Origin of the sequence: Streptomyces sp. L-9-10, assembly GCF_004151105.1 — a bacterium.
Taxonomy (GTDB): Bacteria; Actinomycetota; Actinomycetes; order Streptomycetales; family Streptomycetaceae; genus Streptomyces.
The window spans coordinates 173,014-288,356 of record NZ_PHRF01000026.1; the positions used below are offsets into that span (position 1 = coordinate 173,014).

Sequence of the window (115,343 nt, forward strand, 5' to 3'; positions counted from 1 at the left end):
CGACGCCTCGACTCCGTACGCGCCGCCAGTACTGCCCGTGCCTCCTGCGCCTCCCGCGCTCCCCGTGCCCGCCGCACCCGCCGTGCCCGCCGCGATCTCGATCCGTCCCCCGAACTCCGTGAACCTCCCGCGCACGCTGGAGATCCCCAGATGCTGGGCCACCGCGCTCACCGCCGAATGCGCCGGATCCAGGCTCCAGGCGCCCGGCGGCGGCAGCTCGACCCCGCCCTGCCTGGCCAGTACCACCGTGCCGACCTCGGCACGCCCGCTCGCCGTGACCAGCGCCGTGGAGGCGACGGGCGCGTAGCCGACGGCCGTCACGACGACGGTGTACGGGCCCGGTGCCAGCGCCGCGTCGGTCCGTACCGAGCCGTTCTCGTCGGCTTCCCGCCGCAGCACCTGCGTACCGCTCATGTCGGTCATGGTCACGACCGCGTGCTGCACGGCCCAGCCGTCCCGCGTCCGTACCTGTCCGCGAAGTCCCGTCCCGCCCATTCCGGCTGCCCCGCCCATCCCGAGTGCCCCGCCCATTCCGCCCGTCCCGCCCATCCCGTTTCTCTCTCCCTCGTCCCTCGGCCAGTCCCGTAAAGAGCCGGGCTCCGGCCGGGGTGCGACGACAGGCCGTCCCCTGCCCGCCGCCGTCCCCGCCACCGGAGCCCGTTTCCGCACCCGGCCGACGCGCCGCCCGCTACAAGCGCCACGCGGTCCGGGGGGTTTCGACTACTCGCCGGGGTGGGCGAGTTCGATGTCGTGGTCGTCGACTCCGCGGCCGGTGACCGTCAGCGAGCCCGCCACCGGCGGGTAGCCGGTCGCGATGACCGTGTACTCGCCGGAGTCCAGGTCGGCGAAGGCATACGCCCCGTCCTCGCCGGTCGTCGCCGTCGCGACCACGTTTCCGGCCGCGTCGACCAGCGTCACCCGGGCGTCGTGCGCCGGGCGGCGGGCCGCGCCCGCCCTGACCGTGCCCTGCACCAGGGCGCCGGAGAGGAGGACCGCCTCGACACGGGTGACGCCCTGGCCGCCTATCTCCACCGGCAGGGCCAGCGGGCGGTAGCCGGTGGCGTTCACCGCGACGGTCACATAACCGGGGACCAGCTCACCGAAGCCGAACTCGCCCTGCTCGGACGACTTCCCGGTGGCCAGCACATCGCCGCGCACATCGGTCACGATCACCATCGCGCCCTCGATCGGGTACCCGCCGTCCGCGGCGCGCACCACCCCGGTGAGGCCGCTCGTACCGGAGAGCAGGATGTCGTACGAGAGCGGTCCGTCCCCGACGACCACCGTGGACGCCTGCGGCTGGAAGCCGTCGGCGGAGGCGATCAGTACGTACGAGCCGGCGCCCGGCGCGTCCAGGACATAGCCGCCGTCGGACTGGGCGACCGAGCGGGCCAGCTGCCGACCGGCCAGGGATATCAGGGTGACGGCGGCGCGGGGCACCGGCGTGCCCTCGGAACCGAGCACCACACCCTGTACGGCGGTCCCCGGCGCGGGTGCCGCGAACGACGTGCCGGCCGATTCGGCCGATCCAGCTGTCATGGTCCCTCCAGAAGCCGCTGCCATTCCGGACCCCGCCATTCCGGATCCCCTCGCCACGGGTACCGCGGCCACCTCGGATATCGCGGATATCGCGGGTATCTCGGCGGTCGTCGCGGTCGTCGCGGTCGTCGCGGTCGTCGCGGCGGGAGCCGTGACCTCCGCCGTCTCACCGCCGGCCCGCGTCTTCAGCGCGACCTCCTTGATGAACAGCGTCAGCAGCAGCGCGATCAGCGCGGCCGGTGCCGAATAGAGGAAGACATCGCCGACGCCGTGGCCGTACGCCACCTCCATGACCTGCCGCATCGGGGCGGGCAGCGTGTCCAGGTTCGGGATGCCGCCGCCACCGGTACCGCCGTGGCCCAGGGCCGCGCCCTGCGGGCCGAGGTCGGCCAGCCCCTCCTTGACGTAGTGCGTGACCCGGTTGCCCAGCACCGCGCCCAGCGCCGAGACACCGACCGCACCGCCCAGCGAGCGGAAGAAGGTGACGGTGGAGCTGGCGGCGCCGAGGTCCTCGGGAGAGACCTGGTTCTGTGTGCACAGGACCAGGTTCTGCATCATCATGCCGACGCCGAGCCCCATCAGCGCCATGTAGATCGCCATGTGCCAGTACGGGGTGTCGTACCGCAGAGTGCCCAGCAGCCCGAGCCCGGCCGTCACCAGCACACCACCGCTGACCAGCCAGATCTTCCAGCGGCCCGTCTTGGTGATGATCATGCCGGAGACGGTGGAGGAGACGAACAGACCACCGATCATCGGGATGGTCATGACACCGGACATCGTCGGCGACTTGTCGCGGGCCAGCTGGAAGTACTGGCTGAAGAAGACCGTGCCGGCGAACATCGCGATACCGACGAAGAGCGAGGCCAGCGAGGCCAGCGTGATCGTGCGGTTACGGAAGAGCCGCAGCGGGATGATCGGCTCGCGCGCCTTCGACTCGACAAGGATGAATATGGCGCCGAGCAGAACCGATCCGCCGACCATCGCGTACGTCTGCCACGAGATCCAGTCGTACTTGTTGCCCGCGAAGGTGACCCAGACCAGCAGCAGCGAGACGGCCGCGCTGATGAAGAAGGCGCCGAACCAGTCGACCTTGACCCCTTCGCGCTTGACGACCGGGAGCTTCAGGGTCTTCTGGAGGACGATCAGTGCGATGACGGCGAACGGGACGCCGACGTAGAAGCACCAGCGCCAGCCCAGCCACGAGGTGTCGGTGATGACGCCGCCGAGCAGTGGGCCGCCGACGGTGGCGACGGCGAAGGTCGCGCCGAGGTAGCCGCTGTACCGGCCACGCTCGCGCGGGGCGATCATCGCGGCCATGACGATCTGGGCGAGGGCGGAGAGACCGCCGACGCCGATGCCCTGGAACACCCGGCAGGCGATCAGCATCGCGGCGTTCTGCGAGAGGCCGGCCACGATCGAGCCCGAGACATAGATGACCAGGGCTATCTGAACCAGGAGCTTCTTGCTGAAGAGGTCGGAGAGCTTGCCCCACAGCGGGGTGGTCGCCGTCATCGCCAGCAGCGATGAGGTCACCACCCAGGTGTAGGCGCTCTGTCCGCCGCCCAGGTCGGAGATGATCTCCGGCAGGGCGTTGGAGACGATCGTCGACGACAGGATCGCGACGAACATGCCCAGAAGCAGCCCGGAGAGCGCCTCCATGATCTGACGGTGTGTCATCGGCGCGCCGCTCGCGGGGGCGGGGGCGCCGCCTCCGTGCTTGGCGTGGCCGCCCCGCACACCCGCTGGTGTGGTCGTAGCCATTGAATTCCTTGTCTTACGTCTCGTGCCGCATGGGTGTACGGGTGTACGAATCTTGGTAACGCCAGTCCCGGCAGTCGCCGAAGCTGCTGCGCAGCCGCTCCAGCATCGTGACCAGCTGCCCGACCTCGTCGTCGGTCCAGTCGTCGAGCGTCCGCGCGAACATCTCTGTCGTCCGCCGGGCCAGCTCGTCGATCAGCTCCTGGCCCGCCGGGGTGAGCCGCAGGATGCGGGAGCGCTTGTCCGCGGGGTCGGGGGACCGCTCGATCCAGCCGCGCTCGGCGGCGTGGGCGACATGTCTGCTGGTCACCGACATGTCGACGGCGAGCAACTCGGCGAGGCGGCTCATCCGCATCTCGCCGTGCCGGTCGAGCAGGGTCAGTACGGCGGCGGTGCCGCCCGGGCACTCGGCGGGCAGGATGCGCGCCAGCCCCCGTTTGACGGCGCCGATGGCACTGATCTGTCGGGCCAGTTCCGCGTACTGACTCTGTGCTGCGGCCATGGGCCCTCCCGGCATCTTGTTGCTTGGGGCAACCATAGAACCATAGAAGCTGTTGGTTGCTACAGGCAAACGAAATCGGGCCGAGTGGAGTAAAGGAACCCAAAAGGCTTCGCATGGCTGAGGTCAATGACCGGCGCGGGGGCTGTCAGGCCTGGCAGGAGAGCGCTCGGCGGTCGGGCAAGCGGACGCTCGGTTGCCGACGAGGGGATGGTGGTCGGCCGGACGGGGGGTGGTCGGCCGGGCGAGGAGAGCGGGCCGGTCCGGCGAAAGCGGGCAAGGGGAGCGTATCGGTCGCCGAGCAGTGGAGGGGGCGACGGGCGAACAGTGGACGGGCGGCGCCATATCAGTCAGCGGCGGGCCCGGCGTTGGACGGGATCCGCGCGTTCGCTAGGGTCCTGGCGTATGGCACACAACCCCCATGCCCCGCAGGGCCCCGAGGGCAATCCCGACCCCGCGGGCAGCACCCAGATGTTCCGTGCGTTCGTCGACGACGGCGAGCCGCAGCGCCGGCAGGCGCCTCCCCAGCAGAGCGGGCCGAAGGTCGGAGTGATCGTCGGCGTTGTCGCGGCCGTCGTGGTCCTGGCCGTGGTGGCCTGGCTGGCCTTCGCCTGACGCTTCCTCGCCTCCGAGTCCCGGATCGTCTCCGAGTCCCGGATCGTCACCGAATTCTGGGTCGTCACCGATCCTGGGTCGTCTCCGAACCCCGCCCGCGACATCGCCCGAGAGCGGGCGAGGGGCGGGGTCCGCGGGCCTCAGTCCGAGATCAGCCCTTCCCGCAGCTGCGCGAGCGTACGGGTCAGCAGTCGCGAGACATGCATCTGGGAGATGCCCACCTCTTCGCCGATCTGCGACTGGGTCATGTTCGCGAAGAACCGGAGCATGATGATCTGCCGCTCGCGAGGCGGCAGTTTCGCGAGGAGCGGCTTGAGCGACTCGCGGTACTCGACGCCCTCGAGCGCCATGTCCTCGTAGCCGAGCCGGTCCGCGAGCGAGCCCTCCCCGCCGTCGTCCTCCGGAGAGGGCGAGTCCAGCGAGGAAGCGGTGTACGCGTTGCCGACCGCGAGGCCATCGACCACGTCCTCCTCCGACACGCCCAGTACGGCGGCGAGTTCGGGGACGGTAGGCGAACGGTCGAGCTTCTGCGCCAGCTCGTCGCTGGCCTTCGTCAGCGCGAGCCGCAGCTCCTGGAGCCGGCGCGGCACCCGTACCGACCACGAGGTGTCCCGGAAGAACCGTTTGATCTCGCCGACGACGGTCGGCATCGCGAACGTCGGGAACTCCACACCGCGTTCGCAGTCGAACCGGTCGATCGCCTTGATCAGGCCGATCGTGCCGACCTGGACGATGTCCTCCATCGGCTCGTTACGGCTGCGGAACCGGGCCGCCGCGTAGCGCACCAGCGGCAGATTCAGCTCGATGAGGGTGTCACGTACGTAGGTGCGCTCCGGGCTGTCCTGATCGAGCACGGCGAGCCGCAGGAACAGGGAGCGGGACAGAGTGCGGGTGTCGATGGCTTCCGGCTGGGACACACGCGGCTGGACCACGTGGTCGAGAGCATCGGGCGCGGGAGCGCTCTTTGTGAGCGTGAGCACCTTCGAGCTGCCCTGTTCTACGGACATGCCACCCCCTTGAGGTCGCGGACGGTCGCGTCGGCCGCTCCCGTCGGTGGAACGCAGCCTCCACCTGAATACCGGAGCCGGGACTGCGGCAAACGCGGTTCCAGCAGAATGTCACATGTCGGCAACACGCTGTAGTGACATGTCGACAAGTAAGCGCTGAATCCGCCCTGGAAAGAGGGGGTGTGGGGCTTTTCGGACCGTGAAGGGGAGTCGAAGTGGGTCTACCCCTGAGAGTTACGCCTCGATCCGATTTGCGGATCGCAGTCGGGCAAAGCTTCGGGCCAGAAGTCTTGACACGTGCATCTGGGAAACCCCCAATTCCTGACTGATCTGCGACTGCGTCAGGTTGTTGTAATAGCGCAGCATCAGGATCCGCTGTTCCCTCTCGGGCAGCTGTACGAGCAGATGCCGCACCAGATCGCGGTGCTCGACCCCGGCCAGTGCCGGGTCCTCGTAGCCGAGCCTGTCCAGCAGGCCCGGCAGTCCGTCGCCCTCCTGGGCGGCCTCCAGCGAGGTCGCGTGGTACGAACGCCCGGCCTCGATGCAGGCCAGTACCTCGTCCTCGGAGATCTTCAGCCGCTCGGCGATCTCGGCGGTGGTGGGTGAGCGTCCGTGGGCCGTCGTCAGGTCCTCGGTCGCGCCGGTGACCTGTACCCACAGCTCGTGCAGCCGACGTGGGACATGGACCGTCCGTACATTGTCTCGAAAGTAACGTTTGATCTCGCCGACGACGGTTGGCATCGCGAACGTGGGGAACTGCACCCCGCGGTCCGGGTCGAACCGGTCGATGGCGTTGATCAGGCCGATCGTGCCGACCTGGACGACATCCTCCATGGGCTCGTTACGGCTGCGGAACCGGGCCGCCGCATAGCGCACCAGCGGCAGATTCGCCTCGATGAGCGCTCCACGCACCCGGGTGTGTTCCTCGCTGCCGGGTTCCAGCCCCTTCAGCTCGGCGAAGAGGACCTGGGTCAGCGCCCTGGTGTCCGCGCCGCGGCTCTGTGCCGTGGGGCGGGGCTCGGTCTCGATCTGGGGCAGCAGTTGAGGCGTAGTACTGGCCGGCACGGTGACGCCACCCCTTTGCGGTCGACTACGTCAACTCATCCGTCAAAAGCGGTCATAGCATCACAAGACATGTCCACTGTGTGCAAGCACCTGAAAAAACCGTGTTGACGGCAAGATGGAGCAATAAACCCAAAAGCCCCACACCGAATGGGTGTGGGGCGAGGAGGCGGACGGCTCAGAACTCGTAGTCGGCGATCACCCAGGTGGCGAATTCACGCCACTGTGCGACGCCCGCCTGGTGCGCCGGGTGGTCCAGATAGCGCTGGAGCGCGGCGTGGTCGGCGACCGCCGCGTTGATGGCGAAGTCATAGGCGATCGGGCGGTCGCTGATGTTCCAGGCGCACTCCCAGACCTCCAGCTCGGGTACCTGCCCGTCGAGCTCCTTGAAGGCCTTCACCCCCGCGACGACGCGCGGCTCGTCGCGCGAGACACCCTCATTGAGCTTGAAGAGGACCAGGTGGCGGATCACGGGCACTCCTTGAAGGACGCGGGGAAGAGGCGGTGGGGGTGCGTGCGGGCCCGTGACCGGGTGACGGTCAGTTGATGAGCTCGGACATGAACTCGCCGACCCCCTGGGCGGCGCTCGAAATGCCCTCGAACCCTACCTGGACAAGATCGGCGGCCCTGGCAGGCGACGTGATGATCGTGTACAGCACGAAGACGGCGACCGCGTACAGCACGATCTTTCTCGCTTGCCCCATCCGCCACTTCCTCCCCTGTCTTCCCAGTGCGGTCGCGCGTGAGTCTAACCGTACGAACGCCTGTGCCCGGAGGCCGTTCTCACTCACCACACCTGGTCCCGGGTAATGCGCCCGCCTCTGCGGTCGCAAGCATCGCGTGCGTGGCACAAATCGATCAGGAGTTCTGCTTGGCGAGCGTAACGGGCCCGGCGGGACCGTTGGAAGATCGGTGTGAATGTGCGGTGGCGACGTTCGGACGGGCGGCTGAACCGGGGTGGCGACCGGTCACCGCCCCGGACCGTACGCATGGCTCAGCCGACCTGCTTCACCTCGATGACCTTGTACTCCTTGCCACCGATGATTTTCGTCTTCTCGCCCGTCTTCACGAACTTGCCGCCGCGCGGGATGAGGACCTCCGACTCTTTGCCCTGGTAGCGGGAGAGGGGGTCGATGTTGCGGCCGTTGTCCGTGGTGACCTCGAGCACGACCTTCTCGCCCTTCCGGCCGTTGCTCTTCGAGTTCTCGGCGGCGCGGTCGGCCTTTGCCGGGTCGCTGGACGTGCTGAGGTACTCGGGCATCTCGACCTCTTCACCGTTGGCGAACTTCTCCAGCAACTCGTCCGGCATGAACGTGCCCCGGTAGAACGTCCCGTCGACCGGCGGCAGATGGTCCAGAGCCCGGTCCATGCGCTCGATGAACTTCGGGACCGAATTCGAACGGCTGCCGGGGATCGGCTGACCGCGCAGGTACTTGTTCGCGTCCTCGGCCCAGGAGCCGGTGTAGTCGGCGACGATGAGCGCGTCCTCGGCGGTGAAGTCCTTGGTCAGCGGGTTCTGGCGAGCGATCTCCTCGACCTTCCGCGCCCAGTCCTTCCTGTCGGTGGAGCCGTACTTCGGGACGTCGTCCAGCGCGGTCATCGGGTCCGGGCGCTCGGAGCAACGTCCCCCATCCGAACCCGGCTCGGGGTCCGGCTCCGGCTCGGGCTCGGGTTCCTGCTCGGGCTCCGGCCTCGGCTCGTCAGTGAGTCCGAGGGCGTTGACGACCCTGTCCTCCGCGTCCTGGAACGTATCGACACCAGCGAGAGAGGATCCGGATAGCGACTGCACCATGTCCATCGCCGAAGCGCTTCCGGGATCGGCTGCGAGCGCGACGCCGCTGACGACAACACCCCCGGAGCCCACACGTGTACGAACCGCGGCCGAGGCAAGCGTGTAGCGCCCATCGCCGGCTGCGCCGGTGCTCACCGGGCCGGAGAAGGCGACCTTGGAACCGTTCAGGCAGTCGTTCTTCTTGTCCTCGTTGTCCTTGCCGTCGTCCTGGTCGTCGTCTTTGTTGTCGTCATCCTTGTTGTCGTCGTTCCGGCCGCCGCTGCTTCCGCCCGAGCCGCCACTGGCACTTCCGCCGCCGTCTGAGCCGCCGGTGTCCGAGTCCGTGCAGTTCTGCATGATGCCCCAGGGGGCCATGACGGGGTTGCAGTTGGTACCGCCACTGGACCCACCACTGTCGGAACCCCCATCGGATCCACCCCCATCGGATCCACCCCCATCGGATCCACCGCCGTCGGATCCACCGCCGTCGGAGCCGCCCCCATCGGATCCACCGCTGTCGGACCCGCCGCCGTCGGAGCCGCCTCCATCGGATCCACCGCTGTCGGACCCGCCGCCGTCCGAACCTCCGCTATCGGAGCCGCCGCTATCCGAACCTCCGCCATCGGACCCGCCGCCGTCCGAACCTCCGCCGTTGGAGCCGCCACTGGCACTTCCGCCGCCGTCTGAGCCGCCGTTGTCCGAGTCCGTGCAGTTCTGCATGATGCCCCAGGGGGCCATGACCGGGTTGCAGTTGGTGCCGCCACTGGACCCACCACTGTCCGAACCCCCATCGGAGCCGCCGCCGTCGGATCCACCGTCGGAACCGCCGCCGTCCGAACCGCCGCTGTCGGAGCCGCCGCTGTCGGAGCCGCCGCCGTTGGAGCCTCCGCCGTCGGACCCACCCCCGTTGGAGCCGCCGCTGTCGGAGCCGCCGCCGTTGGAGCCTCCGCCGTCCGAACCGCCGTCGGACCCACCGTCCGAACCACCGCCATCTGAACCGCCTCCGTCGGACCCTCCGCCGTCCGAACCTCCGCCGTCGGAACCCCCGTCCGAACCGCCCCCGTCGGAGCCGCCGCCGTCCGAACCGCCGTCGGACCCACCGCCGTCGGAACCCCCGTCTGAACCGCCGCCGTCTGAACCGCCCCCGTCTGAGCCGCCGCTGTCGGACCCACCGCCGTCCGAGTCGCCTCCGTTGGAGCCGCCGCCGTCGGAGCCGCCTCCGTCCGAACCGCCGTCCGAACCTCCGCCGCCCGAGTCATCACCGGAGTCACCACCGCCGTTGTTCCCGCCGTCGGAGTCGCCGCCCCCGTCGCCGCCACCGCCTGACTCACCACCGCCTGACTCACCACCGCCCGACTCACCACCGCCCCCGGCGACCGTGTCGCTTTCGCAGGAGCTGCCGAGGATGGTGCAGACCGCTGTCTGGAGACCGTTCGCGATCTGGGTGCCCACGCCGCCGAGGACAAGCGCACCGATGATCAGGGCGACCAGACCGACCATGCCCGCGTACTCGACCGTCGACTGTCCGCGGTTCCTGCGCCATCCGATCACGTGCGGAATCGACGGGATCCCCTCCCGACGCAACCGCTCAAGCGTCCACCGCGGCCTCACAGCCCGCTGCTCCGCGGGCAGTTCGAACCAGGCCCGGCTGGCACCCGCGCTGACCAGCGCCAGCAGAGCACCCGGCAGCAGAAGCTGGCTGAGCCCGCGCTCCGAACCCCCGTACAGATTGACGATGCTGCCCACCAGCAGCCATGCCTGGAGAGCGATCAACGCGAGCCAGACGACTTTCCCGCCGGTCCACAGACGCCGCGCCAGGATCACGGCGGCGATCCCCGGCACCACCGCGTACAGCGCCAGCAGAGTGAGCATCGGCGTGATGTGGCTGCCCAGTTCCAGCAGCGAGTTCACCACGCCGAAGCCGCCCAGCAGCGTGAGAGCGAACATCAGATGGAGCAGCACCCGGGTCACGGCGAGTGATCTCGGCAATTCCCAACGGTGCGTGGGTATGCCGGTCCGGAACGCCAAGCCCTGTGAGTCCGACACGGGGGAACCCTTCCAGCGAACTGCTCACGATGTCCGGCTCAGGCATCCAGCCGCGCCGCATGGCGGCACAGTACGTACGCGTAAGACCCATTCCCAGGGCCCACGGACCCACCCACGGACCCACCCGCGGGCCCGCGTTCGCCCCCGCGCCGCGCGTCAGTGGCTGTCTTCTCCCCCCTTCGAGGACTGACCGGGTTGCCCACCTGCCCCACCGGTCACTCGACGGGCGTGCCGGGGCCGGCCTGCCGCAGGCAGCGTTCCAGGCGCCGCAGAAACCTGTTGAAGGACTCGTCCGCGGGCCAGGTCTCGTAGGCGGTGATCGTGGCGGATACCGCGAGGTTCAGCTGGAGGATGGGGGTCAATTCGTCGGCGCCGGTGATGCGGGACTCCACCCAGCGCCTCAGATCTTTGAAGAACTGCTCGCCGAAGCGCTGAGCCGACTGCGCGAAGGCGGGTGATTGCGCCTTGAGACGGCGTTGCAGCGGCATGCGGTCGCGCAGACTCTCGCAGAACCCCGTCAGGATCGCGGTGAGCGAGTCCCAGAGCGGTTCGTCCGCGGGACGCTCCGCCATCAGGGCCTGCCAGTTGAGCCGCTCCTCAGGATCCTGGTCCAGGACCGCGGCGTCCTTGCCGGCGAAGTAGTTGAAGAAGGTGGCGCGCGAGACGTTCGCCGCCTCCGCGATCTGCTCGACCGTCGTGGCCTCGTAGCCCTGCTCGTCGAAGAGCCGCAGCGCGGCGGTCTGGATGGCACGCCAGGTCGCCAGTTTTTTGCGCTCGCGCAGGTTCATGTGGTTCCTCCCATGCGTCCATACTACGTGCGATTTCTGGACGGATACATTTCTGGACGGATGCATTTCTGGATCAAGACATCTTTGGACGGGTCTAACTTTGTCGTCTACAGTGAAGCCGTCGCCGGGCACAGCCCCGGGAGGCCATCCCTCAAGGAGAAGCAATGAGCAAGGTCTGGTTCATCACCGGTACATCCCGCGGCATCGGCCGCGCCTTCGCCGAGTCCGCGCTGGAGCGCGGGGACAAGGTCGTCGCGACCGCGAGGAACGCGGCGACGCTCGCGGATCTGGTCACCAAGTACGGCGACGACGCGGTCCTGCCACTGGCACTCGACGTCACCGACAGGGCGGCCGTCGCCGCCACGGTGGCCGCGGCGCACGAGAGGTTCGGCCGCCTCGATGTCGTGGTCAACAACGCCGGTTACGGACTGTTCGGCATGGTCGAAGAGGTCACCGAGCAGCAGGTGCGCGACCAACTGGAGACGAACTTCTTCGGCGCGTTCTGGGTGACCCAGGCCGTGCTGCCGATCCTGCGCGCACAGGGCAGCGGCCACATCGTGCAGATCTCGTCCGTCGGAGGCGTCGCCGCCTTCCCGTCGCTGGGCGCGTACCAGGCATCCAAGTGGGCGCTGGAGGGCTTCAGCGACTCCCTCTCCCAGGAGGTCGCCGGCGCGGGGATCAAGGTCACCATCGTCGAGCCGGGCGGCTTCAGCACCGACTGGGCCGGTTCCTCGGCCGCGCAGGCCGAGCTGAACCCCGCCTACGACGCGGTCCGCGAGGCCATGGCGGCCCGCATGGGCGAGGCCCGCTACAGCGAACCGGCCAACGCCGGCGCCGCCCTGCTGCGGATCGTCGACGCGGAGAACCCGCCCCTGCGTGTGCTGTTCGGGACCGAGCCCATCGAGATCATCGAGCCGCTCTACGCCGAGCGACTCAAGACGTGGGCCGACTGGCAGCACGTCTCCCGGATCGCGCAGGGCTGACCAACCCGTCACAGCCCGACGACGCGGGAACCGCTCCCAGCCCCATCCCGGGTCCGGCGGTTCCACCTCTGGGCCCGGCTGCCCACCCTCACCGAGCGTCGAACTCGTCCGACAGTGCCCCCACATGACGTGGCCCTCGGCACCTCACACATCAGGAGATACCGCTCATGTCCGCACCTCGGATTCCCCACTCGTTCAGCGCGACCACAACTGCCGCCGAAGTAGTCGACGGCGTCGACCTGCACGGCCGCCGCGCCGTGGTCACCGGAGCCAGTTCCGGGATCGGAGTGGAGACCGTCCGCGCACTCGCCGCCGCGGGCGCCGACGTCACCCTGGCCGTCCGGAACACCGACGCGGGCGCGCAGGTGGCGGCCCGCCTGGAGGCGGAACTTCCGGCCGGCTCGGGGAAGTTGTCGGTCGGCCGGCTCGATCTGTCCGACCGGTCGACGGTGGTCGCGTTCGTGGCGGCCTGGGACGGTCCTCTGGACATCCTCGTCAACAACGCCGGAGTGATGTCGCCACCCCGGATCGCCCGCACAACTGACGGCCGGGAATGGCAGTTCGGTGTCAACCACCTGGGCCACTTCGCCCTCACCACCGGCCTCCACCCGGCGCTCGCGGCGGCGGACAGCGCCCGGGTCGTCGCGGTCAGCTCCATCGGGCACCTCTTCTCCCCGGTCGTCTTCGACGACCTCGACTTCCGCTATCGCCCCTACGACCCGTGGACCTCCTATGGGCAGTCCAAGACGGCTGTCGTCCACTTCGCCGTAGCCGCCGCCGAACGCTGGGCCGACGACGGGATCTCCGTCAACGCCGTGATGCCGGGCAACGTCGGCGACACCGGTCTGTCCCGCAACACCGACATGGAGGCGGTGGCCGGAATGATGGCCGCCGGCGAACTCGCTCTGCCGCCGGGCAAGACCGTCCAGCAGGGGGCCGCGACCTCCGTCCTGATGGCCGCTTCCCCGGCCGTGGCCGGCGTCACGGGCCGCTACTACGAGGACTGCGCCGAGGCCAAACCCGTCACCGAGCGCGCCGGAGCCATCACCGGTGTCGCCCCCTACGCCCTCGACCGCGACAACGCCGCGCGTCTCTGGGCCACGTCCGCGTCCTTGATCTAGTGCGATTCCCGGGACGAGCGCTCCCGGGACGAGTACTCCCCGCACGAGTGACGACACGTCCGAACCGAGCTGAAACGAGTGAGAAATGACCGATCTGACCGGCAAGACAGCCCTGATCACCGGCTCCGCGCGAGGTCTCGGCAAAGCGATCGCGCTGCGTTACGCGAGCCGCGGTGCCAACATCGTCGTCAACTACGCCGCCAACCGGGAGGCGGCGGACGCCACGGTCGCCGAAATCGAGCAGCTGGGCGTCAAGGCGCTCTCCCTTCAGGCCGACATGTCCAAGGTGTCCGACATCGAGCGGCTCTTCACCCTGGCCCTTGAGCAATTCGGGCAGATCGACATCGCCGTCGCGAACGCGGGCATCGAACTGATCAGCGTTCCCTTCGTCGAGATCACCGAGGATCAGTTCGACCGGCAGTTCGCCATCAACACCAAGGGCACGTTCTTCACCCTTCAGGCAGCGGCCCGTCACGTCGTCGACAACGGCAGGATCATCTACATCAGTTCGAGCACGGCGGCCCTTCCGTTCGCCGGTGAGGCGCTGTATGGCTCGAGCAAGGTGGCGCCGCACTACGTCGTGGGGGTGCTGGCGCAGGAGCTCGCGGACCGGGGCGTCACCGTCAACACCATCATGCCGACGGCGATCGAGGGCGCGGGCGTCTTCACCGCGGCCGACCCGAATCACCCGATCCGGCAGTTCGTCACCAGCCGGCCCGGACGTATCGGCCGACGGATGGGGACCGTGGACGACGTCGCCGACGCGGCCGAGTACCTGGCCTCCGACCTGGCCGGCTGGGTCAGTGGGCAGGGTCTGGTGGTGGCCGGTGGCGCACTGCAGTGACCGCGTCGCGCCGGGACCGCGGGTGGCGGATCCCCCGGTAGTTCCATCCTCAACGGCCGTAGCGGCAGGCCAGTTGTGACGCAGTGGGGCCGCGTGCCGACGAGTGTCCACATGGCTGTGTCGGCATGCCCCACGCAAAACACCCTCCTGACCGCGTTTCCGCAGGTCAGGAGGGTGTAAGAGCGGTAGCGGAGGGATTTGAACCCTCGGTGAGTTTCCCCACACTCGCTTTCGAGGCGAGCTCCTTCGGCCGCTCGGACACGCTACCGAGAGAGAGCTTAGCCCAAGGTGGGCCGTGCTCCGAAATCGGTATCCCCAGGGCTGCCCGACGGCCGCCGGACAGCCGGTCGGCGGCTGCCCGACGGCCGTTCAGCGATCCCGGAAGAACGACGTCAGCAGCTCGGAGCAGTCCTCCGCGAGGACGCCGTGGATCACCTCGGGCCGGTGGTTGAGCCGCCGGTCCCGTACGACATCCCAGAGCGAGCCGGCCGCCCCCGCCTTCTCGTCGAGCGCGCCGAACACCACGCGGTCCAGCCGGGACTGGACGATCGCGCCCGCGCACATCGTGCACGGTTCCAGGGTCACGACCAGCGTGCATTCCGTGAGCCGCCAGGCTCCGAGCTTCCCGGCGGCTCTGCGGATCGCCAGGATCTCCGCATGCGCCGTCGGGTCGCCCGTGGCCTCGCGTTCGTTGTGGCCCGCGGCGAGCACCGTGCCGTCCGGGGACAGCACGACGGCGCCGACCGGCACATCACCGGACAGGGCGGCCCGTGCCGCCTCGTCCAGGGCGAGGCGCATGGCCGCCCGCCACGGTGCGCGCACCGGGTCGGGCACGGGGTCGTGCCGGATCACGTGGGCCTGCCTCAGCGGACGGTCTCCAGCACCTCGGCGGCGCCCAGAGCCTCAGCGATCTCGGCCATCGCGTCGGAATCCAGCGCCAGCAGATCGGCCTCGGACAGGCCCAGGTCGGTGAGAATCTCGCGGTCGCCGACGGCTCCCGCGGGCACGGTCTCCCCGTTCTTCACGGGGATGTCCACTTCCTCCTCGTCGTTCTCGTCCGGTTCGCCGTCCTCCGTACCGTCGAGGTCCAGCGTGTCCAAGTCGTCGGCCGGGTCGTCGTCGTCCCTGCCGAGCAGTTCATCAATGAGGATCTCCCCGTAAGAGGAGCGTGCGGCCGCGGCCGCGTCGGAGACGTAGATGCGAGGATCTTCCTCGCCCTCCACGCGGAGGATGCCGAACCAGGCATCCTCCTGCTCGATAAACACGAGCACCGTGTCCTCGTCCACCGAGGCTTCGCGGGCCAAGTCGGTCAGGTCCGACAAGGTCTCCACATCGTCGAGCTCTGTGTCGCTCGCTTCCCACCCGTCTTCGGTGCGCGCGAGCAGTGCGGCGAAGTACACCGTGACTCTCCCACTGGTCAGAGGTGTGACGATCCGGCGGTGCGCTGATCTGCCCCGCCCACTCGGAATCGTGGCAGAAACGAACGCTTCGCGAGAGGTCTTCCACCGTTGCGTCGTCGGGCCATTTTATTAGGCCCCTGTTCGGCCCCGGGCGCCGGATGCCTTCCATGAGCATGCGGGACGAAGGCGGGGTACGTCGCGCGCCGGGCGCGGCTACCGGCCGGTCACCACCGGAACGTACGCATCCGCATCTGCTGGCGCATCCGCGCGGCGCGGGCCTGCCGGGGTTTCACGCGCTCGCGCAGGGCCTTGGCCTCGTTCAGCTCCCGCAGGAACTGCGCGCGCCGCCGACGGCGCTCCGCCTCGCTCTCCTGAGCGTCTGCCGGGAGCTCCGACCGGGTCTCCTCCCGGCTCTCCGCCTGAGCCGCTTCCCGGGTCTCCGCCTGAGCCGCTTCCCGGGTCTCCGCCCGAGCCGCTTCCCGGGTCTCCGCCTCCGCGGGCGCGACGGCCTCGCTCCGGGCGGCGGCGCGCTGGTCCCGGCCTTCCCGATCCTCGTCCGGCATGGATTGCGTCACCACCTCAGGCTGCGTACTCGGCTCCGCGGTCGTACCGGCGCCTTCTGACACCTTCCCTCGCTGACCGGGGTTGATGCCAGCTGAGCGGTGGCAGCGCGTACAGCCTTGGCCCCCGGTTACTGTGGTCGCCATGCGGATTCATGTCGTCGACCACCCGCTGGTGGCGCACAAACTCACCACGCTGCGCGATCGGCGCACCGACTCCCCGACTTTCCGGCGCCTCGCCGACGAGCTGGTCACCCTGCTCGCGTACGAGGCCACCCGGGACGTACGGACAGAACAGGTCGACATCCAGACACCGGTGACGGGCACGACGGGCGTGAAGCTCTCGTATCCGCGCCCGCTGGTGGTCCCGATCCTCCGGGCCGGCCTCGGCATGCTGGACGGCATGGTGCGGCTGCTGCCGACGGCGGAGGTGGGCTTCCTCGGGATGATCCGCGACGAGGAGACCCTTCAGGCGTCCACGTACGCGAACCGTATGCCCGAGGACCTCTCGGGACGTCAGGTGTATGTGCTCGACCCCATGCTGGCGACCGGCGGGACGCTGGTCGCGGCGATCCGTGAGCTGATCAAGCGCGGCGCGGACGATGTGACCGCGGTCGTGCTGCTCGCGGCGCCCGAGGGTGTCGAGGTGATGGAGCGCGAGCTCGCGGGCACGCCGGTGACGGTCGTGACGGCGGCGGTCGATGAGCGCCTCAACGAGAACGGCTACATCGTCCCGGGCCTCGGCGACGCGGGCGACCGTATGTACGGGACGGCCGAGTAGGCGTCCGCCGAGCAGGACATGGCTGGGGCCCCGGTTCGCGCGACAGGCGAACAGGGGCCCCGTCGGAAGGCGCGGTCAGTGCTTCGGAGCCGCCCCCAGATCCCCGCAGGCGGGATCCGGCGCGGTGCTCGACACGGTGGCCAGGGCCTGGTCGGCCTCTTCCTGTACGTTCAGCTCCTTGAAGGCCGTGCCGAGGATCAGATCGACATCCGGTGTCTTCCGGTTGTCGGTCTTCGACGTGGCCCCCTTCAGCTGGGCGCCGAGGACCGTGAAGAAACCGTCCTCGGGCCTTGAGGCGCCGACCAGTATCCCGGTGCCCGGGACCTTCTTGTCGTACGCGGCGGGGGCGTTGCCGACCTTGCCGATGACGAAGCCGCGTTTCTTCAGCTCGTCGGCGGTGGTCATGGCGAGTCCGCCTCGCGGGGTCGCGTTGTAGACGTTGACCGTGATCTGGCCGGGCTTGGGGAGCGCCTTGACGGGCTCGGACGAGTGCTTGCAGCCGGACTTCCGGGCGGCGGCGGCGCTCTTCGTGCCGCCTCCCGTGAAGACATCGATGAGCTGCAGCGTTCCCCAGCCGGCCAGGCCGAGGGCAGCGACGGAGGCGACGGCCGCGAGCACGATCCTGCGACGATGACGGGGGCGGCGCATGCGCGGGTACTTCGTGCCCGTAATGCGATACTTTCCGCCCATGCCGGGGGGAGTCAGCATGCTCATGGCCGCAGCGTAGTGCGCGCTGGTGGTGTTTCCTACTAAATGATCAATGGGTTGCTCGATCCGGGTGACGAATGACCCCGAAGGGCTCAGTGCGCGAAGGGCCTGGCCTCCGAAGGGCTGTCCCCGCCGCGGATTCCGCCGCGGACTCCGCGGCGGATCCTGCCTCTGAACCGGAGCGCACGTCCGACGTACGGGGTGGATCTGCCGTACGGGCCGGATCAGCCCAGATCGAGCTCCAGCACGCGCGCATGCAGCACCTGGCGCTGCTGGAGCGCGGCGCGGACGGCGCGGTGCAGTCCGTCCTCCAGATAGAGGTCGCCCTTCCACTTCACGACGTGGGCGAAAAGGTCCCCATAGAAGGTCGAGTCCTCGGCGAGCAGCGTCTCCAGGTCCAGTTGACCCTTCGTGGTCACGAGCTGATCGAGGCGGACCGGGCGCGGCGCGACATCCGCCCACTGCCGGGTGCTTTCCCGGCCGTGGTCGGGATACGGCCGCCCGTTACCGATGCGCTTGAAGATCACACGGAAAGCCTACCGGGCGAGCGGCTCCGGGCGCAGCCATGGCGCCCGAGTGCAAAGGTCGCATTCGGTGGCAAAGGGGGAGTGAAGCGCGAGTGGAACCGATCCGTCCGGTGCTCGTACCCCCAGGAACGCCCCAGAGACGCCCCGGGAGCGCGCCAAGGATGCCGGGGAGATGCCCCAGGATGGGCCCAGGGGCGCGGCCGTCGGCCGCCGGACCGTGCCGCTGATTCGCTCGAAAGGGGTCCCGCGGGGTGCGCGACACCGGCTCAGCCCGGCCGAGCCCACCCCGGTCCGCCCGTCGGACCCGTCAGACGGGCGGGGTCCCCGGCGGGGACTGCGGGCGCGGGTTCGGCGGCGGATGCGGTCCGGGATCGGGGGGCAATTTGGGGCCGCCCGGTTTCGCGTGCTTTCCGTTGCTGATTCTGCTCTTCCGGTTCGAGAGCCCGAAGATCCCGAACGGCGGAAAGATATCCACGCGCCTCGGGAAATTAGCCTCGGCGCAGCTGAGACACAGCAAGTCCATACAGCCGTCCTGAGTGGTGCGTGCCGCCTCCACGCTGTTTATCCAGCAGGATTCGCAGTACCAGCAGTCCGTCTTTGAGAGCAGCACGGTGGTCAAGGTCGCCCTGGGCATCGGGTCACCTTTCCGTGGGCCGCGTTCTGGTGCCCTCCTGGGCGGATAGTCGTTCCGTCCCGCGCCGCCGGAGCATGGTCGTGCCGAGGACCATGGCCTCCAATTCAGGGGGACGGTGTGTCATTGAGTTCGATTCCTTGCGCATTGTCGTCCTCAGGGCGATGCAACTACGTTGCACAGGACAAGGGTTGCGTTGCGCGGGGCGGGTGCACAACGTCGCACGCGTTCCAGTCGAGATCTGTCACATGACATGAGGGGAGCGGCCATGGGCCGACGCAACGCAGGGGGCGGGGAGAAAGGCGCCAGCACGGCCGATGTGTTCGGCGAAGTTCTCAAGCACTGCCGTGAGTCCATAGGTGTTACGCAAATAGCACTGGCTGGCGAAGTCCCCTGCGATCGCTCCTACGTTGCCCGTGTGGAAGCCGGAACACGTGTTCCTGACGAGAAATTCGCTGAGACGTGCGACATCGTGCTGCGTACCGGCGGCATCCTGCAGAAGCTCTGGCACAAGATCGACTGGTATCCGGAAGTGGACCATCCGGACTGGTTCAAGCGCCGTGCCGCCATGGACGCCGAGGCGACGGCGCTCCGTGAGTACCAGACCCAGATGATGCCGGGCCTGCTCCAGACCGAGGACTACGCCCGCGCGTTGCTCTCGCGCCGGGCCAGTGGAGATGAGCTGGAGAGGCGTGTTCGCGCACGGCTCAGCAGACAACACAGATTCCTCTCCCCCGAGGGGCCACTTCTGCTCATGGTCCTGGACGAGAGCTGCATCCGGAACACCGTCGGAAGCGCGGCCGTCATGCGGGATCAGTGCGCACATCTGCTGCGCGTGGGAAAGCAGCCGAACATTCGTGTTCAAGTCGCCCCGGCGGGTGTCCCGGGTATTTGGCGTCCCAATACGTCCATGTCTCTGATCACCCTCTCGGATGGCCATGTCTGGGTGTACTCGGAATCGCTTGACCGCGGGCACTTCAGCGACGATCCGGCAGTTACCGGCCGTCATGCACAGACCTATGCTGTTCTGAGGGCGGATGCGCTGTCCGCCTCCGAGTCTGCCGCGTTGCTCACTGACGCGATGGAAGGGTACGGCCACCATGATGAATCGCGATTTCAGAGCGACAACGTGGGTAAAGAGCAGTTACAGCGGCGACAACAGCGGAAACTGCGTGGAAATAGGCACCGGTATCCCGGGCATTATCCCCGTACGTGACAGCAAGAATACCGAAGGCCCGGTCCTTGTGTTCAGCAGAGCTGTTTTCTCCACTTTCGTTTCCGGTGCCAGAACCGCCGCGCACCCCACCGCCTGAACGCGATGGGGTGCGCTGTGCCGTCCGGTCGTCCCGTTACGCGGTGGGCGTGTGGCCGCGTGAATGCGAAACGGTCTCCGTCCTGGCGCCCTTGAGCGGGATCCGCGCCGCTTCGGCCTTCGCGGCCGGCTTGGTCACCGAACTCAGATCGTGGGCGTAGGTGCCCACGGCGTCGGCGATCACACCGATGTTAATGCCGAACGCCTTCATGTTGACGTTCGAGAGGTCGTCGCAGGCCGAGTGATAGCACTTGTCGTACGCGATACCGGCCTCGCCGCCGTACTTCGCGGCCTGGTTCTCGGACTTGATGCCCTCGGCGCCGGTGAAGGTGCCGCCGGACGGGATGCCCGCGTCGATGAAGGGCCCGTAGTCGGAGCGGCCGTCGAAGTCCGTGCCCTCGTGCGGAACGTTCCTGCTGTCGAGGAAGTCGGTGATGCCCTTCTCCAACTGGGCGGAGCCCTCGGGGCCGGCGCCCGAGCCCTCGCCGTCCGAGTCGTCGCCGTCGTACACGAACTGGGCGAAGTTCGGCGAGGCGATCATGTCGAAGTTGAGGTAGAGGGCGATGTTCTCGCGCTGTGCGGCGGTGAGGCCGTTGACGTACGCCTCGGCGCCGAGCAGGCCCAGTTCCTCCGCCGACCACCAGGCGAAACGCACCTTGTTCGCCGGCTTGTCGTGCGTCTTGGCGAGCTTGAGGGCGACCTCCAACAGCCCGGCGGAACCGGAGCCGTTGTCGTTGATGCCGGGGCCCTCGGTGACGGAGTCCAGGTGGGCGCCGAGCATCACGGTCCTGTCCGCCCTGCCGCCCTTGGTCTCGGCGACCACATTGCGGGTGGTGCGCTCCTCCTGGAGCTGGCGGATGTCCAGGGAGACCTTCACCGCGCCCTTGGCGGCCTCGGCGGCGAGCGCCCGGCCCTCGGCCTGCGTGATGCCGCCCGTGGGGATCTTCCCGGCGTCCGGGCCGCCGAGCGTTCCGCTGAGCGCGCCCTCGGTGTTGTTGTAGACGATCGCGGCGACCGCGCCGGCCGCCGCCGCCTCCTTCTGCTTCGCCGCGAAGTCGCAGCCGCCGCGCTGGATCAGCGCGATCTTGCCGGTGAAGGCGCCGGCGGCGTAGTCGGCGGGCTCGCAGCCGGTGGTCGCGTCGACCGGGACGGGGGCGAGGTCGGCCGCGATGCCGCCCTCCTTGGTGGACGTCGTGTACGACATGGCCACGATCGCGACGTCGCGCGGCGTCGGCGCGGTGACCGTGAGCTTCTCGGCGAGCGTCTCGATATAGGTGATGTCGAACGTGTCGTACGAGACCTGGTAACCGGCCTTCTTCAGCTGGCTGTACACATACGCGGCGGAGGCGTCATGGCCGAGCGTGCCCGCCGCCCTGTTGCCGTTGGCGGAGTCCGCGATGGCCTGGAACTTCTCCAGATGCCGGTACGCGTCGCCGGCCGATGCCTCGCGCACCAGCTTCCGGGAGAGCTTCGCGGCTTCCTTGGCGGCGTCCTTGGCCGGGTCGTGGGAGCGCGCGGAGGCGGGCGAGACGGACAGCAGAAGAGGCGCGGAGAGCGCGGCGGTTGCCGCGACTGCCAGGAGCCTGCGGGAAGTTGCGTTCACAGGGGCTGGGATCCTTCCGGTGCGAACGAATGTGAGGGAAAGCTAGCCAGCGCCGCGCCGCCTGGGAACAGTTGTGCCGCAGCTCACGGTGCGTAGCGGGGGATCACTCGCGTATCGGGCCTGGATTCCGGTGCGCGGATCGGCCGCCGGTCAGTCGGTCCCGGGCGCTCGCGCCGGCTTCGCCGCCTTCGCCGCGCGCTTCGCCTCCTGCTTGAACGCCCGTACCTTGGCCAGCGATTCGGGTCCGGTGATGTCGGCCGCCGAACGGTACGACCCCACGTCCCCGTACGCGCCCGCGGCCTCGCGCCAGCCCTTGGGCCGCACCCCGTACTGCTTGCCCAGCAGCGCCAGGAAGATCTGGGACTTCTGTGTGCCGAAGCCGGGCAGCGCGTTGAGCCGGTCACGGACCTCCGCGCCGGTGGCGATGTCACGCCAGATCGCGGTGGGATCGCCGTCGTAGTGCTCGACGAGGTACTGGCAGAGCTGTTGGACGCGTCTGGCCATCGACCCCGGATAGCGGTGCACGGCGGGCTTGTCCGTGAGCAGTGCGACGAACGCCTCGGGGTCGTACGCGGCGATCTCGCGTGCGTCGAGGTCGTCGTGGCCCATGCGTACGGCGATGGTGTACGGGCCGGAGAACGCCCACTCCATCGGGACCTGTTGGTCAAGCAGCATGCCGACGAGCGCGGCCAGCGGGCTGCGGCCGAGCAACTCGTCGGCCTCGGGCTGTTGTGCGAGCCGGATTGTGGTGCTCATTCAGCGATGATCACCCGGGCCGCGGCGCCGTGCGCGTACGCCACGCGCTTGCTGTGTGTTCATATGACTAATTTGTGGTCCGGATGGGGGAGTGGGGCGAGGGGTAGATCACGACACGAGGGAAAACCACCGGAACTGTCGGGAAAGGCCGCTCGCTCGTGACACAGCCGTTTGAATTGCCGGATTTCTATATGGCTTATCCGGCCCGACTCAATCCGCACCTGGAGGAGGCCAGGGCACACTCCAAGCAATGGGCCAGGGACAGGGGAATGCTGGAGGGATCGGGTGTCTGGGAGGAACACGACCTCGATTCCCATGACTATGCCCTGCTCTGCTCGTATACGCATCCGGACTGCGACGGTCCGGCGTTGTCGCTGGTCACGGACTGGTATGTGTGGGTGTTCTTTTTCGACGACCACTTCCTGGAGGTCTACAAACGGCCCCAGGACCGGGAGGGCGGCAAGGCGTATCTCGAACGGCTGGCCGCCTTCATGCCGATGGATCTCGCCGCCGGATTCCCGGAGCCGACGAATCCGGTCGAGGCGGGGCTGGCGGACCTCTGGGCCCGTACGGTCCCGAGCATGTCCATGGACTGGCGGCGGCGGTTCGCGGAGTCCACGGAGAATCTCCTCAACGAGTCCGACTGGGAGCTCGCGAACATCAACGCGCACCGGGTCGCGAACCCGGTCGAGTACATCGAGATGCGCCGCAAGGTCGGCGGAGCGCCCTGGTCCGCGGGGCTCATCGAATACGCGGCGAGCGCCGAAGTGCCCGCGGCGATCGCCGACTCCCGTCCGCTGCGGGTGCTGAAGGACACGTTCTCGGACGGTGTCCACCTGCGCAACGACCTGTTCTCGTACCAGCGGGAGATCGAGGAGGAGGGCGAGCTGAGCAATGGCGTGCTCGTCCTGGAGACGTTCCTCGGCTGTACGACCCAGGAGGCGGCGGACGCCGTCAACGATCTGCTCACCTCGCGCATCCAGCAGTTCGAGAACACCGCGCTGACCGAACTGGGGCCGCTCTTCGCCGCGAAGGGCCTCGATCCGCAGTCGTGCGCCGAAACCCTCGCCTATGTGAAGGGGCTCCAGGACTGGCAGTCGGGCGGCCATGAGTGGCATATGCGCTCCAGCCGCTATATGAACGGCGCCGGTTCGGGGGCCGGTTCGGAGGCCGCTTCCGGCACGGGCGGTGGGGGCGTCGGCGGGCCGGGGGGTGCGCCGGGCGGGGCGGGCGCGTCGTTCTCGATGGTGCCGGTCGGTCTCGGTACGGCCGCGGCGGACATCGCGAAGACGATCGGCGCGGGCGCGCCGGCGCGGGCGCGCAGCCACAGCCATGTCCCGTTCCAGCGGGTCGGTCCCTCCGCGCTGCCGGAGTTCCGGATGCCGTTCGCGCTGTCCATGAGCCCGCATCTGGACCACTCGCGGGAGCACACCGTCGAGTGGGCCCACCGCATGGGGATCCTGGAGGCGCAGCCGGGGATCCCGGGTTCGGACGTCTGGGACGAGCAGCGGCTGCGCCGTATCGATCTGCCGCTCTGCGCGGCGGGCATCCATCCGGACGCCACGGCGGAGGGGCTCGATCTCACCTCGGACTGGCTGACGTGGGGGACGTACGGCGACGACTACTACCCGGTCGTCTACGGCAACGCGCGCGATGTGGCGGGCGCGAAGGCGTGCAATGACCGGCTCGCGCTGTTCATGCCGGTCGAGGGCTCCGAGACGCCGGTGCCCGCGACCGGGCTGGAACGGGGGCTGGCCGATCTGTGGGTCCGTACGGCGGGCCCGATGGACCTGGACGCGCGTCGCGTCTTCCGTAAGTCCGTCGTGGACATGACCGACAGCTGGCTGTGGGAGCTGGCCAATCAGACGCAGAACCGTATCCCCGACCCCGTCGACTACATCGAGATGCGCCGGCAGACCTTCGGCTCGGACATGACGATGAGTCTGTCCCGGCTGAGCCACGGGCGGGTGGTGCCGCCGGAGATCTACCGGTCCGGCCCGATGAGGTCCATGGAGAACGCGGCCCAGGACTACGCGACGCTGCTGAACGACGTCTTCTCGTACCAGAAGGAGATCGAGTTCGAGGGCGAGGTGCACAACGGTGTACTGGTCGTGCAGAACTTCTTCAACTGCGACTACCCGACCGGGCTCGCGATCATCGACGACCTGATGAACTCGCGGATGAGCCAGTTCCAGCATGTCGTCGCCAACGAACTGCCCACGCTGTACGACGACTTCGACCTGGACGCGGACGCCCGCCGGGTGCTCGACGGCTATGTGGAGGAGCTGGAGAACTGGCTGTCCGGGATTCTCAACTGGCACCACGGCTGTAAGCGGTACAAGGAGGCCGAACTGCTGGAAGACCGGGCCGATGTGCCCCGCTGGCTGCCACCCGTTCCGAGCGGACTCGGCACCTCCGCGGCACGGATTCACCTACCTGGGTGGGAACCGGAGCAATCTTTGCCCCAAATGGCGCAGTAACTCGCCTACGGGCGCGCCCGTTTGTCATCCGGTCGATGTGATCGTTTACCGGATGGGGGCCGTGGGTGGCGAGCGGAAACGCACTGTACGGGCGCACGGAGGCGCGAGGCCCACGCGCGAGGGGGCGTGAGAAGCCCCGGGAGGGGGTGGAGCCACGGGCGGCGGTACTGGAGGCCGTCGCCGGATGGGTCCCGGGGGAGCCGGTCCCGAATGGGGCGTTGCCCACGGAGTGGGAGGTGGACGACGCCTGGGTCCGTACGCGCACGGGCATCGCGGGCCGCCACCGGGCCGCTCCGGGCATGTCCACGGGGGACATCGCGTATGAGGCGGCGCGGCTGCTGGTCGCGGAAGCGCCCGGCCTCGCGGGAACGGGCGCGGGCGTCGGCGCGGGTGAGGGTGCGGGCTTCGGCGCGGCTTCAGCGGCTGCGGCTGCGGCTTCGGCGCGGACGGGCGGCGCCCGGGGGGTGGACGCCGTGGTGCTGGCCACGGCGACACCTGACCATCTCTGTCCCGGCACGGCGCCTGCGCTGGCGGCGCGGCTGGGGCTGGGCACGGTCCCCGCGTTCGATATCGGCGCGGTGTGCAGCGGCTTCGTCTACGGCCTCGCCGTCTGCCACGGCCTGGTCGTCTCGGGCCTCTATGACCGGGTGCTCCTGGTGGGCGCCGATGTGTACTCGACCTGGCTGGATCCCCGGGACCGCTCCTCGGGGGTGGTCTTCGGCGACGGCGCCGGAGCGGCGCTGATCGGCGCGGGCAGGGCCGGGGACCAGGGCGAGCTGCTCGCTTTCGACCTGGGCAGTGACGGCACGGGATACGACCTGATCACCGTGCCGGGCGGCGGAGCGCGGTCGCGGTCGGTGGCCGAACCGCCCGCCGAGGGCGACGAGTTCTTCCGGATGCGGGGACGGGCGGTCTATCAGCACGCGGTCGAGCGGATGACCGGTTCGTGCCGCTCCCTGCTGCGCGCGGTGGGCTGGGACGCCGCCGAGATCGACCATTTCGTACCGCACCAGGCCAACGCCCGGATCCTGCGGGCCGTCGCCGAACGGGTGGGGATCGGCGTCCAGCGCTGTGTCACCCATCTCGACCGGGTGGGCAATACGGGCGCGGCCTCCATCCCTCTCGCCCTGGCGGACGCGGACGCGCGGGGACGTTTCCGCGCGGGCGACCGCATGCTGCTGACCGCCTTCGGCGGCGGCCTCACCTGGGGAACGGTCGCGCTGCGCTGGCCGGTCACGACCACGCCCGCGCTGACTATGTCCCAGGCGACCACGCCCGCGGCGGCCGCGCCGACGACGAGCACGCCCGCGGCGAGCATGCCTGCGGCGGCCATGCCTGAGGCGACCACGCCCGCGACGACCACGTCCGAGGCCGCACGGCCCGAGCACTCACGGGCCACGGCCCTCGACGGAAGGAACGGATCATGACGCCGACGGCTGAGCGGGGACCTGAGCGGGGACCTGAGCGGGGACCTGAGCGGGGACCTGAGCGGGGACACGGGCAGGGGAACGTGCAGGGGAGCGGGACGGTCGCGGTGACCGGGCTCGGGGTGGTGACTCCCGCCGGCCACGACGAACAGTCCTTCTGGGAGGGGCTGTGCGCGGGGCGGTCGGTGGCCAGGCAGCTCCCGGAACTGGCCGGTATGCCGGTCGACTTCGCCTGTGCGGTCGAGGGCATCGACCTCGACGCCGTGATCGGCGGACGGTCGGTCTGGCGGATGGCGCGGTTCGTGAAGCTGGCGCTGATCGCGGCCAGGCAGGCCGTGGCGGACGCCGGACTCGACCCCGCGAGCTGGGACGGCGGCCGGGTGGGCGTGGTGCTCGGCGTGGGCGTCGGGGGTGTCTCCGTACTCGTCGACAACGCGCTGAAGCTCCAGGCGGACGGGCCGCAGGCGGTCTCCCCCGTACTGGTACCGATGATGATCCCCAACGCGGCGGCCGGAGAGGTCGCCATCGCGCTCAAGGCGCGCGGGCCGAGCCTCGCCCCGGCGACCGCCTGCGCCTCGGGGGCCACCGCGATCGCCGTGGGCCGCGATCTGCTGGCGAGCGGCCAGTGCGATGTGGTGGTGGCCGGGGGCTCCGAGGCCGTACTGACCCCGCTGGTGGTGACGGCGTTCGCGCGGATGGGCGCGCTGTCGACGCGAACCGGCGATCCGGGCGGGGCGTCACGGCCGTTCGCCTCGGACCGCGACGGGTTCGTGATCGGTGAGGGCGCCGCGATGGTCGTCCTGGAACGGGAGGCGGACGCGCGGGCGCGGGGCCGGGCGCCGCGCGCGCTGCTGGCCGGCGCGGGCGCGAGCACGGACGCGCACCACCCGACGGCGCCCGCGCCGGACGGCCGGTGGGCCCAGGTCGCGGTGGAGGCGGCGCTGCGGGACGCGGGCTGGAGCACGTACGACGTAGAGCATGTCAACGCGCACGGCACGTCGACGCCGCTCAACGACACGATGGAGGCGACACTGATCGACCGGGTCTACCCGCACCGGCCGTCGGTCACGGCGCCGAAGGGGGTGGTGGGGCACACGCTGGCGGCGGCGGGGGCGATCGAGGCGGTGGCGACGGTGCTGACCCTCGAACATGGCGTGATTCCGCCGATCGCCAACGTGGACGCGCCCGCAGTCGAGTTCGACCTCGACTGCGTGACGAAGGAACCCCGGCGGCAGTGGGTGGAGACGGCGGTCAGCCACTCATTCGGGTTCGGCGGGCACAACGTGGCGCTGGCGTTTCGGCGGGCCTGACGACAGGTCATATCAGGGAGCTGATCGTACGAATGTCCCATGGTTCTGCGGGTGGGAGAGTCGTTTCTTCGCCATTGATTGATCGTTATACCGGCGTGAGTATAAATATCAACACCGTTGCCATGAAGTCATTCGACCAGACAGGCTCATTGGACCCGGCGGACTCATTGGACCCGGCGGACTCACTGGACGCGGCGGACTCACTGGACGCGGCGGACTCACTGGACGCGGCGGGCTCATTGACCCCAACGCTGGATCCGCTGACGCGCGTGCTCTTCGGGGACGACTTCGACGGCGAGCACGCGCCGTGGCGCCGGCTCGCCGCCGCGGCCCCGTTCCGCCGCCGGCCCGGTGCGTCGTCCGGGGAACGGCTGGCGATGGCGTACGGGCGGCTCCGTACCGTCAACGACGCGCTCGACAGCCCGGCGGGGCTGGTGGCCGACCCGCGCGGGCTCGCCGCGCTGCATGAGTGGCTGGGCCCGGTCGATCCGGCCTTCACGACGGTCGCGGGCATTCACTACAACCTGTTCCTCGGCAGCCTCCTCGACCACGCGGAGAGCGAGGCGGAGAGCGAGGCGGAGAGCGAGAAGGACGGGGCGCGCGGCACGGCGCGGGATCTGGCGGGCTCGGCGGCATCAGCGGGCCCGGCTGCGTCACGCGGCTCGGCTGCCTCACTCGGCTCGGCGGGCCAGGCGGATCTGGCGGACTTCTTCGCGCTGCGCCGAGTGGGCACCTTCCTCTGTACGGAGGTCGCGCACGGAAACGACGCGGTGGCCGTGGAGACGACGGCGACCTACGACCGGGAGCGGGACGGCTTCGTCCTGCGCACGCCGCATGCCGGGGCGCAGAAGTTCATGCCCAACACCAGCCCGGCGGGCGGCCCCAAGTCCGGTGTGGTGGCGGCCCGGTTGCTCGTGGACGGTACCGATCACGGCGTCTTTCTGTTCCTGACGCCGCTGACCGACTCCGTCGGGGCGCTCCCCGGCGTCCGGGTGCGCAGGCTGCCCGCCCGGCTGGGCAGCCCGGTGGACCACTGTCTGACCGCGTTCGACCGGGTCTTCGTGGGGCGCGAGGCGCTCCTGGGGGGCGCGCAGGGGCGGATCGACGAGGACGGTGAGTTCCGGAGCGAGCAGAGCAACCGCCGACGGCGTTTCCTGACCTCGATCGGCCGGGTCACGGCGGGCAAGCTCTCGATGAGCGCGTGCGCGGTCGGCTCGGCGCGGGTCACGCTGGCGCTCGCCGTGCGGTACGGCGGGCACCGGCACATCTCCGGTTCCAGAGGGGGGGAGCCGGTACCGGTGTTCGCGCACCGCAGCCACCACGGCCCGCTGGTCGGAGCCCTGGCCACGGTCTTCGCGATGACCCTGCTGCACCGTACGGCGCTGGACGTCTGGGAGTCGCGTACGGAAGCGGACGCGGACGAGGCCGAGCGGCTGGTGGCCGTCGCCAAGGGCTGGATCAGCTGGCGGGCGCGCGAGGTCATCGTGGAGTCGCGGGAACGGTGCGGTGCGCAGGCGCTGTTGGAGAACAACGGCATGACCGAGCTGCTGGCGGGTATCGAGGGCGTCATCACGGCGGAGGGCGACAATGTCGCGATCTACGCGAAGGCGGCGGCCGAGATGTTGTTCTCGGCGGCTCCGGCTCCGGCTCCGGCTCCGGTTTCGTCTCCGTCTTCGTTTTCGTCTTCGGGGCAGGAGGACGGATCGTACGGTCCCGCCGGCCGCGAGCTGACCGATCCGCTGTTCCTGAACGAACTCCTCGTCGCTGTCGAGGCCGTATGGCTGGCACGGGCCCGCCGCCGGATGAGCCAGGTGCCGCACGGCGACTCGCTGGCGCGGTGGAACGCGGCGTCCGGTGCCGCGCTGCGCGCCGTGGAGGCGTACGCGTACCGGCGCGCGTCGGAGGCGTACGCGGTGGCGGTGGCGGGACTGAAGTCCGCCCCGGCGTCCTCGCCGTCGGCCCATGACCTGTTGCGTTCGCTGCACCGGCTCTTCGCGCTCCAGTGGATCGACCGGAACAGCGGCGATCTGCTGGCCGCGGGCCGGCTGGCCCCCCGTCATCTCGACGAACTGCCCGAGGCCGTCGAACAGCTCATCTCGCGGCTGGCCGGCCATGCCCCCGCCCTTGTCGAGTCCTTCGCGCTGCCGGAGGAGATGCTCGCCGACTGGCCTATTTCCGCGGCCGGTTACGTGGACGCCTACGACGACGCGGAGGGCGCGTGGCACGCCGCACCCGCCGTACCCGCCGTACCCGCCGCACCCGCGGTACCTCCCGTATCCGCCGTACCTCCCGTCCCCGCGGTCCCTCCCGTACCCGACGCACCTCCTGCACCCGGCGCGCTCTCCGTACCCGCCGCACCCGCTTGAAACCACCGACCCCTTCAACCGACCCACCCACTGGAAAGGACTTCCCATGAGCGAGATCCACCCGAAGATCACCGAGGTGCTGACGGAGACGTTCAAGGTGCCCGCCGCGGAGATCATCCCCGAGGCCACGATGGACAGCCTGGAGATGGACTCCCTCGCCGTCGCCGAGTTCGCCGTCATCATCAAGGAGACGCTGGGGATCGACGCCGACTCGGACTCGCTGCTCAAGGGCGCCACGCTGGCCGAGATCACCGCGTTCCTCAACGGGGCGCGTACGGCGTGCACGGTGCGGCCCGCGCACGCGGCGCACGCGCTTCGCGCGGTTCACGCGGTCGGCACGACGAGTGGCGTCAGCGAGGCGAACGAGGCCCCGGTGGGCGTCGGCCGATGACCGGACCCGCCATCGCCATCACCGGCCTGGGGATGATCACCCCGGCCGGGAACGACACCGACTCCACCTGGCACGGCGTGTGCGCGGGGGTCTCCCCGGCCCACCGGGTGCCCGAACTGAGCGGCTGCGCGGTCGACTTCGCCTGTACGGTCGAGGGCATCGATCTCGACGCCGCGATCGGCGGGCGTACGGCCTTCCGGATGGGCCGGTACGTGAAGTTCGCGCTCCTCGCCGCGCGCGAGGCGGTCGCCGACGCCGGACTCGACCCGACGAGCTGGGACGGCACCCGGGTCGCCGTCGTGGTCGGGACCAGCAGCGGAGGATCCGCCAGCCTGACGGAACAGTCCGTCGCGCTCGACAGACGCGGGCCCGAGGCGACCTCCCCGTCCGGCATCCTGCTCACCATCCCCAACATGCCGGCGGCCGAGATCGCCATCAAGATGCGGGCCACCGGGCCCAGCATGGCGCCGTGCACGGCGTGTTCCTCGGGGGTCACGGCGCTGTCGGTGGCGCGGGATCTGCTCTCCACCGGGCAGTGCGACATCGCCGTCGCGGGGGCGACGGAATCCATCGTCTTCCCGGTCGCCATAACCGGGTTCGTGCGCTCGGGCGCCGCCGCGCTGGCCGGTCCCGGCGACGATCCATCGGTGCTGTGCCGGCCCTTCGCCTCGGACCGCGCGGGGCTGGTCCTGGGGGAGGGCGCGGCGATCATGGTGCTGGAGCGCGAGCAGGACGCGCGGGCGCGCGGCGCGGAGCCACGCGCGCTGCTGGCGGGCGCCGGTGCCACGACCGACGCGCACCACCCGACGAGTCCGCACCCCTCGGGCGCCGTCGCCCAGCGCGCGGTGGAGGTGGCGCTGCGCGACGCGGGCTGGCGGTCCGGTGATGTCGAGCACGTCAACGCGCACGGCACCTCGACGCCGCTCAACGACGCGACCGAGGCGGCGCTGATCAGCAGGGTCTATCCGCACCGGCCGCCGGTCACGGCGCCCAAGGGGGTGCTGGGGCACTGCATGGGGGCGGCGGGGGCGATCGAGGCGGGCCTGACCGTGCTGACGCTCCAGCACGGCGTCGTACCACCGATCGCCAACCTGGACGCGCCGGCCGTCGAGTTCGACATCGACTGCGTGACCAAGCAGCCGCTGCGCCAGCGGATCGACCGGGCGGTCAGCCACTCGTTCGGCTTCGGCGGGCACAACGCGGTACTGGCGCTGCAACGCGCCTGACCCACGCCGCCGTACGCCACGCACGGCTCCGTGCGCCACGCACGGCGCGGTACGCACCGCGCGTACGCACCGCCTCGCCACCGCCGTACGCACCCGCCGTACGCACCCGCCATAGGCACCGCCGTACGTTCGCCGCCCCGGTCGCACGGACCGCGTCGGCTGTACGGATCGCGCCGGCGCACACAATGCGCCGACGTATGGAATGCCGTCCTCCAGCCACGCGCCGGGGGGCGGCCTCCCCTCACTTCACTCGCACTCCGGAGGCCCCACCATGAGCAGGCACCCGCCGCTCCGAGGACGTACCGCCGTCATCACCGGCGCCGCGCGCGGCGTCGGCGAGCAACTCGCCCGGTCCCTGTCCGAACGGGGCGCCCGGCTGGCGCTCGTCGGCCTGGAGAAGTCCGAACTCGCCCGCGTCGCCGAGTCGTTGACGGGCGAGGCGGACCACTGGCACGCGGATGTCACCGACGCGGCGGCCATGCTGCGCACGGCACGGCTCGTCGAGGAACGCTTCGGTACGGTCGATGTCGTCGTCGCCAACGCCGGGGTCGCGGTGGGCGGCCTCTTCCGTCACTCGGAGCCCGACGCGTGGCGCCGCGTCATCGAGGTCAACCTGATCGGCAGCGCGAACACCGCCCGCGCCTTCCTCCCCGCCCTGCTGGATTCCCGCGGCTACTACCTCCAGGTCGCCTCGCTCGCGGCCCTCGCCCCCGCGCCGATGATGACGGCCTACTGCGCGTCGAAGGCGGGGGTGGAGTCCTTCGCGCACACCCTCCGCACCGAGCTGGCGCACCACGGGGTGGGGGTCGGCGTCGGTTATCTCACCTGGACCGACACCGACATGGTCCGGGGCGCCGACCAGGACTCCACGCTCCGCGAGCTGCGCTCCCGTATGCGCTGGCCCGCCAACCGCACCTACCCGCTGGCCCCTGCCGTGGACCGCCTCGCCACCGGCATCGAACGCCGCGCCCGCCACATCTACGCCCAGCCCTGGCTCCGCGCGGCCCAGCTCGTCCGCGCGGCCCTCCCGTCCGCCGCGACGCACCGTGCCCGCCGCGCCCTGCCCGCCCTGGAGCCCGCCTCGGCGGCGATCCCCCCCACCCTCCTGGGCGCGGGCGGAACCGCCAACGACCCATGTTCGCGTCCGTCGGAACACCCCCGCTTGCGCGGGGAGCACTAGACGGTCGAGGTCCCGTAATCCTGGCCCATCGGAACACCCCCGCCTGCGCGGGGAGCACGACGGCGCCGCCTCATGCAGATCACGCTACGAAGGAACACCCCCGCCTGCGCGGGGAGCACTGCGCAGCGGCCTTCCGGATGTCGCCGATGTACGGAACACCCCCGCCTGCGCGGGGAGCACGCCCAGACGGAGACCGCGCCGCCGGCCCAGGGCGGAACACCCCCGCCTGCGCGGGGAGCACCCTTCTCGACCTGCGGCGTTAGGCGGGCTTTGTCGTTGCTTGACCATTGCTCGTCCTCACGCCTTCATGGTGTCAGAGGCATGTGGTCGGTGGGGCTGCCTTGTCGTCGTAGCTGGACCGAATGCCCATCGGGTCGCTCGACAAGCCGGCCTGCCAACCCGGCCCGCGCGGAGCCGAAGCCCCCGTCCTGGCGAGGGTCCCCCCGCGCCTCCGCCGCACGTTGTGTGTGTCATGCATGTATGTATGTCCGGGAATGTCCGGTTCATCCGGCGGAAGCCGCGTGTTCGAAATATGATGGAGGTGAGGCTTGAGCGAGAGCCCCTCTGTACTCCGTTGCGAGGAACAACTCACAGCGGTCCACCAACGGACGTACCTCGGAGCGGTGCATGACCCGGCGTCGTCCCGTCCGGTCGGCGAGCGCCGACGACCTGCTGACCACACTCGGCCGGCTCACCGCCCAGGCGCGGCGGCGGGTGGAGTTGCAGCATGCCCGGGTGGAGCTGGCGGAGGCCCTGCAACGTGCGATGCTGCCGCCTTTCCTGCCCGCCGTACCGGGGCTGCGGACCGCCGCCAGGTACGCGCCCGCGCGGGACGGTCTCGATATCGGCGGCGACTGGTACGACGGGTTCGTGCTGCCCGACGGCGCGCTCGCGTTCTGTGTCGGTGACGTCCAGGGGCACGATGTCGAGGCGGCCGTGATCATGGGGCAGGTGCGTATCGGTCTGCGGGCGGTCGCCGCGGCGGCCGGTGACCCCGGGCAGGTGCTGAGCCGGGCCAACGATCTGATGCTGTCGGTGGACTCCACCCTCTTCGCGACCTGCACGTTCCTCCGTTTCGACCCCGTCACCCGGGTGCTGGAGAGCGCCCGCGCCGGCCATGTGGCCTCGGTGTGGGCCGCGGCGGACGGCAGCTCGGGTGTCGACGAGGACCCGGGCGGTCTGCCGCTGGGCATCCTGCCGGGGGAGACGTATCCGGTGATCCGCCGCCGTCTGACGGACACCGGGGCGTTCGTGCTGGTCACGGACGGCGTGGTCGAGGGGCCGTCCTTTCCGGTCGAGAACGGTCTGGGGCGGGTGGCCCGGCTGACCGCCGAGGCGGTCCTGGCCGCCGAGGACGCCCGTACCGGGGTGGACCCCGGCGAGCTGGCCGCCGAGGTGCTGAAGGTGGCCGAGCTGACAGGTCACTCGGACGACGCCGCCGTGCTCGTCCTCTGCCATGACTCCGTACCGGACGGCCCCGTCGGCGCCTACCCTTCGTGCCGCTGACCCGGAAGTCCGGCGTCCGCGCGTACGGCCCGGGGTGACGCGAGCCCTCCGGCAGTGCGTGTCACGGCGTACCCGGGCGGCGGGCGTTGTCTGATGGCTCATGTGGTGCGTACCGAGGAAGTCCAACGTCTGTCCCTGGCGGCTCTCCGGATTCTCGGCGTCGCCCTCGCCTACTACGGGGTCGCACAGCTCGGTCTGCTGAAGCAGCTGGTGATCGAGGGCGCGGTCGTGACGGCTCTCTGGCCGTCCACGGGCATCGCGCTGGCCGGGCTGCTCTTCCTCGGCCTCGGCGTCTGGCCGGGAATCACGCTCGGCGCCCTCTTCACCGTCGTGACGCTCGGTTCCGTCCACCTCTTCGACATCGGGATCATCGCGGCCAGCACCCTCGCCCCCGTCTGTGCCTGTCTGATGCTCCGGCGCGTGGGCTTCCGTATGGAGCTGGACCGGCTGCGGGACGGGGTCGCCCTGGTGTTCCTCGGGGCCCTGGCCGGGATGCTGATCAGCGCGACGCTGGGCGTGTGGATGCTGGTGCTCGGCGGCAAGCTGCGGCTGTCGGGATTCTGGCCGACCTGGTCGGCGTGGTGGGTGGGTGACGCCATGGGCGTGCTCGTGGTCACGCCGGTGCTGCTGATGCTCCGCAGGGCCCGGCGCCCGCGGGCCAGGGACTTCCGCCGCTGGCCCGAGGCGGTGGCCCTGCTGATCACCGCCCTAGTCGTGACGCCGCTGGCCACGATGAGCAGCCTCTCGCTGCTCTTCCTCGTCTTCCCGGTGCTGATCTGGGCCGCGCTGCGCTTCCAGCTTCCCGGGAGCGCGCCGTACGCGCTGTTCGTGACCGTACTGGCGATCTCGGAGGCGACCGACCTCGTCGGGGCCTTCGCCCACCACAACCTCATTCAGCGGATGGTCAGCCTCCAGGCCCTCAACGGGTCCGTCGCGCTGACCTCGCTGCTGCTGGCGGCGATCGTCACCGAGCAGCGGAACGTCCGGCTGAAGATCGAGGAGGCGTGTGTGGAGCTGGCCGATCTGGTGGCGCACCTCAGCCCGGCGGAGCCGCCGAAAAGGTGGGGGCCGGACCGTGGGACGAACGCCAGGGGCGGCTGACCCCGCCGGCTCCTGCCCCTGCCCCTGCCCCTGTCGCCCCCGCGACCGCACAGCGCGCGGCGCGCGACGCACGGGCCGACGATCCGGACGAAACCCGACGAGCGGGACGAAGCCCAGAGAAGGCCCAGAGAGGTGAGGTGGCGGCACCATGCCCCTGACAGGAGCGATGTTCCTCGGCGCCGAGCGGCGGACCGGCCGCGGCCCGGTCGTCGCCTCGGTCGATCCCCGTACGGACACCCCGCTGGAGCCCGGCTACGGCTCCGGCACCCCCGAGGACGTCGCCCGCGCCTGCGAACTGGCCGAGCAGGCGGCCCCCGGCTACCGCGCCACCTCTCCCGAGCGGCGGGCGACCTTCCTGGAGCGGATCGCGGACCGTATCGAGGCGCTCGGCGAGGAGCTGACCGTCCGGGCCGTCGCCGAGAGCGGCCTCCCCGCGGACCGGGTCACCGGTGAACGGGACCGTACGACGGGGCAGTTGCGGCTCCTCGCGGCCGAGGTGCGGTACGGCTCCTGGGCGGAGGTACGGATCGACCGGCCGCTGCCGGATCGCGTCCCCGAGCCGCGGCCCGATCTGCGGGAGCGTCATATCGGCATCGGGCCGGTGGCGGTGTTCGGCGCGAGCGACTTCCCGCTCGGGTTCTCGGTGGCGGGCGGCGACAGCACCGCCGCGCTCGCCGCGGGCTGCCCCGTGGTGCTCAAGGCGCACAGCGCCCACCTGGGCACCTCGGAACTGGTCGGCTCGGCCGTGGCCGCCGCCGTACGCGAGAGCGAGCTGCCGGAAGGCGTGTTCTCGCTGCTCTTCGGCTCCGGCGCGGAACTCGGCAGGGCCCTGGTCGCCGACCCCCGGATCCGGGCCGTCGGCTTCACCGGATCGCGGGCGGGCGGCGAGGCGCTGATGCGTACGGCCGCCGCCCGCCCGGAACCGGTCCCCGTGTACGCCGAGATGAGCAGCGTCAACCCGGTGTTCCTGCTGCCCGGCGCCCTCCGCGACCGGTCCGCCGCGCTGGTCGAGGGGTTCGTCGACGCGCTGACGGCGGGGGCCGGGCAGTTCCGCACCCGGCCGGGGCTGCTGGCCGGAGTCAACGGACCGGAGCTGGCGGAGTTCCTGGCGGCGGCCGGCCGGGAGGTGTCGGCGCGGACCGCGCAGACGGTCCAGACCCGCGCCCTCCACGACGCGTACGAGAGCGCGGCGGCGGCGCTGACGGCGGTCGAGGACGTACGGGAGATCGCCGCCGGACAGCCGGGCGAGGGCGCCAACACCTGTGCGCCCCGGCTGTTCACGGTCCCGGCCGAGACGTTCCTGAGCAGGCCGGAACTCCAGGATCAGGCGTTCGGCGCCGCCGCGACCGTCGTGACCTGCCGTGACACGGCCCAACTCACCGAGGTGGCCCGCGCCTTGCGGGGCCAGCTGACCGCCACGGTCCACCACGGCCCGGGGGACCAGGACACCGCCGCCGCCCTGCTGCCGCTGCTGGAGACCAGGGCGGGCCGCGTGCTCTATGCCGGCTGGCCCACGGCGGTCGAGGTCAGCCACGCCATGGTGCACGGCGGTCCGTACCCGGCCACCTCGGACGTCCGCACGACCTCGGTCGGTACCCTGTCCGTCCGCCGTTTCCTGCGCCCGGTCTGCTACCAGGACGTCCCGGCCGACTTCCTCCCCGCCGACGTGTCCGACGGCAACCCCCGCGATCTGCCCCGCCGGCTGGACGGCGCGAGGGAACAGCGCTGAGCGCTTCTGCCGCAACCGCCGCTTCTGCCGCAACCGCCGCTTCCGCCGCGACCGCCGCCGTCCGGGCCCCGACGCTCAGTGGTAGACGGGGAACGGCGTGGTCGCGGGGCTGATGAGGGCCGCGTACGGGTCCTCGTGACGGCGATGACGGCCGGACTGGCCGCTGTCGGAGGGCGGGGTACGGGGGGTGAGCAGCCCGTCGTTGGCCAGGGTCTGTACGCGGAGCAGCAGCGCCCGCAGATCCAGGCCCAGCTCGGCGGCGACCGTCTGGAGGTCGAGGCCGGACTTCCAGCTCCACAGCAGGACGGAGTCCATGCTGGCCGACCAGACCACGGACTCCTCCACGGCGGGGGTGTGGAAGACCGTGGGCGCGGCGGCGGCCGTCTGCGCGTCCTGGGGCATCGCGTCCGGCTGCGGGGGCATCTCGGCCCGGGGCTGCGGCAGCTGGACATCCGACACGGGGAAGGCGTCGGCGGAGGGATCGTGCATCGGCGGGTGTCCCTGTGCCTGCCCCTGCCCTTGCCCCTGCCCCTGTGCCTGTGGCGGGGGCGGCGGTGTCTGCGGTGGCTCCTGCGGGAACAGCGGTGTCAGCGGCGCGAGCGGTGGTGGCGGTGGCTGCGCTCCGCGGACGAGGAGTTCCTCGGCGACCGACCGGGCGTCCTCCCTGCCCACCGTGCGCCGCGCGACCCGCACTTCGCGTTCGTTCAGGCCCATCAGATCGGCCACCGCGCCGTCGTTTCCGACCGTCACGGAGAAGGCCGCGAGCGTCCTGCTCCGCTCGGCCTGCGCCTCGTCCAGCACTGACTGCGCCTGGCGCACACGCTCATCGCTGGCGCAGAACGCTTCGGCCAGGACAGTGTTCCGCTCCCAGAGTTCACGTGGATCCACGTGCGTAACAACGCCCGTGGCTCGTACAAGCATGGACTATGTGTTCAATTGCACCCAAAAGGCCTAAAGATAGAATAAGGGCCAGTTGGATCAGATCTTTCATGGAGATGTCATGGGATGACAATCTCCGGCGGCGACTACGTCGGCGATTCCGTCGGCGATTCCGTCGGCGATTCAGCGGCGGCTCCGGTCGACAGCCTGGCGGCGCGCGTCCGCAGATACCGCGCCTCGGGCACGCTGAGCGTACGCCCGGCGGCCAGCCGGTAGGCGGCACGCGCGCCGTCGATGTCCCCCGCCTTTTCCAGCAGATGCGCGCGTACGGCGTCGAGCCGGTGATGGCCCGCCAACCGGTCCTCCAGTACGGCGACCTCGGCCAGCCCCGCCCGGGGGCCGTGCACCATCGCGACGGCCACGGCCCTGCCGAGTTCGGCCATGGGCTCGGGCGTGCGGCGCACCAGAATGTCGTACAGGGCCAGGATCTGCGGCCAGTCGGTGTCCTCGGCGCGGGCCGCCTCGTCATGGAGCGCGGCGATCGCGGACTGCACCTGGTAGGGGCCGGCCGGGCCCTGGGACAGCGCCTCCGTCACCAGCGCGGTGCCTTCCGCGATCGCCTTCCCGTCCCAGAGGGAACGGTCCTGCTCGTCCAGCGGGATCAGTTCGCCCTCAGGACCCGTACGCGCCGCGCTCCGGGCGTCGGTGAGCAGCATCAGCGCGAGCAGCCCGGTCACCGCGCCCTCCCGGGGCAGCAGCCGGCGTACGGCCCGGGTCAGCCGGATCGCCTCACGGGCGAGATCGGCGCGGTGCAGATCGCTGCCGGAGGTCGCCGTATACCCCTCGTTGAAGATCAGATAGAGCACCTGGAGCACGGGCGCGAGCCGTTGGTCCCGGTCTTCGGGCCCCGGCTGCCGGAAAGGCACCCCCTTGATCCGCCGCTTGGCCCTGCTGATCCGCTGCGCCATCGTCGCCTCGGGCACCAGATGGGCGCGGGCGATCTCGGCCGTGGTCAGACCGCCGACGGCGCGCAGCGTGAGGGCGATCTGCGCGGCCGGGGCCAGTTCGGGGTGGCAGCAGAGGAAGAGCAGGGTGAGGGTGTCGTCCTGGGACGGCGCGCGGCTCTCACCGGGCGGCGGCGCCGTGAACGCGTCGCGCGGTGCGAGCGCCGCGGCCGTCTCCTCGCGCAGACGCCGTGCCTCGTCGGCGCGCAGCTGGTCCACGAGCCGCCGGGAGGCGACCTTGATCAGCCAGCCGCGCGGGTTGGCGGGCACCTCTGTCTCCGGCCACTGCCGCGCCGCCGCGAGCAGCGCCTCCTGTACGGAGTCCTCGGCCGCGCCGAAGTGTCCGTACCGGCGTACCAGCGCGCCGAGGACCTGCGGCGCGTGCAGCCGCAGCAGGTCCTCGATCTCCGTTCCGGGCCTCATGCCGTACGTCTCACACGTCGCCCCCGCCCATGTCCGGGATGGGCCGGATGATCACGGGGTAGACCGGGGAGCCCTCGGGCGCCGGGCACCGCAGGAAGCGCTCGGCGATCTCCGTCACGCGCTCCAGGCTCTCGCAGTCCAGTACCCAGTAGCCGGCGAGCAGTTCCTTGGTCTCGCCGTACGGGCCGTCCGTGATCACGGACCGGCCGTCGTCGCCGACTCCGACGACGCGCGTGGCGGCGGGCTCGGCCAGACCGTTCCCGTCCACCATCTCGCCGCTCTCGGCGAGGTCGTTGTTGAGCTCTTCCATGTAGGAGAACATCGCCCGCAGATCGTCCTCGTTCCAGGCCGGGCTGTGGGCGGACGCCTTGCCGGCCATCGCGTCGTAGTCGGCCTGCGCGCCCTGCACCATCACCAGGTACTTCATGATGTCGTCTCCTCTGTTCCTCGGTAGGCCGTCACCCCTTGTGGGCGACTCTCACAGGGGACGTCGGAGCGGGTCGCGCGTTCTCGACAGCTCACGGGACGGACTGGCGAAGATTTTTCCGGAATCCCTCTCACAGCGGAAGTGTTCCGGGGGCGGAGCCGCTCCGGGAGCGGAACCGCCTTGGCGGGGAACCGCTCCCGGCGGGGAAGCACCGGTACCCGGCGGTCAGCGGGCCGTCTCCCGCGCGGGAACGGCGCGGGACGTCTGCGCGGGGGTCCGGTCGGACGGGTCGGGCGCCGTTTCCAGCGGCCGGCGGCCCCAGCGGCCCGCGAGGACCGCGCACACCATCAGCTGCACCTGGTGGAAGAGCATGAGGGGAAGGATCACCGGGCCCGCCGAGGCCCCGAACAGCACCGCCGCCATGGGCAGTCCCGTCGCCAGGCTCTTGTTGGAGCCGCAGAAGACGATGGTGATCCGGTCCTCCTTGCTGAACCCCAGCCGTCGCGCGGCGAACGAGGTCACCGTGAGAGCCACCGTCAGCAGAAGCACGGCCAGCGTCACCAGACCGGCCAGCCGCGCCGGGGTGATCTGCCGCCAGATGCCTTCCGCCATGCCCTGGCTGAAGGCCGTATAGACGACGAGGAGGATGGAGAACCGGTCCAGCAGGCCGATCTGCTTCTTGTGCCGTCCGATGAACCCGCCGATCCAGCGGCGCAGCAACTGCCCGGCGACGAAGGGAAGCAGGAGCTGGGTGGTGATGGCCACCGCCCCGTGGGCCGAGAAGCTGACGGTGGAGCCGATCAGCCACGCCGCGAGCAGCGGGGTGGCGACCATGCCGAACAGGCTGGAGTACGTACCGGCGCAGATGGCGGCCGGGACATTGCCCCGGGCGGTGGAGGTCAGCGCGATCGACGACTGGACGGTCGAGGGAACGACGCAGAGGAAGAGGAGGCCGGTGTAGAGCTGGTCGGTGAGGAGGAACGGTACGAGCCCGCCCACGGCCAGCCCGAGCAGCGGGAAGAGCGCGAACGTACTGGCCCCCACCACGAGATGGAGTTTCCACTGCCGCAGACCGTCGACCGCCTCGCGGGTGGAGAGCCGGGCGCCGTAGAGGAAGAAGAGCAGCGCGATGGCGAGATCGGCGGCACCGCCGACGGCCACGGCCGCCCGGCCGGTCGCGGGCAGCAGCGCCGCGAACACGACCGTGCCGAGAAGGGCGACGACATAGAGGTCGACCGCCCTTCCCAGCCGGCCTGGCCAGGACATCAGCCAGGACGACGTCAGCCAGGACTTAGAGGTCACGTCATTCACCGTTCTCGCCTTGGTACGGCGGATGCCCGATCTGCCCGATCTGCTCGATCACACCACCCGAGCCGGAACCCGCGCCCGCGCCCGCGCCCGAGCCCGGACCCGAGCCGGAGCCGGGGGACTGGCCGGAGGACGGCGCGGGTGACGTGTCGGACCCGGAGGACGGGCGCGGACACGAGCAGGCCCCGGTCGGGTCGCCGCTTCCGGTCCCGTTGTTCCCGGTCTGGACGTCGATGGCGCCACCACCCCCGTCGTGGTCGCTGCCCGCCGTGCCCTTGCTCCTGAACAGCATGTTGAGCGTCCGGTCGACCTCCAGCCACGAGTCGGCATGGGAGTTGTCGACCACCAGCAGACCGACGTTGCGTCCGGCGACCGGCCCCGACTTCTCCGGCTCGTCGTCGTCGGCCTGTGCGGTGCCCGCACCGCACAGGACACTCGTCGTCGCCGCGACGAGGACACTCGTCGTGGAGACTCCCCTCAGAAGGGGTGATTTCTTCGGAAGACGGTGCCGGCCGGTGCCGGACCGAAGGAAATGAGATGACAAGAGGGAATTCCCGTGGTCACACCGACACCGAAACGCGACTGTCGTGGTGTCTGCTGATGTTCTTTTCCAGCAGTTCCGTCGATCCCTTGACCCCGATCGCCCCCGTCTCCCTGGTGTCCGGCAGCCGGCCGTCGGCCATTTTCAGATCGACCAGCGCGCCGTCGATCGCGCCGTGCGCGGCGAAAAGACACGGCGTGCTGTAGATGGCGAGATTCACGCCCAGGTCGGAGAGTTCGGAGAGGGAGAGCCTCGGCGACTTTCCGCCCGCGATCTGGTTGAACAGCAGCGGCTTGTCGCCGACGACCGAGCGGATCTTACGAATCCACTCCACGCTCCGCACACCGTCGACGAGGACGACATCCGCGTCCGTCTCCGCCAGCGCGGCGGCGCGCCGTACGATCTCCGACTCCTCCGTGGCGTCCGTACGCGCCACCACGAGCATCTCCTCCCTGCTGCGCAGCACCAGATCGAGCTTGGCCAGGTACTCCTCCAGCGGCAGGATGAGCTTCCCGTCCGCGTGCCCGCACCTGCGTGGCCGCTTCTGGTCCTCCAGAATCACCCCCGAGGCCCCGGCGCGCTCCAGCCGCTGGACGACATGGCACGCGACTTCCGGGTCCACGTACCCGTCGTCGATGTCGACAAGCATGTGATGGCGTGGGAACGCCAGACGGAGCCGTTCCGCGAAGGCCACCATGTCGGGCCAGGCGATGAAACCGATGTCCGGCAGCCCGTAATGGGAAGCGGCGAATCCGAAGCCGGACACAAAGAATCCGTTGTAGTGCTGGGCCGCGATCGAGGCCGAGTACATGTCGTAGATGCCGATGAGAGGTGTCGTACGAGGCGATTCGACCGCTTCTCGCAAGGCGTTGCCGTAGCGCATGGTTCTCCCTCATTCCAGAACCCGCCCGGTCACGAGTTCAGGCGACGTGCTGACGGGCACACATTTACAGAAGACCAAGACTTCGTAAAACGACACACCGCGTCGTCGCCCGATCTGGCAAAAAATTCGGAGTGATCGATATGTGTGACATCGCAACGAAGTGACGATTCCTCGCCTCTGCGCGAAAGCCGATGCCGCCCGGCGCGCGGGGCTCAGTGGGCGAGCCGGGTCTCCAGGCCGTCGAGTACGCAGGCCAGTCCGCCGTCGAAGCCGTCCTCGCGGGCACCGCCCATGTCCTGTCCGCGCTGGGCGGCGTACAGCCTGCGCAAGCGCGGGTACGGTGCCACGGCCCGCTCGGCGGCCGGCCACAGCCGCTCCGTCCACTCCTGCTCGCTCCGACCGCTGCGGGCGAGCATCGTCAGCCACGCGGCCTCGCTGGTGGACACCCCGATGACGAACGAGACCACGGTGTTCACGGCCTGGTCGGCCTCGGGCAGCGGGAAACCCGCCTCCTCGAAGACGGTGAGCAGGCTCTCGAACAGCCGCATCATGTTCGGACCCAGGTAGGCCATCCCCACCTCACCGAGCACGGAGACGATCCAGGGGTGCCGCAGGAACGCGGAACGCAGGCTGTGGGCGCAGCGGGTGACGGCCTCGCGCCACCGCTCCGGGTCTCCGGCGTCCGGCAGTTCGATCTCGCCGTAGACCTCGTCCACGACCAGCTCGATCAGCTCGTCCTTGTTGGCGACATGCGAGTACATCGAGGTGGCGCCCGCGTTCAGCCGGGTACCGAGCTTCCGCATGCTCAGGGCGTCGATGCCCTCGGTGTCCAGCAACTGGAGTGCCGTGGCGACGATCTGTTCCCGGCTCAGGGCCGGCTGCTCCCGCCGCTGCCTGCGCGGACGGGTCCACACGGACGGGAACGGCTGGTCGTCGGCCGGCATGCGCACTCCGCTCTCGGTGCCCCGCGCTCCTGCGGGTCTCCGGCGGCCCAGGGTAGCCCAGCGTGCGCACGGCGTACGGGTGTACGTACGGTGTGCGGACCGGTGGGCACCCGGAGGGCCCCCGGCTACGCGGCGGGTCCTCCGGGGGAGACCAGGCCCGTCTCGTAGGCCAGGACGACGGCCTGGGCACGGTCGCGCAGGGCGAGCTTGGCGAAGATACGGGCGACATGGGTCTTCACGGTGGCTTCGCTGAGGGTCAGCCGCTGGGCGAGTTCGGCGTTCGAGAGGCCGCCGCCCATGAGGGTCAGGACCTCCAGCTCGCGGGGCGTCAGGGCCGTGAGATCACGGTGGACGGCGGGGAGTCCGGGCGCGTGGCCGGGCCGGTCGCCGCCGGAGGCGAACCGTTCGACGAGGCGCCGGGTGATCGAGGGGGAGAGCAGCGCGTCACCGGTGTTGATGAGGCGCACGGCGGCGGCGAGGTGCTCCGGGGTGACGTCCTTCAGCAGGAAGCCGCTCGCGCCGAGGGCCAGGGCGGCGTAGACGTAACGGTCGAGGTCGAAGGTGGTCAGCATGAGCACCCGGCAGTCCGGGTTCTGCTCCAGTACGCGCCGGGCGGCCTCCAGACCGTCCATGTTCGGCATACGGATGTCCATGAGGACGACGTCCGGGCGCAGTCTGCGGGCCGCTTCGACCGCCTCGGCCCCGTCGGCGGCCTCGCCGGCCACGTCGATGCCGCGCATGGTGAGGATCAGCCGGAAGCCGGTACGGACCAGGGCCTGGTCGTCGGCGATCAGGACACGGGGGGCCGGCTCGCTCGCGGGCGCGGGCGCGGGCCGAGGCGTGGGTGCGGGCGCGGGCTCGGCTGTGGACGGGGGCCGGGGCGGGGTGCCGGGGGCGGTGCTCATGGCCGGTCCAACGGTACTGGCCGGTCCAACGGTATCCGCGCCCGAACGCGGTATCCGCCACCGAGGCGCCGCCTGGCGTCCAGCTCGCCCCCGTACACGGCGACCCGTTCCCGCAGCCCGAGCAGGCCGCGGCCCGCTCCGCCCCGCTCCTCCGGGGCCGGTTCCCTCGGCGCGGGCCGGTCTCCGGCGAGCACGCTCGGCCCGCTGTTCAGCACCTCCACCCGCAGACAGTGGTCCGCGTACCGCACTGTCACCTCGGCCTTCCCGCCGCCGGCGTGCTTGAGCGCGTTGGTCAGGGCCTCCTGGACGATCCGGTACGCGGTGAGATCGATCCCGGCGGGGAGCTTGCGCGGCTCTCCGGAGACGCGCACCTCGACGGGCAGCCCGGCGAAGGCGATCCGGTCGATCAGCGGGCTGAGCCGGCTCAGGCTCGGCTGCGGCGAGAGGGCGCCCGCGCTGTCGTCGTCCCCGTCCGCACCGTCCTGCGACGGTGCCAGCAGCCCCAGCAGATGGCGCAGTTCGGTCATCGCGTCACGGCCCGCGCCCTCGACGGCCAGCAGCGCCGCGGCGGCCTCGTCCGGCAGCGTGTCCAGCACCTCGCGGGCGGCTCCCGCCTGGACGACCATGACGCTCACGTTGTGGCTGACGATGTCGTGCAACTCCTGCGCGATCCTGGCCCGTTCGGTGTCCACGGCGGTACGGGCCGCGCTCTCCCGTTCGCGTTCGAGGAGCCAGCGCCGGTCCTCCAGCGCCTTGCGATGCAGCCTGCGCGCCCGTACGAGCGCCACGCCCAGCCAGCCGACGGCCGCACAGGCCGCCACGAGGGCGGCGATCAGCCCGCCCGTCCCGGATATCCCCACGGATGTCACCTTCGCAGACGGCCCCGTGGCACGCATCAATCCCCAGGTCCAGCACCGTACATCCGTGGGATGACGCGACCGGGAGGTTACCTCCGGGGAGGGACGTGCGGCCCGTACCGCTCCTCCAAGCTTCATGCCATGGCTACCGAAACCGAAGACGACAGAGGTCGGACCGCCGGGGCGGCGGCCGCCGTCCGGCTCACGGATGTGCGCAAGGAGTACGGCGACACCACGGCACTGGACGGCGTGTCGCTGGAGATCCGCGCGGGGGAGTCGGTCGCGGTGATGGGACCGTCGGGCTGTGGCAAGTCCACGCTGCTCAATATGGTCGCGGGGCTGGACCGTCCGACATCCGGGACCGTCATGGTGCACGGTGACGATCTGGGGCGGCTGAGCGAGAAGGGGCTCGCGCTGTTCCGGCGCCGTCGGATCGGCATGATCTTCCAGTTCTTCAACCTGCTCGACGATCTTCCGGCGCTGGACAATGTCGCGCTGGCCGCGCAGCTGACCGGCGTACCGGCCTCGCGGGCCCGCAAGCGCGCACTGGAACTCCTCGACGAACTCGGCATCGCCGACCGGCGCGACGCCTATCCGGCCGTGCTGAGCGGCGGTGAGCGCCAACGGGTCGCCGCCGCCCGCGCCCTGATGAACCGGCCGGCCCTGCTGCTCGCCGACGAGCCGACCGGCGCCCTGGACAGCCGCGCGGGGGAGCAGGTGATGGATCTGCTGCTCGACCTCAACCAGATAGGCCAGACGCTGCTGCTGGTGACGCACGACGAGCGGATGGCGACCCGGTGCGCGAGCCGGGTGATCCAGGTCGCGGACGGCCGGGTGGCGGGTGAACGCGGGTTGGAGCGTACGGAACACAAGGAACACACGATGCGCGCGGATCGTACGGAGCGTTCGGACCGTACGGAGTCTTCGGAGCGGACCGTATGAGCGCCGTATGGCACGCCGCGCGCGCGGCCGTCCGGCGCCGCAGGATCCAGACGGTCGTCATCGGTCTCGTCGTCTTCGCCTCCACGGTGGCGATCGTGGTGGCCCTCGGACTGCTCGAAGCTGCCTCGGCGCCCTTCGACCGCGCCTTCGCGCAGCAGCGCGGTGCCCATGTCGTCGCGTCGTTCGACCGGGCAGGGGTCTCGGACGCCCAACTGGCGGCGACGGCGCGGCGGCCGGGGGTGGAGGCGGCGGCGGGTCCGTTCGAGCAGGCCGTCATCACCCTCCCCGACGCCGGTGCCGCCGCTGACAAGGGACCTGCTGACAAGGGTTCCGACGACAAGGGATCCGCTGACAAGGGATCCGAGCCGCCGGCCGGTCCGCGCACGGTCACCGGCCCCCTCACGGTCGTCGGGCGCGCCGATCCGGGCGGTCCGGTGGACCGGGTGCGCCTCCTGGCCGGACGCTGGGCCACCCGCCCCGGGGAGATCGTCCTGCACGCACTGGGCGCCGAACGGGATGTCGGTACGGTGATCAGCGTCCCCGGCGGTCCTGAACTCACCGTCGTGGGCTGGGCCAGCAGTCTGAGCCGGTCCGCGCAGGGCTGGGTCTCCCCCGACCAGATCGCGGCCCTGCACCCGACCGCGACGCAGATGCTCTACCGGTTCACCGGCTCGTCCTCCACCACGGACGGCCGGATCGAGAAGGCGTTGGGCTCGGCCACGGCGGACCTGCCGGCGTCGCCGCTCGCCTCGCAGTCGTACCTCGGCATCAAGCGGGACGTCGGCCGCGCGGCCGCGGCCTATGTGCCCTTCCTGCTGGCCTTCGGGGTCCTCGGTCTGGTGGTGGCGGTCCTGATCGTCGCCAATGTGGTGAGCGGGGCGGTCATCGCGGGGCTCCGGCACATCGGGGTCCTCAAGACGCTCGGTTTCACACCGAACCAGGTCGTCTCCGTCTATCTCGTGATGGTGCTCGTGCCGGGGGCCGTCGGCTGTGTCACCGGCACGCTCCTCGGCGGCGTCGCGGCACAACCCCTGCTGAAGAGCGTCTTCATGGGGATCGGGACCCAGGACCTCGCGGTGGGCATCAGCCCGTGGGTGTACGGCGTGACGCTGCTCGGCATGCCCGTGCTGGTCGTCCTCGCCGCGCTCGTCCCCGCGCTGCGCGCGCACCGGTTGTCCGCCGCCAGGGCGATCAGCGCGGGCAGCGCGCCACGCGCCGGACGCGGGCGCCGGGTACAGCGCGCGCTCGCCGGCACCCGGCTGCCGCGCCCGGTCAGCCTGGGCCTCGGCCTGCCGTTCGCACGGCCGGGCCGTACCGCCCTGACCCTGGCGGCCGTCGTCCTCGGTGTGACCACGGTGACGCTGGCCACCGGACTGTCCAGCACGATGGCCGCGTACGGCGAGGCCGTGCAGCGGGTCGGATACGTACACACCGTGGTGTACGTGGGCAAGCCCCGGTTCGGCGAGCCCGCGCCGAAACAGGGCGACGTCGAGACGGAAGCCCTGCTGCGCTCGCTGCCGGGCACGGTCCATGTGACCGCCGACGCGTGGATCGACGTCAAACTCGCCGGGTACACCGAGAACGTCAGCTGCCAGTTCTTCCGTGGCGATTCGGACACCCTGGGCGACACGGTCGCCAAGGGCCGCTGGCTGGAAGGACCGGGCGAGGTGGTGGCTCCGCCGGCGTTCCTGAAGAAGCGCGGCCTGGACGTCGGTGACCGGGTCACGTTCATGCTGGGCGGCGAGAAGGCGTCGGCCACCATCGTCGGCGAGTCCATGGACGGCATGCCCGACCTGCTCCGGTCCAACTGGGAGACGCTGACCGCGTTCGCACCGGACCGCGAGGCCAATCAGTACGAGATCCGGCTCGCCCCGGGCACCGACGTCGCCGCCTACAACGCCTCGGTCAGGGCGGCGGACCCCGGGCTCAACCCCGTGGCCCTCCCGGAGACGAACCGCGACGCCGTCATCATCATCGGCTCCGCCTCGGCGCTGACGGTGCTCCTCGCGACGGTCGCGGCGCTGGGCGTCTTCAACACCGTCCTCCTCAACACCCGCGAGCGGAGGCGGGATCTGGGCACGCTCAAGTCCCTCGGGATGACACCGCGTCAGGTCAGCGTGATGGTGGTGACCTCGATGGCGGCGCTCGGCGCGGTCGGCGGCCTGCTCGGCATCCCGGCAGGCATCGGCGCGTACGGCCTGATCATGCCCGCCATGACCGACGCGGCGGGTGTCTCGCTCCCCGCCTTCATGACGGACGTCTGGCGCGCCCCCGTACTGGCCCTTCTCGCGCTGACGGGCATCGTGATCGCCGCCCTGGGCGCCCTGGTCCCGGCCCGCTCGGCGGCCCGTCTGACGATCGCGAAGGTGCTGCACAACGAGTGAGGACGGTGGGCACGGTCATCGGCCCGGAGCGGCGTGCCGGCTCTCGGCGGGCGGCTCGGGAAGCTCGCGTCGCGTACGGACCGGGGAGAGGAAGGTCGGCAGGAACGCCCCCGCCAGGACGGCGCCGCCTATCCAGAGCGTGCTCTGTACGGAGACCAGTTCGCCGAACAGGCCGGCCAGGGCGGAGCCGACGGCGAGCGCGCCGGTGAGGAGGAAGCGGAAGGTGGCGTTCATGCGGCCGAGCAGGGCGTCCGAGGTCATCCGCTGGCGCAGGCTCACGCCGAGCACGTTGTCCATGCCCGTCTTGACCATGGCCAGCAGATAGCCAGTACCCGCCACCCACAGACCGGCGCCGTCGTCGATGAGCGGTACGAGGAGTCCCGCGGGGGCCAGCCACAGCCCGGCGACGGCGAGCGCGCGGCCGTGGCCGAGCCGTGCGGCGAGGGGGCGGGCGCAGCGGGCGCCCAGGAGCAGACCGGCGCCGCCCACCGCCCAGAACAGGCCCAGCGCGCCGGCCGGAAGGCCGAGTTCGCGGATGAACAGCACCGGCAGCATGGTGTTGATGATCTGCGAGCCGAGGTTGGCGAGGGACGCCGTGAGGGCGAGGGCGCGCAGTTCCTTGTTGCCGAGGACATGGCGCAGACCTTCCGCTATCCGGGCGCTCAGCCGGGTGGGCTGCCCCGGGTGCGGGGGAGGCGCCGGTGCGCGGCGCAGGGCGGTGAGCCGGAGAGCCGAGGCCAGATGGGCGACGGCGGTGCATATGAGGGCCACGGGCGCCGTGAGCAACTGGACGAGCCCGCCGCCCGCGCCGCGTCCGCTCACATTGCCGACGGCGATGAGGGTCATCACGGCGGCGTTCGCCTGGACGAGCCCTTCGCGGTCGACCAGCCGCGGCAGCACGCTCTGCGAGCCGATGTCGAAGAAGACGGTGGCGCAGCCGGTCAGTACGACGACCACGTACAACTGCGTGAGCGTGAGGGCGTCGAGCCACCAGGCCACGGGAACGGAGGCGAGCAGTGCCGCCCGCGCCAGATCCGCGGCGATCAGCACGCTCCGCTGGCGCATCCTGTCCACCCAGGCCCCGGCGGGCAGTCCGATGAGGAGGAAGGCGACCGTGCTGAGGGTGGCGAGGGCTCCGACCTGGCCGGGGGACGCGTCGAGTGTGGTGACGGCGATGAGCGGGACGGCGACGTAGCCGGTGTTCGTACCGAGCTGGCTGAGGGCGGTCGCGGTGAAGAGCGTGCGGAAGTCGGCCATCCGCCAGGGGGAATGGGGCTGCATGATCCGTTCTTTCGGTGGTGGGTCGACGCGAGGCGGTGTGAACACCGGGCCGTACGCGGGTTGGGCCGTGTGAGCATCGGGCCGTGTGCGGCTCGGGCCGTACGCGGGTCAGGCCGTGCGCACGCGCTCCGCCGGGCCGCGTTCCCGGCCGCGCGTCATACCCACGCCCATCAGCACGATGAGCATGCCGGCGAGGACGCGGGCGCTCAGCTCTTCGCCCAGGAAGATCGCGCCGAGGGTCACCGAGACCACTGGCAGGAGATAGCCGACGGTGGCGGTCGTGGTGGGGCCCTCGGTCTCCAGGAGCCGGTAGTTGAGGTGGAACGTGACGCCCGTGCCCAGAACGCCCAGGACGACGACGGCGATCACCGCGGTGAGGGTGGGACCGCCGTAAGCCGCGGGTGCCGTGGGAAGCGCGAGGGTCGTCAGGCCCGTCGCGGCGAGGAGTTGGGCCCCGGAGAGCGCGAGCGGCGCGGTGTCCCGGCCCGTGAGATGGCGGGCCATGTAGGCGAAGGCCACCGCGTAGCTGGCGGCGGCGCCGAGCAGGACCAGGGCGCCCCAACTGGTCAGTCCGCTCCGCTGCCAGGGCGCGAAGATGAGCAGGGTGCCGGCGAAGCCGAGGAGCAGACCGGCCAGCCGGAGCGGCCGGAGCCCGCGTTCCGTGCCGAGCGCGAGGCCGATCAGCAGGGACCAGAGGGGTGTTGTGGCGTTGAGTACGCCCGCGACGCTGGAATCCACGGTCTGTTCGCCGATGCCGAAGAGGAAGAACGGCAGGGCGTTGCAGAAGAAGGCGGCCACGATGAGATGGCCCCACGTCCCGCGGTCGCGGGGCAGGCGCTGGCGGGCGGAGAACGCCAGGGCGAGCAGGACCGCGGTCCCGAGCGCACAGCGGATGACGGTGATGTGGAGGGGTGACAGACCCCCGGTCAGGGCGACCTTGATCCAGAGGAAGCCCGATCCCCACAGCAGGGCCAGAACGGCCATGCGGAGAAGGGTGGTGCGTGAGCCGCTGAGCATGGCGTGCCTCCTGCGGGACGGAGCGGGGGTGGGGTGGGGGTTTTACGGTGTCCCAGGAGGCTGTCGTAAGACAAGCGAAAAGAACTGCACTCACCGTTAAGCTCTTCTGCATGCTTGATATGCGGCGCATGCAATTGCTCCGGGCGGTGGTGACCAGTGGTTCGGTCACCGCGGCGGCCCGGAATCTCGGCTACACGCCCTCCGCCGTCAGCCAGCAGATGGCGACGCTGGAGAAGGAGGCGGGGATCACGCTGCTGGAACGGTCGGGCCGGGGGGTGCGGCCGACCGACGCCGGGCGGTTGCTCACCGAGTACGCGGCTCTCATCGGCAGACAGGTCGCGGAGGCGGAGACCGCGCTGGCGGATCTGCGGGCCGGGCGGACCGGGCGCGTGGTGGTCCGCTACTTCGCGACGGTGGGAGCCACTCTGCTGGCCCCCGCGCTGGCCGAGCTGCGCGTTGAACACCCGGGCTTACAGGTCGACTTGAGGCTCACCGGTTCCGACGATCCGCTGCCGGAGGTGAGGGAGGGCCGGGCCGATGTGGCGCTCGTGGTCCGGCCGAGGGAGCCCGGGGAGCCGCGGGAGCGGGGGGAGCGCGGGGAGCACGGGGAGCCGAAGAGGGCGAGGGGGCCGAGGGGCGGGGTGTTCGTCGACGGCGTACGGTTCGTGCACCTTCTCGACGACACATACCGTGCCGTACTCCCCAAGGGGCACCGGCTCGCCTCGAAGCGGGTGCTCGAACTGGCCGATCTCGCCGAGGAGCCATGGGTCGCCAGCGAGTGGCCGGGCCCGTGCCTCGACGCCATTCTCACGGCGTGCGGCGCGGCCGGCTTCAGCCCGGATTTCGTGGTGGAGAGCGAGGACTACGCCACGGCGCAGGGCTTCGTGGCCGCCGGGCTGGGCGTCAGTCTGGTGCCGGTCACGGGGCTGGCCGGCCACCATCCCGCCGTGGTCGTACGCAAGGTCAGGAACCCGGAACCGGTCAGGGCGATCTATGCGGCGGTACGGGGACCGGGCCCGGACCCGATCGCGCTGCGCGGGCTGCTCGACGCGCTGCGGAGGGCGGCGACGCCGTGACGCGCGGAGTACGGGGCCGTCCTCGCCGGATCCGTACCCCGTCCCCTCACCGCGTACGTCACCGCGTACGGCGGGTCAGACCGCCGGGTCTCCGACCAGGTGGTCACCCGGGATGCCCGCCTTGTCGGGGTGGTAGTAGTCCCTGATGCCCTCGGCCCAGGTCGCCCGCGCGATCCGGTCCGCGTCCGTGGGGCCGAACGCGTCGAAGAGGGCGTGGATGTTCGCGAGCCGGAAGCCGATGGCCGTCATGAGCGCGGCGAACGTGGGCCGGCGGATCAGTCCGTCGCCCTCCAGATCGCCCAGGGCGGCCAGTGATTCGGCGAATTCGTTGACCGCCTCGTCGAAGCGTTCCGGAGAAAGGACGCAGGCCGTGTACTCGTCGAAGCTGACCTTGCCGTCGCGGTCGGCGTCCAGTTCGGCGGCCAGGGTCGTCCAGTATGTCCGGAACGCGGCCACCATCGCGTTCTTCGCGGTGTCGTCGGCGCCGGGCACCGCCCGGACGACGTGCGTCGCCATGAGGTCGAAATCGTCGGCTTCGAGGTGTCCGTTGCCATTGACGTCGAAGAGGGTGAAGACGAGCTTGACCCGGTTGAGTGCTTCCGTACGCATGGTGTCGCGCCCTCCGTGAGGCTGTGACCGGCGTGCATGCGTTTTCACTATGCGAGGTGGAGGGCAGTACGTCCGTGAAAGTATCCGTATTCATCAGTATGGGTGAACGCGGATGATCAGAGGGCGAGTTGGGCGTCCCTCGCCACATCGAACGCCGCTCGCGCGAAGGCCTGGACGGCCCCGGTGTCGTCCCCGGCCCGCCACACCAGCCCGTACCCGATGGGGTCGGCGTCCGCGAACGGGAGGTAGGTGACACCGGGCCGCGCGTAGTACGTGGCCGAGTGCGCGGCTGCCAGCAGGGCCCCCTTGCCGCCGGCGACCAGCATGAGCGCCTCTTGCATCTGGGTGACGGCCGGGCCGCGACGGATCGGTCTGCCGCTGGGCGTGCACGCCGGCACGCGCTGCTCCAGCCGGTAGCCGGGGAGTTCACCGGCGATGGTCAGCAACGGCACGCCGGCCAGGTCTTCGAGCGACACCTTCCCGTCGGCGGACAGCGGATGCCCGGTGGGGACCGCCAGCACGCGCCCCTCCGTGAGCAGGGTGGGACCCCCGCCCAGATCGTCCTCGTGTACGGGGAACTCCGTGAGCTGGACATCGAACTCACCGCTGCGCAGCTGCCCGAACGGATCCGAGAGCGGTACCTCACAGATCTCCACGCCCAGCTCGGGATGGCGGGCGCGCAGCGCCTCGGCGGCCTTCATCACGATCTCCCCGGCCAGCGGGGCGGAGAACCCGACGTGCAGCACTCCTCTGATGCCGCGCGCGGTGGCGGCGGCCCGTGCGACGGCGGCCCCGACCGCGCGGTGGTGCGGTTCGAGGTCGTCACGGAGCTGCCGGCCGAGGGCGGTCAGGGCGACGCGGCGGCTCGTACGGACGAACAGCGGGGCGCCGACGCGGCGCTCCAGGCGCTGCACGAGCTGGCTCACCCGGGCGCGGGACAGCCGCAGCCGGTCCGCCGTGCGGCCGAAATGCAGCTCCTCGGCGAGGATGAGAAAGCACTCCAGTTCAACGCGCTCCATGGACGCCCCCGGATTGATGAGCCCGCGGGATCGGTGAGCCCGAGGGATCGGTGAGCCCGCCGGATCGGTAAGCCTGGCTTGACGAACGTTGCGATCTTCGCCGTTGTTCCCCCGTAGCCCCTGATCGATGGTGGCTGAGCCAAGAACTTCCCTACACCATCGAGGAATTCAGATGAGTGCGCGTGACTGGGGCGTGCTGTTCGTCCTGTGCGGTGCGATCTTCCTGGAAGGCATCGACGTGGCCATGCTCAATGTGGCCCTTCCCGCCATCCGCTCCGAACTCGGCCTGTCCACCGGCGAGTTGCAGTGGATCATGAGTGCGTACGTCCTCGGATACGGCGGCTTCATGCTGCTCGGGGGACGGGCCGCCGACCTCTTCGGCCGACGCAGGATGTTCGTCTTCTGGCTCACCGTCTTCCTGCTCTTCTCGGGCCTCGGCGGGTTCGCCACCGACGGCTGGACGCTGATCGTCGCGCGGTTCGTCACCGGCGTCGCCGCCGCCTTCATGACCCCGGCCGGACTGTCCCTCATCACCACGAGCTTCGAGGAGGGCCCGCGGCGCGACAAGGCCCTGCTCGTCTACTCCGGCACGGCGGCGGGCGGTTTCTCGGTCGGTCTGGTCGTGGGCGGGCTGCTCACCGCGGTCGACTGGCGGTGGGTGTTCTTCGCGCCGGTCGTCCTGTCCTTCCTCGTCCTGACGGCGGCGCTCGCGCTGCTGCCCGGGTCGCCGCGGCCGGACCGGACCGGAGAACGTGTCGACCTGGCCGGTTCGGTCAGCGTCACGGCGGCCATCGTGCTGCTCGTCCTCGGCGTCGAACGCGCCTCCCACACCGGGATCGGAGGGACACTCGGCACGCTCGCGGCGGGCCTCGTGCTCCTCGCCGTCTTCGTCGCCGTCGAGCGGCGCTCGGCCTCACCGCTCGTACGCCTGGGCATCTTCCGCAGCGGACCGCTGGTGCGCGCCAACCTGTCCGCGCTGCTGTTCGCGGCCGGCTTCTTCGGATTCCAGTTCCTGGTGGTGCTGTACCTCCAGGAGCTGCGCGGCTGGTCGACGCTCCAGACGAGTTTCGCGATGATCGTCATCGGCATCGACGCGATCCTCTCGCCCACTCTCACGCCCAAGCTGGTGGCCAGGTTCGGCAACGCCAGGGTGATCTTCGGCGGGCTGCTGCTGGCCGCGCTCGCCTACGCGTTGTTCCTGCCGGTCGGCGCCGACTGGACGTATCCGGCGATGTTCCCGAGCCTGATCATCCTCGGGCTGGCCTTCGCGCTCGCGTACGGCCCCCTGACCATCGCCGCCACGGACGGTATCGAGGAGCGCGAGCAGGGGCTGGCCGGCGGCCTGCTCTACACCTCGTTCCAGTTCGGCGCCGCGCTCGGCCTCTCGGCGGTCACGGCCGTGAACGTCGCCGCCACCGACGGGGACGCGCCGGCGGCCCTGCTGGACGGGTACCGGGCCGCGCTGGTCGTCCCGTTCGCGGCGGCTCTGATCGCGGCCCTCGTCAGCGCGTTCGGGCTGCGCTCGCCGAAGAGGGCGGCGGCGGTCGTCACACCAGGACCAGCACCCCGATGAGCACGGCGATCACGATCACGCCGATGCCGGTTCCCATCACACAGCCCGGGTTGGTCGCCAGTTCGGACAGGCGGGTCGTGAGGGTGGGGGGTGCCGGGTGGCCGGAGGAGAGCGGCTGGGGTGTGGTGGTCCCGGGGACCGTCTGCGGCATTCGCGGCAGCTGAGGAAGTTGAGGCGGCTGGGGTGGCTGGGGTGGCTGGGACGGCTGGTGGGTGACGGGCGGCGCCTGGGCTGTGGCGGGTGCGGACGCCGGGGCGGTGTTCTGGCTGATCACGTCGCGCAGGATCTGCTGCCACACGACGGGCGGCAGATCGGGGGCCAGGCCGTTTCCGGGCGTGATGACGCTCTGCCAGAGCCAGTTGCCCGCCGTGGGGTGGCGGTCGCGGACCATGCGGTGCAGCAGTTCCTGGAGATCGCGCAGATAGCGTTCGTCGCGGGCCAGGGGGGCGACGGCCCAGGTGAAGAGGTCGGCCGCCCGTTTGGCCATGGCTGTCCTCGAAAGAGGCTCCGCGTCCTGCCTGTTCGGCGTGTAGTACAGGCCGTTGCGGAGCACCTCCGCGCACAGCTCGTGCTGGACGCTCGTCCGGCGTACGCGGACGCGGTGGTCGCCTCCCAGCTCGTCCAGCAGCAGTTCCACGGAGTCCTGCGGCAGTTCGGCGGAGCGGAGCTCGTCCAGGAGCAGTTCGTCGGACAGCGTGCGCAACCGGTCGGCGAGCAGGCCGCGTTGCGTGATGTTCCCGCGCCGGTGGACGCGCAGCTCCGCGTGGAGCGAGCGTGCTTCGTGGGCGGTCAGCGGATAGCCGGTGGCGAGCGCGGGCTCCGACGTCGGCCTCGGTGTCGGTTCCGGTTCCCGCTCTCGCTCTCGTTCCGGTTCCCATTCCCGCTCCCGCTCCCGTGGTGATACGGGTGCGGGTACGGGCGCGGGTTCTGGCTCCGGTTCCGGCTCCGGTGCCGTGGGTGTGGATGTGGGCGCGGCGGTCGCGGACCGGGGCGGTTCACGGCGGTCGGCGTACAGGATCTCCTTCAGCAGGAGGCGCCGCCGCGCCCACTCCAGCCCCGCGCCGTCCCTGAGCCCGTCGATCAGCTGCGGTACTCCCGGACCGTCCGCCGGGTGTGCCAGGACATGGTCCACCAGCCGGGCCGCCGCCATGTGCTCGAACTGCGGGTTGGCCGGTGAGCGCCCCATGACGCGGGCCAGCGGACCCGACCCGCCCGCGTCCGGCTCCCAGCGCGGGACGGACGTCAGCCGCAGCTGATGCGTGTCGACCGTGTCGTACGTGGCGAACGTCCACTCGTGGCCCAGCCAGGAACCGAAGAGCATGAACAGCCCCAGATAGACCAGCGGCGCCGCGTCCTGGTCCGGCCAGCCCGGCTGCTTCGCCTCGTCCGTGAGCAGCGACACCCGCTGCGCCGGATCGCGCAGCCACTCCGCGGTGACCAGGATCAGCGCGTTCCGGACCGTCGGCAGCTGCTGCCGCATCCCGGGCAGCCGCTTGCGCGCCACCGCGTCCAGCTCCGCGGACTCCACCGCGCGCAGCCGTCCGGCGGCCTTCTCGGCGGACTCCCGGCTGCCCCAGCCGCCGTGTGCCAGCCCGAGACACTGACGGGTCTTGAGGGTCTTCGGGTCACCGATCAGGACATGGCTGACGGTGCTTGGCCGGCCGCCCCGGTCGGTGGTGGGCCAGCGCTGTACGAGCATGACGTCGCCGTCGCGGGACAGCACCCGTACGACGCTCTGCCGCGGGGCCGCCGTACCGGACACCCACAGCAACGGGCCCAGTTCCCGGCCCAGTTCCTCGGCGCGTCCGGCCGGGCAGGAGTGGGCGACGGCCGTCATTCCGGTGCCCTGGCGGCCCTGGTTGCCGTCCCACCGGAAGACCACCTGGTGCACCGAGCCCGAGCCCGAGCCCGAGCCCGAGCCCGTGGCACCGCTGCCGGCCGCCCCGCTCATGCTGCCCGCCGTCCGCCGGGACGGCCGCTGCTCCTCGAAGTCGTTCACTTCGCTCCCTCTCTCACAGAGCCCACAGAGCCCACAGAGCCCGCGGAGCCCACAGCGGTCTCCGGCGACGTCGGCGCCGCCTCCATCGCGGGCGCCGTCCCCACGGCGAACTCCTCCGCGCCGCCCGGCACGTCGATCAGCCCGTGCATCGCCAGCAGCGACAGCAGCGGTTCGAGCACCCGCCGGGGTCCCGCCCCCGCCGGATAGCGGCCGTGCTCCTCCTGGCCGCCGGTGGCCGACGCGACATGCAGGGTGCACCGGCGGATCGCGTCGAAGGGCCGCAGCCACGCCTGGCCCGCGTGCCGGCGCAGCAGCCCGTACACGTCCTGGCTCTCCTCGCGCATCAGCGCGGGGTCGAGCGAGGTGGCCGGCGCCTTGTCCAGCCACCGGTCCACGGGCGGCTGGAACCGCAGCAGATCGGCCTTGCCGAGCACCATCGCCGCCGCCACGTCCAGATACGGCCCGCTCTTCGGCAGCCGGTCCAGGACCGTGCCGAAGGCCAGATCGCCGTCCCGGTTCACCTCAAGTCCCCAGCGTTCCCTGGCGTGGTCCAGATGCGGCAGCGGGAGTGCCAGCGCCGGATCGACGACGAAGATCATGGCGTCGACCCCGAGCAGGAAGCGGAGCGCCGCGTCGGTCCGTACGAGATCCTCGCCGCCGAGATCGAAGAAGGCGACCGGCCGTACCTGCCCGTGGACGTCGGTGATCAGCAGGGACTCCACGAAGCGGGCGAAGCCGTCCAGGCCGAGGGCGCCGGTGTGGTCGAGGACCTTGCCGTTGCGCAGCGGCTGCACCCGTTCCCGTACGAACCGCGCGTGCTGCTCCGGGTTGACGGACTGCCACTTCAGACCGAACGGCTCCAGACCGCCGTCGGTGATCTCCGCGATCATCTGGGTCAGCAGATGGCTCTTGCCGGTGGAGGACTGGCCGACCATCGCGACCGTCAGCGGCCGGCCGTAGGTGAGGTAGGGCACCGGGATGAAGTGCTCGGGGAAGTCCGGGTCCGCCGTGCACTTCTGGACGGCGCCGCGCATGACGTCCTGGCGGCGCAGGGAGTTGCCGATGCTCTTGGGGTCGAGCGGCTGGTACTGCATCCTGCTGTCGGTGACGAACAGCGACGTGAGGTCGAGCTGGATGGTCTCCAGGCAGTACGGGCAGAGCACCTCGCCGTTGGCGCGCTCGGCCGCCGGGCCGGGGCCGTCGTGGGATTCGGTAGCGGGCGCCAGCCGCTTGAGGCGCAGCGCCTGCTCGAACGCCTCCTGGTGCGGGCGCGTCTCGTCGGCGGGCACGGTGAGCGCGATACGCCGGGCCGCGCCCGGCGCCAGCAGGTCGAGCAGCCGGTCGGGGGTCGGCCGGTCGGCCGCCAGCGGGGCGAAGGCGCCCCGCAGCGTCTCGGCGAGCACCCGGTGTTCGCCGAGATCGGCGGGCGCCCGGTCGGCGGGACCGGCCCGGCCGGTCGCCAGTTGGTAGAGCACCTGGGCCGCGCTCCACACCATGTCCCGGGAGTCGGCGAAGCCCTCGCCCCCGCGCTGTTCCGGAGAGCAGTAGGGCGCCCGGCCCCACCGGGTCCTCGGCCGTCCGGCGCGGGCCGCTCCCTCCAGGCCCCAGAGCTGGACCGACGTACCGTCCCAGAGCACATTGGCGGGCGAGATGCCGCGTAACACCAGGCCCTGGCCGTCCAGCAGACACAGCGCCAGCATCAGGTCACGGGCGAAGCGCGGCTGGTCGGTCGCGGACATCACGTGCGTGCGTACGGCGGGCTCGCCGCGCGGCGCGGCGTACAGCAGGAACGGCTCGGCGGTGTCCAGCTCGTAGCCGATGACCTTCGGGAAGAGCGCGGCGTACTCGGTGGTGTCGAGCACCCGGTGCAGATGCAGGGCGGTGCCCGCCTCCGCGTCCAGCAGCGCGCGCGCCGCCGGGTTCGCCGCGGCGGAGGCGGGCAGGCGCACCTGGAGGCACTGCTGTCCCTCGTCGTCGAGCAGGCCCTTGCGGATCCACTGGGGCAGCAGCGGATCGCGGCGGGATTCGCGGCCGAAGCGGACGGGGGCCGTGCGGCGGCGCCCCGAGGGGACGGTGAAGGAGAGGGTGGTGCTGGTCACCGGCGGTCGCCGTCCTTTCGTCGGTACGTGTGCGTCGAGCGGCTACGGTGCGGGGTTCTGGTCACTCTGGTCACCAGCGCTCGCCGTCCTCTCGTCCGTACGCGTCTCCTCGTTCGTACGCGTCCACCCGGTCGGACTCGTATGCGTCCACCCGGTCGGACCCGTACGCCTCCCCCCGGTCGGACCGGGGGCTCTGGCGCGAGCGGACCGTGTCCACCACCCCCATCCGCAGCGGGGTGAGCCGGATCAGACCGGCGTACCGCCCCGACGAGGTCCACAGCGCTTCCTCCGGCTGGCCGGAACCGCTGGTGTGCCAGGCGTTCTCGACCTCGCCGCGCACGGCCTCCGGGGCGAATCTGATCCAGACCGCCGCCGCCGGGTCGCGGCTGAGCAGTGCTCCCTGCTCGGGCGAGGAGAGTTGCACCACGATCCGCCGGTCGGCCTCCGCGCCGACCAGCTCCGCGACCCGGTGCGGGTCGGTGCCCAGCAGGTTCGCCGACGTCGTGCGGGTGCGGTGCGCGGCGGCGAACGGGGGCGGGGCCAGCACACCGTTGCGCTGGAGGTGATGGCGCGCGGTCGACAGCAGCTCGCGGACCCGTGCCTCGGTGCGCCCCACGGCGAGCGTGCCGGCCTGGCCGCGTTCGACGGCGCCCCAGTAGGGCGCCATCGCGACCAGCGCCGCGTCCGTCAGATCGCCGGCCAGGGTGGCGACCAGCTCGGGACCGCCCTCGCCGCTCTCGCGGTCGAGCCAGCGCGGAACCCCGGCGGTGCGGTCCCCCCACGGGGTGGCGGACCGGGCGGCGCTCTCCGTCTTCGCCGGTTCGTCCCAGGAGGAGCCGTCCTCCCAGGCGTACGCGCTCGCCCAGTCGGTGTCCTCGTCGTCGGCCGTGCCGAAGGCATCCGTCTCCAGGCCCGAGGCGCTGGTCAGCCAGTCGTCCTCGGCGGCCGGTTCGGCGCCGCCCGTGTCCGCGACCGCGGGCCTGTCCGGCTCGGGCACCGCCTCGGCGTCCGCCGCGGCGGCCGTCGCCCGCAGCATGCCGGCGACGGACCTGGCCGCGTCGGCGCAGTACAGGCGTTCCTCGGCGGCCCAGTGTTCACGGACCGCCTCGGCCAGCAGGCCGTCGAGCCCGTCCAGGGCCCGGCGCAGTACGGCGGTCCCGTGGCCGGCGGCCCAGAAGTCGGCCGCCTCGCCCCACAGCCGGCGCGTCGTCTCCACCGCGGCACCGAGGCCCACCAGCAGTCCCGCGGTGCTCAGCCAGAGCGGGGGTTCCGCGACGTACGCCACCACCACCCCGGCCACCGCGCCGACGACCGCCGCGGCCCGGGGGCCCACGGTCCAGTGGCCCGGCCGCCCCGCGCCCCGCAGCCGGGCCGCGCCGAGCACCGCCACGGCGATGAACACCAGCGGTACGACGACCGCCAGCGCCGCCAACGGTCCCTGCCACAGGGCCCCGAGCAGCCCCGCGGCGGCGGCCACCGGAACGACCACCGGGCCCGGTACCGCGACGCCGCCCGTCGGCATGCGCGGGGCCACCGCGTCCGCGGAGTGGCCGGCGAGCCTCGGCAGCAGCGCGGAACCGGGCACCGGCTCCACCCGCCCCGCCAGCCCGGTGAAGCGCTGGGCCACCGCGCGCAGCGCCAGCCCCTGCCCGAGCAGCTTCCCGGCGAACTCCCGCAGGCCCTCGCCGATCCGCTCGCCCACACCCTCGGCCGAGGGCACCCGGAGACCGAGGGCCGCGAGCCGGGCCGCCGCCTCGGCGGCGGACGACGTCGCTCCGGAGCCGCCACCGCGCAGGGCCGTGCCGACGAGATCCTGGTAACCGTCGAGCGCCCGGCGGGCCTGGTCGAGGTCCGCCTCGAACGCCTCCCTGCGGGCGCCGCTCAGCAGCCCGGGGAGTGAACGCAGCCCGGCCTGCGCGTCCTCGGCGTCGGCGAGGGCGTCCGCGCAGGCGCGGTACGCGTCGTCCGCGACCCCGCCCGCCACCCGGTGCCGCTGGTCGGGGCCGCCCCGGCCCGTCACCAGGCCCCGCAGCGGCTCCGGCAGATCGACGCCGGACCACGTGGTCACCGCGAGGTCCGGTACGCGTCCGCCGCCGCCCGTGAAGCTGTCGCCGCCCGTGAGGCCGTCCTGGCCCGCGAAGCCGTCACCGCCCGCGAAGCCGTCGCCGCCCGCGAGGCCGTCCTCGCCCGCGAAGCGGGTGAGCGCGTCGCGCCAGGCCCGGTCGCGCACCTCCGGTGGCAGATCCTGCTCCAGCAGCCGCACCCCGGGCGCGGCGACGGCGTCGGGCAGCGACCCGAGGTCGTCGAGCACCCGCAGGAAGACATCGGGTACCGACAGCAGATCCACCAGGACCGCCAGCGCGTCCGGGTCGTCGGGCGCCGGCTGTTCGAGCGCCGTACGGGCGGAGCGCAGATCGCCCGCCCACAGCAGGCCGATACCGGAGCCCCGCAGCAGCGCGGGGCGCAGCAGCCGCCGGTCCGGCTGGAACGCCTCGTTCTCACCGGCGTACGAACCGGGCGCGCTGCCCACCAGCAGGACGAGGATCCGGACCTCGCCCACGGCCCGGTAGGCGGTGATCAGTTCGTACTGCCGCTGATGGTCGGTCAGCCCGGCCGGGGTGTCGACCACCAGGAACAGCGGGTGGTCGGGCTCCGGCAGCCCGGCCAGGCCCAGCTGCCTGGCGACCTTGGCCCGCAGGACCGGGGGGCTGTCGAGTTCCGCCGCCCCGGCGCGCAGGTCGAGATGGACGACGGTGGCGATCTCCTCCTGCGTGATCATTCCGCGTCACCGTCCCAGGGGTTGCGGCGGGATCCGTCACGGTCGCGGTCGAGGCCGCCGTCGCGGTCTCTGTCGCGGGCATCGGGGTCCGCGCCGGAGTACGGGCGGCGGGGATCGACGGGATCGCCCGGGTCGCCGGGGTCGTCCCACGGCACGGAGGGCCGGTCCGCGCCGCCGGAACGGCCGTCGGCACCGTCCCCGGAGGCGCGCCGGGGACGATCGCGGTACGAGTCGCGACCTCCGTACGAGTCGCGATCGCCGTACCCGTCGCGGCCACCGCCCGGGTTGCCGCCGCCGCCCGGATCACGGCCGCCGCCCGGGTTGCGGTTGCCGTATCCGTCGCGGTCGCCACGCGGGTCGCGGTCGCGGTCGGGGTCGCCGTACGCCTCACGCTCGCCGTATCCGTCGCGGTCACCGTTCCGGTCGCGGTCGCGGTCGCCGTACGCCTCGCGCTCGCCGTGCCCGTCACCGCCGCCGTACCTGTCCCCGTCGCCGTATCCGTCGCGGTCGCCGTGTGTCTCACGGCCGCCGCCCGCCGGGTACGCGTCGGCCGAGGCGCGCGGCGCCGTGCCCCAGTCGTCGTCATCGGCCACCGCGCGCCGGGGTTCCGGAGGCTCCTTGCGGACGCGCGGCTTCGGCGTCCCGCCGCGTACGTGCTCCAGCAGCGTCCGCAGCGTCGGCTGGATGGCGCGCTGGTCCCCGAACTCCGTGTCCAGCGCGGCGGGCAGCGTCTCCGCCCAGAACTCCCACAGCGGCCGTACCCATCCCTCGACCCGCTCGCCGCCGCGCTCCCGGCGGTCCTCCAGCAGCTCCAGCTGGCGCGGGGCGATCTTCTCGACCAGTTCGACGAAGAGCGGATGCGGATCGGTGCCGCTCCTGGCGAGACCGACCGGCTGGGTCCCCATCAGTTCGCGGCAGTAGTCCTCGACGGTCCGCTCGTCGTCGAGCACGGTCCAGCGTTCGTACGAGCGCAGCAGCTCCGCCCAGCTCGACACACCGCCGGGGAAGTCGCCCAGCCGCAGCCGTACGCCGGGCACGTTCTCGCCCGTCTCGGGGAACAGCCGCAGCCGCACCCGGCCCGGCGAAGCGGAGTCGCCGTCGACCACGTCCACCTGGCCGTTCCACATGCAGCACAGCAGCCGGTGCAGGATGGTGCGGCGGTCGTCCTCGCTGCTCACCATCCAGCTGTCCCGGAAGCCGAGCCGCTGCCGCCACCGCAGCACGTCCTGGGCCTGCTCGGAATCCTTCGCCCTGGCCCACTGCCTGAGCACCTTGCGGGCCTCCGGCACCTGCGTGAGGCTCATCTCGCTGCGGAAGAGGACCACGGTGATCGAGTCGCTCTCCACGCCCCGGTACTCCACGGAGTTCTTGGCGTCGGAGGGCAGCCGCAGCGCCTTGCCGAGGTACTCCTGCACCTCCTCCACGGCCTGCACGCGCGGGTACGTGACGAGGGCCCGGAGCGGTCCTGTGCCCTCCGGGGTGAAGCCGACCGGCAGCAGCCCGGTCAGTTTGCGGCCGAACAGTTCCAGCGCCTCCTTGCTGACCTGGTCCGTGGCGTCCGTGTCGCCCGCGGCGGCGGCCAGCAGGGTGCTCATGGGCGGCAGCAGCGGGCGTTCCTCCAGCTGTTCGCCGCTCTCCGCGAACAGCCGGGTGATCCGGCCCTCCAGCTGCGCCTTGACGACCGCCACCGCGCTGTCCGGGCTGCGGCGGCTGAGCGAGTGGACCCGGCGCCAGGTGTCCCCGTCGATCATCTTCAGCAGGAGCGTGGCCTCGTCGTCGTTCTCGCGCAGCCCCTCCCTGCGGATCATCCGGGTGACCAGGTCCTCGTAGAAGTGGTTGAGGGTGCGCTGCGGCGGCAGCAGATACGAGATGCCGGTGCGGTCCTCGTACAGTTCGAGGCCCTTCTGCGCGGACACCTTGCGTTCCCGGTCGGAGTGTTTGCGGAAGGAATTCACCAGCCGCCCGAGGTCGGTGCCCGCCACCTCCGCCTGGGACTGCCAGCGCTGCTGCTGCTCCCGCCACGCCTCGTGCCACACGGTCCTGCTGCGCCACTGGTACCAGGTGTCCTGGTCCCGGAGGGCCGCCTGTACGTCGTCGTCGCCCCAGCGTGCCGGGGACATTCCGGCGAGACGGCCCTTGATCCGCGGGCTCTTGGGCGGCTGTTCCGTCACCCCCGGCGGGCGCTGGGGGGCGGTGGCGCGGCTGTTGAGCATGCCCAGGAAGCCGAGCCGGGCGATCGGTTCCTCGCTGTCCGGGACGCCCCTGACGACGCGTTCGGCCAGGAAGGGGTCCACGCTCTGGAGGAGCTTGTCGATGGCGGGGCGCGGGGCGAACCGGTCGGCCATCGTCGCGGCCTGGCGGTCGGCGATGGACTGGAGATCGGACAGCAGCCGCTGCATGTCCGCGATCCGCTCGCCCAGCGCCTGCTCGATGGCCCTGCTGCCGCGCGGCAGCGGATCGGGCTCCGGCACGGTCAACTGCTTGCGCTCCCACAGCTCTTCGAGGTACGCGTCGGTGAAGAGCTGACGGATCATCGGGACCGCCGTCTCGCGCAGCGCGGTGCGTGGCCGCTCCACGAGATCGGTGACCGCCTCCCGCAGCAGCCGGCCGGCCACCAGGTCGGCCAGCTGGTCCATGGGCGCGGTCATGGAGGCCACCAGACTGGTGGAGACGCCCTGTCTGCCGATGCCGGTGGGGGACAGGGCGCTGCGGTGCACGCCCCGGTTGATGAAGCTCGCGGCGAACGTCTGGAAGTCGTCGTCGGCGGCCGTCGACCGTCCCCGGGAGCGGCCGTCGCCCAGCTCGGTGCCGATCAGCGACATCACGAGCGAGACGATGGAGCGGCGCAGATCGTCCTGGCGGATGCCCGCGGTCGGGCTGAACAGGAAGGCCGTGGGCAGAATGCCGGTCCGCAGCCGGATCGGCTGCATGCCCGGGTAGTGGATGCCGAGCCCGGACTCATGGTCCAGGTCGCCGATCTCCGATCCCTCCGTCGGCGCGTTCTGTCCGTCCACCAGCCGGAACAGATCGACCAGGGCGCGGGCCGCGTTGAGTTCCGCTTCCCGGCCGCCGCCCGCGGACGAGGAGAACGAGGACGGCATCACGACCAGCGGGTAGATCTTGACCCCGTCGAAGCGGCGCAGCTGGAACGCGTAGTTGATCAGGTGCAGATAGTCCAGGAAGATCCCGGCGCCGGTGCCGCCGGCCACCGAGAAGGCGACGAACACATCGCAGCCGGTGACCTTTCCGCCGCCCAGCTCGCTCAGCTCGCCGGCCGACCTGGCGATCGCGTCGATGGCCTGGAGCAGGGGTTCGAGGACCGGGGTGAGGCTGTGCCTGAGCGTGGCGAACAGCGCCGCGCGCCCGACGGTGGGCAGCTGGCCCGCGCCGTTGTGCAGCGGGGTGACCTTCGGCTCGTCGATGCGCGGCGGCAGCCAGTCGGCGACCTCGTCGCGCAGGCTCGCCCGCAGCATCTTGGTCACCTCCGGTGAACTGTCGAAGTTCGGCAGCAGGTTGTGGGTGGCCCGGGAGGTACGGGCGTACGCGGCCCGCAGCGACGGGTCCACGTTGAACTGCGGCAGCCGCTGGAGGTCGGACTCGCTGTAGTCCGCGTACACGAACTGGAGGCAGTCGGGCAGCTGGTAGGGGGCGTGGCCGCTCAGATGGCTGAGCGCGACACCGTCGGGACCGCACAGTTCGGCGCGCAGCTTGCGTTCCAGCTCGGCGCCGACCAGGCCACCGGTGCCGCCCAGGCCGACGAAGAGCATCGGCTGGAAGATTTTCATGAGGTTTCCTCCCGCTCACGGCCGTACCTGCGGCCGGTTCGTCCTCGGTGCGTCTGTGGATTCATGCCTGTGGATTCACGCCTGTGGATTCGCGTGTGGGGACTTCCGGCGCGTCGCGGCGCTCCGGCCGCGACGCGCTGTCCGTGTCACAGGTACGAGTCGTAGGTGCTCGAACTCCCGCCCTCACCGGTCGCGGGGGTGGTGGTGGGCGTGGTGCCGGGCGTGGTGGTCCGCGACCGCGAGGGCCGTGTCCAACGGGTGGTGCGGGTACGGGTCGTGCGGGTACGGGTCTCCTCGCCGAGCGCGAGGCTCAGCGAGTCCGTCAGCGGGACCTGCCCGTTGGCGGGCAGCCGGGTCCGCCTGCCGCCGCGCTCGCGCAGCACCGCGCCGCCTTCCGGGCTGCGCTGGACGGCGTACGGGCCGTGGTTGCGCCGCTCGATGCGCGGGCTGCGGTGGGGTTCGACGACGGCGAACTCGTACCACTGCTTGTGCCCGTGCCCGGCCGGGTGCTCGCCGAGGATGTCGCCCGTCTCGGAGAGCAGGCGCAGCACCAGGCCGAACGGGTCCCTGCGGGTGCGGCGCTGGCGCAGCCAGGCGAGGACCGCGAGGACGGCCAGGACGATCACGACGGCGGCGGACAGGAACGCCCACCAGTACTTCTCCCAGATCCCGGGCTCCGGTGTCACCTGTACCGAGAGCGGGGAGCGCACCAGCGTCCGGTCGTCGTCGGTGGTGTCGACGACCGTGACGGTGCCGCCGAGCCGCAGTCCGCCGTCGCCGAGGCGGTCGCCGAAGACGTCTTCGGGGGCGACCTCGACCGTCACCTTCCGGGTCCCCGACTCGCCGGGCTTCACCTCGATCTCCGCCGGGGTGACCGAGAGCAGCCCGTCCTGGATGTCGGCGACGGACAGCCGCAGGGTGTGCGGGGTGTCGCTGGTGTTGTGGACGGCCAGGGTGCCGGTGACCGAGGAGCCGGGATGGGTGTCCGCGTCGGGCAGGGTGAGCGCGGTGGTGACGGGCAGCACGCCGGGCGCGACCTGGCCGGTCTCGCTGCGGGTGTCGGCGCTCAGTCCCGACGCCGTCAGGGTGCCGCTCACCTTCAGCGCGCCGTCGGCGCTCTTCGGGATCTTCACGGAACCGGTGAAGGAGCCGTCGCTGCCGTCCGGGTCGGTCCCCTTCCCGTCGTCGGTGAGGTCCAGCGCTACCGGGGCGAAGCCGTCGCCGGTCAGCTCACCGCTGACCCGCAGCCCCGCGTAGTCGTCCGGGTCCTTGATCTCGTACCCCTCGCGGGTCTGCAACCGCATGGTCACCGTGGTCTTCTCGCCCGCCCGCGGCGACGGCGGGTCCATGGTGATGGAGCCGCGCAGCTCGCCCTGCCACAGCACGCTGACGCCGACGGGCAGGGAGCGGTGCCCCTCGGGTGCCTCGGCCTTCACCTTCCAGATGCCGGGGACGGGGTCGACGATCTTCAGCGCCTCGACGGTGCCGCCCGCGCCCGCCAGTTCGAACCGCGACGCGCGGTACGACCCGGAGGTGGGCACCTCGTGGCCGCTCGGGTCGAGGTAGGTGACCGTCACCTCGGGGTCGCCCTTGTCGACCACGATGCTGCCCACCGTCGCCAGCGGCGAGATACCGATCTCCAGGGTGGCGGGCGGCCGGTTGCTGGGGCCCCGCTCGTAGCGCAGGCAGTGGGCGGCGGCGAAGATCTTCTCCAGCATCGGGCCGACGTCCTTCGCCCCGGACACCTTGCTCGCCTTCGGACGGGCGGAGGGCAGCTCGACGCAGCCCTTCTGGAAGCCGCCCGCGGCGATCCGGTCGAGCTGCTTCCTGTCCGGGGCGGGACCGAACCCGAGCGGCCAGATCTGGACCTGCTGCTCGGCCGCGTTCTTCAGCTCCAGCTCCAGCTGGCGTTCGCCCTCGGCCTCGCGGTGCGCGGGATCGCCGTACTTGGGGCTGCCACTGACGTCCATCTTCCCGTCGGTGAGCAGGAACAGCACGCGCGGCACCGACGGGTCGGTGCCGGTGCTGAGGTCGTGCACGCCCTGCCGTATCGCGCTCGGGAAGTCGGTGCCGGTGCCCTCGCTCTTCTTGCGGCTGCGCAGCTTGTCCACGCACGCGCCGACCGACTCGCGCCCCGGCTTGTCCAGCGTGGTGCGCGGGCAGACCGGGTCCACCGCGCGCTGGCCGTCGGACTCGGCGGCGGCGAAACCGAAGACCGTGACGTTCGAGGACGAGGAGACGTCACCCAGCGCGATCCGGGCGGCGGCGGCCTTCTCGGCCTTCATGTCCTCGGGCGCGAGACTGGCGGACTCGTCCACGGCGACCGCGTAGTTGACGGAGGTGAAGGCCGGTTCCGACGCCGCCGCCGGTACCGGCCGGGGACCGGCGGGCGCCAGCAGGGACACGAGCACCGCGGCGCCGCCCAGCGCGGAGACCGCGCCGCGGCGCGCCCAGCCCTTTCTTGTCCGCTCTCTTCCCCTGAGTGTTCCCACGGCCGTCCCCTTATTTCGTCTCTGCGTGGTCTGCGCGGTGCGCGTGGCGTGCGCGGTGGCGCGGTGGTGCGTCGTGTGCGCGGTGGCGCGGTGTGCCTGTGGTGGCCTGGCGCGCGGTGGCCCGCCGGCGCGGGTCAACGCGCGGTCAGGCTCCAGATCAGTGCGAGCGCCGCCGCGGGGGCCAGCGTGCTCACTCCCCAGCGGATGGCCCGGTACTTGGCGGACAGGATCGAGCTGACGTCCACGGCCTGTATGAGCAGCCATCCGGCGAGGTCCCGCCCGGCCTCGCCGACCTCGGCGGACAGCCGCGCGAAGTCGTGCGGGGCCAGCAGATCGCCGAAGTACGTCACCCCGTCCTGGCCGCGTATCGTGCCCGTACGCGGCATGAGCGCCCGGACCAGCGCGGTCACCGCGATCGCCCAGAGCACGCCCGCGACGACCAGCGTGGCGTCGGCCACCCCGTGCCAGTCGGGCGCGCCGTGCCTGCTGATCAGGAACGCGGGCAGCGCCAGCGCCCCGGACAGCAGGACACCGGCCTTCGAGTCGGCCCGGCCGAGGTCCTCCCTGACCGTGCTCAGCAGGCGTTCGGCGATACGTTCCCCCGCCCGGTCGTGCCCGTGCAGACCCCCGTCCGGCACGGGCCCGACCGGGTCGGGGGACGTACGCGCGCCGCCGTCGGCGGTCATCGCTCCTCCTCCGCCCAGGACCATCCGTCGTCCCGGCCGCGGCTCCGGCGGCGCGGCGGTACGGCGTCCCCGTCCTCCGGCGGGCCGGCCCGGTGCCCGGCCCGCGAGGGCGGTTCGTCCACCCAGTCCGGGGTGAACCGGTCGCCCGGCGGCGGATCGAGCCGCGGGGTGTCGCGGCGGGCCGGCAGGGAGCCGATGGGCCCCTGGACGCCCCGGCGGCCCCGGTTGAGCAGCTCCAGCGCCTGCGTCTCCACGTCGTTGGACTGGATCTGGCCGCTGGCGACCATGTCGAAGAGCCGGTCGACGCGGTCCTTCTCGTCCTGCCTGCCCTCCTGGCGGATCTTCTCCAGGAAGTCCTTGGCCGCCTGCGGGTCGGCCGCCAGCATGTAGCTGAGCTGGTCCAGCTCCCCGCCCTGCAACATGGCCCGGAACCTGGTCTGGTGCACCCGCGTCACCTCGGCCGAGGCATGCGCGTCCCGGATGTCGTCCATGTGGTCGATCGTCTTGTCGTCCACCCGCAGCCGTACGTACAGCCGTACCCGCAGGCCGAATTCGGCGCCCAGGTCGGCCCAGCGCCCGCCGGCGCAGTGCCGGGTGATGGCGCGGTCGGCCTGTTCCGCCTGGCTCACCGGGAACTCCGAGGAGACCTCGCGCAGCCGCTCCAGCGTCGGGGCGGTGAGCCGCTGCGCGACATCGGTCACCACCTGGGTGGCGACCAGATGGGGATCGGTCACCGTCCAGTGGATGTCCACCTCGGCCTTGAAGAAGGTGGTGCCGCCCGCGGCCGGCAGCTCCATCTGGAGCGTCGTCACGAACGTGCCGAGCGCGATCTCGCAGATGGTGTAGGGGCGGGCCAACGCCCGCTTGTCGTAGTGCTGGACGCCGGAGACGGTGGCCACGCTGTAGCCGCCGTTCCGGTAGAACAGCACCGAGGCGGTACGGGCGCTCGTCTGCCGGAACATTCCCGTCGGCGCGTAGTCCCGCAGGAACGGGCCCGCGGGGCCCGAGCCGTCGGGCCCGCTCCGGTCCACCGCCACGTCCTCGTCCTCAGCCATGCCTCTCCTCCTCGCCCGTCCGGTCCGGCGACGGGACGGCGAGCCACCAGAGGGAGCGCGCCTGCGCGTCGGGGAGCGGATTCTCCGGATCGTTCATCATGCGGCGCAGCAGCCAGTCCAGCCGCCGCCGGTCGTGCTCCTCGGCCGCCAGCGCGGGCAGCAGCGCCGCCAGCCCCGGCCGGGTCCACTCGGTGCCGTCCTTGCGCACGGCCGTACGCATCAGGGCCTCCAGCGCGTCCATCGCCACGTCCTTCGACCGCGGGGTGTTCAGCGCCGTCCACAGCAAGTCGGCCATCGGGAGGACGAGTTCGGGACGGGTGGCGGCGAGGGCGAGCGGGAGCGGCCAGTCGCCGCGGTCACCCAGCGGGGAGCCGGGCTCGGCGGCCGGTACCTCGTCCACCCCGGTCAACGCCATACGGACGGTGGTCACCAGACCGAGGTCCTGGTACGCCTCGCGCTGGTGGTGGGTCCAGTCCGCCATCCGCCGCAGCACCTTCGCGACGTCCGGGAGCGCCAGCAGCCGTACGACGTTGAACGAGGCCGCCGCCAGCTGGTCCCCGTCGTCACGGACCCCGATCCGGGCCAGCGCGTCCAGCGCGTCGTCGGTCGTGGCCGCGGCGTTCCCGTATCCGAGCGCCATCGCCGCCGTCCAGCGCAGCGACTTCGTCCCGAACCTGCTCCAGTCGCCGACCAGTTTGCGCACCGCTTCACGGTGCGAGGCATGGCCGGCCGCCTGGTCCATCGTGGTGGCCGCGAAGATCCTCCGGCGGGGCGTGGCCGCCTCGGCGAGCGGCCGGATCAGCTCCGCGTAACTGTGGTCGAAGTCCCGGACGGACAGCTCCCCGGCGGCCACCGCGGCGCGCATCCACACATGGGGGCGCGGGTCGTCCGACAGCAGCCGCAGCCAGCGCACGAGCGGCGCCCGTACGGGGAAGTGCCGGTCCCAGATCTCGGCGAGCACCGCGGCGGGCAGCGCCGAGCCCCGGTACCAGATCAGCCGCGCGTCCACCTCGGCACCGGCCACCTCGACCCGGCCGTCGAGCAGTTCGGCGCGCGAGAGCGCCAGATCGGATTCCGGGTCGTCGCAGAACAGCGGGCGGGCCGGGGTGGTGTCCGGATCGCTCTGTACGGACAGCTCCCAGGTGAGCAGATGGGCGGCTGCGGCAACGGTGCTGTGCGGGGTCCCGCCGAGTACGGCGAGCGCGATACGGAACGCCACCGGGTGGAACAGCGCCGCCGTACCCGACCGCCCCGCGCCCCCGTCCGCGGCGGCGGCCGGGAGCGCGGCCAGGGCCCGGTCCACCCCGGCGAACCACTCCTGGGCCTGGCCGGCGGCGAGACTCCGGCAGCCGGACAGCAACTCGTCGTAGGAGAGGTCCCCCAGCAGATGCCCGGCCAGCAGCGACGCCTGCAACCCGGCCTCGGCGGGGCGCAGATCCTTCAGCCCGACCGCGTCGCGGACCTCCGCGCGCTGTGCCAGCTCCTCGGCGGCGGCCAGCAGGTCGTCCATGTCCGGGCCGGCGGCGGGGGCGCCGTCGGGGGCGGCGGCGGTGTGGTCCGCCAGTCCTTCCCGGCGCTCGGCGAGTCCGTCCCGGCGTTCCGCCAGCTCCTCCCGGCGCTCCTCCAGCTTCTCCCGCAGCCGGGTGGTGAGGAGTTCCTGGGTGGGCGCGGGCGGGCAGATCATCCCGTACCGCCCGGTGAGCAGCGGGTTCGCCGCCGACCCGAGTGTCACGACGATCACCGCGAAGGCCCCGCACCCGTCCAGGGCCGCGGCCAGCCCGTCCAGGTCCATCGCGTCCGGTGGCAGCGAACCGGGCCTGGTGAGGGCCAGTTCCAGCAGATACCCGGTGCCGCGCCGGTCCTCCGCGCCGTCGCCGCTCAGCAGACCGGCCAGCCCCCGCACGCCACCGTCCGGATCGACCCGCGACACCCGGGGTCCCGCGCCGGGCTCCGCGCCCGCGCCGGATGTGACCTCGTCGAGGAGGGAGAGCGCGGTGCTCGTACGTCCGGTGCCGGGCGCGGCGCCGAGCACGAGTAATCGGCGGGCCACCAGCGCGCTGCGCAGCCGCACGTACCCCTGCGGTTCCACATGGACCCTGCGCAGCCCGCGCAGTTCGTCCTCGGGTACGGGTCCGCTGCGCATCCCCGCAGCGGACGGGCGGGAGTCCAGCCGCAGATGGATATCGCCGATATGGGCGCTCTGGATGAAGGAACGGTCGAAACTGTTCAGGTCCCGGCCGGTGTCGAACAGCATCCGGGTGGAGTGGCGGGCCCGCGAGGCGGCGGCCAGATCGGTGGGTCCGTCGTCGCCCTGCTCCTCGGCGAGCGGGTCGCGGGTGTGCTCCTTGAAGCGCCCGGTGACGCGTTCCCGTTCCCGTTCCCGTTCTTCCTTCTCCCGCTCCTCCTTTTCCCGTTCTTCCCTGTCCTGCTCGCTCTGCTCTTCCTTCTCCTTCTCCGCGGCGTCGCTGCCGCCGGAGTCGCGGTCGCTGTCGGCGCGGCCCTCTTCCGCGCGGGGCCTGTTGTCCCTGGCCCTGGCCCGCTCGTCCCCGGCCCTGTTGTCCTGTGCCCTGTCGTCCTTGGCCCGGTCCGCCCTGCCTCTGTCCGCCCTGGCCCTGTCCGGCTTGGCCCGGTCCGCCTTGGCCCTGGGCTGGTCGGCGGGCTGGGGGTTGCGTTCCGGGGATCCGGCCGCCTGCTGTTCGTCGGACATGTCGGGTCAGTCCTTCCGCGGCCGGGGCGAGTCGGTGATCCGCCCGATGTGCACGGGCTGCTGGTAGACGTTGTCGGAGTGCTGGGACATGTCGCCGTGGACGGTGTAGTGGGCACGGGGGGTACGGGGCCGGTCGTCGGCGTCGGCGTCGGCGTCGGCGTCGGTGGCGGTGGCGTCGTCGTCAACGCGCGTATCCGCGACGGGCGGTGCGTCCGCGACGGGCGGTGCGTCCGCGACGAGTGGTGCGTCCGCGGCGGGCGGTGGATCACCGGCCGGCATCACCGGAGCGGGCCGCCCGGGAAGGTGGAACCAGGCGTTGACATCGCCCTCCTTGATCTTCAGCCGGGCCAGGGCGTAGTGCGCGGGCTCGATGAACTTGCCGCCGCTGCTGACCACGTCCTCGTACAGCGCGTCCGAGACCACCAGCACGAGATCGGCCCGCTCGGCGTCCAGCAGCCGCCGGGCCACGGAGGAGTCGGCCAGCCGGCAGGCGAGATCGACCGCGCGCCCGCTGATGCCCCGGTCGTCGTGGCGTACCGGGCCGACATGCATGCCCACCCGCAGCCCCAGCGGTACGCGCAGGGCGCGGTTCTCGTCCCGCAGCTTCTCGTGCACCTCCACCAGCCACAGCCCGAGCAGCCGGGTCACCGCGATCCGGCCGGCCACCGACAGCAGCACCCCGTCGCCGCGGTCTTCCATATGAACGGCGTCCCGCCCCACCTTGGCGTGGGTGAAGGCCGTCTCCAGGACCCGGTAGATCCGTGCGCGCATCCGTGGCTTGTCCACGTCGTCGTACTCACCGGAGCGCCGCGCGTCGACGCTGATCACCAACTCGTAGCGCGCCTCGGCGACATCCATCGCGTCGTCGTCCACCCCGTGCCCCCTGTTCTGTCCGCCTGCCGTCCCCCATCAGCCTCGCGGCCGGGACGAAAGGCGTCTGTAGCCGTTTACACACGCCGGCCCGGTTCTCCGCTCCGTTTCCGTTATTCCTGATGGCCGTCCGCGAGGAGGGCGAGCAGAGCGGGGTCGAGGATCTCCACTCTTCGGTTGCCCGTGCGCACGATCTGCTGGCTGCGCAGCAGCCGCAGGGCCTTGGCGACGGCTTCCCGGGTGGCGCCGACGGTGGCGGCCAGTTCGTCCTGGGCCAGATGCACGACGGTGCCCGCGGGCGACATCCCCGTGGCGGGCGACGTCCCCGTGGCGGGGGGCGCTACGGGGACCGCTGCGTACGGGCCGGAAGGTTCGGCCCGCGACAGCTCGGTGAGCCGGCTGGCCAGACGCTGGAGGACCGTGAGGGACGCGAGCGCCGACCGCTCCTGGTCGGCGCTGCGGAGCCGGAACGTGAGCTGGCGTATCACCAGACCGCTGACCCGCGGATGCAGCGCGAGAAAGCGGCGGAACGCGTCCCCGGAGATGACCTGGGCCTCGACGGGCCCCAGCGCGCGCACGGTGGCGCTACGGGGATGGCTGTCCAGCGCGGCCATCTCGCCGAGCAGCTCACCGGGGCCGCGCAGCCCCAGGATCAGCCGGGTGGCTCCCCGGTCCGTGGCCACGGAAACGGTCACCCACCCCTGAAGTATGATCATGATGTGAGTGGAGCGGTCGCCCTCCGTCAGGAGATGGGCGTCGGCCGCGAAGCGCTTCCGGTTCCCGAGAGCCATCACGCTCTCGTTCTCCCGGTCGGTCAGCGCACGCGCGAACGCCAACTCATCGCCGAGCAGCCCCATTGCCACTCCCCCCACGGCAGTCAGGACGCTGATTTTCGTTGGCGTTGATGGTCGCAGAGTGACGTTCTGGTTGGAGCAGAACGCGCCACCTTGCCCATACTGGCCGGTAATTGCCGAACTGCCAGCTAGACCGCACGGGCGCCGCGCGCCCCGGTCATCCCGTCATCCCCGGAACCCCCGTGCGGCCCCTACCCCCTCCGCCCGCCCCGTCTCCCGGCCCCGCCGACGACTCGGAGGTCAGGTCCCTCCACACGGGCCAACCGGGCGCTTCGACGGGGCAAACGGGCAGGAAACCCGGACTTGGCGGAAACTCGGGTTTCCGGCGCCGACACGGCGATTCGGCGCCGGTGAAGGGGGGAGCCCCCCCCATGCCCCAGTCGGGCGGGGAGTTGAGCCTCGGACGCCTCGGACGCCTCGGACGCCTCAGACGACTCGGACGCCTCAGGCGGGCCGGGCCCACGGGGACGGCTGCCAGCCCAGAGCCGGGCCGAGCTTGGTGGCCATGTCGGTGAGGATCTGTACGTAGTCCTCGTGGTCGAAGGTGAACGGGAGCGCGAACGCGACCTCGTCGACCTCCTGGAACGCGGCGTGGGCATAGAGCTGTTCAGCCAGCTCGGCGGAGCTTCCGACGAGATCCGGCGCGAACATCAGCCGGGCCGGCCCCTGTGGCGTGGCGGTACGCGGCAGCCGCTGCCTGGCGTACTCCTCGTACTTCGCGCGCTGCTCCGGCGAGGCGCTGTCGGTGGGGATGACGACGAGCCCCTGGGACACGCGGGCGCGATCGCCGTCCGGGTGATGGGCGCGGAAGGCGCGGACGTGCGACAGCTGGGTCGCGGCGAAGTCCTCGGACTCCTCCGCCTTCACGACGCTGCTGGTCAGGAAGTTCATACCCTGCTCGCCCGCCCAGCGCGCGGATCGCAGACCGGCGCCGCCGTACCACATACGGCTCGCCAGGCCGGCGGCGTGCGGCTGGACGCGGTCGGAGAACGCCTCGATGCCCTCCGTACCCCTGAACTCGCTGGCCGGCTCCCCACGCACGAACGCCAGCAGCCGCCGCACGCGCTCGTAACCGAAGTCCTCGGCGTCGGCGGTGTCGGGATAGAGCGCTTGCTTCACCCGCTCGTACCGCATGGGCGGACCGACACTGACCCCCGGATTGAGGCGGCCTCCGGACAGGATGTCGACGGTCGCCAGATCCTCGGCAAGTCGCAGCGGATTCTCCCAGCCCAGCGGGATGACGGCGGTGCCCAGCTGGATACGGCTGGTGCGCTGGGAGGCCGCCGCCAGCACGGCGACGGGGGAGGAGATGCCGTACTGCAGATGCCGGTGCCGCAGCCACGCGCTGTCGAACCCCAGCCGCTCACCCAGCTCGATGACGGCGAGCGTCGACTCGTGGCCCCGCCCCGGATCGGCCTCGTCGAACAGCCCGATGGTCAGAAACCCCATACTCCGCAACGGCTCGGACGTCGTCGGCACGGAATCCCCCTCGTCCACGGCACGGCGCGCTCCGCCGTACACCAGCGTCCCTCCGATTGTCGCAGGCGCGCCCTGCCACGTCCGGGGCGTCCCGGTCACAGCGGGCAGCTCCAGGGTCGCGACGGCCGGAGCGGTCCCGCCGTGAGGCGGTCGCACAATCGGACGTGCGTACTGCGGGTGAATCTGCGGAGAGTGCGATACGGCCGTGCCGAGGTACCGGCACTCTGCTGAGGGTCCATTTCAGCGGCGCTCGCGGCGGGGAGTGAGTCTCGCGGCGAGGAGTGAGTGGTGACGGTTCGGGGGAGCACAGGTGACGGCTGAGGGAGACCGCGGCACTTCCGCCCCTTCGACGGCTCCTGCCCCTTCGACGGCTCCCGCGCCCGCGCGTCGCCCGGCCGGTGAGAGCCGTCAGCGGGGCGTGCCGCGCCATGTCGCCTGCGTGATGGACGGGAACGGCCGGTGGGCGGCACAGCGCGCCTTGCCGCGTACGTCGGGCCACCGCGCCGCGGAGACGGCGGTGATCGACGTCATCGAGGCGGCGCGCACAGCGGGGGTGGAGTGGCTGAGCCTGTACGCGTTCTCCACCGAGAACTGGCGGCGCCCGAGCGGCGAGATCGACTTCCTCATGCGACTGGTGCGTCGCGTGGTGCGCAAACACGCCGCGCTGCTCCACGCGCGCGGCATCCGCTGCCGGTTCCTCGGGGTGGCGGACCCGCGGATTCCCGCACCGCTGGCCCGGGACTTCGCCGACCTGATGACGCTGACCGGCGCCAACCGGGGCATGACGCTGACCGTCGCGTTCGACCACGGCGGACGCAGGGACATCGTCGAGGCGGCACGATCCCTCATCCGCAGCGGGGTGTCCGCCGATGCCGTCGACGAGCGGCACTTCGCGGCCCATCTGCCCTTCCCCGACACCCCCGATGTCGACCTCGTCATCCGGACCTCCGGTGAACAGCGCATCTCCAACTTCATGCTCTGGCAGGTGGCCTACGCCGAGTGGATCTTCCCGCCGGTGCTCTGGCCCGACTTCCACGCGCCGCACTTCCTGGAGTGCCTGCACACCTACCGGCAACGCGACCGCCGCTTCGGCGGCGTGATTCCGCGAGCGAACGGAGAACCCCACCCGTGACGGACACCGGCGGCAGCCGCCCCCAGCACCCCCGTTCCGAGGCCGCCGGTCACGACGGTGACCCCGCGCGGCCGGCCCAGGCCCCGGCTCCGGCTCCGGCTCCTGAGACACAGCCCGGAGCACAGCCCGGAGCGCTGTTCGGCCCCGACTCGCAGTTCCACCGGTTCTTCAACGATCCGCGCTGGGCACTGGCCGTACTCAGAGCCACGGTCCTGGAGGCCGCTCACCCGCAGATCGGCGCGGCCCTGATCGACAACTCGACGTTCGTGGCGCACCCGTGGCGACGGCTGCGCAACACCCTCGTGAGCCTGCATCGCATGTTCGGCGCCGATGACGAGACCCGGCACAGGGAGGCGGCGCGGCTCAACCGCCTGCACGCGCGGCTGAGCGGTACGGACGCACAGAACCGGCCGTACGACGCGATGGACCCCCAGGTCCGCGCGTGGGTGGTCGCGACGCTGTTCGAGAGCTCCGTCACCATGTGCCGACTGAGCGGGCAGCCGCTCGACCGGATCACCATGGAGCGGCTCTATGCCGAATTCCAGGCGTTCCTCGCGGTCCTGGGGGATCAGGCCGGCCATCTGCCGCCCACGTTGAAGGAGTTCTGGCCGTACTACGACCACATGGTCCAGGAGGAGCTGGAGGACACGGAGGCCCTGCGCATCATCCTCTACAAGCTCTTCGACCATCTCCCGGCGCCGCCTCTGCTGGACGGCCTGCCCACCGTATGGGCGGCGGGTCGCGCGCTCGCCGGACCGGTCCTCGGCACGATCACCGTGGCGTCCCTCCCCGAGCCCTTCCGCCGCCGGGCCGGTCTGCCCGAAACGCCCGGAGCCCAGGCACTGATGCAGAGCGTCTACACGGCCGCCGGCCTGGCACGCTTCCTGCCCGACAACTGGATTCAGGCCGAGAACGTCACCAGCCTGCTCTTCCTGTCCCCGGACAGCGACAACCCCCACGCCGCGGCGCTCACCGCACTGCGCGACCGGATGAAGAGGGCCGGTGCCCTGTTCCGGCTGGTCACGCCCTTTCCCGCGCAGCCGGGGCCGACCGAGGGCGCCGGACCACAGCGGGACGCGGAAGAGTTCTTCACGGCGGTACTGGACCAGACCGGGGACGGCTATCTGGACTGGCCCGATCTCGCCGCCATGGCACGGGAGTTGTCCTCCCGCCTCGACCTGGACGAACCGGCGGAGACCAGGCTCTACCACGCGTACGCCGAGTGGTGGAAGGAACTCCAGGCGGCTCTGGACGCGGACGGCGACGGCCGTATCAGCAAGGAGGAGTATGCCGCCGGTGTCCCCTCCCTGGCGGGGCCCGCGCTGATCAGGGTCGCCGAGGTGCTCTTCAGCGCCACCGACGCGGACGGCGACGGGTCCATCGACGCGGACGAGTACCGGTCCCTGTTCCGGACCGCGTTCCGGCGCACCGTGGCCGGCAGCGGCAGCGGCAGCGGCAGCGGCAGCGGCAGCGGCACTGGCGCGGGCGCCGAGGCTGAGGCCGGCACCGGTCAGGGTGCGCGGTACTCCCGCAGCGCGTTCGTGAAGGACTTCCTCTCCTTCATGTCGGGTCGTTCGCGCTCGACCGCTTTCGACCCGCTGCTGGCCGAAGCGTAGGCAGGGCGCCCCTCCCGGACTCGACAGGGAGCGCCCCGCCGCCTACGAGGCCGCGAGGCTACGCGGCGGATCCGGCCTGACGACGACGCACGACGAACACGGCCCCGGCCCCCATGGCCACCGCGGCTCCACCCCCGGCGGCGGGTTCGCTGCCGGGGGCGAGGATCCTGAAGTCGAACTGGCTGATGTCGTCGAAGCCACACTGTCCGTCTTCGCCGTACGAGTGGCCGGTGGTGAAGAAGTAGCCGGTTCCCGCCGTGGCCTGCCCGCTGACCTTGAGGCGCATCTCTGCATCGGCGTACTCGCCCGGTGCGAGGGTCCCGACGGTGGCGAACTCCTCGTTGTCCAGAACGTCGGAGCCCTCGCCCTCGATGGCCTTCCACTGTCCGGTGGCCGAGTCGAACCACTCGACCGTGACGCCGAGTTGGGCGACATCGTCGATCTCCGGGTCGCCGGTGCCGAGGTAGAGGGAGACGTCGGTCTCCATCACCTTGATCGTGGACACGTTGGTCACGCGGTAGGCGAATTCGTGCCAGCCGGACCCGGCGACGATCGTGCCCGGGAGTCCGCGCAGCGACGTCTTGCCGCGCTCCTCGTCCGGGATGCCGGAGCAGAACGTCGGGCGCGTATACGTCGGAGACGGCTCGGCGCTCGGCCTCGCCGACTCCGAGGTCGCGTACGCGGCCGGGGCCACGAACAGGGCTACGGGGCTGAGGACGGCCGTGACGGCCGCGGTTGCCAGAACACGGTGGAGCTTCATGAAACCCTCCCAGTGGAGCCCGATGGAGCCCGGCCGTACGGCAGCCGCCCGGCGGGACGAGGGCGAGCGTGACGCGGCCGTGCGTGCGTACACCGGTGTGATCGGCCGGGCCGTCAGAAGGTTGCGCGACAGCCGGGCGTCGCCCTTGTGATCCCCCTCACGACCCTCACGGCTCCCCGCCCCGGGACCCTTCTGTCAAGGAGGGCGCGATCAGCGGCGACGAGCATCGCACCTCTTCGACGAGGCGAACGGCGTCCCCTGGCTATGCGGCTGTTTCCGGCGTCGTTCCATGTTCGAGGTAGGCGGTCACGCCGTTGGCGCGGGCCTCGATGCCGGCGGTGATACGGCGTACGAGGCGGGGGATGGTGAGCTCCGGCAACTCTCCGATGTCGTGGAAGGCGTAGCCGCGGAGCTCGTCGGCCTGTAGCGCGATGCGCTGACACTCGTCCGCGGTGAGACGGCCCCCGTCGAAGAGATGGAGGACCTTGTCGCCCTCTCCCGGGTTCGGCGCCCAGTCCACGACAAGCAGGCGGCCGATGGCGGGCCTGATGCCCAGCTCCTCGTGGACCTCGCGCACGCAGGCATGCAAGGGCGACTCCCCCTGCTCGACGTATCCACCAGGGATGTCGCGGTAGTCCTTGTACGAGGGTTCGACGAGCAGAACTCGGTCGGCGTCATCGAAGAAGAGGGCGCCGGCGGCCATGCGCGGCCGGGCCGATGCCCGCGTACACCTGCACGCGCTCGCCCGGGGCCGCCCCGCACACCCGGCGCCGTACGCCCCGGAGACCGTCCCCGAGCCCGTACGCCGACTCGTGCTCAGCCGCACCGACACCCCCGCCTTCGTCCAGGGCCGCTACCACGACGTCCTTGTCGCCAATCCCCTGGCCACCGCGCTCTCGCCCAGCTACCGCACCGGCGTCAACCTGCTGCGCGCCACCTTCCTCAGCGACCGCGTCCGCCGGCTCTACGACGACTGGGACCGCGTCAGCGCCTCCGTCGTCGCTTCCCTGCGCGCCCAGGCGGGACCCGCGCCCACCGATCCGCGCTTCGCCGGGCTCATCGCCGAACTCCGCTCGGGCAGCGAGGAGTTCAGGCTGCTGTGGGACCGGCACGACGTGCGCCCGCGCACCGCGGGCGGCACCCGCCTGATCCACCCCACGCTCGGTGTTCTCGACCTCTCGTACGAGAAGCTGACCCTTCTGCCCGACAAGGGGCAGGTCCTCGTGGTCTACCACGCCGCGCCCGGCAGCCGGGAGGCCGCACTGCTCGCCTCGCTCGACGTCACCGCCCCACCCTCCGATGCCACCGCGCCACGCTCCGACGTCACCGCGCGACGCTCCGATGCCACCGGCCCTCCCTCCGAGGGGACCTCCCCACCCTCCGAGGGGACCTCCCCGCGCTCCGAGGAGACCTTCTCGTGACCGCCCCGTCGCCCTCGCTCGGCGCCTTCCTGCGCACCCGCCGCGACGCACTCGACCCCGATCGCGCCGGAGTACCGGCGGGCGCCGGCCGCCGCCGCGTGCCGGGCCTGCGCCGCGAGGAACTGGCCGGCCTCGCCGGGATCAGCGCCGACTACTACACCCGCCTCGAACAGGGCCGAGACCGCAATCCCTCACCCGAGATCCTCGACGCGCTCGCCCGTGCCCTGAGCCTCGACCCCGCTGCCACCCGCCACCTGCACCGCCTCGCCGGGCAGCTGCCCGCCGACGACCCGGCCGGCCCCGGCGACGCGGCCGGCCGGCTGCCCGCAGGGCTGCGACAACTGCTCACCGTGTGGCGCGACGTTCCGGTGGTCGTGCAGAACGCCTACCTCGACGTGCTCGCCGCCACCCCGCCGGCCACCGCTCTCGCCCCCTTCTACCGCCCCGGTGTCAACCTGCTGCGCGCCGCCTTCCACGGTGACAGCGTCCGCCGCCGCTACCGCAACGCCCCCGAACTCCTCGCCCGCGCCGTCGCCTCACTGCGCGCCTTCGCCGACGAGGCTCCGGACGATCCGCGCCTGCGGGCCCTGCGCGACGAACTCATTGCGGCCTCACCGCAGTTCCGCGCGCTCTGGAAGCGGTACGAGGTGAGCCCACCGCCCGGCGGCACCATGGAGATCGACCACCCGTCCGTCGGCTCCCTGATTCTGGAGTACCGGCGCTTCGCCGTTCCGGGCCTGCCCGGCACCCTGCTCGTCGTCCACACCGCGGACCCGGGCACCCCGTCCGCCGCCGCGCTGGACCGCCTGGTGCGAGAGGCGACGGCGAAGCCCTGAGGCCCGTCAGCTCCTGACGGGCGCCGCCTGGTCCCCGAGGCCGATGAAGCCGACGAGGCGGGCACGTCCCCGGCGCTCAGCGGGCGATCAGCTCCTCGGCCGTACGCCACAGCCGCGCCGCGTTCTCCGGGTCGAGGGCGTACGGGGCGACGCCGCCCGACCCGAGAGCCCTGCTGCTCTCGGCCACCGGCGACTGCGCGCAGTCCTCGAAGTACCGGCCGCCGACGCCCTCCAGCAGGGGCGACGCGGCGAGCAGGACGCTGGTCGCCGCGCCCTGGGGGACGGTCTTGCGCAGGTGCTCGGGGGTGCGCAGGCCACCGGTGTGCTGCTGGAGATTGGTGGCGATGGCGCCCGGGTTGAGGGCGTTGGCGCGGACGCCCTCACCGGACCAGCGCCGGTCCGCGCCGACGGCGAGCAGGATGTCGGCGGTCTTCGACTGCCCGTACGCCGACCAGGGCTCGTACGGCCGGAAGCGGAAGTCGACGTCGTCGAAGACCACCGGCGACATGAGGTGCGCGAGGGAGCTGACGGACACGATGCGCGCACCCCCGGCGGCGGCGAGCGCCGGGTACAGCCCCTGGGTGAGTGCGAAGTGACCTACGTAGTTCGTGCCGAACCGGAGCTCGCGGCCCTCGGGAGTGCGCCTCAGCTCGGGGAGCGCCATGATTCCCGCGTTGTTGACGAGGATGTGCAGCGGGCCCGTCCAGGCGTCGGTGAAGGCGCGGACGGAGCGCAGGTCGGCGAGATCCAGGGCACGGGCACTGACCTGCGGATTGCCCGTCGTACGCGTGATCTCGGCGGCTGCCTCGGAGGCGGCCGCGGGCCGGCGGGCCGCGAGGACGACCTCGGCGCCCGCGGCGGCGAGCGCGCGGGCGGTCTCGGTGCCGAGGCCGGAGGCGGCTCCCGTGACGACGGCCCGCCTGCCGGTCAGCGCGACGCCCTTGAGGACGTCCTCGGTGGTGGAGGAGAAGCCGAAGGGGGTCTGAAGGGGCTGGTTCATGGAAGTGCCGTTCATGGAAGTGCCGTTCGTGGGAGTGCCCCTTGTCTCGTCAGGGGTACGGAAGCGGGAACAAGGGCGGGCCTCAGGCGCCGACCGCCTTCGCCGACAGGTCCCACAGCCGCGCCGCGTTCTCCGGATCGAGGGCGTACGGCGCGACGCCGACCGGCTCCGCCACCTGCCCGACGAGCACGGGGTCGATGACGGGCGCCTCGTTGGAGTTCTGGAAATACCGGCCGCTGACGCCGTCGAGCAGCGGGGACGCGGCGACCAGGACCGCGGTGGCGGCGCCTTGGTCCGCACTGCGCCACGGGTAGTTGTCGTATACGGCGCGGGCCTCGTCCGACATGTCCTCGCCGAAGGCGTGCTTCTGGAGAGGGGACTTGATCCCGCCGGGCATGAGCGAGTTGGCGGTGATCCCGTCCGCCGCCCAGCGCGTGGCGACCTCGGCCGCGAAGAGGACGACGGCCGACTTCGACTGGCCGTAGCCGAGGAAGGGTTCGTACGGCCGCTCACGGAAGTTGATGTCGTCGAACTCGACAGGGGAGAAGAGATGACCGGTCGAACTGACGGCCGCGATCCGGCCGCCCTCGGCGGCAAGCGCGTCGTGCAGCCCGGTGGCGAGAGCGAAGTGGCCGAGGTGGTTGGTGGCGAACTGGCGCTCCCAGCCGTAGGAGGTGAGGTCCAGCTCGGGGAGCGCCATGATTCCCGCGTTGTTGACCAGCATGTGCAGCGGGCCCTCCCAGGCGCGGACGAGGCCGCGCACCGAAGCGGGATCACTGAGGTCGAGCGTGACCGCGCTCACGGCCTCGTTACCGGTGTCCGCCGTGATCTCGGCAGCCGCCTCACGTGCCCGGCCCAGGCTCCGGGCGGCGATCACGACCCGGGCCCCGGCCCGTGCGAGGGCCCGGACGGTCGCGGTCCCGACCCCGGAGGAACCGCCGGTCACCAGCGCGGTACGACCATGCAGATCAACTCCCGCGAGCACCTCGTCAGCAGTGGACTCACGGTCGAAGGGGGTGGTGAGAAGAGCCATGGAACATCCCTGAAGTCGTGGTCTGGAACGTGCTCTTCCACCCTCCGCCGGTCCCACGCCCGGGGCCAGTACTCCCCCGAGAGGGACAGCGCCGGGGCCACCCGGGAATAAAACACGTCCCGCGCCCAACGCCCTCGTCGCCCTGCGCCTGTTCTCGGATTCGTATTGCCTGGTGAGAGCAATGGCGGAGGATACGAGATTCGAACTAAAATGCAATTCCCCTTGAGCCATACGGCCACCGGCGCGAGGAATCGTCAAGGCTTTTGGATCGAGCCGGGTTGGTGTTGATCCTTATGTTGCAGCCGGCGGCTCGCTCATGGTGAGTGCAGCGGTGCGGCTTCCGGTGCCCTCGGTGACCTTGGTGCGGGGCCGGACTGTGGCAAAGGTCGGTTCGATCGGGTTTGCCGTGCTGATCAGCTCTCGCACACCCAGAGAGTCAGCAACGGTAGCCGTTCGGAACGTGTAGAAGGGCGACGAAGATCCAGACCATGACCGCGGCACCGACCGTGCCACCAAGGAGGGCAACCGCGAGGTTCCAACGTCCTACGCAGCCGATGAGCACACCCCACCACGCCGCCGAGATGATCGCGAGCAGAGTCCCGTAGAAGATCAGTGCGAGGCCGTTGGCCGCGCCGTTCACTCCGACGTCACATGCCCGCCAGGCGGCTGCGAGAAGCACAGCCCCGAGAACACCCGTGGCCAGGCCGCCCACGGGGGCCGCCACGCAGCCCCACTGCCCGCGCGTCACTTCTGAGTCCTGATCTGCGGGATGTCCTCGCCGTTGCGCTTCGCTTGCTCCATCTGGTCCATCGCGTCGTTGATTCCTTGCCGGAGCTGATCCTCGGTCAGGTCATCACCGTACTTTTCGTAGAGGTCGATCCCCACCCGCATCGTGATCTGATCGCCTTGGTCGTCGTCTCCCGTGAGCACAGTTTCTCCTAGGGAGGCGCCCTTGATCAGAGTGTCCGTGTCGAAGCCGGCGGCGCGGCCGACGTATCCGTAGTGAACGTTGGAGTAGATGTCGTAGAAGACTTCGCGGTTCTTTCCGGGCTGCTTGAAGTAGTAGTCGTCGAGGGCTTGGAGGTCGTAGCGTTGCTGGAGCTGGGGCTTGTGGTCCCAGTCCTGCCCCGGGGCCACCTTTGTGCCCCACATCACCAGAGCCGTGTTGATGTCGGATCCATAGTTCCGCCCGAACTCATACCATTTAGGCTCATCGAGCAGGGCCTTGATGTTGCCGACGGTGTCCGACTTCGCGTTTCGCTTCATCTCCTCGAAGATCCACTTTTCGGCGTCGGTGAACTTCTGCTCGCTACGCGCCTGTCCTGTCGGGGGGATGACCGGGGTGGCGGTGGCGTTGAAGCCTCCGATGGTGCCGTCGAGCAGATCGCCGTCCACGACCACGCTTTCGAGCGCCTCCTTGACGGCCTTGTCGAACTCGTCCACGGCGCGCACCGCGGCAGCGATGTGCGAACTCCAATACTCCTCCGCATCCTTCAGGCCCGGGTCGTGTCGCAGGACTCGTTCCTGAGCAGGATCCTGGAGCCGCGTGAAGTCGAAGGCTGCGCGCCCTGACGCCGAGACTGCCATGCCTGCCGTCACCGCATCGTCCCGGGCCGATTCGACCTTTTTCTTCAGGTCCGCGAAACCGGCGTGCGCCTCTATCAGAATCTTGGCAATCGACTTGGCCTCGGTTTGCGCGGACTTGTACTCGCGTCGGGTCGTCGCGAACTTCGTGCGCGCCGCTTCCACGCTGAGACCGAGCCAGTTCTGTCCCAGCGTGATTTTCTGGACCGTTTCCCCGTAACGTTTCTCGACCTTCGCGAGGTCGGCGGCCATGGTTTCCCATTTCTCGGCAGCCGTTGTCAGAACGCTGAGATCGGTCGTCATTATTTCCTGGTACGTCAGCACGGGCCGATCCCCCCTACAGCTCGTCAAGACCGGATCTGATACATCTGATTTCGTCGCCCCTGCTGACATCGTTCTGTAAGAAGATGCTGGAGGTGGCGCGTAGAGAAGTCTTTTCTTCGCTGAGTCGTCCCATCAAAACTTTCACCTGCTTGTCCCAGGTGCCCACCACTTTTTTCAGGCCGGCGGCAGTATCCCATCCGTCAAACATCCTGACCGCGGTGTTCGTGCTCTCCTTCGCCCCACCCGAGACCCTCTTGGTGTCCGGCTCCAACTCAGTCTCGATGGCGTTCGCCGCCGCATTTTTCTCCATCGGTGACGAGCCGAATACTCCCCCGCCATCCGGAGGAGTCAACAGGCTGGGCGGTGTACCGTCCACGCTGCTCTCATCCCACGACACGATCAGCCCCCTCCTTGAATCCAGCTCAGAGCATAGGCAGAACAACCGCTGCCGCGGCCTCCGTTGTTTATCAAGGCCGAAAACGCACTGCCCAGGCGTGAGTGGGGAGTCCAGTGGGCGGCAGTCCCCTTTACCTAGTTGACCTTGGCAAGGTGGAGCGGCTGGAGCCGGGACACCTGGAATATCTCTACGAGCGGATGCAGAAGAGCGGCAGCGCCGCAGGAACCGCTCACCACGCTCATAGAACCATCCGCGTCGCCCTGGGCGAAGCCGTCCGTCGCGGGCACGTCACCAAGAACGTCGCTGCGATCGCCAACGCCCCCAGCCCCGATGAGGAGGAGACCGAGCCGTACACCATCGAGGAGATTCAGAGCCTCTTGTTTGGAGGCGTCGAAGCTCCGCAACAGCACGCCCGCAGGGTCATCGCCCTGACACTCGGCCTGCGCCAGGGCGAGGCGCTCGGGCTGATGTGGGAAGACGTGTACCTGGACGCCGGGTACGTCCGCATCCGCAAGAACCGTCTGCGCGCGGTACGAGCATGGGTGCGGCGACAATTGCGGCCGGAGACCTGGCTACCGCCGGAGCGCAGGCAGATCCGCCGGGAGTTCAAGAAGACCGAGCCGTACGAGACGGACGTCTGCATGACGCGCGTCATGCAGACGGCACCGTGCTGCTCCTGCTCGGGGTCCCGGATGTTGGGATGGGAGCCGGGCGGCTCAGCACGGATGAGGGCCCGGTACACGCACGTCACCGGCCCCATGCTGAAGAACGTTGTGCACCAGGTCGGTGAAGCGCTCTGGGGCCCCGCGCCGGAGGCGGGCGAAGACAGCGGAGCCGGCTCGAACGAGGAGCCCTCGGACCTCAACTGAGACGGAAACTGAGACAGAAGATCACGTAGGGCCCACCGCGTCGCCGCGCGCGAGGCTCCGCGCCTGGTCTCGGATCCGCACGCGAAGAAGGCCCTGACCAGTCAAGACTGGTCAGGGCCTTCTTCGTATTGCCCGGTGAGAGCAATGGCGGAGGATACGAGATTCGAACTCGTGAGGGGTTGCCCCCAACACGCTTTCCAAATGTTCGTCTGGGGGTTCTGGGGCGTACGGCAATGTCCTGAACTGCGGTGCAGCTGGTCCGGGCGGGGGTTCTGAACGATGCTGTACGCAGGTGAATGCAACCAGAACTGCAACCACGGACGGAGGCCGGTAGTCAGGCGGGGGAGGAGTCGTCGGCTCGGAGCGCTTGTTCCGCAGTGGTAGCGATGTGCTGGACGCACTCCCGTAGTTGGTCGAGTTTCACGGCCCGCTGCTGGCTCTGCAGAGCCTGGGTGAGGGCGGCGATGACGGTCTCCTGATGGCTGGTGGTGCCGAGTGCTCGTGCCGCCCGGTCGAGCAAGGTGACATCCAGATCGATGGAGCATGTCGGCTCCGCGGTGGCTGGCATCGGAGATGGAGGGCGTAGGCGTGGTGTGCGGCGGCGTGATGCTGTCTCCATGAGCACCGGTGTGGAAGGGACAGCCGGCGGGGGTTCCGGGACAACAGTGTCCGGGGAGCCGAGAACGGTGACCACCGGCCTGCGGTAGGCGACAGGCGTACCGCTCGTAGCTGTGAGGGTGACGAGTTCCGTGGTGAAGTCGCAGACGGCGGGGCCTTCTACAGCGTCCAGTTCTTCGGCCAGTTGGGGAAGGCGCTTGGCTGCTTCCCACGAGCCGGTGTGGAACTGGAACTTGCCGAGGGAGGGGGCGGCCATGAGTCGGAAGGTCAGCTCGATGGTGGGTTGGGGCCCGCGTCCCTCCTTGGCGAGTGCTTTGCGGTCTTCCACCAATAGAGGACAGCCACAGGGCCGTCCCTTCACGTCGGCCGGCGACAGGAACACCACTCCGTCGCATTCGTGGATCTTCCCCTTGCTGCTCCAAAGAACCATACGAGCGGATACCGCATCGGGCCCATCCATAAGGATGCGTACGGATTCGCGGGCCGTCAGTATCTCGTAGGCACGTTTGCCGCTCCCACCATTGGGAGATAGCTGGCCGCCGTGGAGGTCGGCGATGCGGGCAGCCACCTGCGCGTCGTCGGTCGTTACCCGCCAAGTATCCAGAGCCTGAGGTCGGTTCCCTTCAGCAATGCGTCCTTGGTGGAAGCGTCCGGCGTAGACGGGTGTGCTGGGTGTCATGCAGATTCCTGTGACGGAGTGGTGGTGTTCCGGGCTTACGACAGTGTGGGTGGCGCTGGGCTTATCCCGTGGACAGGTCCGGTCGCCACTCCCGGATGTCGTCATCGAAATCGCCGTCGCGCATGTCGCTCAGAGCAGCCGAATAGCCGATTTGGATGGCCTCGTTGATCAGCTGGTGCAGCCCGGCTGGTGCGACAGAGAGCCCGGCGCCCGAGCAGAGGTTGGCGGCGGCATGGTCGGCGGCCCGAGCGTGCTCATCAGGGACTGTTGCCATGTGCAGGTCCGAAACGGCTCGAACCGCGCTCCCGATCTCTTCCTGTGAAGGCGAAGTCATGGCGGTCAGTATCCTCACGCCGCAGGCGGCACGGAATGGCGCCTCGGAGCACCAGCGCGTCGCCCCTGGCGAAGGACCATGGGCGAGGACATGAAGTGGACCGTATCGCGTGCGCTGGTGGGGGTGCTGCTCAGCCGAGCAGCACCCCCACCAGCGACGTGAAGAGATGCGGCTACAGCTTGAGGATCAGGGCTTCGACCTGGCTGAGGGCGGAGATGCTTCCTTCGGCGGCTCCGCGGGCCTTCGTCAGTTTCTCCATCCACTCGATCCGTTGATCGGCGGGGAGTGGATCTTCACCGAGGTCATCCCGCAGGCGCCGTGCCGTCTCGAAGTCGCTCAGCAGGGCATCGGCGGCCTGGACCGCACGTTCATAGCCGCCCTCGACGAGCTCGATCCGGGCCGGCAGTTCCTTCCGTAGGGCGCCCAACTGCGCACGAGGGTCTGCGGCGACGCCTCCAGCTGCACGCGAGGTGTCGTCGTTGGAGCGGTCTTCGGCGGCCTGATCTGCCGAGCCGGTTGTGCCTGTGGCTGCGTTGCGACCTTTTCCACTTTGGAAGGCGCTCCCCCAGATGGGCGGGAAGAGCTCGTCGAACCACGCCTTGTCGACCACCAGCGCCGTCGGCTGCCCATCTGTGTCCGGCGCGAGAACCATCCCAGGGACGATCGTGCTCCTGCTTTCCTCGGACCAGGTCTGCTCGCCGTAGCAGATCAACCTCGTACCGTCGGGCGCTTCCGGCACTTCGGTGGCATCCGGGTGCTCCAACACCACCTTGGCAAAGGCGAGAAGTAGTTCGCGGCTGACGTTCAGCGCTTCTTGCTTGTACGCCATCTTCAACGCCGCCACAGCGTTTGCCGGGCTCCGGCGCTCCCCCTTTCGTTGTCCGCCCGCCTCGCTTCCTTGGCCTGGCGTGATCAGGGGCTCGGGCGCGTGGATCAGGTTAGGCACCATGCGTTGGACCAGAGCTGCCCATGCGGTGGCGTCACCTGCCTGTGCACCGAGGAACAAGTCCCTTAGCGAACGGGGATCTTGCCGGGCTCCTTCCTTGGTGTCTGCGACGGCGAACAGGCCGTTGGCGGAGAGAATGTTGGCACGGTGCATGGAGAGCTGTGCCACGGCGGCGGACCACAACTTGGTCCGGGCCGCCGCTGTTTTGGCGCCAGTCTGGCTCCAGGCCGGCTCCTGCAGCGCACCACGCACGATCGGCCAGTAGCGACCTACGTCACGGACTTGGCGCTGCCCCGTCTGCGGTGGCGCCGCAGGTAGGTCGGGGAAGACGAGCGCCGTGATGGACCGGAGCGCGATGTCTCGAAGGGTGACGGGTGAGATCTCCTCGCCCGGCGGCAGCAGCGGAGAGAGCGGGGCGAGTGGCCCGTTCGCGGTCAGAGCCGACCGCACGCCGTCCACGTTGAGACGGTCTGCACCCCTTGCCTCAGGAAACGTGTCGGCGAGTGCCTGAACGAGTAGCCCCTCTGTGGCGTACGCGTCGACGAGAATCGCGAAGAGGGCAATGAGGCGGGCGTCCTCGTCGTACGGCTGGATCCCGCGGAGGTGATCGTCGACGTTCAGTGCTCGAAGCAGATGCTCCAGGGCGGCGGGGTTACTGCAGCCGACCACAACCTCCGTCGGGACGTCTGCGATCCGGCCGGCTCGATGGGCGGGGTGTTCCCGATCGGTTCCTTCTGCTGCGAGCGCCTCATTGAGGCTGTAAGAAATGCGATTCAGTACCTCGCGCTGGTTGTGCAGCAGCAGTTCGGAGTCGGTGTTCTCGCGCGGATAGGGGTACAGGGACTGGGGCATCCCTGTCACGAGGTGCTCGACTTGCAGGCCGAAGATGTCGAGGCGGGCAAGTGCTCGGTTGTTCGCGGTGACGGCGACCATTCGCCACGACGTGGATGTCTGGCCGGTCTGATCCTGCAACTGCCACTGCTGCAGGACGCACATGCCTCGTGACAGCTGGCCCGCAGCGACCAAGGACTCGACGAGGTCATATCCACGACCTCGGCCTGCACGCCGAAGGTTCTCAACCGCGTATCGCTGCAGGTGCACGGCGACCTCGCGGGGCTGGGGCGAGAGCACCAGCGCCGCCATGGCTCGTCCATCTTCTTCTGCAGACTTCACTACTGGGCGGGGCCGACGGTTACCAAGTGAGGACAGCAGAGCGTCTCGCTCGCGCTGAGCCTCGGTCACCCGCGATGTTGCCGCCCGGTACTTGTCCTCCGCAGCTGCAAGTTCTGCGGCTGCGTAGGTGTCATCGTCGACCGACCGGCGACGGGCTTCGCGTGCCTTCTCCGCTTGCTTCTCCGCCTTCCGTGCCTCCTCCAGCCTGAACTCGGCATCGACCAGTGCCTTGACCCGCTCCGTCGCCTCCGGACTGGGAGGTGTCCAGAAGCTGGCGGTGCGGTCGTTGAGATCCCAGGGAGCGACCCCGGCGCCGTGTACGTGGCAAGTGAGCAGGAGAACCTTGTCTTCGCCTGCCTTAACTACCCGGTACGCGGATGTGGCGAGCGCCTTCGTGGTGCGTGGCGAGACCACGAGCTTCTTGATCTCGGTGTCGCCGAGGGCGGTGCCAAGTCCTTCGACGATTGCGGCACGTGGGGGCGGGGTCACGCCCTCCTGCTTGCACGTGTTCTCAATCGCTTCCGCCAGCTTCTCCGACCACGTGTCGGTACTGACGTACGGGAAGATTCCTTCAGGCCGCTTCACAGCCATGGCAGTTACTGCCTTCTCCGGGCATGCCCGGGGACGCACGCTCCCGGCAATCGAGAGCGTGACACGCACCCGAGAACCGAAGCCTCGCGCCAACAGGATGCAGGTGGACGACCTAGAGCCTTCCGAACCTCTCCCGCTCCGTACGATCCAGCTGTCGGCGCCCGAAGAGGATCAGCTCCAACGGCACCCATGGCGGCACCTGAGCGTCTCGCACCTTGCTCCTGCTCCGCCGTCGGCGGCATGAGGCGGACGCCGGTGGAGGACCACCGACGTGCAAGATCGAAGATGCCAGGAGCGACCTGGGTGCAGACCCGAAAGCTGGGCTTCAATCACCCGATCGGTTAGTAAGCCCCCAAAACCCTGATGCTCGTAGCGTCCTTCCGGTAGAGGCTTCCGGTATGGATTCGTGGCAGCTCTACTGCTGCGGTTCTCGGGAACGCCTCCGTGCCCGAGGTATACCGTGTCGCCGCGCTTCCCGCACCGACACGGCGGTGTGCGGTGGCGCCGATTCCGCGCACTGGTGCTGCTGCGACGAGCTGACTCTGTCCTGACCTCGGTCGTTCTCGGCGGCCCGCAGCCTCCGTTCCTACGCCAAGGCTAGATATGAGTTATTTGTTGTCTTTCATAGCTATTCGTGCAACCTTGCAGGTCCATGCCGCCGCCGGCCCCGGAGGCGGGTGCTTGATGAGGTCGAACCGGTCCGGATGGCCGGCGAGGATGGCGTGCACCGACCACGAGGTATGCGAATCGCGTTTGTTCCGGGGCCAGGCAGCTGCAACTCTGCGATACCTCGCGAGAGCAGCCGGTGATATCCCGAGAGCCTCAGCGAATTTTTCCAGCGGCTGGAATACCTGGTCTTGCTTCTCGTGCGGTGGCACTGCCTCAAGGATGAGATCGCCCAACTTGAATTGGACCGCACTGGCACTTCGTACCATCTCCCTCCCGGTCCTTACGAGTTCGGGGGGATGCTCATCGGTCGTCTCTGCCCGTGCAGGCGGGTCTACTTGGGTTGCCCTGTGAGCGGTCCGAAGCGCGGCGACGCGTTCTCCTGGGGTGTGGTTGCAGTAGGGGCAGCCGCCGACCGATTCGAAGGTTTTCCGAGCCGCCAAGTGGCCGAAATGGCACTTCACGATTTCGGCCGTGCGTCCCTCCTGGCTCCAGAAGAGAGGGATGTTGTTTCCTGGCTCCGGCACGGCGCAACCGCCTCCTGTCCCTATTCGGCGGGGCCCTCGCCGCGGAGGGCGAGGTCCACCGAGAAGCCGGCGTCGCGCATCCGCTGCGTCGCCCGGACGATGCCGTTCACCGCCTGGCTGGCCACGATGATCTGAGGGCTCTGCTGGTCAGCCGGAGTGAGGGGCGCGATGGCGCTGCGGTGCAGTCGTACGGCTCGCCGGTGAAGTTGGGCGATTTCGCGGCTGATGGCGAGCAGGGCGAGTTGGGGGTCGCGGGTGCGCATGTAGAGGGTGAAGAGGTACAGCAGACACTCCTGCTCCACGATGCACTTATTGTCCTTGTCCCAGGCTTTGGCGATCTCGAACTGCCCCTCGGTCATCTTTTCCAGCGCGACCTCGCGCGGCATGCCGTCGCCACCGAAGTCACCGATGGCCTCCCACAGTTCCTCCCCGAGGTCATGCGGTGACCTGCGGCGCGTTGTCATCAGCCTTCCCCTCCCGCCTCATCGCGCAGCATCTCGGCCAGGGCGGCGTCCATGTCGGTCTTCCCGGTCGTCGCGACGTGGTCGCACCAGTCGCAGATCGCGCGGACCTTCCGCATGCTGTCGGTCACGGCTTCGATGGCGGTTTCGTCGCAGTTCTCGGTCTGCAGCAGGACTACGGCGTTCTGCATGGAGACGCAGAAGCTGGTGGCCAAGCCGAGGATCTTCAGCACAGCTGAGGGCGTATCCCGGTAGTCGACGGCAGGCGCCTGTCGGGCCAGGGGCCCTTCCTGCGACGTGGCCCGGGAGGGCGGTTCGGACAGTCCTGCCAGCGCGCGGGCCTCACCGGCGCGTTCCTCAAGCTTCTTGCCACGCTGGCGATTTGCCTCCCGTACGGCATTGCGGAAGCGAGGGTTTTCGACGACTGCTTCGATCACCTCGGTCCGCTCTGCCAGCTGGGCGATGGCCGCCGCAGCCTCGTCGGTGTCGCGCAGGATGTGCTTGGCCTTGTCGATCCGTTCGTCGGGAGTTTTGGGGTGGACAGGCATGAGCTGCCGGGCACGAAGAGCCTCGTCCTGGGTCCACGGCACGGTCTCGTCGGGGTCGGTGGGGTCCTGCGGTTCCTCGCGGATCATGTGAAACCGGTCGGGTTCCGCGGCCAGCCGCGCGTGCACAGACCAGGAAACGTCGGACCGTCGCATGCTTGGCGGCCATGCCCGGGAGACGTAACGGTAGTTCAGAAGCGTGCTCGGCCTTGCGCCGATCTGCTCGGCATAGACCTCGACGATCCTCTCGACATCGCCTTGGCGCTCCGAGGAGTCGAGCATCTCGACAAGCGTGTCGCCCAGCTCGAACTTCGCATCGCCGATCTGCTTCACGAGCCGGCGCCCCTTCTCTACGTACGCCTGCCACTCGCCTTCCATGAACCCGGGAGGAGGGAGGACATCAACCATGGCAGCCTCCAGCTGTCTTGTCCGGATCGGCCGGGAAGCGCAGGAGGGCCGCATGCCTCGCGGTCGCAGCACCGCCGGGGTGGTGTGTCCGGCCGCTGTTCCAAAAGCATCGTGACGTTTCACGAGCAGGCGGAGGGAGTGCGAACTAGAAGCGGATAGAGGCACTTACGTTCGCTCCCGGGCGACCGTCTGACCACGCAAGAGCTGGGGAGTGCCAGAGGGCGTGAGGGATGACCGTGCGCCTATGCGTGAGGCAGGTGAGACCCGGGAGTGGACGTGCTGCAGCCGGGCCGTGCTGTGTCAACTGCCGCTCTACCGGCGGTACAACAGGCAGTACGCGCGACGGTAGTACGGTCCGGGATAGACCTCACCCTGCTCGTGCTGCCACAGCGTCTGGAAGTTGGCGGCCGGCACCGTGAGCCCCGCGGCCCGGACCACCTCGCACAGCTGCTCGCCCGCGCCTTCGAGCGTCAGGCTGTGGGCTTCGCGCTGCTGTCGCAGTTTGTCCGGGCGCCGCCCCCGCCGGCTCTTCGCCACTTCGTTTACCGCCTACCCATCCCTGGCCGTGATCCGTAGGACAGATCTGCCTCGTCTTGCTCTCCGAGCAGTGCGTCGATGGCGGTCGCTGGGGTGGCGCAGCGGAACCCCGTGTCGTCGTCGAGCATCTCTGCGGATGCGTCGTTGAAAACGGCGGGGACGACGCGGGGGAAGGGGCTGGTCCAGGCGCCGGCCTTCAGTTCGTAGCGGCCGGGCTCGGAGCGGGTGGAACACCACTCCCAGGCGTTGCCGCACAAGTCGTAGACCCCGTATGGGGAGACGCCGCTGTGGTAGCGGCTCACGGGGGTGGTGGAGCCGATGCGACTTTCCCGCGAGTTGCACTTGGCCGGCGTGGGCTGGTTGCCCCAGGGATAGGTGTCGCCGTGGGCACCTCGGGCGGCCTTCTCCCACAGCTGCGCGGTCGGCAGCTCCTTGTCGGCCCACTCCGCGTAGGCCGTGGCGTCGTGCCAGGTGACGAAGACGACGGGGTGGTCGAGGACGGCCTCGGGGCATTTGCCGCGGTGCCAGTGTTGGGGCGGCTGGTGTCCGGTGGCGGCCATGAAGCGTGCGTAGTCGTTATTGGTGACCGGGAAGACGTCGATGTAGAAGGACGGGAGCCAGACCGGCTTGTTCTCCTTGCCGCACAGGAAGGTGCCGGCCTCGACGAGGCTCATCATCTTGCCGTCGCGGGGGTGGCGGACCTGGCGCTGCTGGAGTTGCGGCCCGGGAGGCGGCAGTTGCTGGGCGGGTAGAACGGTGCCCAGGGGGCGGGCGAGGCTGGCGAACCGTTCGTGGATGTCAGGGGCGGACTGGGAGAGGAGTGTGTCCAGGGCTGCCTGGTTCACCTGCCTGAGTCGGATCGTGTCCTTGCGCGCTTCCCATTTCGACACCATGCGGTCGCTGACACCGAGTCGCGCGGCGAACTCCTCAGTACTCATCCGCGATGCCTCGCGTAAGGCCCGGACTTCCAGTCCGGACCACCGCTCAACTGTGGCCACTCCAGGACTCCTTGTTGCAGGCTGGTCCTGGTCAGCCTAGTCAGTAGGAGTCCGGCTTCGGAGCGTTACAACAAGTCGCCTTCGATCTCCATGTACTCCTTCCGCAGCGCGTCGATGATTGCGTGGGATTGGGGCAGTTCGGTTCCGTCGATGGCGCGGATCGCGCGGACACCGATGGCCGCGTTGGTGGCGAAGGCGGCCCGCATGCCCGGCAGGTCGCTCAGCCGGATCGTCCGCGTGTCATGGGCGTGGGCACTCTTCAGAAGCTCCATGGTCACGCCGACGAGGCAGTCGGCGTCCGGCCAGATCACCTGGCTGCCGTCGAAGAACCCGATGTTCCAGGTGCCTCCCTCCGAGACGATCTGATCCTGGTCAGCGAAGAGCGCGTCGTCGAACCCGCTCAGCTGGGCCTGGCGGCGGTGATGGAGGCTGGCGAAGAGCCCGACGCTCTTCACGCTCGGTACGTCGCGTACATATGTCGTGGACCGCACCCTGAGCGGCGGAAGCGGGAGGGTACCCGCCGGCCGGGAAGTCACCAGCACGTGTGGGTCGTTGGCCGCGCTGGGGTGCCCGAGGTCGAGGCGCGGGTCGAAGACAGAGACGCGGACCGTGATGGACCCGGCGGCGGGAGCGGCACGGCGGGTCAGCTCGCGGACGCGCTGCGGGTCGAGGTCGGTGCCGAAGAGCGTTCGGCAGTCGCGCCGAAGCCGGTCCAGGTGCAGAGACAGGCCGCGTACGCGTCCGTCGTCGACCCGCATGGACGTGAAGTGGCCGTAGTTGGTCAGGGCCAGGTTCTGGAGCTGATCCGGCTCGACCGGTTCTCCGTTGAGTTCTGCCATGCGGCCAGCGTGCCACCCAGCTCGGGCCTCTCAGCCGTGAACCTCCTGGGAGGGCGCCTAAGTTCGGTGAAAGTTCGGTCCCGGGGCGGTGGGAGGACGTTCCGGCGGAACGGTGGTTGCCAGCACTCTGGTCGTGCAAGGGAGAACGGCGAGACCCCGGCGACAGGAGGTGACTTGTGCCCAGCGATGACGAGACGATGCGAGAGATCGAGTTCAAGCACGGCCCGTTCGGCCAGGCGATCACGAAGCCGTTCGCCAGTACGCGGCGGGCAGTCGACGAACGTTCCCTGCTCAAGGTCTACATGGGAATTGATCCCGAGGGCCGCCGTAAGCGGGAGGTGGAGACGGTGCAGCGCGCCGCTCACTGGGGTCTGTCGGTCCCCGAAGTCTTGGCCACGGGCACGGGAGAGGACGGATCCTGGACGGTGTTCCGCATGCTGCCCGGGGTGCCCTGCGGGGTGCGTACGGGCCGGGCAATCGACGCGTACGTCGGTCATGTTCTTGACCTGACCCGCCAGCTCCACCGGCCTTCAGCCGGTCTCACACCTGGCCTCGGCTGGGAGGCCGGCCACGGTCCCTCTGTGCCCCAACACCGCTTCCTGCTCGACCAGTTCTCTCCACGCTGCCGACTGCGACCGTGGTGGGAGGTGTTGACCGAAGCCCTGCAGCCGCTTGAATCGCATCCCGTCGTCCACCTGCATGGCGACCTCAAACCCGAGCACCTCTTGGTCGACGACGACCGATTGCATGTCGTGGACTGGGAGGCCAGCGCCCGAGGTCCCGCCGTCGTCGACTACGCCGACGTGGTGTTCCACCTTGTGCGTGACCTGCTGTATGAAGGCGTGCCGCCCGAACGCGTCCCGGTGAGCCTCGTGACCCGGCTGCCGTTCAGCGGTCCTGTGCTGGCCTGGCGCCTGCTTCTCTGGGTCGATCGTCGTCGCCCTGAGGACATCGACTTCGTGACGGCCCGCGACGTCGGCCGCCTTGTGGCCGAGGAACAGGCTTCAGCCGCCTGCGCGGCGTTGACTCAGGCCGTCTCGCTCCTGCGTGCCGCCGGCGTACCTCGCTGATTCCTTCGCGTATCGCTCGTCCAGGCGTGCTGACGCCTGCGTTCATTCACCTTCTGCCCACCCTGAACGGGAGTTCGTCATGCCTCGTACGAGCACGATCATCAACAACAGTCACCTCGTCATCGACACCGCCATGGCCGGGCCGGACACGACGACCATCATCGAGCGGAAGGGCCTCGGCCATCCGGACACCCTGGCCGACCACCTCGCCGAGCGGCTGTCCCGTGCCTATAGCCACTACACCGTCGCGCGCTTCGGCGCCGTGCTGCACCACAACTTCGACAAGCTCGCCCTCCTCGGCGGGGCCAGCGAGGTCCGATACGGCGCCGGCAAGATGACGGACCCGGTGCGTGTCCTGGTCAATGGGAGGGCAGCACCCATGTGCGGGGGCGAGGAGATCCCGGTCCAGGAGATCGTCGAGACTGAGGTCAGGGCGTTCTTCGCTGAGCGGCTCCCCGAGGTGTCGGACCACCTCGACATCGTCTTCAACATCACCAGTAACTCCAGTCCGGGCGCGGTCCTCACCGGCGACGGGGTCCCGGACCGTACACGCTGGTTCAATCCGCGCTCCGTCGATGATCTGCGGGAGCGGCGGCTGCGGCTGTCGAACGACACGTCCCTCGGCACAGGCTGGGCTCCGGAGAACGCCTTTGAGTCGTTCGTTCGCGAGCTGGTTGATCACTTTTCCGGCGCGAGCGAGTTCACCCGCGCCCACCCTTGGTGCGGGGCCGACGTCAAGCTCATGGGCTACTGGGACGGCGCCCAGGCCGACGTCGTGCTGTGCGTCCCGCAGAAGTCGCGCCACGTCGCCAGCCGCGCTGAGTACATCCGCAACGCGGAGACCGTCTTGGCTGAGTGCTACCGCCTGGCCGGTCTTCGGCTGTCTGGTGCACAGGCGCGCTTCCGGCTCAACGCCCGCGACGTCCCGGAGAAGGACGAGCTGTACCTGACCTACACCGGAAGCTCGATCGAGTCGGGGGACGAGGGCGTCGTCGGTCGCGGCAACCGGGTCAACGGCCTGATCACGCCGTTGCGGCCGATGAACCTGGAGGGAGCCAACGGCAAGAACCCCGTGTACCACGTGGGCAAGCTCTACAACATCGCTGCACAGCGTCTGGCCGAGCGCCTGCACGAGACCACGGACGGGCACGCGGAAGTGCACCTGGTCAGCACCACCGGCCAGCGTCTGGATCAGCCATGGCGAATACTGGTCCGCCTCTCGGCTCCGGACGCCGAGATTGACAAGGTGCAGGCCCTCGTCATGGAGACGCTGAGCGAGTTCCCGGCGCTGACCGACGAGCTGGTCTCCGACGGGATCGTGCTGAGCTGATGACGAAGCCGACGCTCGGAGAGATCCCTGCCGGGTGCCGACGGCGATTGCTTGCGCACTACGGACCTGCCGCCCAGCAGTGGCTCGATGCCGTCCCGGGGCGGCTGGCACACGCGGCGGAACGCTGGAAGCTGTCGCTCGCGGCCTATCACGACGCCGGACACGCCTCGGTGATTGCGACAGCGACCTGCCTTGACGGTCGTCCGCTGCTCCTCAAAGCGTGGTTCGATCCCTCCCGCTACCGCCGTGAGGTGGACGCGCTGCGACTCTGGGCCGGCGGACCGACAGCCGGCGTTGTGGAGGCCACGGACCACCTGGCTGTGGCCGTACTCGAACTCGTCGGAGGACAGCCCGGTGGTGCGGACCGGCCAAGGCGAGAGATTCAGATGGTGGCTGCGGCCATCCAAGGGCTGCACGCCTTTGGGCAGCACAGGCGCTGGCCAGATGGGCTTCCACGCCTTGCTGACCACCTCGCGCAGGAAATCCGGCCCCGGATCGAACGGCGGCTACAGAAGCTCGATCTCGGCGGCTGGCGCTCCCTGGCCGAAGCCGGCATCTCTGCTGCCATCGATCTGGAGGAAGTCCCCCGTCAGGCGACGGTGCTACACGCGGACCTGTATCGGGAGAACGTGCTGTTCGACTGTCAGGGGCACCCCCGGCTGATCGATCCGCTTCCCATGGTGGGAGACCCGGCGTTCGACTGGGCGTTCTGGATCGTCTACTACGACCTGGGGCGCGGTACTGACGCGAGGCTGGCCACCGCCTCACGCGTCTCCCGGATTCCTGTCCCGGTGCTCGCGCCCTGGTGCCGCCTGCTCGCCGTCGACGGCCTCCTTTTCTACGTGGAGTCCGGAGACCCGCGAGCGCATCTGATGGCGGAAGTGCTCACCCACCTTTTGGCGTCGACGACTCGGAGCGGATCGTGACGACGTACATCCTCCGCCACGGCCAGACGGACTACAGCAAGCGGTACCTCGTCAACGGCGACCCGTCCCAACCCATCCAACTGACCGCCGAGGGTCGGCAATCGCTGAGTCTGGGCCGGTCCACTCTCCCCCTCCACGCGGTGCGGACGTGGCTGGCCAGCGAATTCCCGCGTGCCCAGCAGACAGCTTCTCTGCTGATGGGTGTGCCGACTGCGGACCTGGTCATCGACCCTCGGCTGAACGAACTCGACTATGGGGAGTTCGAGGGCCGCCCGTTCCTGGAGTACGCGGTCTGGCTTGACAGCCAGGGTTCGGGCGGAAGGCCGACGGGTGGCACCGAGTCACAGCGCGACGGCATTCGGAGGATGCTCACGGGAGTACTGGCCGCTGTGGAGCGCCCAGGTCCCCGTGTTCTGGTAGGTCACGGGCTTTTGGCCTCCGTGCTCCTCTGGCATCAGAGCCGATCTCCGAGGGAGGCCATGCCGCTCTTCTTCCCGGAGGCGCCGTACGTCGAGCCCATTGCCATACCCGACGACGAACTGCCGGACTGGATCACGGCGCTGATGAGTCATCTCGACCAAGACGTTCCCGGAGGTCGCGCCGACCGCGGAGGCGCGGACATATTCCGGATCGGCGAGGGCTCGGCGGTTGCTACGGTCGATTCCGTATCCCACTCGCCGGATCAGAAGGATCTTCCTCATGCATGATGCCCGCGCCCTAATCGAAATGGGTGCCGAAGCGGTTCGTCGGCTCGCTCGTCGCGGCTACTCTCTGGACCTGTCCGAGCTGGAGTCCCTCCAGTCCCGGCGCAACCAGAACATCCGCTCGGCCGACGAGCTGCGGGCAGAGTCCAAGCGGACGGCGAGTGAGGTCCAGCAGACGGCCAAGCAGGGCGGCGACATCTCCAAGCTGAAGGAGCGCGCTCGCGAACTGAAGGACCAGATCCGGGACATCGAGGCCGGCCAGGTGCAGGTCGAGGAGCAGCTCCGCGACCTCCTCCTCAGCATTCCGAACCTGCCGGACGACGCGGCCCCGGACGGCGACTCCGAGGACTTCGCGGTCGAGGTCCGGCGGGTCGGCACTCCGCCGGCCTTCCCGTTCGAGCCGAAGGACCACGTCGACCTCGGTGAGGCCACCGGCATTCTCGACTTCGCTCGGGCGACGAAGTTGTCCGGCCCGCGCTTCGCGGTGTCGCGCGGCGCCGGAGCAGCTCTGGAGCGTGCCCTGGCCACACTCTTCCTCGACCTGCACACCCGTCGGCACGGATATGTCGAGCACGCCGTCCCGTTCCTGGTCACCCGCAAGACGATGACCGGCACGGGGCAGCTGCCGAAGTTCGAGGAGGACCTGTTCAAGACCGGCGTCGCCGACCGCGAGCTGTTCCTGATCCCGACGGCCGAGGTGCCGCTGACCAACCTCTACGCGGACGAGATCATCCCGCCGGCCGAGCTGCCGCTGGCGCTCACCGCGCACACGCCGTGCTTCCGGTCCGAAGCCGGCTCGTACGGTCGCGACACCCGGGGCCTGATCCGCCAGCACCAGTTCGCCAAGGTCGAGATCGTCCAGATGGTCGACCAGGCGGACGCGGACGCCACGCTGGAGACGATGGTCGGCCACGCCGAGGCATGCCTGAAGGAACTCGGCCTCGCCTACCGCGTCGTCAAGCTGGCAGCCGGTGACACGGGCTTCTCCGCCCAGCTCACCTACGACATCGAGGTCTGGATCCCGAGCCAGAACACGTACCGCGAGATCTCCTCGGTCTCCAACTTCGGCACCTTCCAGGCCCGCCGGGCCAACATCCGGACCCGCGGCGAGGACGGCAAGCCCAAGCTCGTCGCCACCCTCAACGGCTCGGGCCTGCCCGTCGGCCGCACCCTGGCCGCTCTCCTTGAGCAGGGCCAGCAGCAGGATGGATCCATCGTCCTGCCCGAATCTCTCGTCCCGTACCTCGGCTTCCGCCGTATCTCGGCGGACGGAACACCGGAGGCATAACGTGCTCGTCGGCGTCTGCGACTTCCCTGGTAGCTACGCCTTCCCACCCGTCGGCTACGGCGGGATCGAACGATGGCTGTGGGCGGTCGCCGTAGGCGCCCGAGCCGCAGGCGCCGACGTACACCTCCTCGGGCCGGGCTGGCTCACGGACCTGGAGAACGACTGGGTCCGCCGACCGGTCCGCCTGGAGGACATCACCGCCGGATCGCTCGCCGAGCGGGAGCTTCGCGATACGGGGTACGACCTCCTGGTCGTGGGGCACGAATACCCGTCTCTGCCAGCCTGGGCGCGCACGTGGAGCGAGCTGGACTGCGACGTCGCCACCTTCCAGCACTCGCCCGTCTTCCAGCATGCCGACGCGGCCTTTGACGGCAAGCGGTCACGGCTCTACTGCTATTCGCCCGAGATGACCGAGCGCTACGCCAGCCACCGGCCGATACCCGAACTCGCTGTTCACTTGGGCCTCCACGAGGAGGAACCTCCGGCCACCGCCGGTACCGACCTCGTCTGGCTCGGCCGGATCGACGACGACAAGGCCCCGCACATCGCGGCGCGGGCGGCACAGATTCTTGGCCGCCGGATCCGAATCGTCGGCCCGGTCTTCGACAAGGAATATGTGCGCCTCCACGAGGACCTCCTCGGCGCCGAACACGTGGAGTGGGTTGGGGAACTCGGTGGCACCGCCAAGACGGCCGCGATCGCCGAGGCGTCTGTCTTCGTCTATACGTATGCCCGTGCGTACGTGGAGGCCGGTGCCGCTGTCTTCGGTGAATCTCTTCGCGCCGGCACCCCCATGGCGGCTCTGACCTGGCGGGAAGGGACATGCGCCCAGGCGGCCCTGTGCAACGAGACCGGTGGGGTCGCCGTCGTCGACCCGCTGGAGGACGATGAGACGGCGGCGCAAAGGCTCGCCGACGCGATCCAGCAGGCGGAAGACCTCGACCACCGCCGGGTCCAGGCGATCGGGATGCAGCGCTTCGATCCGGTCCGCCACTTCCAGGCGATGGTGACACGATCGTGCTGACCCGCGCGAACCGCGTGCTCGGGGACGACCTGGCCCAGCAGATACCCGGCGTACTGCGTGCTGCGTTAGGCCCCCACTGGGAGTTCACGGTCGACGGCCGTCACATCCAGATCCTCCACCCGAACCGCGGTACCCCCTACCGGCCAGCGCGCAGACCACCCTCATGGAGGGAGCTACTCGATTCCCTGGAGACTGGCTTCGCGCAAGTTGGGGCCGCACGCGATGCCTGCCTTCCCCTCCGCTGGGGGCGGGAGACCGAACTGACCATCTCCGCGGTCCAGGCACTTGACCCACTCCTCAAAGATGGCCAACTCCGTACGCACCGAAGCGGGTTCCTTCCCCAGCCAGTCGTCCGCTTCACAGGCCAGCGCGACGCCACCGGCCACTTGAAGGACGGCTTCCTGACCTCCTTCGTCAACGTCTCCCGGGTCCAACCCATAGGCAGCCTGGACGAGTACGGTGCCATTCTCGATGGCTGGCTGACAGTCCTTTCCCAACTCGGCTTCCACGCACGGCACCTGAGCATCAACGGCGACCTGACCTCGTGGCGCCGGCGTCAGGTGGAGGGGATCACGCTGCGCTTCCGCCATCTGGACCGCACTTTCGGCGACATCGTCCTCCTGTGGAACACCGAACACCCAGGCCGGATAGCCGTAGACCTCGGCAGCGGACTGGAACGCCTGGCATGGGCTCGCACCCAGGAGCGCTGGCACCAACTGATCTACGGAAGCTTCGCCGGGACTGCGCCGCCGACCACGCTGGATGCCATCCGCACGGCCACGCTCCTCCTCGGACACGGGATCACCCCAACTGCCCGAGGTGCGGGAGGAATCACCCGGCGTGTCATCGGCGCCATCGACCGAGATGCCGCACGTCTTGGCGTCGGGGCTCTGGTCCGGGACATGTATCGCTACTGGTCGCTCGTTGGTGCGCTGCGCGCACCGTGGCCAGAGATCGCCCGAGCCATCGAGGAAGAGATGCGTTTGTAGGGTCGAATCCCAGTGCCTGTCAGCCTGATGATTGAGAAGTACGAAGGCGCGCATTCTCCGCCTCCAAGGCGGCCACACGACGTTCGAGCTCTGCTCGTGTTGGCTTTCGCGAAGGCGGGGGTGATGACGGTGGTGGTGGCGAGGATGGCTCGGCGACGAGGCCGATGGGCTCGAACGCGACAATGGCCGACGGGTCCTGCCCACACTCTGGGCACCGCATCTTGGAAGATCCATGGCGCGTGGGCTGGGCGTTCTCCGCGTGGCGTGTGGTTTCGGTGATGTGACCGCAGTAGAGGCGTACCCGCCAGCACATGATCAGGTGATCAGGTGTCCTGTGCGACATGATCTCCTGCAGGACTCGTGTCCGAGCCTCCTGATCGCGCGCTGCCATTTCCGGGTCTTCTCGCAGCTGGGCGAAGTGTTGTTCGACTTGCTGTCGTGCTGCCTGGCAGATTGCCTCCAAGTCCCTCTGCCAGCGGTGATCCCGCCGAGTGAGCTGGTAGTCCTCCAACGGAACACCGCGGCTCTCGTATTCGACCTCGCGCACCTGCCGCACAGTAGTCCCGATAATCCGGCACGCGGGCCGAAGACTGGTCTTGTTCGCAGGAGGAGCAGACACACCCCCGAGACACTCGTGGCTGACCGGGCTGCGTCGACATTTGTTCGCGCATGAGGCGGGCCATGGAGTTCCGCGACTTCGCGGAACAAGTCTGCGGCTTCCGCGTTTGGCTTCAAGCCGGTCTCTCTCAGAACGGCGACCAAGCCCGCCGTGAGCCACCTGACCGCAGCGTCTCCACACGCTTCTCGACTTCTTCGGCGGCACGTGGATTCGTGCCGGCGTTCTGCGCGAGCCAGGTGACCATCAGCAGTTCGCGGACGCTCCGGAGCACGGCGTACCCGGACCACTGCCGGACGTCGAAGCCGTAGCCCTCCGCGAAGTCGGCGTACTCGGCCTCCGTATGCCAGCCGAAGCTGTCGTAGTACATAGCCGTCTGCATGAGGTCCCACTCACGAGGGCCGGTCGCGAAGCCGTCTAGGTCGATGACCTTCGGGTGCCCTTCGGCGTCATGAAGGACATTGCCGACGTTGAAATCACCGTGCAGATGCCCCAGCGGAAGGGCGAACTCCAGCTGCTCGTACTCGGCTGCCAGCTTCTCGGCCAGATCGGCTAGATACGCACGGGTCTCGGCACGGATCACAGCACGCCGCAGTCGCTGCTCGACCTTGTCGAAGGGACGGAGGTCGGGCAGGGAGAAACGCGGCGGCTCCAGCCCGTGAAGCCGCTGCAGGAGTTCGCCCATCTCGCGTGTACTGGCGTACTTCTCGCCGTCGGCTAGCCCTTCCCAGAAGGTCAAGGGGTGCCCCTCGACGACGACGGGCTGTTCGGCTTCCGTGACGAGTCGCGCCGACGGGTAGCCCTCCGCCGCGAGCCATTGCGCAACAGCGACCTCTCGCCGCACCGATGGGAGACGATCTGCGTGGCGACCGACGCGAGAGACGACCCGCCCGCCGTCGATGCAGAACACCGCATGGTCACCGAACCGCAGCAACTCCACGCCGTCGGGGTCCAGCTCCGCGAGGACGCAAGCTCTACGCAGAATGCTCTCGGCCGCTGCGGAGTTGAACGCGGTCTGTTCGCTCGTCGTCATGCCGTCTGACCCTCCCGTGCACAGGCAGAGCGAAGGTGATCCACCCCCGCGTACGAGGGTAAATGTGTCCGGCTTCTTTCCAGTTCGCCAGCGGCAGACAGGAAAGCCCCGGAAGGACTGGTGCCCGGCCGCAAGCTATGTGAACGTACAACGCTCCGCCAGAACACCTACCCCGGAACCCACGGAGGCGCCCCTGTACCCGCATCACCCCAGTGACTCCTGCCCCGACTCGCAGGAGCCGTTGTACTGGGTCACCCCGCGCCATCTGGCCGGTGACGACAACGCTCTTGCCGAACAGATCGGGTACACTCTGACCGGCCTCGGCTGGCGCATGTGGCCCACTTCCCGTAACACCTTGTTGTACGTGAGTCCGGACGAGCTATGCGGTGCCGAGTGGATTCTCGCGGCTTACCCGTTCGAATTGGGTGGGCTGCCCGTGGCCTGGCAACTGAGCGCTCGCCCGCACGTCGACTCTGCGATGACGGAGTGGAACGCCTACTTCACCGCTGGCATCCCGTATGAGGCACTCGCCGACCTCCTTGTGGCCATTGACGCCCGCGAGGCACCCGACATCGGCTTCGAAGGGCCCGAGACGGTCCTCAACGCGCTCGGTGCCCAAGGTTGGGTCCGCGACGTGGACTGTCCCCACACCACCGCCATGGACCCCGGGTTCTCCGCCACCGTTTCCCTGGGGCTGCAGCCGTTGCTTGTCCAGGACACGGATCCGCGCCCGGGCTTGATGGGGTGGCAGGCGTGGGCGGAACCCGTTCTCGGGGCCCGTATCTGTGGTGCGCCAGTTTCAGTGCCAGCGTCCCCCATGATCTGGTCGCCGCCTTTGCCTCCTCTCTGGCCTCACCGACCCTGGTTTCCCGTCGGACCCTGCCCAAGGACGCCGAGGGACGGCTCATGGTCGTCCGCCGCAGCTGACGACCCGCGCCCTGGGAGTGGCTGTTGTGCTGCTCCTTGCCGAGCGCCGATTTCCCCTGAACGGATAGTTCCCCGAACTTGCCGAATGGCAGAGAAGGAGACCCGTATGTTCCGAATATTCCGGCGATGTGCCCGTGCCGACCGTGAGTTCTGTGACGTCCAGCGTGCGGGCCAGGCGCTGTTGCAGATGCACGCCGAAATGCCCTGGCCCGATGCGCCCGGCTCGGTCACCGCTACCGCCCAGGACGCCTCGGGGGCTGCGCTGGACTCCGACTTCCTTCCGCCGGAGTTCAGGGCGCCGTCCCGCCAGGACGTGGTCGGGTTCATGATGCCCTGGGACCAGCCGCTCGTCATCGACAGCGAGGTGCGTGAGTGTCCCGAGTGCGGCGCGTACCGGAACTGGGTTGTCCTCTGCATGCGCGACGACTCGGTGTGGCTGCGGTGCCGTGTCGGGCATACGACGAGGGAGTTGGGCTTGGACGCGGCCTGGTACAACCGCCACTCCGGTCCAGCCGACCACTGGCACCCCACCCTTGAGGACGGGCTGCGCCACCTCGGCCACTGACTCCCACGAAACCCCCTCTCCCCTTCCCCTCCGCATCGCCGGCCCCGGAGAGCCGGCTTGGTCAGACCTTCGCTCCTCACCAACAGGGGGTTCCACATGCGTTTTCCCATCACGACCGCGCTCTGCCTCGGTACTGCGACCGTCCTGGTCCTGACGGCCTGCTCCAACGGCAGCGCCCGCGCCACGGACCCGACGTCCTTCGGCTCTGCTTCCGGACGCCAGGAGGGCAGAAACGCCCCGGCTGCGGGGCCGTTGTCCTCGGCCGAGCTGACAAAGAGGCTTCTGGACGAGGGCGACCTGGGCGAGGGCTACGCCCGCAAGGCGGAGCAGCCCGGTCGGCACGATGACGTCACCGTGACCGGCTGTCCCGCGCTGGGTGAACTCGGTGGCGACGCTGCGGCTGGCGGCAGCCTCGACTTCCCGCGCCGGGCGAAGGTCTCCTTCACGTACGCAAGCGGCACCGGCTCGGAGGTCTCCGAGGAGTTGTACAGCGGCACCGCGGCCGAGCTTTCCAGAGGAGTGGGCCGGATCTTCGAGGCGATGACCTCCTGCTCCAGCTACCAGGTGCTCGTCGGCAGCACGGCCGTCACGGTCACCACTCAGAACGTGCCCGTGCCCCAGCTGGGGGACGAGCGCTGGAGCCAGATGCTCACCTTCACCACTGACGGGCGCAGCCACGTCGTCAAGCAGACGGCTGTTCGTGTGGGGATGGTGGTTGCGGTGGTCTCGGGTTCGGCCGCGCTGGTCGATGCCCTTGCGGCGAAGGCGGTGGCGAAAGCCCGTGTGGCCACGTGAGTTCGCGTGGATGCCGCAGGCCCGGCCGGTGTTGTGTCCGGTCGGGCCTGCGGCGTGTGCGGGGCCAGGGTGCGTGGTGCTGAGGGTGTCGGCCGGTGGGAGGAGTCCTGAATTGCCGCCCGTTGGTGTGTGGTCGATCAGTCTTCTTCGAGTTCGACGTGCTCTTCGAGTGCGTACAGGGCGTTTTGGAGGTCGGTCAGACGCTCGAACTCCGCGTAGTCCTCGTCGGTCATGAGGTCGTAGACGCTGTCCAGGGAGTCGTCGGGCAGCTGGTACGCGTACTTCATGTACAGGTTGACGAGGGCCCTTGCCACCAGGTCGCCTTCGCTCATCCAGTCGGCCTCATCAGGCAGCCCGTGCGCGACGGCCATGGTTATCTCGTCCGAGGTGCTGGTGGCGAACAGATCGTGCTCGGCGCCGGTGAGCGGGCGGCCGTCGCGGCGGTACAGGCGACCGGGTTCGTCGCGGCGGGAGGGGTCCACGTCGGTAAGGAGGATGACGACGCGGGGGCGGATTTCGGTCTGGGCCATGCAGGGGTTCCTTCCGGAGGTCGGGGTTCAGGCACAAATGCTCCGGACGATCCCCGGTTTCGGTAACCAGGGATCGTCGGCTGCAGTCCGCGCGCCTGTGGGTCAGCGCCGCCGTGTTGGAGGCCGTTGCTGGAGCGGAACGCTGGCTGTGGGGTGGGCTGTTGGGATACGGGGTCGTTGTGCGGTGCTGCGGGCCATGGCTGCCTGGGCGCGGGGGCTGGGGGCGTGGCGCTCGCCGAGGCGCCGTATGCGCCAGGTCAGGGCGCGGGCGGGGCTGTGGGCGTCGTCGAGCGTGCGTTGACCGAGGGCCTGGTCCAGGACGGTGGCCGCGTTGTGCCCGGCGGCCTCCGCCTCGGCGAGCACGGTGGCGAGCGCGTCCCAGGAGGCGTCGTTGAGGATGCGTTCGGCGTGCTCTGGCACCGCCTCCTGGAGGTGATGGGCGAAGCGGCGCTTGGTCTGGTCGCTGGGGGTGCGTTGTGCGAGGACCGCCAGGATCGGCTCGGCGACCTGTCCGTACGCGATCTGCAGGTGGACGAGTGCCTGTGCGGCGGCTGCTTCCTGCTGGGTGTGCTGGTGGGTGCGGTGCCAGTGCACGGCGAACGCCACGGCGGTGAGGGCGGCGTCGAGGAGCATCGCCAACCCTGTGCCGTCACGCTCCTGTGGGCGGTCGCGCCAGATCGCCTGGACGCTGCGGCGCAGGGTGCGGGTGCTGGCGAGGTCGGCGGTGATGCGGGAGCGGGTGGCTCGCTCGAAGGCGGCTGCGGCGCGTTCGAGTTCGGCCTTCATCGCGGCCGGAGCGGTGGCCGGCAGCAGGTCCAGCGTCGCACCGAGCGCGACGAGTTGGCCCTGGGCGGCGTGGGCGTCGTCGTGGGCGAGGTGGTGGGGGATGCGTTCGGCGGCGGCGGTGGCCTGGTGCCACGGGTTGCCCGGCCGGGCGGTGGCCGGTTCGGAGCTGGTGGTGGCGAGGCTGTTGCGGATCTTGGGCAGGGACAGGTCGGGGGAGAGGGTGGAGCCCGCGTAGAACACCGGCTCGCCCTTGTCGTTGGTGTCTGCGGGCAGGGCGAAGTTGCAGCCCAGCGCGTCGCCGGAGGGGCCGATCTTGAAGCGCACGATCACGTCCGTCGCCTCCAACAGGGCGAAGAACTCGGCTTCGTCGGCCGCGGCGGCGACCGCGCGGCGGACCCGCAGACGCAGCACGTCACGGGTGGCGGCGTCCTGACCCAGGCGCCTGGCCTTGAAGTGTTCCTTGCTGGTGGGGCGTTTGGCACCGGTGCCGTCCCCCTGCTTCAACCGCCTGAGCCCGTAGTCGATTTCGATCTTGCGGGCCTCGCGCTGGACGGCGCGCTGGTCGTAGCCGCGCTCGGGTCGGCGGCCGTCCTGGCGTACGAGGGTGGCGGCGATGTGGATGTGGTCGTCGGCGTGTCGGACGGCCACCCAGCGGCAGGCGTGCTTGTCCCCGTCGGGGGCGATGCCGGCGGCGGCCACGATGCGGCGGGCGATGTCGGCCCACTGGGCGTCGGTGAGGATCGGGTCCTCGGGGGCGGCGCGGACGGGGCAGTGCCACACGGTGTCCTTGGGTGCTTTGTCCCCCAGCATCTTCACGGGCTGGTCGAGTTGTGCGACGAGCTGGGCCATCGCGTCCTTCGGATCGCGGTGGGGGCTGCGGCCGGGGTCGGGGGCGAAGCCGTTCCAGGAGGCCACCAGGTGGGGGTCGATGTGTTCGTTGGCCCGGCCCTTGCCGAAGAGGTAGCCGATCGTGCGGCGCGTGGCGTACGGGCCGGCGCCGAGGATGATTTTGGGTATCACCCGCTCACCGCCCCTCGGTGACCTGGGCGATGGCGGTGTCCAGTTCGGCGATGGATGCCTCGACGCGCGCCAGGAGCCGTTGGACGACGTCGGGGTGGGGCCAGGCACCGTCCTTGTTGAGGTGCCATGTCAGCTGGTTGAGGTTATTGCCGATCATGCCGAGCTGCCCGTTGGTGGCCATCAGCGCCTTGACCATGGCGCGGTAGTCGGCGACCGCTGCGGTGGGGTCGTCGGTGCGGGCGGCGGCGAGCGAGCACTCGGCCACGTACCCGCCAAGGGCCATGCCGCTCAGGGCGGCGGCATTCACGATTAGGGCGAACTCGGCGTCGTTGTAGCGAGGGTGGATGCGGCGCTCACGCAGCTGCTTGTCACGCAGACGGCGACGCGGCGCAGACTGCTGCTGCGGCACGCTCGACGACGGCTCGGCTCCCCCTGTCCCGGTTGGCCCCCCTGGGCCGGCCGGCTCCGGTGCCCCCTCGGCGCCGGACGCCTCCGCCCCCCGTGGGGTGGAGGCCGGATAAGGACTCCTTATCCGACAACTTGCTGCGCTGTTCGGGCCGGTGACCATCTCCTGCTGGTGGCTGGTGAGTCCGTGGTGCGAGTCGTGCATGGATCGGGTCTCCGTGGGGTGCTGGTGCCGGGTGCTTCGCTGTGCGCGGCCCCTATGCCCCGCGCCTGTCTGCCCAGGCGCGGGGTGAGCCGGAAGGTCAGGACGACCGGTGCGTTTGCGGGAGTCAGGCGGTGCCGGCGGGGGTCATGTCGAGTTCTCTCTGCCGCTGGGAGGCGGCTTCGTCACGTTCACCGAGGGGTTCGGCCTCGAAGCCGTCGTACGCGACGGGCTCGGCCTGGTCGGTGCGCTCGGTCTGCAGCTGGTCGCGCAGGGCGCGGGCGCGTTTCTGGCCGATGCGTAGTTCGGTGCGCAGACGCTCGGCGGTCAGCCGGTCGTCGCTCCAGTCGGCGGTCAGGAGTCGGGCCTCGTCGAGGACTTCGGCGTCGGTGCGAGCGCGGTCGGCGGCCGACTTGGCGGTGATGGGGACCCGACCGGTTGCCCGACGCGGGGCAGCCTTGACTGACTCCATCACAGTGGCCGACCGGGGCGGTCGGGCAGCGGATGCCGACTCGTGGGCCTCGGCCGGCCTCGTCACGGGCACCCCTTCGACCTTCGCGGGTGCCGACTCGGCCTGGTCAGACCTCGACCGGGCGGCCTGCGCGTCAGCCTGCTGACCAACCGACTGGAGCGCGGCCAGTGCCGCGGCATCATCCGACTCGGGGTTGTGGTGCAGCACCTTCGCCACGAGGTCCGACCCGAAGTAGATCGACCCGACCGGGAGCGAGGTCGCCAGCAGTACGAGGGCCCAGTTCGCCGGGTCCCAGTCGGTCAGTCGACCCCATCGGGTCGGCATGGTGTGCAGGGCCGGAGTCAGGCCGTGCACGTAGTTCAGCAGGAGGCTGGCGATCGTGTAGGTCGCCAGGACCCGCAGGGCGAACTTCCGGTCGGCATCGGGCAGCACGAGTGTGGCGATCAGCGCGAGGGCCATCAGCCCGTCGACCACGATCGGGTAGAAGAACGCGGCGGTGGGGTCGGCGCCGATGGCGCGGGCCACGTCGGACAATGCGTTCCACGAGACCCGGAAGGCCATGAGGACGACGGCCACCAGACCGATGACGAGGACGCCGCGTCCCAGACGGTTCGCGCGACGACCCCCAGCGGGTGCGGGTGCTCGGCGACCCGGACGAGCGCGGAGCAGGGCGAGGCCAGCGCGGATGCGGCGGCTGCCGCGTATGGCTTCGGGGGCACTCGGGGCAGGGATCTGCAAGGGCGGACTCCAGGGTGATGCGGTGAGGCTTGTGGGGTGCGAGCGAGGGGCGTTCACGGTGGGGCGTACACGCGAGCCCCCTTCTAAAGGGGGGCCCGCGCGTGAACGCCGAGGTGCGTGTACGGCGTGCACGGTCGCGTGATCGCTTGACCTGTGTCTTCGCTGCGATCCGTGTCTGCTGTGAGCGGTATCCGGGGCTGTGTACGCGCAGGGGTGCGTGTAGGGCCGCGTGTACGCTCCAGCCCCGGATCGGGGTGTCAGGACACGGCGCCGATGTGGCGTGCGGAGGCGCGGTAGCGGGCCTGCTGGCCGCCACCGTTGCCGCCTGCGGCGCCTTCGGCCTTGGTGGCCAGTCCGGCCTTGACGAGCCGGTCCAGGTGGCGTCGCGCCTTCTCGATGTCGGCGCGCCCCGGCTCGGGTTCGCCGCAGAGCACCTCGGCCAGCTCCCGGACGGTCAACCCGTTGGTTGCCGCGCGTAGCAGTGTGACCGGGTCGAGCGTTGGGTCGACGGTGCTGGTGCCGTGCTCGTGGTCATGGATGACCTGGAGCGGGCCGATCTCGCCGGTCGCGAGCTTGAGGTGGTGGATGGTGACAGCCAGGTCACCGGGCTTGCCGTTGATGAACAGCACACTGCCGGCGCCGGAAGTCAGCCAGGTGGAGCCATACACCTGGTCCAGGGCCGGGCGTTGGACCTTGGGGGCCTCGGCACCGGACTTTCGCTGGTGGTGCAGCTCCAAGACCTCGACGCCGTTCTGGAGGGCTCGTCCGCGGGCGTTGTTGTACGCGACCGCGAGGGCGTCGTCGACCATGGTGCTGACGGCGTCCTTGAGACTGTCGATCACCAAGGTGTCGGCCTGGTGGGCGGCGGCCAGATCGGCCAGGAGGTCGGGCTCCTTGTCGAGGGCGGCGGGCAACGGGCCCTGCCAGACAGCGAGCCGTTCTCGCAGGGCGGCCTCGTGCTCGTCCCTGATCCCGCGAGCCAGGGTACGAGCGATCTGCGTCGGTCGGTCGATAGCCAGATACAGAACCCGCTTGCCGGGCACCACCGGCATACCGAGGACGGATTCCGCCAGACCGATGCGGGCGAGAACGACCTGGTGGGCGAGGGTTGTCTTACCGACGCCCGGCGGGCCCACGATCATCAAGCTCTCGCCGGATGCCCAGGCGGTCTGCGCTGGAGTGCCCCAGATCGGATGCGTCTCGGCTGCCTTGGTGACGAAGTCCCAGCCGTTGACGAGGTAGCGGGACAGCCGTCCGGTACCGGAGGCCAGGGCGCGTTCCCGCTCGGCGCGTACGTCGGCCTCGGCGGCACTTCGTATCTCGTCCGGATCGGCACCGGGCTCGACGGCGCGCTGGACCAGGCGGAAGCCGGACTCGCGCAGTCGGCGCAGATCCGCCTTCCGTCGAACGATGCTCGCGTAATAGGCGGCGCTGCCGATCGGGGCCGCGACACCGGCAAGCTGGTGCAGGTAGGAGGCTCCGCCGATCCGGCGGAGGTCCCCAGTACCGTCGAGGTGCTCGGTCAGAGCGATCGGGTCCGTGGGCGCGTCCGCCGAGCGCAGCGCCAGCAGTGCACGCCAGACCGTCTCGTGGGCGGGCCGGTAGAAGTCGGCGGCGTCCAGGATGCCGCGCACCTCGTCGACCTCGCTGGTCTTGAACATGCAGGCGCCCAGAACCGCACGCTCGGCCTCCACAGCGTGCGGAGGCTCCCCACCGATACCGAAGGGGCCGGCGGCCTCGTCGGTCTGGTGATCGGATGGATTCTCTTGTCGCGGGGCCCTACTCTGGGCCATAGAGCTCCTCACCCGGCAGGCCATACGGGGCGGCAACCCCGGCCAGGCCGGTTGGATCGTTCAGGGATGGGCGGTCGTACGTTGGGGCTTTCGCATGGGCCCTCGGTGTTCGCACCGGGGGCCGTTTGCTTTTCGTGGGCTCGTTCGCCCACGTCCGGAGGCGGACGACGAACCATACCGACAGAATTTCGAGAACGCAACGAGTTGCATTCGTTTCCGCAATGGTGTTCACTCTTGACCCTGGCCGCAGTGGACCCTGCTGCGCCGAAGGGGAGGTGGGACATGAGCAGCAAAGACGACGCGGCGCGCGCCGGACCAGACCGGCCTGTGCCCGAGGACTACGTTGCCGAGCGCATCAAGCAAGAGCGCGAGGCCCGCGGTTGGAGCACGGTCACCCTGGCCGAGAAGATGGCCGAGGCCGGCCATCCGGTCAACCAAGCCGCGATCTGGCGAATCGAAAGTGGCAAGCCGCGACGTAGGGTCAACCTCGACGAGGCACTCGGCTTCTGCACGGTCTTCGGTCTTAGCATGGACGAGTTGACCGCTCCGTCTCTGAAGCACGCTGACCCGGTCATCCGCAGGATCGTCCGCGACTGCGTCGAGAAGAAGCATGCGCTCGCGCGACTGCAGCGCGACGTACAAATCCTGGAGCGCGAGATCGAGCACCTTGAGTTCGAGCTCGCCCACTTCGCAAGCCGCGGCGACGAGCAGAAGGCCGAGCTCGAAGAGCTGATGCAGCGCGAAGACCGAGCCTGGCTGCGTCAGCACCCCTGAGTCGCGTGGCCCCGTGAGGCCGACCACGCGCAGGCAGGCCCTCGACGCCTGACCTCCCAGAGGACGCACCTCGGTGCTGCGAACGCCGAGTAAAGCGTCTCGTGCCCCACCACAAAGCACCGCCCATCCCTGAACATCACCACCGGCCTGGACCGCGAGGGTTGCCGCCCCCGTGACCGCGTGCGCCGGAAGAGGAGCACACCCTTGCCCCAGAACTCCCTGCCCCTTGCCCAGATTGCTGGCGTCCTCGGCATCCCCGAGAGTACCCTGCGCGCCCTGATGGCTGAGAGGGGTGACGAATCCGGCGACCCCACCCTCGTAGGGCTCACGGTTGAGGAGGCCGCCCGCCGCCTCGGCATCGGCCGAACGAAGATGTACGAGTACGTCAGGGCCGGCGAGATCCGCTCCGCCAAGATCGGCAGCCTGCGCCGCATACCCGCCGAGGCGGTCGGAGAATTCCTAGCCCGCCGCTACCGGACCACGGACTTCGGCACCGCGGCTTGAGCGGGGCGCACATGGCACAGCCGAAGAAGCCCCGCACGTCCCGCCAACCCAATGGCGCTTCCTCGATCTTTCAGGGCAAGGATGGCCGTTGGCACGGCTACGTCACCGTCGGCGTCAAGGACGATGGCACTCCCGACCGGCGTCACGTCGGCCGCAAGACCCGCGCCGAGGTCACCAAGGCCGTACGCGAGCTGGAGAAGCAGCGCGACTCCACCGGTGTTCGCAAGGCCGGTCAGACCTGGACGGTCAAGACCTGGCTGACCCACTGGGTCGAGAACATCGCGGCGCCCAACGTCGGTGAGAACACCATCGACGGCTACCGGGTGGCGGTCTACCACCACCTCATCCCCGGTCTGGGCGCCCACCGCCTGGAGAAGCTGGAGCCTGAGCACCTGGAACGGCTCTACCGGAAGATGCAGGAGACCGGCAGCGCTGCCGGCACCGCCCACCAGACGCACCGAACGGTCAAGACCGCGCTCAACGAGGCCATACGCCGCCGCCACCTCACCATCAACCCGGCCTTCGTCGCCAAGGCACCCAGGGTCGAAGAGGAGGAGGTTGAGCCGTACACACTCGAAGAGGTCCAGCGTCTCCTCGCCGAGGCCACCAAGGTGCGCAACACCGCCCGTTGGGTGATCGCGCTCGCCCTCGGCC

The 115,343-nt window shown here is 70.1% G+C and carries 100 protein-coding genes, 1 tRNA gene, 3 pseudogenes and 1 CRISPR repeat array (2 of these 105 only partly in view); of the genes and pseudogenes, 40 read left to right on the plus strand and 64 right to left on the minus strand.

Going from position 1 to position 115,343, the window contains the following annotated elements; all coding sequences use genetic code 11:
- The 3 genes from CU044_RS06010 to CU044_RS06020 all read right to left on the minus strand — a co-directional run.
- Positions 1–495 carry the 5' portion of a YceI family protein gene (locus CU044_RS06010; protein WP_129767479.1) on the minus strand. It extends 405 nt beyond the left edge of the window, so only the first 495 of its 900 coding nucleotides appear in the window; the start codon lies at positions 493–495; its stop codon lies off the left edge, out of view.
- A 225-nt stretch (positions 496–720) separates the two neighbouring features.
- Positions 721–3,300 carry an MFS transporter gene (locus CU044_RS06015; protein ID WP_129767387.1) on the minus strand — a complete coding sequence of 860 codons (2,580 nt, stop codon included), beginning with the start codon at positions 3,298–3,300 and terminating at the stop codon, positions 721–723.
- Positions 3,301–3,313: 13 nt separating this feature from the next.
- Positions 3,314–3,799, minus strand: a complete 486-nt coding sequence (locus tag CU044_RS06020) for a MarR family transcriptional regulator (RefSeq protein ID WP_129767388.1) — start codon at positions 3,797–3,799, stop codon at positions 3,314–3,316.
- A gap of 402 nt (positions 3,800–4,201) precedes the next feature.
- Here CU044_RS06020 and CU044_RS06025 point away from each other — a divergent pair, with 402 nt between their 5' ends.
- Complete coding sequence (locus CU044_RS06025; RefSeq protein ID WP_129767389.1) at positions 4,202–4,411, plus strand: hypothetical protein; 210 nt, start codon at positions 4,202–4,204, stop codon at positions 4,409–4,411.
- Positions 4,412–4,551: 140 nt separating this feature from the next.
- Here the strand turns inward: CU044_RS06025 and CU044_RS06035 are convergent, their stop codons facing one another.
- The 6 genes from CU044_RS06035 to CU044_RS06055 form a co-directional block, all read right to left on the minus strand.
- Positions 4,552–5,418, minus strand: a complete 867-nt coding sequence (locus CU044_RS06035; protein WP_030349953.1) for an RNA polymerase sigma factor SigF — start codon at positions 5,416–5,418, stop codon at positions 4,552–4,554.
- Positions 5,419–5,652: 234 nt separating this feature from the next.
- Positions 5,653–6,483, minus strand: a complete 831-nt coding sequence (locus CU044_RS06040) for an RNA polymerase sigma factor SigF (RefSeq protein ID WP_129767390.1) — start codon at positions 6,481–6,483, stop codon at positions 5,653–5,655.
- Positions 6,484–6,658: 175 nt separating this feature from the next.
- Complete coding sequence (locus tag CU044_RS06045; RefSeq protein ID WP_129767391.1) at positions 6,659–6,952, minus strand: Dabb family protein; 294 nt, start codon at positions 6,950–6,952, stop codon at positions 6,659–6,661.
- A gap of 67 nt (positions 6,953–7,019) precedes the next feature.
- Positions 7,020–7,184: a hypothetical protein gene (locus CU044_RS38405; protein ID WP_165371796.1), complete on the minus strand. Its 165-nt coding sequence runs from the start codon at positions 7,182–7,184 to the stop codon at positions 7,020–7,022.
- A 290-nt stretch (positions 7,185–7,474) separates the two neighbouring features.
- Positions 7,475–10,240: an ADP-ribosyltransferase gene (locus CU044_RS06050; protein WP_129767392.1), complete on the minus strand. Its 2,766-nt coding sequence runs from the start codon at positions 10,238–10,240 to the stop codon at positions 7,475–7,477.
- A gap of 272 nt (positions 10,241–10,512) precedes the next feature.
- Entirely contained in the window at positions 10,513–11,085 is a 573-nt protein-coding gene (locus CU044_RS06055; protein WP_129767393.1) for a TetR/AcrR family transcriptional regulator, read from the minus strand.
- A 164-nt stretch (positions 11,086–11,249) separates the two neighbouring features.
- Between CU044_RS06055 and CU044_RS06060 the strand changes: the two genes are divergently transcribed.
- The 3 genes from CU044_RS06060 (at position 11,250) to CU044_RS06070 (ending at position 14,033) form a co-directional block, all read left to right on the plus strand.
- Positions 11,250–12,068, plus strand: a complete 819-nt coding sequence (locus tag CU044_RS06060; RefSeq protein ID WP_129767394.1) for an SDR family oxidoreductase — start codon at positions 11,250–11,252, stop codon at positions 12,066–12,068.
- A gap of 167 nt (positions 12,069–12,235) precedes the next feature.
- A complete protein-coding gene (locus CU044_RS06065; RefSeq protein ID WP_129767395.1) occupies positions 12,236–13,189 on the plus strand; it encodes an SDR family NAD(P)-dependent oxidoreductase in 954 nt (317 codons plus the stop codon).
- A gap of 85 nt (positions 13,190–13,274) precedes the next feature.
- Entirely contained in the window at positions 13,275–14,033 is a 759-nt protein-coding gene (locus tag CU044_RS06070) for an SDR family oxidoreductase (RefSeq protein WP_129767396.1), read from the plus strand.
- Between the two features lie 183 nt (positions 14,034–14,216).
- On the opposite strand, the gene CU044_RS06075 is transcribed toward CU044_RS06070, so the two are convergent.
- The 4 genes from CU044_RS06075 to CU044_RS06090 all read right to left on the minus strand — a co-directional run bounded on the left by CU044_RS06075 (position 14,217) and on the right by CU044_RS06090 (position 15,996).
- A tRNA-Ser gene (locus CU044_RS06075) sits at positions 14,217–14,301 on the minus strand.
- Positions 14,302–14,402: 101 nt separating this feature from the next.
- A complete protein-coding gene (tadA, locus tag CU044_RS06080) occupies positions 14,403–14,831 on the minus strand; it encodes a tRNA adenosine(34) deaminase TadA (RefSeq protein ID WP_129767480.1) in 429 nt (142 codons plus the stop codon).
- 65 nt (positions 14,832–14,896) lie between these two features.
- A complete protein-coding gene (locus CU044_RS06085; RefSeq protein ID WP_129767397.1) occupies positions 14,897–15,433 on the minus strand; it encodes a hypothetical protein in 537 nt (178 codons plus the stop codon).
- Between the two features lie 224 nt (positions 15,434–15,657).
- Positions 15,658–15,996, minus strand: coding sequence for a hypothetical protein (locus tag CU044_RS06090; RefSeq protein ID WP_129767398.1), 339 nt, complete (start codon positions 15,994–15,996; stop codon positions 15,658–15,660).
- A gap of 142 nt (positions 15,997–16,138) precedes the next feature.
- Here CU044_RS06090 and upp point away from each other — a divergent pair, with 142 nt between their 5' ends.
- Positions 16,139–16,774: a uracil phosphoribosyltransferase gene (upp, locus tag CU044_RS06095; protein WP_030349959.1), complete on the plus strand. Its 636-nt coding sequence runs from the start codon at positions 16,139–16,141 to the stop codon at positions 16,772–16,774.
- Positions 16,775–16,849: 75 nt separating this feature from the next.
- Here the strand turns inward: upp and CU044_RS06100 are convergent, their stop codons facing one another.
- The 3 genes from CU044_RS06100 to CU044_RS39365 all read right to left on the minus strand — a co-directional run bounded on the left by CU044_RS06100 (position 16,850) and on the right by CU044_RS39365 (position 18,643).
- Positions 16,850–17,488 (minus strand): LytR C-terminal domain-containing protein, encoded by a 639-nt coding sequence (locus CU044_RS06100; RefSeq protein ID WP_129767399.1) that lies wholly within the window; start codon positions 17,486–17,488, stop codon positions 16,850–16,852.
- Positions 17,489–17,706: 218 nt separating this feature from the next.
- Positions 17,707–18,009, minus strand: coding sequence for a type II toxin-antitoxin system VapB family antitoxin (locus CU044_RS06105; protein ID WP_129767400.1), 303 nt, complete (start codon positions 18,007–18,009; stop codon positions 17,707–17,709).
- Between the two features lie 307 nt (positions 18,010–18,316).
- The gene (locus tag CU044_RS39365) at positions 18,317–18,643 is read right to left on the minus strand and encodes a hypothetical protein (protein WP_129767401.1); all 327 of its coding nucleotides are present in this window, start codon (positions 18,641–18,643) and stop codon (positions 18,317–18,319) included.
- Between the two features lie 265 nt (positions 18,644–18,908).
- Here CU044_RS39365 and CU044_RS06115 point away from each other — a divergent pair, with 265 nt between their 5' ends.
- Positions 18,909–19,856 (plus strand): helix-turn-helix transcriptional regulator, encoded by a 948-nt coding sequence (locus CU044_RS06115; protein ID WP_165371797.1) that lies wholly within the window; start codon positions 18,909–18,911, stop codon positions 19,854–19,856.
- Positions 19,813–19,953, plus strand: a complete 141-nt coding sequence (locus CU044_RS39370) for a DUF397 domain-containing protein (protein WP_240045375.1) — start codon at positions 19,813–19,815, stop codon at positions 19,951–19,953. Before CU044_RS06115 ends, CU044_RS39370 begins: the two co-directional genes overlap by 44 nt.
- Positions 19,954–19,989: 36 nt before the next feature.
- Here CU044_RS39370 and CU044_RS06125 read toward each other — a convergent pair whose 3' ends face one another.
- Entirely contained in the window at positions 19,990–21,555 is a 1,566-nt protein-coding gene (locus tag CU044_RS06125) for a M28 family metallopeptidase (RefSeq protein WP_240045376.1), read from the minus strand.
- A gap of 150 nt (positions 21,556–21,705) precedes the next feature.
- Complete coding sequence (locus CU044_RS06130) at positions 21,706–22,311, minus strand: HhH-GPD-type base excision DNA repair protein (RefSeq protein WP_129767403.1); 606 nt, start codon at positions 22,309–22,311, stop codon at positions 21,706–21,708.
- 158 nt (positions 22,312–22,469) lie between these two features.
- Here CU044_RS06130 and CU044_RS06135 point away from each other — a divergent pair, with 158 nt between their 5' ends.
- From CU044_RS06135 to CU044_RS06180, 10 genes and pseudogenes are all read left to right on the plus strand, one after another.
- Positions 22,470–24,791: a family 2 encapsulin nanocompartment cargo protein terpene cyclase gene (locus CU044_RS06135; RefSeq protein WP_193563887.1), complete on the plus strand. Its 2,322-nt coding sequence runs from the start codon at positions 22,470–22,472 to the stop codon at positions 24,789–24,791.
- Positions 24,792–24,937: 146 nt separating this feature from the next.
- On the plus strand, positions 24,938–26,218 hold the full coding sequence (locus CU044_RS06140) for a beta-ketoacyl-ACP synthase 3 (protein ID WP_129767405.1): 1,281 nt from the start codon (positions 24,938–24,940) through the stop codon (positions 26,216–26,218).
- The gene (locus CU044_RS06145; protein ID WP_129767406.1) at positions 26,215–27,528 is read left to right on the plus strand and encodes a beta-ketoacyl-[acyl-carrier-protein] synthase family protein; all 1,314 of its coding nucleotides are present in this window, start codon (positions 26,215–26,217) and stop codon (positions 27,526–27,528) included. Before CU044_RS06140 ends, CU044_RS06145 begins: the two co-directional genes overlap by 4 nt.
- A gap of 122 nt (positions 27,529–27,650) precedes the next feature.
- Positions 27,651–29,894, plus strand: coding sequence for an acyl-CoA dehydrogenase (locus tag CU044_RS06150; RefSeq protein WP_240045377.1), 2,244 nt, complete (start codon positions 27,651–27,653; stop codon positions 29,892–29,894).
- 46 nt (positions 29,895–29,940) lie between these two features.
- Positions 29,941–30,159, plus strand: a pseudogene (locus CU044_RS39375) (acyl carrier protein); the annotation flags it as partial.
- Positions 30,160–30,281: 122 nt separating this feature from the next.
- Positions 30,282–31,511, plus strand: coding sequence for a beta-ketoacyl-[acyl-carrier-protein] synthase family protein (locus CU044_RS06160; RefSeq protein ID WP_129767408.1), 1,230 nt, complete (start codon positions 30,282–30,284; stop codon positions 31,509–31,511).
- Between the two features lie 271 nt (positions 31,512–31,782).
- A pseudogene (locus CU044_RS06165) lies at positions 31,783–32,544 on the plus strand (SDR family oxidoreductase); the annotation flags it as partial.
- A gap of 115 nt (positions 32,545–32,659) precedes the next feature.
- Positions 32,660–32,932: direct repeats of the CRISPR family, unit length 29 nt; unit sequence CGGAACACCCCCGCCTGCGCGGGGAGCAC.
- A 386-nt stretch (positions 32,933–33,318) separates the two neighbouring features.
- Positions 33,319–34,197, plus strand: a complete 879-nt coding sequence (locus tag CU044_RS06170) for a PP2C family protein-serine/threonine phosphatase (RefSeq protein WP_129767409.1) — start codon at positions 33,319–33,321, stop codon at positions 34,195–34,197.
- A 102-nt stretch (positions 34,198–34,299) separates the two neighbouring features.
- Entirely contained in the window at positions 34,300–35,298 is a 999-nt protein-coding gene (locus CU044_RS06175) for an MASE1 domain-containing protein (protein ID WP_129767483.1), read from the plus strand.
- A gap of 148 nt (positions 35,299–35,446) precedes the next feature.
- Positions 35,447–37,027, plus strand: a complete 1,581-nt coding sequence (locus CU044_RS06180) for an aldehyde dehydrogenase (NADP(+)) (RefSeq protein WP_129767410.1) — start codon at positions 35,447–35,449, stop codon at positions 37,025–37,027.
- A 75-nt stretch (positions 37,028–37,102) separates the two neighbouring features.
- Here the strand turns inward: CU044_RS06180 and CU044_RS06185 are convergent, their stop codons facing one another.
- The 9 genes from CU044_RS06185 to CU044_RS06225 all read right to left on the minus strand — a co-directional run bounded on the left by CU044_RS06185 (position 37,103) and on the right by CU044_RS06225 (position 45,201).
- Positions 37,103–37,915, minus strand: coding sequence for a hypothetical protein (locus tag CU044_RS06185; protein WP_240045378.1), 813 nt, complete (start codon positions 37,913–37,915; stop codon positions 37,103–37,105).
- A 137-nt stretch (positions 37,916–38,052) separates the two neighbouring features.
- Positions 38,053–39,333 (minus strand): sigma-70 family RNA polymerase sigma factor, encoded by a 1,281-nt coding sequence (locus CU044_RS06190; protein WP_129767411.1) that lies wholly within the window; start codon positions 39,331–39,333, stop codon positions 38,053–38,055.
- A 10-nt stretch (positions 39,334–39,343) separates the two neighbouring features.
- Positions 39,344–39,760: a YciI family protein gene (locus CU044_RS06195; RefSeq protein ID WP_129767412.1), complete on the minus strand. Its 417-nt coding sequence runs from the start codon at positions 39,758–39,760 to the stop codon at positions 39,344–39,346.
- A gap of 225 nt (positions 39,761–39,985) precedes the next feature.
- A complete protein-coding gene (locus tag CU044_RS06200; protein ID WP_129767485.1) occupies positions 39,986–41,026 on the minus strand; it encodes a bile acid:sodium symporter family protein in 1,041 nt (346 codons plus the stop codon).
- Positions 41,027–41,063: 37 nt separating this feature from the next.
- Positions 41,064–41,612: a hypothetical protein gene (locus tag CU044_RS39380; RefSeq protein WP_240045379.1), complete on the minus strand. Its 549-nt coding sequence runs from the start codon at positions 41,610–41,612 to the stop codon at positions 41,064–41,066.
- A gap of 16 nt (positions 41,613–41,628) precedes the next feature.
- Positions 41,629–42,492 carry an isocitrate lyase/PEP mutase family protein gene (locus CU044_RS06210; protein ID WP_129767413.1) on the minus strand — a complete coding sequence of 288 codons (864 nt, stop codon included), beginning with the start codon at positions 42,490–42,492 and terminating at the stop codon, positions 41,629–41,631.
- 212 nt (positions 42,493–42,704) lie between these two features.
- Positions 42,705–43,436 (minus strand): TetR/AcrR family transcriptional regulator, encoded by a 732-nt coding sequence (locus CU044_RS06215; RefSeq protein WP_129767414.1) that lies wholly within the window; start codon positions 43,434–43,436, stop codon positions 42,705–42,707.
- 125 nt (positions 43,437–43,561) lie between these two features.
- Positions 43,562–44,341 (minus strand): response regulator transcription factor, encoded by a 780-nt coding sequence (locus tag CU044_RS06220; protein WP_129767415.1) that lies wholly within the window; start codon positions 44,339–44,341, stop codon positions 43,562–43,564.
- Complete coding sequence (locus tag CU044_RS06225) at positions 44,338–45,201, minus strand: histidine kinase (protein ID WP_240045380.1); 864 nt, start codon at positions 45,199–45,201, stop codon at positions 44,338–44,340. The genes CU044_RS06220 and CU044_RS06225 overlap by 4 nt, the downstream gene beginning before the upstream one ends.
- Positions 45,202–45,339: 138 nt before the next feature.
- On the opposite strand from CU044_RS06225, the gene CU044_RS06230 reads away from it, so the two are divergent.
- Entirely contained in the window at positions 45,340–46,140 is an 801-nt protein-coding gene (locus tag CU044_RS06230) for an ABC transporter ATP-binding protein (protein ID WP_129767417.1), read from the plus strand.
- Positions 46,137–48,524 carry an FtsX-like permease family protein gene (locus tag CU044_RS06235; RefSeq protein WP_129767418.1) on the plus strand — a complete coding sequence of 796 codons (2,388 nt, stop codon included), beginning with the start codon at positions 46,137–46,139 and terminating at the stop codon, positions 48,522–48,524. The genes CU044_RS06230 and CU044_RS06235 overlap by 4 nt, the downstream gene beginning before the upstream one ends.
- A 15-nt stretch (positions 48,525–48,539) precedes the next feature.
- On the opposite strand, the gene CU044_RS06240 is transcribed toward CU044_RS06235, so the two are convergent.
- Positions 48,540–49,805 carry an MFS transporter gene (locus CU044_RS06240; RefSeq protein WP_129767419.1) on the minus strand — a complete coding sequence of 422 codons (1,266 nt, stop codon included), beginning with the start codon at positions 49,803–49,805 and terminating at the stop codon, positions 48,540–48,542.
- Between the two features lie 108 nt (positions 49,806–49,913).
- Complete coding sequence (locus CU044_RS06245) at positions 49,914–50,789, minus strand: DMT family transporter (protein ID WP_129767420.1); 876 nt, start codon at positions 50,787–50,789, stop codon at positions 49,914–49,916.
- Between the two features lie 143 nt (positions 50,790–50,932).
- On the opposite strand from CU044_RS06245, the gene CU044_RS06250 reads away from it, so the two are divergent.
- Positions 50,933–51,898: a LysR family transcriptional regulator gene (locus CU044_RS06250; RefSeq protein WP_129767421.1), complete on the plus strand. Its 966-nt coding sequence runs from the start codon at positions 50,933–50,935 to the stop codon at positions 51,896–51,898.
- Positions 51,899–51,973: 75 nt separating this feature from the next.
- Here CU044_RS06250 and CU044_RS06255 read toward each other — a convergent pair whose 3' ends face one another.
- Together CU044_RS06255 and CU044_RS06260 are read right to left on the minus strand one after the other, a co-directional pair.
- The gene (locus tag CU044_RS06255) at positions 51,974–52,507 is read right to left on the minus strand and encodes an EF-hand domain-containing protein (RefSeq protein WP_129767422.1); all 534 of its coding nucleotides are present in this window, start codon (positions 52,505–52,507) and stop codon (positions 51,974–51,976) included.
- Positions 52,508–52,623: 116 nt separating this feature from the next.
- Positions 52,624–53,526: a LysR family transcriptional regulator gene (locus CU044_RS06260; RefSeq protein WP_129767423.1), complete on the minus strand. Its 903-nt coding sequence runs from the start codon at positions 53,524–53,526 to the stop codon at positions 52,624–52,626.
- Positions 53,527–53,698: 172 nt separating this feature from the next.
- On the opposite strand from CU044_RS06260, the gene CU044_RS06265 reads away from it, so the two are divergent.
- On the plus strand, positions 53,699–55,099 hold the full coding sequence (locus tag CU044_RS06265; RefSeq protein WP_129767424.1) for an MFS transporter: 1,401 nt from the start codon (positions 53,699–53,701) through the stop codon (positions 55,097–55,099).
- On the opposite strand, the gene CU044_RS06270 is transcribed toward CU044_RS06265, so the two are convergent.
- The 11 genes from CU044_RS06270 to CU044_RS06320 form a co-directional block, all read right to left on the minus strand.
- Complete coding sequence (locus CU044_RS06270; RefSeq protein ID WP_129767425.1) at positions 55,074–57,098, minus strand: hypothetical protein; 2,025 nt, start codon at positions 57,096–57,098, stop codon at positions 55,074–55,076. The two genes, CU044_RS06265 and CU044_RS06270, sit on opposite strands and share 26 nt — an antisense overlap.
- Positions 57,095–59,197, minus strand: coding sequence for a hypothetical protein (locus tag CU044_RS06275; RefSeq protein ID WP_240045381.1), 2,103 nt, complete (start codon positions 59,195–59,197; stop codon positions 57,095–57,097). The genes CU044_RS06270 and CU044_RS06275 overlap by 4 nt, the downstream gene beginning before the upstream one ends.
- Before the next feature lie 70 nt (positions 59,198–59,267).
- On the minus strand, positions 59,268–61,976 hold the full coding sequence (locus CU044_RS06280; RefSeq protein WP_129767426.1) for a hypothetical protein: 2,709 nt from the start codon (positions 61,974–61,976) through the stop codon (positions 59,268–59,270).
- The gene (locus tag CU044_RS06285; protein ID WP_129767427.1) at positions 61,973–65,761 is read right to left on the minus strand and encodes a tubulin-like doman-containing protein; all 3,789 of its coding nucleotides are present in this window, start codon (positions 65,759–65,761) and stop codon (positions 61,973–61,975) included. The genes CU044_RS06280 and CU044_RS06285 overlap by 4 nt, the downstream gene beginning before the upstream one ends.
- Positions 65,762–65,907: 146 nt before the next feature.
- The gene (locus tag CU044_RS06290; RefSeq protein ID WP_129767428.1) at positions 65,908–68,253 is read right to left on the minus strand and encodes a VWA domain-containing protein; all 2,346 of its coding nucleotides are present in this window, start codon (positions 68,251–68,253) and stop codon (positions 65,908–65,910) included.
- Positions 68,254–68,387: 134 nt separating this feature from the next.
- Positions 68,388–68,939 carry a Pycsar system effector family protein gene (locus CU044_RS06295; protein ID WP_129767429.1) on the minus strand — a complete coding sequence of 184 codons (552 nt, stop codon included), beginning with the start codon at positions 68,937–68,939 and terminating at the stop codon, positions 68,388–68,390.
- On the minus strand, positions 68,936–69,994 hold the full coding sequence (locus CU044_RS06300) for a hypothetical protein (protein WP_129767430.1): 1,059 nt from the start codon (positions 69,992–69,994) through the stop codon (positions 68,936–68,938). The genes CU044_RS06295 and CU044_RS06300 overlap by 4 nt, the downstream gene beginning before the upstream one ends.
- Complete coding sequence (locus tag CU044_RS06305) at positions 69,987–72,701, minus strand: hypothetical protein (RefSeq protein WP_240045382.1); 2,715 nt, start codon at positions 72,699–72,701, stop codon at positions 69,987–69,989. The genes CU044_RS06300 and CU044_RS06305 overlap by 8 nt, the downstream gene beginning before the upstream one ends.
- A gap of 6 nt (positions 72,702–72,707) precedes the next feature.
- Positions 72,708–73,574: a hypothetical protein gene (locus tag CU044_RS06310; RefSeq protein ID WP_129767431.1), complete on the minus strand. Its 867-nt coding sequence runs from the start codon at positions 73,572–73,574 to the stop codon at positions 72,708–72,710.
- A gap of 110 nt (positions 73,575–73,684) precedes the next feature.
- On the minus strand, positions 73,685–74,428 hold the full coding sequence (locus CU044_RS06315; RefSeq protein ID WP_129767486.1) for a Crp/Fnr family transcriptional regulator: 744 nt from the start codon (positions 74,426–74,428) through the stop codon (positions 73,685–73,687).
- A gap of 441 nt (positions 74,429–74,869) precedes the next feature.
- Entirely contained in the window at positions 74,870–75,904 is a 1,035-nt protein-coding gene (locus CU044_RS06320; RefSeq protein WP_129767432.1) for an LLM class flavin-dependent oxidoreductase, read from the minus strand.
- A 418-nt stretch (positions 75,905–76,322) separates the two neighbouring features.
- On the opposite strand from CU044_RS06320, the gene uppS reads away from it, so the two are divergent.
- The gene (gene uppS, locus CU044_RS06325; RefSeq protein WP_275670177.1) at positions 76,323–77,036 is read left to right on the plus strand and encodes a polyprenyl diphosphate synthase; all 714 of its coding nucleotides are present in this window, start codon (positions 76,323–76,325) and stop codon (positions 77,034–77,036) included.
- A 134-nt stretch (positions 77,037–77,170) separates the two neighbouring features.
- A complete protein-coding gene (locus tag CU044_RS06330) occupies positions 77,171–78,652 on the plus strand; it encodes an oxygenase MpaB family protein (protein WP_240045394.1) in 1,482 nt (493 codons plus the stop codon).
- A gap of 58 nt (positions 78,653–78,710) precedes the next feature.
- Here the strand turns inward: CU044_RS06330 and CU044_RS06335 are convergent, their stop codons facing one another.
- Positions 78,711–79,412, minus strand: a complete 702-nt coding sequence (locus tag CU044_RS06335) for a hypothetical protein (protein ID WP_129767435.1) — start codon at positions 79,410–79,412, stop codon at positions 78,711–78,713.
- Between CU044_RS06335 and CU044_RS38410 the strand changes: the two genes are divergently transcribed.
- The gene (locus CU044_RS38410) at positions 79,411–79,563 is read left to right on the plus strand and encodes a hypothetical protein (RefSeq protein ID WP_165371798.1); all 153 of its coding nucleotides are present in this window, start codon (positions 79,411–79,413) and stop codon (positions 79,561–79,563) included. The genes CU044_RS06335 and CU044_RS38410 overlap by 2 nt on opposite strands.
- A gap of 111 nt (positions 79,564–79,674) precedes the next feature.
- Here CU044_RS38410 and CU044_RS06340 read toward each other — a convergent pair whose 3' ends face one another.
- A complete protein-coding gene (locus CU044_RS06340) occupies positions 79,675–80,115 on the minus strand; it encodes an NUDIX hydrolase (protein ID WP_129767436.1) in 441 nt (146 codons plus the stop codon).
- On the opposite strand from CU044_RS06340, the gene CU044_RS06345 reads away from it, so the two are divergent.
- On the plus strand, positions 80,114–80,833 hold the full coding sequence (locus tag CU044_RS06345) for a transcriptional regulator (protein ID WP_165371799.1): 720 nt from the start codon (positions 80,114–80,116) through the stop codon (positions 80,831–80,833). The two genes, CU044_RS06340 and CU044_RS06345, sit on opposite strands and share 2 nt — an antisense overlap.
- Entirely contained in the window at positions 80,830–81,669 is an 840-nt protein-coding gene (locus tag CU044_RS06350) for a helix-turn-helix transcriptional regulator (RefSeq protein ID WP_240045383.1), read from the plus strand. The genes CU044_RS06345 and CU044_RS06350 overlap by 4 nt, the downstream gene beginning before the upstream one ends.
- A gap of 76 nt (positions 81,670–81,745) precedes the next feature.
- On the opposite strand, the gene CU044_RS06355 is transcribed toward CU044_RS06350, so the two are convergent.
- The 5 genes from CU044_RS06355 to CU044_RS06375 all read right to left on the minus strand — a co-directional run bounded on the left by CU044_RS06355 (position 81,746) and on the right by CU044_RS06375 (position 86,007).
- Complete coding sequence (locus tag CU044_RS06355; RefSeq protein WP_129767437.1) at positions 81,746–82,669, minus strand: SDR family NAD(P)-dependent oxidoreductase; 924 nt, start codon at positions 82,667–82,669, stop codon at positions 81,746–81,748.
- Between the two features lie 82 nt (positions 82,670–82,751).
- Positions 82,752–83,702, minus strand: a complete 951-nt coding sequence (locus CU044_RS06360) for an SDR family NAD(P)-dependent oxidoreductase (RefSeq protein ID WP_129767438.1) — start codon at positions 83,700–83,702, stop codon at positions 82,752–82,754.
- Positions 83,703–84,138: 436 nt separating this feature from the next.
- Positions 84,139–84,381, minus strand: a complete 243-nt coding sequence (locus CU044_RS06365) for a hypothetical protein (RefSeq protein ID WP_240045384.1) — start codon at positions 84,379–84,381, stop codon at positions 84,139–84,141.
- 65 nt (positions 84,382–84,446) lie between these two features.
- Positions 84,447–85,610, minus strand: coding sequence for a polymorphic toxin type 44 domain-containing protein (locus CU044_RS06370; RefSeq protein ID WP_129767440.1), 1,164 nt, complete (start codon positions 85,608–85,610; stop codon positions 84,447–84,449).
- Between the two features lie 13 nt (positions 85,611–85,623).
- A complete protein-coding gene (locus CU044_RS06375; RefSeq protein WP_129767441.1) occupies positions 85,624–86,007 on the minus strand; it encodes a hypothetical protein in 384 nt (127 codons plus the stop codon).
- A gap of 152 nt (positions 86,008–86,159) precedes the next feature.
- Here CU044_RS06375 and CU044_RS06380 point away from each other — a divergent pair, with 152 nt between their 5' ends.
- Positions 86,160–86,876, plus strand: coding sequence for a hypothetical protein (locus tag CU044_RS06380; RefSeq protein ID WP_193563889.1), 717 nt, complete (start codon positions 86,160–86,162; stop codon positions 86,874–86,876).
- Between the two features lie 334 nt (positions 86,877–87,210).
- Here CU044_RS06380 and CU044_RS06385 read toward each other — a convergent pair whose 3' ends face one another.
- From CU044_RS06385 to CU044_RS06425, 9 genes are all read right to left on the minus strand, one after another.
- A complete protein-coding gene (locus tag CU044_RS06385; RefSeq protein ID WP_129767442.1) occupies positions 87,211–88,173 on the minus strand; it encodes a hypothetical protein in 963 nt (320 codons plus the stop codon).
- A 61-nt stretch (positions 88,174–88,234) separates the two neighbouring features.
- Positions 88,235–88,507, minus strand: coding sequence for a hypothetical protein (locus CU044_RS06390; RefSeq protein WP_129767443.1), 273 nt, complete (start codon positions 88,505–88,507; stop codon positions 88,235–88,237).
- Positions 88,508–88,679: 172 nt separating this feature from the next.
- Positions 88,680–91,217 carry a hypothetical protein gene (locus tag CU044_RS06395; RefSeq protein ID WP_129767444.1) on the minus strand — a complete coding sequence of 846 codons (2,538 nt, stop codon included), beginning with the start codon at positions 91,215–91,217 and terminating at the stop codon, positions 88,680–88,682.
- Positions 91,218–91,825: 608 nt separating this feature from the next.
- Entirely contained in the window at positions 91,826–92,410 is a 585-nt protein-coding gene (locus CU044_RS06400) for a DUF6192 family protein (RefSeq protein ID WP_129767445.1), read from the minus strand.
- 20 nt (positions 92,411–92,430) lie between these two features.
- Positions 92,431–92,874 carry a hypothetical protein gene (locus tag CU044_RS06405; RefSeq protein WP_129767446.1) on the minus strand — a complete coding sequence of 148 codons (444 nt, stop codon included), beginning with the start codon at positions 92,872–92,874 and terminating at the stop codon, positions 92,431–92,433.
- Positions 92,874–93,824 carry a DUF6192 family protein gene (locus CU044_RS06410; protein ID WP_129767447.1) on the minus strand — a complete coding sequence of 317 codons (951 nt, stop codon included), beginning with the start codon at positions 93,822–93,824 and terminating at the stop codon, positions 92,874–92,876. Before CU044_RS06410 ends, CU044_RS06405 begins: the two co-directional genes overlap by 1 nt.
- A 312-nt stretch (positions 93,825–94,136) precedes the next feature.
- Complete coding sequence (locus CU044_RS39385) at positions 94,137–94,361, minus strand: hypothetical protein (protein WP_240045385.1); 225 nt, start codon at positions 94,359–94,361, stop codon at positions 94,137–94,139.
- A 5-nt stretch (positions 94,362–94,366) separates the two neighbouring features.
- A complete protein-coding gene (locus CU044_RS06420) occupies positions 94,367–95,359 on the minus strand; it encodes an SUMF1/EgtB/PvdO family nonheme iron enzyme (RefSeq protein WP_129767448.1) in 993 nt (330 codons plus the stop codon).
- Between the two features lie 65 nt (positions 95,360–95,424).
- Positions 95,425–96,198: an aminotransferase class IV family protein gene (locus CU044_RS06425; RefSeq protein ID WP_129767449.1), complete on the minus strand. Its 774-nt coding sequence runs from the start codon at positions 96,196–96,198 to the stop codon at positions 95,425–95,427.
- A 176-nt stretch (positions 96,199–96,374) separates the two neighbouring features.
- Between CU044_RS06425 and CU044_RS06430 the strand changes: the two genes are divergently transcribed.
- The 7 genes from CU044_RS06430 to CU044_RS06460 all read left to right on the plus strand — a co-directional run bounded on the left by CU044_RS06430 (position 96,375) and on the right by CU044_RS06460 (position 103,529).
- A complete protein-coding gene (locus CU044_RS06430) occupies positions 96,375–97,268 on the plus strand; it encodes a phosphotransferase (protein ID WP_240045386.1) in 894 nt (297 codons plus the stop codon).
- A gap of 133 nt (positions 97,269–97,401) precedes the next feature.
- Positions 97,402–98,598, plus strand: a complete 1,197-nt coding sequence (locus CU044_RS06435) for a methionine adenosyltransferase (protein ID WP_240045387.1) — start codon at positions 97,402–97,404, stop codon at positions 98,596–98,598.
- Entirely contained in the window at positions 98,598–99,524 is a 927-nt protein-coding gene (locus tag CU044_RS06440) for an aminoglycoside phosphotransferase family protein (RefSeq protein WP_129767451.1), read from the plus strand. The genes CU044_RS06435 and CU044_RS06440 overlap by 1 nt, the downstream gene beginning before the upstream one ends.
- The gene (locus CU044_RS06445) at positions 99,521–100,231 is read left to right on the plus strand and encodes a histidine phosphatase family protein (protein WP_129767452.1); all 711 of its coding nucleotides are present in this window, start codon (positions 99,521–99,523) and stop codon (positions 100,229–100,231) included. Before CU044_RS06440 ends, CU044_RS06445 begins: the two co-directional genes overlap by 4 nt.
- Complete coding sequence (gene serS / locus CU044_RS06450; protein WP_129767453.1) at positions 100,224–101,516, plus strand: serine--tRNA ligase; 1,293 nt, start codon at positions 100,224–100,226, stop codon at positions 101,514–101,516. The genes CU044_RS06445 and serS overlap by 8 nt, the downstream gene beginning before the upstream one ends.
- A 1-nt stretch (position 101,517) precedes the next feature.
- Positions 101,518–102,540 (plus strand): glycosyltransferase, encoded by a 1,023-nt coding sequence (locus CU044_RS06455; protein ID WP_129767454.1) that lies wholly within the window; start codon positions 101,518–101,520, stop codon positions 102,538–102,540.
- Complete coding sequence (locus tag CU044_RS06460; protein WP_193563890.1) at positions 102,534–103,529, plus strand: hypothetical protein; 996 nt, start codon at positions 102,534–102,536, stop codon at positions 103,527–103,529. The genes CU044_RS06455 and CU044_RS06460 overlap by 7 nt, the downstream gene beginning before the upstream one ends.
- A 746-nt stretch (positions 103,530–104,275) precedes the next feature.
- On the opposite strand, the gene CU044_RS06465 is transcribed toward CU044_RS06460, so the two are convergent.
- The gene (locus CU044_RS06465; RefSeq protein ID WP_129767455.1) at positions 104,276–105,178 is read right to left on the minus strand and encodes an aminoglycoside phosphotransferase family protein; all 903 of its coding nucleotides are present in this window, start codon (positions 105,176–105,178) and stop codon (positions 104,276–104,278) included.
- 241 nt (positions 105,179–105,419) lie between these two features.
- Between CU044_RS06465 and CU044_RS06470 the strand changes: the two are divergent.
- From CU044_RS06470 to CU044_RS06480, 3 genes and pseudogenes are all read left to right on the plus strand, one after another.
- Positions 105,420–106,105 (plus strand): annotated as a pseudogene (locus tag CU044_RS06470) (DUF317 domain-containing protein).
- A 106-nt stretch (positions 106,106–106,211) separates the two neighbouring features.
- On the plus strand, positions 106,212–106,670 hold the full coding sequence (locus tag CU044_RS06475) for a hypothetical protein (protein WP_129767456.1): 459 nt from the start codon (positions 106,212–106,214) through the stop codon (positions 106,668–106,670).
- 96 nt (positions 106,671–106,766) lie between these two features.
- Positions 106,767–107,465: a hypothetical protein gene (locus CU044_RS06480; RefSeq protein ID WP_129767457.1), complete on the plus strand. Its 699-nt coding sequence runs from the start codon at positions 106,767–106,769 to the stop codon at positions 107,463–107,465.
- 137 nt (positions 107,466–107,602) lie between these two features.
- On the opposite strand, the gene CU044_RS06485 is transcribed toward CU044_RS06480, so the two are convergent.
- From CU044_RS06485 to CU044_RS06505, 5 genes are all read right to left on the minus strand, one after another.
- Positions 107,603–107,995, minus strand: a complete 393-nt coding sequence (locus tag CU044_RS06485) for a hypothetical protein (RefSeq protein ID WP_129767458.1) — start codon at positions 107,993–107,995, stop codon at positions 107,603–107,605.
- Between the two features lie 102 nt (positions 107,996–108,097).
- Positions 108,098–109,801 carry a mobilization protein gene (locus CU044_RS06490; protein WP_129767459.1) on the minus strand — a complete coding sequence of 568 codons (1,704 nt, stop codon included), beginning with the start codon at positions 109,799–109,801 and terminating at the stop codon, positions 108,098–108,100.
- Between the two features lie 4 nt (positions 109,802–109,805).
- Complete coding sequence (gene mobC / locus CU044_RS06495) at positions 109,806–110,210, minus strand: plasmid mobilization relaxosome protein MobC (RefSeq protein WP_240045388.1); 405 nt, start codon at positions 110,208–110,210, stop codon at positions 109,806–109,808.
- Positions 110,211–110,535: 325 nt separating this feature from the next.
- Positions 110,536–111,486 carry a DUF2637 domain-containing protein gene (locus CU044_RS06500; protein ID WP_345790122.1) on the minus strand — a complete coding sequence of 317 codons (951 nt, stop codon included), beginning with the start codon at positions 111,484–111,486 and terminating at the stop codon, positions 110,536–110,538.
- A gap of 389 nt (positions 111,487–111,875) precedes the next feature.
- The gene (locus CU044_RS06505; RefSeq protein ID WP_193563891.1) at positions 111,876–113,435 is read right to left on the minus strand and encodes a DnaB-like helicase N-terminal domain-containing protein; all 1,560 of its coding nucleotides are present in this window, start codon (positions 113,433–113,435) and stop codon (positions 111,876–111,878) included.
- Between the two features lie 258 nt (positions 113,436–113,693).
- On the opposite strand from CU044_RS06505, the gene CU044_RS06510 reads away from it, so the two are divergent.
- The 3 genes from CU044_RS06510 to CU044_RS06520 all read left to right on the plus strand — a co-directional run.
- Complete coding sequence (locus CU044_RS06510; protein WP_129767462.1) at positions 113,694–114,185, plus strand: helix-turn-helix transcriptional regulator; 492 nt, start codon at positions 113,694–113,696, stop codon at positions 114,183–114,185.
- Positions 114,186–114,389: 204 nt separating this feature from the next.
- The gene (locus CU044_RS06515; protein ID WP_129767463.1) at positions 114,390–114,689 is read left to right on the plus strand and encodes a helix-turn-helix domain-containing protein; all 300 of its coding nucleotides are present in this window, start codon (positions 114,390–114,392) and stop codon (positions 114,687–114,689) included.
- A gap of 11 nt (positions 114,690–114,700) precedes the next feature.
- Positions 114,701–115,343, plus strand: partial view of a site-specific integrase gene (locus CU044_RS06520; protein WP_129767464.1) — the 5' portion only. It continues 1,139 nt past the right edge of the window; the window shows 643 of its 1,782 coding nt (coding positions 1–643); the start codon lies at positions 114,701–114,703; the stop codon falls past the right edge of the window.

Coding starts and splice junctions, on each gene's coding strand:
- CU044_RS06035 (WP_030349953.1), bottom strand. CDS start 5,418: ATGTCCGTAGAACAGGGCAGCTCGAAGGTGCTCACGCTCACAAAGAGC.
- CU044_RS06280 (WP_129767426.1), bottom strand. CDS start 61,976: ATGATCACGCAGGAGGAGATCGCCACCGTCGTCCATCTCGACCTGCGC.
- CU044_RS06055 (WP_129767393.1), bottom strand. CDS start 11,085: ATGAACCTGCGCGAGCGCAAAAAACTGGCGACCTGGCGTGCCATCCAG.
- CU044_RS06340 (WP_129767436.1), bottom strand. CDS start 80,115: ATGGCCGCCGGCGCCCTCTTCTTCGATGACGCCGACCGAGTTCTGCTC.
- CU044_RS06485 (WP_129767458.1), bottom strand. CDS start 107,995: ATGGCCCAGACCGAAATCCGCCCCCGCGTCGTCATCCTCCTTACCGAC.
- CU044_RS06150 (WP_240045377.1), top strand. CDS start 27,651: ATGAAGTCATTCGACCAGACAGGCTCATTGGACCCGGCGGACTCATTG.
- CU044_RS06315 (WP_129767486.1), bottom strand. CDS start 74,428: ATGGGGCTGCTCGGCGATGAGTTGGCGTTCGCGCGTGCGCTGACCGAC.
- CU044_RS06065 (WP_129767395.1), top strand. CDS start 12,236: ATGTCCGCACCTCGGATTCCCCACTCGTTCAGCGCGACCACAACTGCC.
- CU044_RS06215 (WP_129767414.1), bottom strand. CDS start 43,436: ATGCCGGCCGACGACCAGCCGTTCCCGTCCGTGTGGACCCGTCCGCGC.
- CU044_RS06395 (WP_129767444.1), bottom strand. CDS start 91,217: ATGGCTGTGAAGCGGCCTGAAGGAATCTTCCCGTACGTCAGTACCGAC.
- CU044_RS06020 (WP_129767388.1), bottom strand. CDS start 3,799: ATGGCCGCAGCACAGAGTCAGTACGCGGAACTGGCCCGACAGATCAGT.
- CU044_RS06130 (WP_129767403.1), bottom strand. CDS start 22,311: ATGAGCACCACAATCCGGCTCGCACAACAGCCCGAGGCCGACGAGTTG.
- CU044_RS06260 (WP_129767423.1), bottom strand. CDS start 53,526: ATGGAGCGCGTTGAACTGGAGTGCTTTCTCATCCTCGCCGAGGAGCTG.
- CU044_RS06435 (WP_240045387.1), top strand. CDS start 97,402: ATGGCCGGGCCGGACACGACGACCATCATCGAGCGGAAGGGCCTCGGC.
- CU044_RS06145 (WP_129767406.1), top strand. CDS start 26,215: ATGACGCCGACGGCTGAGCGGGGACCTGAGCGGGGACCTGAGCGGGGA.
- CU044_RS06230 (WP_129767417.1), top strand. CDS start 45,340: ATGGCTACCGAAACCGAAGACGACAGAGGTCGGACCGCCGGGGCGGCG.
- CU044_RS06475 (WP_129767456.1), top strand. CDS start 106,212: ATGTTCCGAATATTCCGGCGATGTGCCCGTGCCGACCGTGAGTTCTGT.
- CU044_RS06060 (WP_129767394.1), top strand. CDS start 11,250: ATGAGCAAGGTCTGGTTCATCACCGGTACATCCCGCGGCATCGGCCGC.
- CU044_RS06170 (WP_129767409.1), top strand. CDS start 33,319: ATGACCCGGCGTCGTCCCGTCCGGTCGGCGAGCGCCGACGACCTGCTG.
- CU044_RS06355 (WP_129767437.1), bottom strand. CDS start 82,669: ATGAACCAGCCCCTTCAGACCCCCTTCGGCTTCTCCTCCACCACCGAG.
- tadA (WP_129767480.1), bottom strand. CDS start 14,831: ATGCGCCTCGCCCTGGACGAGGCGGCACGGGCCGCCCTGTCCGGTGAT.
- CU044_RS06335 (WP_129767435.1), bottom strand. CDS start 79,412: ATGAAGCTCCACCGTGTTCTGGCAACCGCGGCCGTCACGGCCGTCCTC.
- CU044_RS06440 (WP_129767451.1), top strand. CDS start 98,598: ATGACGAAGCCGACGCTCGGAGAGATCCCTGCCGGGTGCCGACGGCGA.
- CU044_RS06345 (WP_165371799.1), top strand. CDS start 80,114: ATGCGCGGCCGGGCCGATGCCCGCGTACACCTGCACGCGCTCGCCCGG.
- CU044_RS06300 (WP_129767430.1), bottom strand. CDS start 69,994: ATGGCTGAGGACGAGGACGTGGCGGTGGACCGGAGCGGGCCCGACGGC.
- CU044_RS06015 (WP_129767387.1), bottom strand. CDS start 3,300: ATGGCTACGACCACACCAGCGGGTGTGCGGGGCGGCCACGCCAAGCAC.
- CU044_RS06285 (WP_129767427.1), bottom strand. CDS start 65,761: ATGAAAATCTTCCAGCCGATGCTCTTCGTCGGCCTGGGCGGCACCGGT.
- CU044_RS06200 (WP_129767485.1), bottom strand. CDS start 41,026: ATGTCCTGGCCAGGCCGGCTGGGAAGGGCGGTCGACCTCTATGTCGTC.
- CU044_RS39365 (WP_129767401.1), bottom strand. CDS start 18,643: ATGCCCAGGGCGACCTTGACCACCGTGCTGCTCTCAAAGACGGACTGC.
- CU044_RS06410 (WP_129767447.1), bottom strand. CDS start 93,824: ATGGTTGATGTCCTCCCTCCTCCCGGGTTCATGGAAGGCGAGTGGCAG.
- CU044_RS06505 (WP_193563891.1), bottom strand. CDS start 113,435: ATGGCCTGCCGGGTGAGGAGCTCTATGGCCCAGAGTAGGGCCCCGCGA.
- CU044_RS06100 (WP_129767399.1), bottom strand. CDS start 17,488: ATGAGCATGCTGACTCCCCCCGGCATGGGCGGAAAGTATCGCATTACG.
- CU044_RS06070 (WP_129767396.1), top strand. CDS start 13,275: ATGACCGATCTGACCGGCAAGACAGCCCTGATCACCGGCTCCGCGCGA.
- CU044_RS06180 (WP_129767410.1), top strand. CDS start 35,447: ATGCCCCTGACAGGAGCGATGTTCCTCGGCGCCGAGCGGCGGACCGGC.
- CU044_RS06465 (WP_129767455.1), bottom strand. CDS start 105,178: ATGACGACGAGCGAACAGACCGCGTTCAACTCCGCAGCGGCCGAGAGC.
- CU044_RS06295 (WP_129767429.1), bottom strand. CDS start 68,939: ATGACCGCCGACGGCGGCGCGCGTACGTCCCCCGACCCGGTCGGGCCC.
- CU044_RS06220 (WP_129767415.1), bottom strand. CDS start 44,341: ATGAGCACCGCCCCCGGCACCCCGCCCCGGCCCCCGTCCACAGCCGAG.
- CU044_RS06255 (WP_129767422.1), bottom strand. CDS start 52,507: ATGCGTACGGAAGCACTCAACCGGGTCAAGCTCGTCTTCACCCTCTTC.
- CU044_RS06265 (WP_129767424.1), top strand. CDS start 53,699: ATGAGTGCGCGTGACTGGGGCGTGCTGTTCGTCCTGTGCGGTGCGATC.
- serS (WP_129767453.1), top strand. CDS start 100,224: ATGCATGATGCCCGCGCCCTAATCGAAATGGGTGCCGAAGCGGTTCGT.
- CU044_RS06360 (WP_129767438.1), bottom strand. CDS start 83,702: ATGGCTCTTCTCACCACCCCCTTCGACCGTGAGTCCACTGCTGACGAG.
- CU044_RS06195 (WP_129767412.1), bottom strand. CDS start 39,760: ATGAAGTACCTGGTGATGGTGCAGGGCGCGCAGGCCGACTACGACGCG.
- CU044_RS06250 (WP_129767421.1), top strand. CDS start 50,933: ATGCTTGATATGCGGCGCATGCAATTGCTCCGGGCGGTGGTGACCAGT.
- CU044_RS06190 (WP_129767411.1), bottom strand. CDS start 39,333: ATGAGGCCCGGAACGGAGATCGAGGACCTGCTGCGGCTGCACGCGCCG.
- CU044_RS38410 (WP_165371798.1), top strand. CDS start 79,411: ATGAAACCCTCCCAGTGGAGCCCGATGGAGCCCGGCCGTACGGCAGCC.
- CU044_RS06235 (WP_129767418.1), top strand. CDS start 46,137: ATGAGCGCCGTATGGCACGCCGCGCGCGCGGCCGTCCGGCGCCGCAGG.
- CU044_RS06025 (WP_129767389.1), top strand. CDS start 4,202: ATGGCACACAACCCCCATGCCCCGCAGGGCCCCGAGGGCAATCCCGAC.
- CU044_RS06090 (WP_129767398.1), bottom strand. CDS start 15,996: ATGCCGGACGAGGATCGGGAAGGCCGGGACCAGCGCGCCGCCGCCCGG.
- CU044_RS06210 (WP_129767413.1), bottom strand. CDS start 42,492: ATGCGCTACGGCAACGCCTTGCGAGAAGCGGTCGAATCGCCTCGTACG.
- CU044_RS06405 (WP_129767446.1), bottom strand. CDS start 92,874: ATGACAACGCGCCGCAGGTCACCGCATGACCTCGGGGAGGAACTGTGG.
- CU044_RS06305 (WP_240045382.1), bottom strand. CDS start 72,701: ATGTCCGACGAACAGCAGGCGGCCGGATCCCCGGAACGCAACCCCCAG.
- CU044_RS06390 (WP_129767443.1), bottom strand. CDS start 88,507: ATGACTTCGCCTTCACAGGAAGAGATCGGGAGCGCGGTTCGAGCCGTT.
- CU044_RS06425 (WP_129767449.1), bottom strand. CDS start 96,198: ATGGCAGAACTCAACGGAGAACCGGTCGAGCCGGATCAGCTCCAGAAC.
- CU044_RS06245 (WP_129767420.1), bottom strand. CDS start 50,789: ATGGCCGTTCTGGCCCTGCTGTGGGGATCGGGCTTCCTCTGGATCAAG.
- CU044_RS06115 (WP_165371797.1), top strand. CDS start 18,909: ATGGGCCGACGCAACGCAGGGGGCGGGGAGAAAGGCGCCAGCACGGCC.
- upp (WP_030349959.1), top strand. CDS start 16,139: ATGCGGATTCATGTCGTCGACCACCCGCTGGTGGCGCACAAACTCACC.
- CU044_RS06510 (WP_129767462.1), top strand. CDS start 113,694: ATGAGCAGCAAAGACGACGCGGCGCGCGCCGGACCAGACCGGCCTGTG.
- CU044_RS06480 (WP_129767457.1), top strand. CDS start 106,767: ATGCGTTTTCCCATCACGACCGCGCTCTGCCTCGGTACTGCGACCGTC.
- CU044_RS06240 (WP_129767419.1), bottom strand. CDS start 49,805: ATGCAGCCCCATTCCCCCTGGCGGATGGCCGACTTCCGCACGCTCTTC.
- CU044_RS06160 (WP_129767408.1), top strand. CDS start 30,282: ATGACCGGACCCGCCATCGCCATCACCGGCCTGGGGATGATCACCCCG.
- CU044_RS38405 (WP_165371796.1), bottom strand. CDS start 7,184: ATGGGGCAAGCGAGAAAGATCGTGCTGTACGCGGTCGCCGTCTTCGTG.
- CU044_RS06385 (WP_129767442.1), bottom strand. CDS start 88,173: ATGACACCCAGCACACCCGTCTACGCCGGACGCTTCCACCAAGGACGC.